Here is a 111,323-nt window from a genome sequence, read left to right as displayed (position 1 = left end):
GGCGGGTGCTGATCGAGGAGGACCCCGAAGAGGTCAAGCGCGAGATCCGCGCATTGATGGAGCGGGTCCGCGCCCGCCGCCCCGGCTTCGAGTATGAAATCCGCGAGCTGTTCGAGGTTCGCCCCAGCATGACCGAGCGAGACGCGCCGGTGGTGCGGTCGGTCGAGCGCGCGATAAGCCGGGTGCTGGGCACAGCACCCGATTTCGTGGTCTCGCCCGGCACCTATGACCAGAAGCATATCGACCGGATCGGGCGGCTCAGGAACTGCATCGCCTACGGGCCGGGCATCCTCGATCTGGCGCATCAGCCCGACGAATGGGTCGGCATCGACGACATGGTCGAGGCCGCGCAGGTCATGGCGCTGACGCTTCAGGACCTGCTGGGCGGCTGACGGCGCCTCAGCGCGCCGCCACCTCGATATTGTCGATCAGCCGCACCCCGCCCAGATGTGCGGCAACCAGCAGCCGGGCGGGCACGTCGGGGGCCTCGAGCGGCGCCAGATCGGCAGCCGCGCGCAGTTCGAGATATTCGACCTCGGCAAAGCCTGCCGCCAGAATTGCGGCTCTCGCCGTTGCCAGCGCCGCCCCTGCCCCGGTCCCGGCCTCGAGCGCCCGCCGCGCCTCGACAAGCGCTTGATAAAGCGCCGGCGCCGTGGTCCGTACATCCCCGGGCAGAAGCGCGTTGCGCGAAGACAGCGCCAGCCCGTCGGGCTCGCGCACCGTGGGGCAGCCAACGATCTCGACGGGAATGTCCAGATCGCGCACCAGCCGCCGCACCACCATCAGCTGCTGAAAGTCCTTCTCGCCGAAGAAGGCGCAATCGGCGCCGGTCTGCAGCAGAAGCTTGGTCACGACCGTCGCCACCCCGTCGAAATGGCCCGGCCGGTGCGCGCCGCAGAGCCCCTCGCTGACGCCCGAAACCGACACCGAGGTCGCAAAGCCCGGCGGATAGACCTGATCGGGCGCGGGCACATAGATCGCGTCAACCCCGAGCGGCGCCAGCTTTTCCGCATCGCGCGCCTCGGTGCGCGGATAGCGCGCCAGATCGCCCGGATCGTTGAATTGCCTGGGGTTGACGAAGATCGTCACGATCACCCGGTCGGCCGCGGCCTTCGCGGCGGCGGCGAGACTGAGATGCCCGTCATGCAGCGCGCCCATGGTCGGCACCACCGCCACGCGCGCGCCCTCGGCCCGCCACGCGGCCCGAAGCGCTCGCAGCTCGGCCAGGCTTCGCAGGATCGGCGCGCTCATGCGCCACCTCCGGTTTCATCGGCAAAGACATGCTCCGGCCCCGGGAAACGCCGCGAACGGACCTCCTCGGCGTAGGTTTCGACCGCCGCGCGCGCGGCATCGCCCAGTTCGGCATAGCGCTTGACGAATTTCGGCCGGAAGCCGGTGAAGACGCCCAGCATGTCGTCGACGACAAGGATCTGCCCGTCGCAGCCCGCCGAGGCGCCGATGCCAATGGTCGGGATCGGAACGGCGTCGGTGATCCGGTCGGCCAGCGCCGCGGGCACCTTCTCCAGCACCACCGCGAAAGCGCCCGCCTCGGCCACGGCCTCGGCATCGGCCAGCACCCGGGCCCCGTCGGCGCCGCGCCCCTGCACCTTGTAGCCGCCGAAGCCCATCACGCCCTGCGGCGTCAGCCCGACATGGGCCATCACCGGAATGCCGCGCGCGGTCAGAAACCGGATCGTCCCGGCCATCGCCGCCCCGCCTTCCAGCTTGACCGCGCCGCAGCCGGTCTCGGCCATCAGCCGCGCGGCATTGCGGAACGCCTGTTCGGGGCTTTCCTCATAGCTCCCGAAGGGCATGTCGACGACCATCAGCGCATGGCTCAGCCCGCGCGCCACGGCCCGGCCATGCATCAGCATCATCTCCATGGTGACGCCCAGCGTCGAGGGAAGCCCGTGCAGCACCATGCCCACGCTGTCGCCCACCAGAACGACATCGCAGGCGGCATCGACCGCTTCGGCCATCGGCGTCGTATAGGCGGTCAGGCAGACCAGCGGCGCGGCCCCCTTCCTCGCCCGGACCTCTGCCACCGTCATCTGGCGGCTTTCGGCGCTTGCACTCATCCTCTCCTCCCCGGCGCTGCAATTGGCGCGCCTTATAGCGTGCTGCAGCGCAGAATCCAGCCCGCTGCCATGCCCGGGGCCTTGCCATGGCCACCCGCCCGGCCTCAGATGGGGACGGAACGGAAAGGAGACCGCAGGATGCGCCCCATTCGGATCATCGCCCGGACCCTGGTCCTGGCCCTGCCTTTCGGACCAGCCCTCGCGGCCGGACCCGCCAGCGCCGCGCCGCCGGATGCGATTGTCATCGGCATGGTGCTCGAGCCGCCGAACCTCGCCCCGACCTCCGGCGCCGCCGCCGCGACCGACGAGGTGGTCTATGCCAATGTCTTCGAGGGGCTGACCCGGTTCGCCGCCGACGGTACCGTGGTGCCGGGCCTCGCCGCCAGCTGGGAGACGAACGAGACCGCCACGGTCTACACCTTCCATCTGCGGGAGGGGGTGCGGTTTCACGACGGAACGACGATGGAGGCCGATGACGTGGTCTTCAGCCTCGACCGCGCCCGGGGCCCCGACAGCACCAACGCCCAGAAGGCGCTGTTCGAGGGGATCGACAGCGTCGCGGCAACCGATCCGCTGACCGTGACGGTGACGCTGACCCAGCCCGACGGCGCCTTCCCCTTCAAGATGGCCTGGGGCGATGCGGTGATCGTCGCCCCCGAGACGGCCGGGACCGAGGCCACCGCCCCGGTCGGCACCGGCCCCTTCCGGTTCGACCGCTGGGTCCATGGCGACCGGGTCGAGCTGGTGCGCAACCCCGATTACTGGGGCCCGGCCCCGGCGCTGGCCCGCGCGACCTTCAAGTTCATCCCCGACCCGAACGCGGCCTTCGCGGCGATGATGGCGGGCGATGTCGATGCCTTCCCGAACTTCCCCGCCCCCGAAACGCTGCCGCAATTCGAGGCCGACCCGCGGTTCAAGGTGATCGTCGGCACCACCGAGGGCGAAACCATCCTCGCGCTCAATAACCGCCGCCCGCCGCTTGACGACATCCGGGTGCGCGAGGCCATCGCCCATGCCATCGACCGCCAGGACGTCATCGACGGGGCGATGTTCGGCTATGGCACGCCCATCGGCACGCATTTCGCGCCGCACCATCCCGACTATGTCGATCTGACCGACCTGTCGCGGCACGATCTTAAGAAGGCCCGCGCGCTTCTGACCGAGGCGGGACAGACCGACCTGAAACTGCGGCTGGCGCTGCCCCCGCCAAGCTATGCGCGGCGCGGCGGCGAGATCGTGGCGGCCGAACTCCGCGCCGCGGGGATCGAGACCGAGATCACCAACCTGGAATGGGCGCAATGGCTCGACCAGGTGTTCAAGCGGCACGATTTCGACCTGACCATCGTCAGCCATACCGAGCCGATGGATATCGGCATCTATGCCCGGCCCGACTACTATTTCGGCTATGACAAACCGGATTTCGTGGCGCTGATGGACCGGCTTGCCGGCGCGACCGCCCCCGACGAGCGCTCGGACATCCTGAAGGCGGCGCAGCGGATGATCGCCGAGGACTACGTCAACGTCTATCTCTTCCAGCTTGCCAAGACCGGCGTTGCCAACGCGAAGATCGACGGGCTTTGGGAAAACGCCCCGACCCAGGCCAACGACCTGACCGCCGTGCGCTGGATCGACTGATCCGGCGGAGCGCCTGCGGCGCACGCCCTCTGGCCTGCCCCTGACGGGGCAGGCGGTCTTTCGGGTATTTGATCCAAGAAGAAACCGAACATGTCTTCTTCTTGGTCCAAATACCCATCTCGCAACGGCAGGGCCGGGCGCCACGCCCCCGGTCAGGCGATCACGTTGAACCCCGGCCCGTAGGGATAGCGGGTGATGTCTTCCGCCCCGTCCCCGGTGACGATCAGGATGTCGTGTTCGCGGTAGCCGCCCGCACCCGGGCGGCCTTCGGGGATGGTCAGCATCGGTTCCATCGAGATCACCATGCCGGGTTCCAGCACGGTCCCGATATCCTCGCGCAGCTCCAGCCCGGCCTCGCGGCCATAGTAATGCGACAGCACCCCGAAGCTGTGGCCATAACCGAAGCTGCGATATTGCAGCAGGTCGCGCTCGGCCAGGAAGGCATTGATCCGCTGCGTGATGTCGGCGCAGCTGGCCCCTGGTTTCAGCAGCGACATGCCGTAGTCATGGGCCGCCACGTTGGCCTCCCAGATCGCCAGCGTCACGGGATCGGGCTCGCCCAGAACCATCGTCCGCTCGAGCGCGGTGTAGTAACCCGAGATCATCGGGAAGGCGTTCAGCGACAGCAAATCGCCGCGCTGCAGGACACGGCCCGTGACCGGGTTATGGGCACCGTCGGTATTGGGCCCGGACTGGAACCAGACCCAGGTGTCGCGGTATTCGGCCTCGGGGAAGCGGCGGGCGATTTCCAGCTCCATCGCATCACGCCCGGCCATCGCCACGTCGATCTCGCGCGCGCCCTCGCGCACCGCCGCGCGGATCGCGTGGCCGCCGATATCGGCCACCGCCGCGCCCGCCCGGATCAGGTCAAGCTCGGCCGGGCTCTTGCGCATCCGCTGCTGCATGGTGGCGGGTGCCAGATCGACCATGCCCCCGGGCGAAAGGAAGGTGTCAAGCTCGTCCCTCCGGGTCAGCGTCAGATGGTCGGCCTCGATCCCGACGCGGCGGCCCTGCCCCGCGACATGGGCAACCGCGCGCCAGAAATTGTCGCGCGCCCAGTCGGTATAGGTCAGCGCCTCGCCATGACAGCGCCGCCAGGGCTGGCCCGCGTCGATGCCCGCACCGATCACGACCGATTGCGAGGCGGTCACCACCAGCGCATAAGGTCGGCCGAAGCTGCAATAGAGAAAGCCCGAATAATAGGCCACGTTCTGCATCGAGGTCAGCACCGCCACGTCGGCGCCGGTGGCGTCCATCGCGCTGCGAAGCCCCATCAGGCGGGTGTCGTATTCGTCGGGCGCGAAGGGCAGCGCGGCCTTCTCGCAATTCGCGAAACGGTAGAAGTCGGGTCGGGTCATGGGAGCTCCCTGACAGGCCATCCCTGCGCGCGGGCCGGGACATCGGATGTTCCCGGCGTACAGGAGGACAGGCGGAAACCGCCGGGCATCGGGGGCATCAGCCCCCCGCGCACGACGCCATCGGCACGGTGCCCGGGGCCGAGCATAGCCGGTGCGCGCCGTCTGGCAAGCATCAGATCGCGTCCGGACGCGGCGGCGATTGCACTGGCGCCAGGCCTGCCCCTTGGCCTAGATTCGGGCGCATGCTGCGTTACGCCCTGACCCGCCTCCTGTCGCTGTCGCTGAGCCTGATCGCAGCCAGCGTTGCGATCTTTGCGGCGATCGAGGTGATCCCGGGCGACCCCGCCGCCTATATGCTGGGGCTGAACGCGGCGCCCGAGACGGTGGCGGTGCTGCGCGACGAGCTGGGGCTGTCGGGCTCGGTCTGGGCGCGATACCTCGACTGGATCTCGGGGCTCGCGACCGGCGATTTCGGGATCTCCTACACCTATCGCGTGCCGGTGGCCGAACTGGTGGCGCAGCGCCTGGCCGTCTCGCTGCCGCTTGCCGCCTATGCGCTGGCGCTGTCGACGGCCATCGCGCTGCCGGTGGGGCTCTGGGCCGCGGCGCGGCGCGGGCGGGGGGCCGATCTTGGCATCATGGCGGCGACGCAACTGGGCATCGCAGTGCCGAATTTCTGGTTCGCGATGCTGCTGGTGCTGGTCTTCGCGGTCAAGCTGCGCTGGGTCTCGGCGGGGGGCTTTCCGGGCTGGGAGGCGGGGCTTGGCCCCGGGCTGAAGGCGCTGACCCTTCCGGCCGTGGCGCTGGCGTTGCCGCAGGCCGCGATCCTCGCGCGGGTGATGCGCTCGGCGCTGATCGAGACCTTGGGGCAGGACTATATCCGCAGCGCCCGCGCCAAGGGGCTGAGCCGGGCACAGGCGCTGCGCCGCCATGCCTTTCGCAACGCGCTGATCCCGGTCCTGACCATCCTCGGGCTGCAATTCTCCTTTCTGCTGGCGGGAGCCATCATCATCGAGAACGTGTTCTTCCTGCCCGGTCTCGGGCGGCTGATCTTCCAGGCCATCACCCAGCGCGACCTGATCGTGGTCGAAAGCGTGGTGATGCTGCTGGTCTTCGCGGTGATCCTCGTCACCTTCCTTGTCGATCTGGCCTATGCTGCGGTCGACCCGCGGCTGAAGCGCCGATGAGCGCGCGACCGAACCTGATCGCGGGCGGCGTGATCAGCGGCGCCGTGCTGACGCTGGCGGCGCTGTCGCTGGTCTGGGTGCCCCATGACGTGACCGCGCTGAACATCGCCGAGCGGCTGCGCCCGCCGGGCGGCCCCTATCTGCTGGGCACCGACCAGCTGGGGCGCGACATGCTGGCGATGCTGATGGTGGGCGCGCGCAGCTCGATCGCGGTGGCGCTGGTCGCGGTCGGCATCGGCATGGGCGCGGGCGTGCCGCTGGGGCTGATGGCGGCAGCAACCCGCGGCGGTTGGCTCGACGAGATCGTCATGCGCATGAACGACCTGATCTTCGCCTTCCCGGCGCTGGTGATCGCGATCCTGATCACCGCCATTCTCGGCCCCTCGGCGCTGAACGCGATCCTGGCCATCGGCATCTTCAACATCCCGGTCTTCGCCCGGGTCACGCGCGGCGCCGCACTCGGCCTCTGGACGCTCGATTATATCCGCGCGGCCGAGCTGGCGGGCAAGGGCCGGGCCCGCATCAGCACCGAACATGTCCTGCCCAATATCGCCAATCTGCTGATCGTGCAGGCGACGATCCAGTTCAGCCTCGGCATCCTCGCCGAGGCGGGGCTGTCCTATGTCGGGCTCGGGGCGCAGCCGCCGACGCCCAGCTGGGGCCGGATGCTGGCCGAAGCGCAGACCATGATCTACACCGCGCCCCGGCTGGCGATCCTGCCGGGGCTGGCCATCGTGCTGACCGTGCTGGGGCTGAACCTTCTGGGCGACGGGCTGCGCGACGCGCTCGACCCGCGCCTCAGGAGAGCCGCCCGGTGATCCTGCTGCGCGATCTCGGGCTGAGCCTGAACGGCCGTCCGGTGCTGAACGGCGTCTCGCTCGAAATCGGGCGGGGCGAGATCCTGGGGCTTGCGGGCGAAAGCGGGTCGGGCAAGTCGATGACCGCGCTGGCGATCATGGGCCTTCTGCCCGAGGGCGCCGAACTTCGCGGCCATCTGCGGCTGAACGGGCTGGATCTTCTGTCGCTGTCGGACCGGCAGATGTGCCGGGTCCGCGGCCGCGATCTGGGCATGATCTTCCAGGAGCCGATGACCGCGCTGAACCCGGTGCAGAGGATCGGCGATCAGGTGGCCGAGACGCTGATCGTGCATGGCGAGGCGACCCGGGCCGAGGCGCGCCGCGCCGCCGCGCGGCTGCTGAACCGGGTCGGCCTGCCCCCCGACCGGTTTCCTCCCACGCGCTATCCGCACGAGCTGTCTGGCGGGCAGCGCCAGAGGGTCTGCATCGCCATGGCCATCGCGCTGCGCCCGCAGCTGCTGATCGCGGACGAGCCGACCACCGCGCTCGACGTCACCACGCAGGCGCGGATCCTCGATCTGCTGAAGGGGCTGGTGGCCGAAACGGGCATGGGGCTCTTGCTGATCACCCACGATCTGGCGGTGATCTCGGGGGTTGCCGACCGGCTGGCGGTGATGCGGCGCGGCGAGATCGTCGAGGAGGGCCCGGCCGCATCCGTGCTGGCGGATCGAAAGCACCCCTATACCCGCGCGCTGGTGGCCGCTTCTGCGCACCGGCCGACGACGCCCCCGCCCCCGCCCCCGCCCGGCCCGCCGCTGCTGGAGGTGCGCGAGGCGCGGCGCAGCTATCCGGCGGTCCATTCCGGCCTGTTCCGGCGGCTGCCGCCCCATCGCGCGGTCGACGGGGTCAGCTTCGGGATCGCGCGCGGTGAAAGTTTGGGCCTTGTAGGCGAATCCGGGTGCGGCAAATCGACCTTGGCGCGTGCCGTGCTGGGGCTCGATCCGCTGCAGGGCGGCGAGATCCGGCTGGACGGAGAGGTCGTGCGGGCCGGTGCGGCGATGCCCGCCCGGCTGCGCCGCAAGATGAACGCGGTCTTTCAGGACCCTTTTGGCAGCTTCAATCCGCGCCACCGCGTGGCCCGGCTGATCGCCGAGCCGTTTCATCTGGGCGGGCGCCCGAGCGATGCCGACGAGCGCATCGACGCGGCGCTCGAGGCTGTGGGGCTTGATCCGAAGCACCGCGACCGCTTCATCCACGAATTCTCGGGCGGCCAGCGCCAGCGCATCGCCATCGCGCGCGCGCTGATCGCGCGGCCCGACCTGATCGTGCTTGACGAGGCGGTTTCGGCGCTTGACGTTCGCGTCAGGGCGCAGATTCTCGATCTGCTGGCCGATCTGCGCGCAAGGTTCGGTCTGTCCTATCTTTTCATCAGTCACGACCTGTCCGTGGTCAGGTCGAGCACCGAACGAGTGCTTGTGATGCAGGCGGGCCGGATCGTAGAGGAAGGGGCGACAGAAAAGGTGCTGCACAACCCTGCGCATGCTTATACCAAGGCGTTGTTGTCGGCCGCCCCGAAGCTGAAGGAACCGGAATAGGACGTATGCGCGAGCTTTGGTTCGAAACCGACCGCTGCTTTATCGGCGGGGTCTGGCAGCCGCCTGCCAGCCGCGATTTTCTTGCGGTCGAGAATCCCTCGACCGGCGCGCCGATCGGGTCGATCGCGCGCGGCAAGGTTGCCGATATCGACGCGGCCGTCACCGCCGCGGACGAGGCCCGGCAGGGGTCCTGGGGCCGGATGACCGCGACCGAGCGCGGCCGGGTTCTGACCCGAATCGGCCAGTTCGTGCGCGGCCGCGCCGAAACGCTGGCGCGGATCGAGGCCACCGATGTCGGCAAGCCGCTGACCCAGGCGCGGTCGGATGCGATGACGCTGGCGCGCTATCTGGAATTCTACGGCGGTGCCGCCGACAAGGTGATGGGCCACAGCCTGCCCTACATGGACGGCTATACCGTCTACACCCTGCGCGAGCCGCATGGGGTGACGGGCCATATCATTCCCTGGAACTACCCGATGCAGATCATCGGACGCTCGGTCGGGGCGGCGCTGGCGATGGGCAATGCCTGCGTGCTGAAGCCCGCCGAGGAAGCCTGCCTGACCGCGCTGGCCTTTGCCAAGCTGGCCGAAGAGGCGGGCCTGCCCGATGGCGCGCTGAACGTGGTGCCGGGGCTTGGCGACGAGGCCGGCGCGGCGCTCGCCTCGCATCCCGGGGTCGATCATATCTCGTTCACCGGCTCGCTGTCGGTCGGACGCAAGGTGCAGGCCGAGGCGGCGCGGCATGTGGCGCCGGTGACGCTGGAACTGGGCGGCAAGTCGCCCCAGATCGTCTTTGCCGATGCCGATCTCGACGCGGCGCTGCCGTTCCTGGTCAATGGCGGGCTGCAGAACGCGGGGCAGACCTGTTCGGCCTCGTCGCGCATCCTGGTCGAGCGGCGGCTTTATGACGAGCTGGTCGAGCGCATGGCGGGCGCCTATCGCGCGCTCTGGGTGGGGCCTGCGCTGGAGGATCTCAATCTCGGGCCGCTGATCTCGAGCCGGCAGAAAGAGATCGTCCTGGATTATCTCGGCAAGGGACAGGATCTGGAAACCGCGGCCGAGGGCCGGATCATCGGCAATGCGCCCGCGGGCGGATATTACGTGGCGCCGCGGCTGCTGACGCGGGTGCCGCCCGGGCACCGGCTGGCACAGGAGGAAATCTTTGGCCCGGTGCAGGTGGTGATCCCCTTCGCCGACGAGGAGGAGGCGGTGTCGATCGCCAATGGCACCGGCTACGGGCTGGTGGCCGCAGTCTGGACCCGCGACGGCGCCCGGCAGATGCGGATGGCCAGGAAGCTGCGCGCGGGCCAGGTCTATCTGAACAATTACGGCGCGGGCGGCGGGGTCGAGCTGCCCTTCGGCGGCGTGGGCCTTTCGGGCCATGGCCGCGAGAAGGGGTTCGAGGCGCTTTACGGCTTTTCGGTGCTGAAGACGGTCGCGGCACGCCACGGCTGAGCCGACCGCAGGTCAGCCTTCCGTCCGGCGCTGTGCCATGGGTATTTTTGCCAAGAAGAAGACGGGAGTGGGCGCGATGCGGCCGGGGCAGCGGAACCTTGTGACCGATGTGGCGGGGCTGAGGGTCGGCCAGGCCGGGGATGCGCGGGTGAAGACCGGCGTGACGGTTCTGCTGGGCGAGGCGCCTTTCGTGGCCGGGGTGCATGTGATGGGCGGGGCGCCCGGCACCCGCGAGACCGATCTGCTGGCGCCCGACCGGCTGGTGCAGGAGGTCGATGCGCTGGTGCTGTCGGGCGGGTCGGCCTTCGGGCTCGATGCCGCGGCGGGGGTGGTCGAGGGGCTGCGCGCCATGGGGCGCGGCTTCGAGGTCGCGGGGCAGCGGGTGCCCATCGTGCCGGGCGCGATCCTGTTCGATCTGGCGAATGGCGGCGACAAGGGCTGGGACGAGGCGCCCTATCGCGCGCTTGGCCGGGCGGCGCTGGAGGCGGCAAGCGAAGAGATCGAGCTGGGCAGCGCGGGTGCGGGGCTTGGCGCCACCACGGCGGATCTGAAAGGCGGGCTCGGCTCGGCCTCGCTGGTGCTGGAGAGCGGCATTACCGTCGGCGCGCTGGTCGCGATCAATGCGCTGGGGTCTGCGGTCATGGGCGGCGGGCCGGAATTCTGGGCCGCGCCCTTCGAGATCGGGGACGAGTTCGGCGGGCGCGGTATGGGGCGGCACGATCCTCTGGCCGAGCCACGCCCCGAGGCCAGGCTTGGCCAGTCGACGACCATCGCCATCGTCGCGACCGATGCGGCACTGACCCAGGCGCAGGCGACGCGGATGGCGGTCGCCGCCCATGACGGCATGGCCCGCGCGCTGGTGCCAAGCCATACGCCCTTCGACGGCGATCTGGTCTTTGCCGCAGCCACCGGGGCGAAGCCGCTGCCCGAGGGCGGGTACGAGGCGCTGCGGCTCGGTCATGCCGCCGCCGTCTGCCTGGCGCGGGCCATCGCGCGCGGGGTCTATCTGGCGCGCCCCGCCCCGGGCGACACAAGGCCTTGCTGGCAGGAGCGGTTCGGCCAGGCCTGACCAATTCTAGAGCCCGTCGAGCAGCGCCCCGGTCAGCGGGCTGTCGGGCCGGGTCAGCCCCTCGATCAGGTCGAAATGGTGGCGCCCCTCGTCGACGGTCAGCGCCGCCCCCGTCCAGGCCTCGGCCAGCCAGCGCGCCTGATCGAGAAAGACCGGGCGTTCGTCGCCGCCGACCCAGACATGGACCGGCACGCCCGGTCGGGGTGTCATCAGCACCGGGCTTTCGGCGGCGGCGGACCCGGCATCGAGGTGAAGCGGGCCAGCCATCTGCGTCTTCAGAAGCGGCCGCAGGTCCGAGACCGGCGAGATCGGCACGACCCGGGCGATCCGGTCCGCGGCCGCCCCCGGTGCGGCATCGGCGCAAAGCATCCGCGCCACCAGATGCCCGCCCGCCGAATGGCCGGCCAGCACCAGCGGCCCGCCGGGGACGCGGCTGGCGATGGCCTCGACCGCCGCGCGGATATCGGCGGTGATGCTTGAGATCGCGACCTCGGGAGCCAGCCGGTAGGAGGGCATCGCCACCGCCCAGCCCCGCGCCACCGCGCCTGCCGCCAGATGCGACCACATCGAGCGGTCGAACTTCATCCAGTAGCCGCCATGGACAAACACCACGAGCCCGCTAGATTCTGCCTCGGGCAGGAACAGATCGAAGCTCTGCCGCGGATGGGGTCCGTAACTCTGCCCCGTCTGGCCCCGTGCCGTGGCCCGGAATGCCGCGGCCTCGGCGGCCCAGCGCGGCGGATAGGCTTCGGCAGAGGGGATATGAGGGGCGTTGGCATAGGCGTCGTCCCAGTCGATGGCTTCGTGTTGCATCCCCGTTCCCCCTGCCCCCATGCTGCACAGACGATATCCAAGGGAGAATGACCGATGCTTGCACGCGACCTCAAGAGCCTTCTCAAGGACCCGGGTCTGCTGGCGACCGATGCCTTTCTGGCCGGGGACTGGGTCGGAGCCGATGACGGCGCGACCTTCGCCGTGACGAACCCGGCCAATGGCGAGACCATCTGCCAGGTGCCCGACATGGGCCGCGTCGAAGCCGCCCGCGCCATCGAGGCCGCCGCCGCGGCCCAGAAGGACTGGGCCGCGAAAACCGCGAAAGAGCGCGCCGGCGTGTTGCGCAAGTGGTACGATCTGATGATGGCCGCGCAGGAAGATCTGGCGATGATCCTGACCGCCGAAATGGGCAAGCCGCTGGCCGAGTCCCGGGGCGAGATCGCCTATGGCGCGGGCTTCGTCGAATGGTTCGCCGAGGAGGCCAAGCGGATCTATGGCGAAACCATTCCCGGCCACCAGCCCGACAAGCGCCTGACCGTGTTCCGCCAGCCGGTGGGGGTGGTCGCCGCCATCACGCCCTGGAACTTCCCCAATGCGATGATCACCCGGAAGGCCGCGCCCGCGCTGGCCGCGGGCTGCGCGATCCTGATCAAGCCCGCCGCCGAAACCCCGCTTTCGGCGCTGGCCATGGCGGTGCTGGCCGAACGGGCGGGCCTGCCCAAGGGGCTCATGTCGGTGATCACCTCGTCGAAATCCTCGGATATCGGCAAGGAGTTCAGCGAGAACCCGGTGGTGCGCAAGATCACCTTCACCGGGTCGACCGAGGTCGGGCGCATCCTGCTGCGCCAGGCCGCCGACCAGGTCAAGAAATGCTCGATGGAACTGGGCGGCAACGCGCCCTTCATCGTGTTCGACGACGCCGATCTGGATGCGGCCGTGAAGGGCGCCATCGCCTGCAAGTTCCGCAACAATGGCCAGACCTGCGTCTGCGCCAACCGGATCTACGTGCAGTCGGGCGTCTACGATGCCTTCGCCGCCAAGCTGGCCGAGGCGGTCGGCAAGCTCAAGGTCGGCGACGGCATGGATGACGGCACCGATCTCGGCCCGCTGATCTCGGACGCCGCGCGCGAGAAGGTCGAGACCCATCTGGCCGATGCCACCGCCAAGGGCGCCAAGGTGATCCTGGGCGGCAAGCCGCATCAGCGCGGCGGCACCTTCTTCGAGCCCACCATCGTCACCGGCGCCACGCAGGAGATGCAGTTCGCCACAGACGAGACCTTCGGCCCGCTGGCGCCGCTGTTCCGGTTCGAGACCGAGGACGACGTCATCGCCATGGCGAACGACACGATCTTCGGTCTGGCCTCGTATTTCTTCGCGCGCGACCTGAGCCGGGTCTACAAGGTGGCCGAGGCGCTGGAATACGGCATCGTCGGCGTCAATACCGGGCTGATCTCGACCGAGGTCGCGCCCTTCGGGGGCGTCAAGCAGTCGGGGCTGGGCCGCGAGGGCAGCCGCCACGGGATCGAGGATTACCTCGAGATGAAATACATCTGCATGTCGGTCTGAGACCGGCGCCGACAGGGCGACAGAGCGCCGCAAGCGGGCGGGTCCGACCGGCCCGCTTGCGGTCATTTCCGCCTTGACCCCGAAGGGTTAAAGGGCCGAACATCGCCCCCATACGGGGCAGCGGCCCGACGCCATTGGCGGCCGCACCCGACCTCCGGGGCAGGCCCTTCGCGCCTATCCCGGACCCGGGCGCAGGACTTCCGTGACGCGGCGGCGCGACCCGTCCGAAGCCACCGATGGGAGGATTTCATCACATGCGCTGCTTCACCATCCTGGGCCCCTCGCAGTCGGGCAAGTCGACGCTGCTGAAGGCCCTGGGCGAGCTTGAGGGCCGTCCGGTCACGGCCGCCTTCACCGACGCCCTGACCGTCAGCCAGTTCTCCTATCTGGGCGAATCCTGGGCCGGGTTCGACATCGCGGGCGGGCCCGACTTCCTCGGTCATGCGGGCGAGGCGCTGGCCGCTTCGGATGCCGCCATCCTGTGCGTGCCACCCGACCCCGAGGCGGCGGTGCTGGCCGCGCCCTATCTGCGGCTGGTCGAACAGTCGGACGTGCCCTGCTTTGTCTTCATCAACAAGATGGACCAGGACGAGGCCCGCATCCGCGACATCGTCGGTGCGCTGCAGGCCTATGCCAACCACCACATCGTCCTGCGCCAGGTGCCGATGCGTGACGCCGAGGGCCATGTGGTGGGCTCGGTCGATCTGGTCTCGGAACGCGCCTTCCAGTACCGCGAGGGTCAACCCTCGAAGCTGATCGAGATCCCGTCCGACATCCAGGACCGCGAACAGGAGGCCCGCGCCGAACTGCTGGAACATCTGGCAGATTTCGACGACAGCCTGATGGAACAGCTGATCGACGACCGCGAGCCCGCCTCGGGCGAGGTCTACACCATCCTCGCCGACGCGCATCGCGACGGTGCGATCATCGCCGCCTATCTGGGCGCCGCCAGCCATGGCAACGGGCTGACCCGGCTGATGAAGGCGCTGCGCCACGAGGCCCCCGACCGCGAGGCCATCCGGCTCCGGCTCGGGGTCGAGGCGCCGCTGGCCGTGGGTGTCGCCTCCGACACCCGCAAGCATGTCGGCAAGTCGACCCTGATCCGGGCGCTCGGCACCCCGATCCGGCATGGCGAACCGCTGGCCGGCGGGTCGATCGGCACCCTGACCGGCATCGACGGCAAGCCGGTCGCCGAACCGCTCGAGCCCGGCACGCTGGCCGTTGCGGTCAAGTCCGACCATCTCGATCCGGGCATGGCCTATACCGCCGAGCGCAGCCAACCGCTGCCGCGCTGGACCCGGGGTCGGCCGCCGACCTATCCGCGCCTGCTCTTGCCCGCGAACGAACGCGACGATGCCCGGCTTTCCGCGGCACTCGGGCGAATGGCGGCTTCGGATCCCGGGATGCAGACCACCCAGGACGGCGAGACCGGCCATGCGGTGGTGCATCTGCAAGGCCCGATCCACCTGCGCCGCGTGCTGGCCAAACTGGCCGAGGAGTTCGGCATCGACGCGGTCGACCAGCCGGTTTCGGGGATCTACCGCGAAACCATCACCCGCCCCATCGAGACCCACTACCGCCACCGCAAGCAGTCGGGCGGTGCCGGGCAGTTCGCCGACGTGGTGCTGACCGTCCGGCCGCAGGGCCGGGGCGCGGGCTTTGCCTTCGACGAGACGATCAAGGGCGGCACCGTGCCCCGCAACTACATTCCCGCAGTCGAGGCCGGGGCGCGCGAGGCGATGGAACGCGGGCCGCTCGGCTTTCCGGTTGTCGATGTCGCGGTGACGCTGCTCGACGGCAAGACCCATGCGGTCGACAGCTCGGACTACGCCTTCCGCACAGCGGCCAAGGCAGGGGTACGCGAGGCGCTCGACCAAGCGGGTTCGGTGGTGCTGCAACCGATCGAGCGGGTCGAGATCCATGTTCCGACGATCCATTCGGGCTCGCTGGTGGCGCTTGTCAGCAGCCTCAAGGGCCAGGTGCTGGGCTTCGAGGCGCATCGCCGGGCGCGCGGCTGGGACGTGTTCCAGGCGCTGATCCCGGCCGCCGCCAAGGAGGAACTCTTCCAGGCGCTGGGCGGGCTCAGCCACGGCACCGCCTGGTTCGAAAGCCATTTCGACCATTACGAGGAACTGCACGGCAAGGATGCCGACCGCATCCGCGAGGCCCGGGCCGCCGAACTGGCCTGACGCGATCCCGTCAGCAACCGGCCCCGGGGGCCCGGGAGGCTAAGGCCTCCCGGGCCCCCGGTCGCCTTGCGCAGCAAGGCGAAACACCTCTTCTTCCGGCGTCCCCACAATGACCGCCCAATGCAAATGGCGCGCGGGAGGTCCCGCGCGCCGCATCGGCTGACAAACTGGCAGTGTCGATCAGACCGCCGCGCCCTCGGGCTGCTCGGCTTCCGCGCGCGCCTCGATGCGTTGCGCGCCGCCGCTCGCAATCTCGATCCGGCGCGGCTTCAGCGATTCCGGCACTTCGCGCACCAGATCCACATGCAGCATGCCGTCGGCATGGGTGGCGCCGGTGACGCGCACATGATCGGCCAGCGCAAAGCGGCGTTCGAAGGCGCGGGTCGCGATGCCGCGATGCAGGAAGCTGCGTTCGGTGTCCTCGGGCGCCTTGCGGGCCGCGATCACCAGCGCGCCGTCCTTGACCTCGACCGACAGTTCATCGGCGGCAAAGCCCGCCACGGCGACCGAAATCCGGTAGCCCTGATCCGAGGTCTTCTCGATGTTATAGGGCGGGTAGGTCGGTTGGGCCATGTCGCTGGCCATCACCCGGTCCATCAGATCCGCCACCCGGTCGAAGCCGACGGTGGCACGGTAAAGCGGGGCAAAATCGTAGTGACGCATGGTATCATCCTCCATTGAGCGATGTCGTCTCTGTGGGGACCCTCCCAACGCGGGACGGGCCGGTCTTGCGGACCCCGAAGGCGCCCGCAAGCCATAAGCTGGGAGTGGAGAAAACCGGTTTCAAGACCCCGCGCACCGCTCTACCGGCAGATCTTCGGCGTCGGCTTGGCCGCCGTCTCTCCGGGCTCAGGGCCGCAGGAACTTGGCCCCCGCGCTGCGCGCCGTTCCCGCACCGAAACGGCGCATCGGCGAAAGCGGGACCTCGGGCACGAGGGGCGCCACGGTCTCTGTCCCGCCCGCCGCCAGCCGCGCGCGCAAGATCTCGAGCCCGTCCTCGACCGTGCTGCCCAGCGCCACCTTCCGGGCATCCATCTCGGCCTTGGCCGAAACCACAGACACGATCCGGGGCACCCCGTTCTCGACCCGGAAGACCGGCGCGCCCGAAGCCCCGAAATCGACCTCGCAGGACAGCATCAGCACCCCGTCGATCCCGGCCAGGACATGGCAGACCTCCTGCAGCGAGGGCACCTCGGACCGCTCGAGCGCATAGGACACCACACCCACCGCATCGCCCTGCCCGGGCCGTGGCGCCACCCCGAAGGGCACGAGCCCCGGCAGCCGGATCGCCCGGTCAAGCTGCAGCAGCGCCAGATCGTGCCGCACCCGGCCGACCGAGGCCTCGGCGCCAGGGGCATAGTCGGGATGCACCGCGCCGCGCCGGATGCCGCGATAGGCCTCGGCCCGCCCGTTGCGCCAGCCCGCGCGAAACTCCATCCGCTCCAGCGGCAGCCGCCCGCCGGTCTCCTTGTCGAACAGGCAATGCGCGGCGGTCAGCACCAGATCGGCGGCGATCAGCGCGCCGGTGCAGAAGCCCCCGCCGCCCAGTTCCAGCCGCCCGACCCCTTCCCAGCCCCGCGACTCGTCGCCGGTGACCAGCGCGTGCAACGGCCGGTCGGCCGCGGCGCCCCATCCCGGCAAGGGCAAGGCCAGCGCCCCCAGCCCCATCGCCAGAACCCCCGCCCGCCCCAAAGGCGCGCGGACTCCGGCCCTACGGCGGGGCCGATCCGCATGACGCAGGCGAAGGAAACGGTGCAGGCACATGGGCCCGCGCTAGCACTCGCTCGCGGCAATATTGCGGCATCATGCGCGAGCCACAGGGACGCGGGCGCGTCTCCCGGTCAGTCCCGGCCCGACAGCGCCCGTGGCCGCGGCCCACCCGTCGCCCAGTCGACCAGCTCGACCGTATGCAGGACCGGCACCCCGGTGCCCGACCCGATCTGCGCGATACAGCCGATATTGCCCGCGGCGATGGCGTCGGGCGCTTTGGCCTCCAGCGTCCGCACCTTCCGGGCCTTCAGCTGCCCGGCAATCTCGGGCTGCAGCAGGTTATAGGTCCCGGCCGAGCCGCAGCACAGATGCGCGTCGACCGGCTCGACCACCTCGAACCCGGCGCGGCGCAGCACCGCCTTGGGCGCGTCCTTCACCTTCTGCCCGTGCTGCAACGAACAGGCCGCGTGATAGGCCACCCGCAGCCCGCCCCGGCCCGGCGGCAGATCCAGCCGTTCCAGCAGTTCCGTGATATCGACGGCCCGCGCCGCCACTTCCGCCGCCGCCTCGGCCAGCGGATCGCCCCGGAACATGTGGCCGTAATCCTTCACCGTGGTGCCGCAACCGCTGGTGTTGACGACGATGGCATCGAGCCCCTCGCCCGCGATCTCGGCCGACCAGGCCCGGATCGCCTGCGCGGCCTGGGCATGGGCGTCGGCCGTCCGGCCCATGTGATGGGTCAGCGCCCCGCAACAGCCCATGCCCTTCGCCACAACCACCTCGACCCCGTGCCGGGTCAGCACCCGGATCGTCGCGTCGTTGATATCGGGGTCGAGCGCCTTCTGCGCGCAACCGGTCAACAACGCCACCCGCATCCGCCGCGTGCCCTTGGCGGCAAAGACCTGCGGCCGGTCGCTCTCTCCCGGTGCGGGCAGACGGGCGGGCGCCATCGCCAGCATGGCCCTCAGCCGCGGATCGGGTATCAGCCGCGCAAACGGCCGGCCCAGCCGCGCCAGCCGCAGCGCCGCGCGGAACCGCCCGGGAAAGGGCAGTGTCTTCGCCACCAGCCAGCGCAGCGCCCGGTCGCGCCAGGGGCGCCGGTAGGTCGCCTCGATATGGGCGCGGGCATGATCCACGAGATGCATGTAATGCACGCCCGAGGGGCAGGTCGTCATGCAGGCCAAGCAGGACAGGCAGCGGTCCACATGGCGCACGGTGCGCGCATCGGCGGGCCGGCCGCTTTCCAGCATGTCCTTGATCAGGTAGATCCGCCCGCGCGGGCTGTCGAGTTCGTCGCCAAGCACCTGATAGGTCGGGCAGGTTGCGGTGCAGAACCCGCAATGTACGCAGGCCCGAAGGATCTCGTTGGCGCGCGCGATCCCGGGATCCTGCAACTGCTCTTCGGTGAAATTCGTCTGCATCGGCTCAGCCCATCGCGCCGGGATTGAAAAGACCCCTGGGGTCGAACTCGGCCCGAAGCCGCGCGGCCAGCGCCGCCAGCGGCGCCGGTTCCGGGCTTGCCAGAGGTCCCGCCCCCCGCACCCGTACCGCATGCCCGGCAAGCCCCGCCAGGGCCGGGCGGATGTCATGGCCTTCCGGCACAAGCACCCAGACAAGCCCCCCGCCCCAGTCGTAGATCGCCGCCTCGGCCGCAACCGCCTCGGCGGCGCGCGGCCCGTCCGAGGGCTGGACCGAGATCCGCCAGACGTCGCCCGGCCGGTCGGCGAAATCCTCGACGTCGCGCAGCCTTCGAATCATCGCCGCCACCTCCTCCGGCGCCTCGACGACCCGCGCCGGACCGAACCGGTCCAGCAGCGCCCCAAGCCGCCCGGCGCGATAGGCAACCGACGCCGCAAACCCCTCAAGCCGCAGCCAGGTCTCGCCCGCCTCGGGCAGATGCGCCGCCGCCGACACCTCGAAGGGCGAGCCCAGCGCCGCCGACATCGCCGCGACCGCCGCCTGCGGATCCAGCCCCTCCAGAACCAGCACCGCCGCCGCCTCGGGCACCGGCAGCACCTTCACCGCCAGTTCGGTCAGCACGCCCAGCGTGCCCCGGCTGCCCGCCATCAGCTTGACCAGATCGTAGCCGGTGACGTTCTTCATCACCCGCCCGCCATTGCGGATGACCCGACCGCGCCCGTCGACGAAACGGACCCCCAGCATCGCATCCCGGCAGGCACCCGCCTGCACCCGGCGCGGCCCCGACACATTCGCCGCCGCCACCCCGCCGATCGTCGGCACGCCGTCGCGGCCCAGAAGCCGCCGGTGATCCATCGGCTCGAAAGCCAGCCGCTGCCCCTCGCCCGCCAGCACCGCCTCAACCTCGGCCAGGGGCGTCCCCGCCCTGACGACCAGGGTCAGGGCCCCGGGCTCGTACAGCACCACGCCCGAAAGCCCCGCGACACTCAACGCGTCGCCCTCGGCACCGACCATACCGCGCGTGCCCCCGCCCTCGATCCGCAGCGGCCCTTCCGCCCCGGCCACGATCCCAGCCAGTTCGGCCTCTGTCTCAGGTCTCATCATTCTTCTTGGTCCAAATACCCTCGGGGGGTGAATTGTCCGGCAGGACAAGAGGGGGGCAGACAGCCCCCCTTCACCCCGCGCGCCGCCCCGCGCTAGCCTCCAGCGGGAACACCTTCGCGGGGTTCAGCAGCCAGTCCGGATCGAACACGTCCTTCACCCGCATCTGCGCGTCCAGATCCTCGGGCCGGTACTGCACCCCCATCAGATCGCGTTTCTCGACGCCGACGCCATGTTCACCGGTCAGACAGCCGCCCGCCTTGACGCACAGCTTCAGGATCTCTGCCCCTAGTGCCTCGCAGCGCTCCAGATCGCCCGGCGCATTGGCATCAAACAGGATCAGCGGATGCATGTTGCCGTCGCCCGCGTGAAAGACATTCGCGACCCTCAGCCCCATCTCGGCCGACAGCTCGCCGATCCTGCGCAGCACCTCGGGCAGGGCCGAAACCGGGATGGTCCCGTCAAGACACATGTAATCGCCCAGCTGCCCCATCGCCCCGAAGGCCGATTTCCGCCCCAGCCAGATCCGCGCGCTTTCCTCGGCCGACCCGCTTTCGCGCAGCGCCACCGGGCGATGGCCTTCGGCGATCCGCTTGATCAGGGCCAGCTGTTCGTCGATCTCGGCCGGGCAGCCCTCGACCTCGACGATCAGAAGCGCCTCGCAATCGGGATAGCCCGCGCCCGCGAAAGCCTCGGTCGCGGCGATGCAGGGCCGGTCCATGAACTCGATCGCCACCGGCAACACGCCCGCGCGGATGATGTCGGCGACACAGGCGCCAGCCACCTCCGACGAGTCGAACCCCATCAGCACCGGGCGCGCCCCTTCGGGCTTGGGCAGGATGCGCAACGTCGCCTCGGTCACCACGCCAAGCTGGCCTTCGGACCCGCAGATCACCCCCAGCCAGTCATAGCCTGCGGCGTCGAGATGCGCGCCGCCGATCTCGACCACGGTGCCGTCCATCATGACCAGGGTCACGCCCAGCAGGTTGTTGGTCGTCACCCCGTATTTCAGGCAATGCGCGCCGCCCGAGTTCATGCCGATATTGCCCGCGATGGCACAGGCCAGCTGCGAGGACGGGTCGGGCGCGTAAAACCAGCCATCGCCCTCGACCGCGCCGGTGACCGACAGGTTCGTGCGCCCCGCCTGCACCCGGATGAACCGGTTCGGATAATCGACCTCCAGCACCTCGTTCAGCCGCGCCACACCGAGGATCACGCTGTCGGCCGTCGGCAGCGCGCCGCCCGCCAGCGACGTCCCCGACCCGCGCGGCACCACCGGCACGCGCTCTTCGTGGCAGATCTTCAGGACTGCCGCGACCTCGGCCGTCGAGGCGGGCAGCACGGCGGCCAGAGGCGGGCAGCGATAGGCCGTCAGGGCGTCGCATTCATAGGCGCGGGTCGCGGTCGGGTCGTGGATCACGGCGTCTTCGGGCAGCACCGCCATCAGGCGGCGCAGCACATGATCCTTCTTCGCCATCACCCGGGCATCCGGGGCGGGCATCTGCATGTCGGGCTCTCCTCCCTCGAACCGGTCAAAAAATATGACCGGTTTCGCGGCTTGGCAAGGACCTTTCCCCCGGCTGACGCCTAGCGCCGCCCCTCGCGCAGCCAGGCTCCGACGCTCAGCAGCGCGGCCAGAAGCAGGAAGACCCAGGCGGGCGCCAGCGGCGTGATGGTGACATCGCTGGTCAGATAGGCCCCGCGCGGGGTGATCCCGAGCCAGCCCCGGCCATGGGCGCGGCGGCCCTCGCGCACCGTGCGCAGATCGGGCATGCCCGCATGAAGCGGCAGGATGCCGCCGCGCGTGGCCGCGACCGGGGCGTCCAGCCGGGCCCCGCTGGCGATGGTCTCTTCGAACTCGCGGGGCGCGGCCGGGCCAAGCGCGATCACCGTCTCAAGCGTGCCGTCGGTCAGCCGGTAAAGCCCCATCTCGGGCCCTTCATAGGTCGCGGTAAAGCGGCCCGGCGCGGTCTCGGTCAGATCGAGCCGGTCGGTGCCGCCATCGGGGCGCGCGATCTCGACGCTTCGCGGGTCCTCGGACAGCGACCGGCGGGTGATGGTCATCACCTGCCCCTCGGCCGTGGCGCTCAGCGCCTCTTCCTCCAGTTCGGGCTCCTTCATCATCCAGTGCGCGAGCCGCCGCAGCAGTTCAAGCTGCGGGCCGCCGCCCTCGAAGCCCCGGGTCCAGAGCCAGGCATGGTCCGACGCCAGCAGCGCCACCCGCCCCTCGCCGACACGATCCAGCACCAGCAGCGGGCGGTTGTCGATCCCGCTCATCACCACCTCGCCCCGCTTCGGCACCAGGTCGACCAGCCGGAACCAGCGGCCCCAGGCGCCGCCCGCCTCGGCCTTGAGCCCCTCGGTCACCGGATGGCGCTGGCCGAGATCGGTGATCTCGGGGCGGTAGCCCTGCTCGATCACCCGCGCGCTGGGCTCGGCGGGCAGGATGTCGGCCAGCGGCGAGCGGTAGATCGACTCGGCCCCGGCGAAATCGGGCCCGGCCGCGATCAGCAGCGCGCCGCCTTTCTCGACATAATTCCGCACATTGTCGAAATAGACCGCCGGAAGGATGCCGCGCCGCTTGTAGCGGTCGAAAATGATCAGGTCGAATTCGTCGATCTTGTCGAGGAACAGCTCGCGCGTCGGGAAGGCGATCAGCGACAGTTCGGACACCGGCACCCCGTCATGCTTGTCCGGCGGCCGCAGGATGGTGAAATGCACCAGATCGACGGAACTGTCGGATTTCAGCAGGTTGCGCCAGGTCCGTTCGCCCGGATGCGGCTCGCCCGACACCAGCAGCACCCGCAGCCGGTCGCGCACGCCGTTGATCTGGACCACCGCAGCATTGTTGCGGTCGGTCAGCTCGCCCGGCTGCTCGGCCACCGAGAACTGGATCACGTTCTGCCCGGCATGATCGAGCACCACCGGCACGTCGAGATCCTGACCGATGGGCACGCGATAGCTTTGCGGCTCGCCGCCATCGACCGCGACGGTGACCGAGGTCGTGCCGCCCATGGTCTCGGGGACCGCGCCCTGATCCTCGATCTTCAGGGTCAGCGTGACTTCCTCGCCGAGGATCGCGAAGGCGGGTGCGTTCTTGACCACCAGCCGCCGGTCCCAATCGTCCTCCTGCCCGGTCAGGAGCGCATGAAGCGGCGCGGGCAGCGACGGCGCGCGGTCCAGATCGTGCAGCTGCCCGTCGGTCAGCAGGATCGCGCCCGCCAACCGCGCCCGCGGCACCTCGGCCAGAGCCTCGGACAGGGCCGTCATCAGCATCGTGCCCTCGTCGCCCGCGCCATCCCCGAAACGCACGATCCGCAGCTCGGTATTGTCCAGCGCGGCCACCTCGGCGCGGACCCTGTCGACCGCACGGGCGGTCTGGTCAGGCCGGTCCGAAAGCCGCTGCGAGGCGCTTTCGTCGACCACCAGCACCACGATGTCGGACAGCGGCGTCCGCTCTTCGGTCTGCAGGGACGGGTTGGCCAGCGCAGCCAGGATCGCGACGGCGGCAAGCCCGCGCAGCCACCAGCCGCCAAGCCCGCGCCAGAGCGCGAAGCCCACCATCAGAACGGCCAGCGCCACCGCGGCCCACAGCAAGGGAAGCGGCAGCAGCGGGTCGAAGATCACCTCGCCGGTCATTGGCCGAGCCTGTCGAGCAGCGCAGGCACATGGACCTGGTCGGATTTGTAGTTGCCGGTCAGCACATGCATGATGAGGTTGACCCCGAAGCGGAAGGCGATCTCGCGCTGGCGTTCGCCCGCATAGCCGCGCCCGACAGGGAACATCGCGGCGCCCTGCCCGTCGATGGCCCAGGCCGAAGCCCAGTCATTGCCGCCGATCACCACCGGCGTCACCCCGTCATTGAGATCGCGGAACGGCATGCCCTCGGCCTGTTCGGCATCGGGGGGGGCTGCCTCGACCCACACGTCGCGCCCGGCATTGCGGCCGGGAAAGTCCTGCAACAGGTAGAAGGTGCGGGTCAGCACGTGATCGGAGGGGATCGGTTCCAGCGGCGGAATGTCCAGCGGGCGCGCCAATTGCTGCAGCCGCCGCCCCTCGGGCGAGCCGCCGCCATAGGCCGCGACATCGGCATCGCGCGTGTCGAAGAGGATCATGCCTCCGGTCCGCAGGTAGCGGTTGAGCCGGGCATAGGCCTCGGGCGAGGGCATCGGCTGCCCGGCGGTCACCGGCCAGTAGAGGAAGGGAAAGAACGACAGCTCGTCGGTCTCGAGATTGACGGCGATGGGCTCGGCGGGCTCGATCGAGGTGCGCTGGGTCAGCTTTTCCGACAGCCCCCGAAGCCCCGCATCGGCGATCTGGTCCACCCGGGTATCGCCGGTCAGGACATGTGCAAGGACCACCTCGCTGGTGGCCCGCAGCGCCAGGCTGTCATCGGGCGCCGCCGCGTCCTCCTGGGCCCGCGCGCCCTGCGGCACCAGCATCATCAGGCCCAGCGCCAGCACCGCCGCGCCGCCCGCGACGCGTCCGCCCCGAAGCCTCCCCGAAAGCCAGAGCGAGGCCAGGATGTCGGCCGCAAAGATCGCCAGCGCCGCGGCCAGAACCCAGCCCTTCAGCACGGTTTCTCGCGCGACCGCCAGCCCCTCGACCGCGATCCGCGCGGGCCAGGCGGCGGGGCTCAGAACCGTGTCGGCGCCGATCACGTTCAGCGCCAGCCGCCGGTCCTCGCCCGCATAAAGCCCGGGCGGCAGATCCGGCCCCGGCACCGCCCCGGCCAGCCTTTCGCCCGGCACGCCGGGCAGCGTTCCGGCCTCGGCCAGTTCGCCAAAGGCGTCGATCACCGCCTGCGGCACCCAGGTCGTGCCCGTCAGTTCGGCTGCATCGGGCCGCGCCGGCCGGGTCGAGACCGCCAGCCGTTCCAGCATCTGCACGAACAGCCCCGACAGCGGCAGGGTGGACCATTCGGCATTGGCGGTGACATGGAACAGCACCACCTGCCCCTGCCCCATCTTCTTGCGGGTTACCAGAGGCGTACCGTCGCTGAGGGCCGCGATGGACCGATCGGCCAGCGCCGGGTCGGGCTGGGCCATCACCTGGGCATTGACCCGCACATCGTCGGGCACCTCGAGCCCGAAGAAGGGCGAACCCTCGCCGAAGGGGCGCAGCGTCTTGGGCTCGCCCCAGCTCATCGCCCCGCCGACCGTGCGCCCGCCCGCGCGCAGCCGTACCGGCATCAGCGGGTCTTCCTCGGCGCGGCTGACATCCGAGGCCGCAAGCCGCGGCCCGGCGAAGCGCAGCAAAAGCCCGCCCTTTTCGACCCAGCCCTGCAGCGCCTCGGATTCGGCGGGCGACAGGGTGGCGACATCGGCCAGCACGATCACGTCGGGATTGGCCAGCACCACGTCCGACAGGGTGCCCTCGATCAGATCGGCGGTCGGTTCCAGCGCCTTGTGCAGGTAATGCAGCGGAGACAGCAGTTGCAGCCCCTCGCGGTTCTCGTTGCCCGCGATCAGCGCCACCTCGCGCCGCTTGAGGCTGTCATCGGTCAGGCTGACCGCTCCGGCCGAGCGCACGCCCTCGATGGCAAAGCGGCTGATCCGGTTGCGAAGTTCGGGCGGCAGGACCAGATCGGTCGCGGCCTCGGTCTCGCCGGGGGCGAAGGCGACCGGCACGCGGGCCAGCACCCGCTCGACCCCGGCGGGATCGCGGCCCGTGGCAGCCAGCGTCGCCTCGGTCGCGGGCCCCGGCCGGGCACGCAGCGCGGTCAGCCCGATGGCCCCGTCGCGAAACGCGGCCGGGCGCAGCGCCAGAAGCGGGCGCGGGCTTTCGAAGACGCTGACCTGACCGTGCCGTTCAAGCGCCGACAAGAGCGCCGTACGCCCCGGCCAGTCGAGCCCGCCCGACAGCCAGAACGTATCGAAGCGCCCCTCAAGCGTCCGGGTCCAGTCGGCCAGCGCATCCGCATCGGGCAACCAGGCCGCCGGGCGGAAGCCCGCAAGCCGCGCCGACCAGGCCTCGGCCGCCTGGAAAGGCAGCCCGTCGCCGGGCAGGTCGGTCGCCTGCACCACCGCGACCGGCCGTCCGTCGCGGGCGGCTTCGTCCAGCATCGCCTCGATCCGGTCGATCCGGCGCGGCCAGTCGCGGGCATCGGCCCAGCCGCCGTCGATCATCACCAGAAGCGGCCCGCGACCGGGCATGCGGTCCTGCGGGTTCAAGACCGGCCCGGCAAAGCCGACAATCAGCGCGGCCACCGCCAGCATCCGCAGAAGCAAAAGCCACCAGGGCGTGCGGTCGGTCTGCGTTTCGTCATCGGCCAGCCCCAGCAGCAGCGCCACCCCCGGAAACCGTCGCCGGATCGGCGCCGGCGGCACCGCCCGCAGCAACAGCCACAGCGCGGGCAGCAGCACCAGCCCCCAAAGCAGCAGAGGCGTGGTGAAACCGATGGCTCCGACGGTCCACATCAGCGCCCGCGCTCCAGCGCGCGGAACAGCCACAACAGCGCGCCCTGCGCGCCTTCGCCGGTGTGATGGGCCGAATAATGCCAGCCGGTCACCCGCGCCAGATCGGCCAACCGTTCCTTGCGCTCGGCCAGCCGCGCCAGATAGCGGCCGCGCAGATCACCCGCTTTCAGCGTTTCATGGCGCAACGTACCGCCCATGCTTTCGAAGATGGTCCGCCCGTCGAAGGGAAAGGCCTCTTCGGCGGGGTCCAGCACCTGCAAGAGCGCGCCCTTGACGCCCTGGTCGGCGGCCTCGGTCAGCGCGGTCTCGACCGGGCCCAGATCGCCAAGGAAATCGGACAGGAAGACCGCGCGGGAATGGGGCGGCATGCCCCGGGTCGCGGGCACGCCGTAATCGCTTTGCGACAGGTCGCGGCCCAGCACATCGGTCAGCCGGAGGATCTGATGCGGACCGCGACGGGGCGGCAGGTCGGAGCCCAGAAGCCCCACCCGTTCGCCGCCGCGGGTCAGCAGCACCGCCAGCGCCAGCGCCAGCACCCGCGCGCGCATCGCCTTGGGCGGATGGTTGCCGCCCGAGAACCCCATCGAGGCCGCGTCGTCCACCCAGAGCAGCACGCTTTGCGCCGCCTGCCATTCCTTCTCGCGCACGAAATGCGCATCCGACCGGGCCGAGCGGCGCCAGTCGATCATCCGCGCCTCGTCGCCGGCATGGACCGGGCGGTATTGCCAGAATTCGTCGCCCATGCCTGCCCGGCGGCGGCCGTGCTCGCCCAGCAGAACGGCCTGGGCCAGATGCTCGGCCTCGGCCAGAAGCGGCGGCAGGGCCTCGGCCAGCCCCTCGGCGCGGGCGCGGAGGGCGGCGGCAGAGATCACGCGGCGGCCTCGACCCGCACGGTGTCGCGCGCGACCTTTTCGATGATCCGGGGCAGATCCTCGCCCCGGGCACGGGCGGCGAAGCTCAGCGCCATGCGGTGGATCAGCACAGGCCCTGCCATCTTCAGCACATCGTCGGCCGAAGGCGCCAGACGTCCGTCCAGCAGCGCTTGTGCCCGCACGGTCAGCATCAGCGCCTGGGCGGCGCGCGGGCCCGGCCCCCAGGCCACGTTCTCGCGAACGGCCTGCGGCGCCTCGGGTTCGTTCGGACGGCAGGCGCGGACCAGATCGAGGATCAGTTCAACCACGCCCTCGCCCACCGGCATCTGCCGCACGATCTTCTGCGCGGCGATCAGCTCGGCGGCGGTGAAGACGGGATGGGCCTCTTCCTCGGCGACCCCGGTGGTGGCCATCAGGATGTCATGTTCGGTGCGGCGGTCGGGATAAGGCACGTCGATGCGCACCAGAAACCGGTCGAGCTGGGCCTCTGGCAGCGGATAGGTGCCCTCTTGCTCGATGGGGTTCTGGGTGGCCAACACGTGGAAGGGCGGGGTCAGCGCATGCGACTCGCCCGCGATGGTGACGGATTTCTCCTGCATCGCCTGCAAAAGCGCCGATTGCGTCCGGGGGCTTGCCCGGTTGATCTCGTCGGCCATCAGCATCTGGCAGAAGATCGGCCCCTCGATGAACCGGAAGGCGCGGGACCCGTCTGGCGTCGTCTCCAGCACCTCCGAGCCCAGAATATCTGCGGGCATCAGATCGGGCGTGAACTGGATGCGCCCGCCATTCAGCCCCATCACCGTCGACAGCGTGGCGACCAGCCGGGTCTTGCCCAGTCCCGGCAGGCCGATCAGCAGCCCGTGCCCGCCGCACAGCAGGGCCGACAGAGTCAGGTCGACCACCCGCTCCTGCCCGATGAACCGCTTGGTGATCGAGGCCTTCGCTTCGGCCAGCTTCTCGCCCAGCGCCTCGATCGCGGCCACCAGTTCGGTCTCGTCGGGCATGACTTCTCTCCTGTCCGGCTTACATGGACCATTATCGGCAGATATCCTGTTCACCTCAAATGGCAAAAAACCGACAGGGACAAATGATCGTGAAACCTGTTACCGAAAGCCTCGCCGAAGCGGCCCGCGCGGCCTCGGGCAAGGGTCTGCCGCCGGTCCATCTGTGGAACCCGCCCTTCTGCGGCGATATCGACATGCGGATCGCCCGCGACGGGACCTGGTTCTACCTCGGCACGCCGATCGGCCGGGCGCCGCTGGTGCGGCTGTTCTCGACCATCCTGAAACGCGAAGGCGACCGCCATTTCCTCGTCACCCCGGTCGAGAAGGTCGGCATCTCCGTCGACGACGCCCCGTTCGTTGCGGTCGATGTCGAACAGTCGGTCGCGGACGGCGAGCCGGTGCTGAGCTTCACCACCAATGTCGGCGACCGCGTGGAGGCCGGCCCGGGGCACGAGATCCGGGTGACGCGCGACCCAAGAACCGGCGAGCCCGCGCCCTATCTCCATGTCCGCGCGGGTCTTCAGGCGCTGATCGACCGCAAGAGCTTCTACCGGATGGCCGAGATCGGAGACACCGTCCGGCACGAGGGCCGGGATTGGTTCGGGTTCCGCTCGAAGGGCCTCTTCTTTCCGGCGATTCCCGCCGAGGAACTGACCTGAGCGCAGGTCATGCTGCACGCGCGGGACATGGGTATTTAAGCCAAGAAGAAACCGGGAACGGGTCTTCGTCAAAGCTCCCCGCCCCGGCAGAACCTATGGGCGAGGCCCCAATTCTTCGCAGAAGAATTGCGCCTAATGCGCCGCGGCCCAGTTCGGACCCTGCCCCGCATCGACGACCAGCGGCACGTCCAGCGCCACGGCAGGAAGCCCGGCGCGTTCCATGACCGCGCGCGCGCGGTCGGCCACGTCTTCCGCCGCCCCCGCCTCGACCTCGAAGATCAGTTCGTCATGGACCTGCAGCAGCATCTTCGCGGGCAGCCCCTCGATCGCCGCAGGCATCCGGATCATCGCGCGGCGGATGATGTCGGCCGCCGTCCCCTGGATCGGCGCGTTGATCGCCGCACGCCTGGCAAAGCCCGCCTGCGGCCCCTTGGCACCGATCTCGGGCGTATGGATCCGTCGCCCGAACAGGGTCTGCACATAGCCATGCTCTTTGGCGAAGGCGACCGTCGCGTCCATGTAGTCGCGGATGCCCGGGAAGCGCTCGAAATAGCGGTCGATGAAGCCCTGCGCCTCGCTGCGCGGAATGCGCAGGTTCCGGGCAAGGCCAAAGCCCGAAATCCCGTAGATCACCCCGAAATTGATCGCCTTGGCGCGGCGGCGGATCTCGGGCGTCATCTCGGCCATCGGCACGTCGAACATCTCGGACGCCGTCATCGCATGGATGTCCTGCCCCTCGCGGAACGCCTCTTTCAGGGCATCGATCCCGGCCACATGGGCCAGGATGCGCAGCTCGATCTGCGAATAGTCGAGGCTCAGCAACACCTTGCCTTCCTCGGCCACGAACGCCTCGCGGATGCGGCGCCCCTCTTCGCTACGCACGGGGATGTTCTGCAGGTTCGGGTCGGTCGAGGCGAGCCGCCCGGTCACCGCCCCGGTGATCACGTAAGAGGTATGCACGCGCCCCGTCTCGGGGTTGATATGGTCCTGAAGCGCATCCGTATAGGTCGATTTCAGCTTCGACAGCTGGCGCCAGTCCAGCACCCGCGCGGGCAGGTCGTGGCCCTCGGCCGCCAAATCCTCAAGCACATCGGCGCCGGTGGCATAGGCGCCGGTCTTGCCCTTCTTGCCGCCCGCGAGGCTCATCTTGTCGAACAGGATCTCGCCGAGCTGCTTCGGCGAGCCCACATTGAAGCTTTCGCCCGCCAGATCGTGGATCTCGGCCTCAAGCGCGGCCATCTTCTGGGCAAAGGCGTTCGACATCCTCGACAGCGTATCGCGATCGACCTTGATGCCATGCATCTCCATCTCGGCCAGCACCGGCACCAGCGGGCGTTCCAGCGTCTCGTAGACGGTCGTGACCTTGGCCCGGTGCAGCTGCGGCTTGAAGAGCTCGGCGAGCCTCAGCGTCACGTCGGCATCTTCGGCCGCATATTTCACCGCCTCGGCGACCGGCACCTTGTCGAAGGTGATCTGCGACTTGCCCGAGCCCAGCAGCGACTTGATCGGGATCGGCGCGTGCCCGAGATAGCGTTCCGACAGCGCATCCATCGAATGGCCATGCAGCCCGGCATGCATGGCGTAGGACATCAGCATCGTGTCGTCGATGGGCGCGACCGCGATGCCGTGGCGGGCGAGGATCTTGGCATCGTATTTCATGTTCTGCCCGATCTTCATCACCGCCGGATCTTCCAGCAGCGGCTTGAGCAGCGCCAGCGCCTCGTCCATCGGCATCTGCCCCCCGGCCAGCGCCGCCGAGCCGAAAAGATCGCCCTCGCCCTCGCGATGTCCCAGCGGAATGTAGCAGGCCTGCCCCGGCTCGACCGACAGCGAGATGCCCACCAGATCTACCCGCATCTCATCAAGCCCGGTGGTCTCGGTATCGACCGCGACCCGGCCCCGGCCCTGGGCGCGGCCGATCCAGACCTCAAGCGCGGCCGCGTGACGCACACACTCATACCCCTCGGGGTCGAACGGCAGCGCGGCCGGCGTCTCGGGCGCGGCGGGGTCGGCGGCGGCGGGGCTTGTCTCGGACAAGGCGGGCGGCTCGGCGCCCAGCGCATCGGCGACCCGCTTCAGCAGGGTGCGGAACTCCATCTGCGCCAGAAACCCCAGCAGGGTCTCGGCATCGGGGTCCTTCACCTCAAGATCGTCCAGGGTCTCGTCAAGCGGCGTCTCGGCATCGAGCGTTACCAGCTTTTTCGACAGCTCGATCTGGGCGCGGTGCTCGATCAGGGTCTGGCGGCGCTTGGGCTGCTTGATCTCCTCCGCCCGGTCCAGCAGCGTTTCCAGATCGCCATAATCCTGGATCAGCTGGGCCGCGGTCTTGATCCCGATCCCCGGCGCACCGGGCACGTTGTCGACGGAATCGCCCGCCAGCGCCTGCACATCGACCACCCGGTCGGGGCCGACGCCGAACTTCGCTTCAACCTCCTCGACGCCGATCCGCTTGTTTTTCATCGCATCCAGCATCTCGACCCCGTTGCCGACCAGCTGCATCAGGTCCTTGTCGGAGCTGACGATGGTGACCCGGCCGCCCTTCTCGACCGCCAGCCGCGCATAGGTGGCGATGATGTCGTCGGCCTCGTAGTTTTCTTTTTCGATGCAGGCGATGTTGAAGGCGCGCGTGGCCTCGCGGGTCAGCGGGATCTGCGGCCGCAGATCGGCGGGCATCTCGTCGCGATTGGCCTTGTAGTCGGGGTAAAGATCGGTGCGGAAGGTGTGGCTGCCCTTATCGAAGATCACCGCCACATGGGTCGGCGCATCCGGGCCGCGATTGTCCTGCACATATTTGTGGATCATGTTGCAGAACCCCGCGACGGCCCCGATCGGCAGCCCGTCGGATTTCCGCGTCAGCGGCGGCAGCGCGTGGAAGGCGCGGAAGATGAAGGCCGAGCCGTCGATCAGATGCAGATGGCAGCCGGTGCCGAAACCCTCGGTCATGTCGTTCTCCCCGTCGCTGGCCCGTGTCACTGGCCCGCCTGCCGGACCTGCCTGCGGTCTTGCCATGAAGCGCACGGCTTCGCCAGTGCCGGACGCGCTCAGCCGCAGGCGGAGCCGGGCGCCGCGCGTTCGTCGGCGATCAGCCGGTCCAGCATCGGCCCGTCGACCCCGCCAAGGATCGCCACGCGACCGACCACGAGACCGGGCGTGCCGACAAAGCCGAAAGCCGCGGCCAGCGCCCGGGCCTCGGCCAGCCGCGCCTCGGTGCGCGGATGGGCCATGTCCCGCTCGAAGGCGGCAATATCGAGCCCCATCCCGGCGGCAATCTCGCGCATGCCCCTGGGGGTCGGCACCAGCGCCCCGCCCATGGTGCGTTCCTGCCAGTCAAGAGCCGCTCCCTGCGCCTCGGCCGCCAGCGCCGCCCGCGCGGCCAGGACCGAGCCGTCCCCCAACAAGGGCAGCGGCTGCCAGGCGATGCGGATCGCGGCCGGCCGGCGCGCCGCGCGGGCGATCAGCAGGGGTGTCAGCCGCCGGCACCAGGGGCAGCGGATGTCGGTGAAACAGGCAACCGGCACCGCCCCGGGACGGTCGGGCGCGGGACCGAAAAGCGCGGCGCAGGGGTCTTCGGGCAGCGGTGGCGGGGGCTCGGCCGTCAAGCCGATCAGAGGCAAAAGCGCGGGGCCGGGCCTCGGCACGCGGCAAAAGCCGGGCAGGCCCGGCACCGGTTCGGTCTCGATCTCGGGAGGAAAGGCCCGGCGCCAGAGCCCCGGCGCGGCCGAAATCGCCGTCGTCACGCCTGCAGCGCCCATCACCCAGACCAGTCCACGGCGGGTGACGGTCATCGGACCCGTACGCCGTCGGTCAGGTCTTGACCTTGTCGGCGAAGCTCTGATGCACGAACTTGCGGTCGCAATAGCCGCATTCGACAAAGCCCGTCTCGGGCGGGATCGACAGCCAGACCCGCGGATGGCCCAGACCCGGCCCGCTGCCATCGCAAGAGACCCGCCATTCGGTGGTGACCGTCGTTTCGGGAGGAGTGGTGTCCTTGTCCTGTCCGGGGGCTTCTGGGGCCATGCGATTAAGCTCCGCGCGTTGCCGAGGCGACCGGATCGCCTTATGTCCGGGGCCATGATAGCGAATGAAGCGGCACGGGCAAGCGTCAGGGGCAGGGAAATGACTGGGAACGCGATCGAGATCGAGGGATTGACCAAGACCTATGCCGCCAGCGGCAGTCAGCCGCCGAAACAGGCATTGAAGGGCATCGACCTCGACATCCCGGCCGGGTCGATCTTCGGGTTGCTGGGGCCGAACGGCGCGGGCAAGTCGACGCTGATCAACATTCTGGCCGGACTGGTGCTGAAAACCAGCGGCAAGGTCAGCATCTGGGGCTTCGATCAGGACGTGAACCCGCGCCAGTCCCGCGCCTCGATCGGGGTGATGCCGCAGGAACTGAACATCGACCCGTTCTTCACCCCGCGCGCAGCCCTCGAGGTGCAGGCGGGGCTTTACGGCGTACCGAAATCCCAGCGTGTCACCGACCGGGTGCTGAAGGCGATCGGGCTTGAGGACAAGGCGGACGCCTATGCCCGGAACCTCTCGGGCGGCATGCGGCGGCGGCTGTTGCTGGGCAAGGCGCTGGTCCACCGGCCGCAGGTGCTGGTGCTGGACGAGCCCACCGCGGGCGTCGATATCGAGCTGCGCCAGATGCTCTGGGCCAATATCCGGCGGCTGAACGAGGAACAGGGCACCACCATCATCCTGACCACGCATTACCTGGAAGAGGCGCAGGAGATGTGCGGCGAGATCGCCATCATCAACCATGGCGAACTGATCGCGCGCGATTCGACCTCGGCCCTGATCGGGCGGATGGATGCCAAGACGCTGGTGATCCAGCCCGAGGGCGAGGTCGCGGCCCCGCCCGAGATGCCCGCCCCGGTCGAAACCTGCCTCCGCCCCGACGGCGCGCTCTGCTTCACCTATCGCCGGAGCGAAATCGGCACCGGCGCGGTGATCGAGGCGGTCCGGAACGCGGGCATCTCGATCCGCGACATCGCGACCGAAGAACCCAACCTCGAAGACGTCTTCGTCGCCCTGACCTCGCACAAGGGCGCGGCGTGAGCCGGGTGATCCTTTTCAACAAGCCCTGGGGGGTGCTGTCGCAATTCACCGATGACGGCCCGCCCCGGCCCGACCGTCGGACGCTGGCCGCCTTCATCGACCTGCCCGGGGTCTATCCGGCCGGGCGGCTCGACCGCGACAGCGAGGGGCTTCTGGTGCTGACCGATGACGGGCGGCTGCAGGCCCGGATCGCGACCCCGAAGGCAAAGACCGAAAAGACCTATTGGGCCCAGATCGAGGGCCTTCCCCCGGACGAGGCGCTCGAGGCGCTGGGGCGCGGCGTGACCCTGAAGGACGGGCCGACCCGTCCGGCGCGGGTCCGGCGGATCGACGCACCGGCCGGGCTCTGGCCGCGCGACCCGCCGGTAAGGGTCCGCAAGTCGGTGCCCGATTGCTGGATCGAGCTGACCATTTCCGAGGGCCGGAACCGTCAGGTCCGCCGCATGACCGCCGCGGTGGGCCACCCGACGCTGCGACTGATCCGCTACCGGGTGGGCGACTGGACCCTCGACGGGATCGAAACCGGGACCTGGCGCGCCGCCTGATCCCCCGCGACGGAGAGGCCCCAATGCCGATGCCCTGGACCTACCGCCATGCCTCGCGCGAATTCCGCGCATTTCTCGACGATGCCCGGGACCGGATGAACCTGACCTCCGACAACATGGCCTACACGGCGGTGGACGGCGTCTTCCAGGTGTTCCGGCGGCGGTTGACGGCGCAAGCGGGGCTCGATTTCGCCAGCGTCCTGCCGTCCGTTCCGCGCGCGATCTTCGTGGCGGGCTGGGACGTGACCACCCCGCCCCTGCCCTTCGCCGACCGCGCCGCGCTGACCGCCGAGGCGAAGGCCCTGCGCCCCCATCACAACCTGACACCCGACAACGCCATCGAGGCCACCGCCTGGGCCTTGCGGCGGGCAACCGATGCCCGGGCGCTGGAAGACGTGCTGTCCCGCCTGCCGCCCGAGGCCCGCGCCTTCTGGCATGTCGAGGTCGACGACCCGTCGGAGCTGGCGCCGCGGATCGTCTGAGCCGGGGGCCTCGACTCAGCCCTTGGCCAGCATCCGCCCCAGAACGCGCCCGCCGAGGATGTGCACATGCAGGTGGGGAACTTCCTGCACCCCATGCTCGCCCGCGTTCGAGATCATCCGGAAACCGTCCTCAAGCCCCTTCATCTCGCAGACCCTGGCGATGGTACGGGTGAAATCGACGATCTCGGCATCGCTCGCCTCGGCCGCGAAATGATCGTAGCAGACATAGGGCCCCTTCGGGATCACCAGAACATGCACCGGCGCCTGCGGCGCGATGTCGTTGAACGCAAGGCTCATCCCGGTTTCCAGCACGGTGTCGTTCGGGATCTCGCCCCGCAGGATCCGGGCAAAGACATTCTGGTCGTCATAGGCATAGGTCATGTCGGTCCTCACTCACGCACTGTCGGAAGGGCTCAATCGTCGAACAGGGTCGCCGTATCGGCGATCCCGCGGGCCGTGTCATAGGGGATTGCAAGGAATTGCGCCAGCACCAGCGCCGCCTCGCTGAGCTTCTGGCCCGGGGTCAGCCGGAACAGCGCCGGAAACCCGGCCGCCCTCAGCCGCGCGGTCTCGCGCTCCAGGTCCTGGGCCAGCGCCGGCAGCACCCGCGCGGCCACCCCCGGGGGGCTTGCGTCGGACAGAAGCCCCACCCGCCGGGCATGGCCCAGAAGGTCGGCCTGGCTGAATGGACAGACGATCTCGAGGATCCGCACGGTTGCACCGTCGGCCTGAAAATCCGCCATGATCTCCAGATCGGCCGGGTCGAGGCAGAGGATCAGCCGGTCGGTGCCAAGGCTTTCATAGACCAGCCGCAGAAAGGCGCGGCGGTGGCGGCTGCGCTTGGCCCGACTGCGTTCTATCCCGCCCAGATCGGGCAGGTCGACCGTCTCGTCATCGAAAGCGAAATCGGCGGAAGCCAGCCCCGTGGCCTGGCGCACCCGTTCGACCAGACGGCGTGCGACATGCCATTTCTTGCAGGTCACCAGCATCAGCTGGCGCCCCTGCCCCAGACCCGCGCCACGTTCCCAGGCGCGGCCGCCAAAGCGCTGTCCGATCCGGCCGCGCCCGGTCAGGAACCGGTGGATCTCGGGGCCGCCGCCCGAGGCCGCAGGCCCCCGATCGGCCGAGGCATAGACCGCCGCCAGCCGCGCCCGCAACTGCACGGCCTCGACCGAGATCTTGCGGGCGAAATAGCCCTCCTGCGCCACCAGCAGGTCGTAGTGGTCGTTGTAGAAGGTCACCGGCATCCCGTAATCGGTGAACATGAGGAAGGTCGGCGCGCGCGACCGGATCTCGGTGGTCGGCACCAGATGACGCACGAGCGTCTGGAAAAAGGTCTCGTCGGGGATCCAGCTGGTGCGGAAGAACCGGACCACATCGGACCGCCGCGCCAGGAAAGTCAGGATCGCCTCGACCGTAGACCGGCGCAGGCACCACCACTGGCTGCCGATCATCACCTGCAGATCGGCCGGCGGCGCCCGCCTGAGGCCCAGCGCCTTCTGCACCGCCATCGAGGCATAGAACAGCCGCCTCTGGCGGCGCTCGTTGAAGAGATGCCGGTAGATCAGCCGTTCGTCCTTCAGCCCGGTCCGGATCCAGCCCGACCGGAAGAAATCGACGCTTTCGATGTGATCCGACCCGCTGTCGTCCAGATCCGCACGCAGCCGCACCGCCGACTTGATCGGCAGGCAATCGCCCGAGAGCAGGTAAAGATGCGTGGCCTGGGGAAACGCCGCCAGCGCGGCGCGGGCCGCGTTCAGCGTCGCCTGCACCAGTGACCAGTCCCCCCAGCCACAGCGCACCCGCCGGGCGAAGACGACCGAGGCATTGCCCGCCAGGCCAGCGCGAATCGCGGCGAAATCGGCATCCGGCGCGCGGCGGTCCAGATGGACGGCGACCAGATCCCCCGCCGCCGTCAGCCGCCCGGCCAGAGCGACGATCGTCTCCGGGTCCCTGTGACAGAGCAGCAAATAGGCGACGATCGCCATCCAGATCCCCCGAACGGGCGGCCGCAGTGTCGCCGAGGCCGCATTTACCGATTATTACGGGCTCTGAGGACAGAAGTCACCGCAGGCGGTTCGGTTCCGCCCGCACCGACGAGGCGGAACATGGGCTTTCCCGGCACCTGGATGACCTTGAGCGAAAGCATGCTCTACCGCGTGGTGCCGAAATGCGCCTGCTCGACCATCGGCCAGATCATGTTTTTCTCGGATCACGGCCGGTTCTATGACGGCGATATCCACGATGCCGCCAAGGGCCTGCACAAATGGGCGTTCGAGGACAGCCAGCCCGCGATCGACCGCCGCGCCCGCGCGCGGGACACGCTGGCCTTCACCTGCGTGCGCAACCCCTATGCCCGGGTGCTGTCCTCCTTCTTCGACAAGATCTGCGGCATCCAGCGCAGCGGCACCCGCTACCGCGGCAAGCTGGTGCCGACGCTGATCGAAACCTACGGCATCGAGGTCGGCGGCCCCGACGGCCAGCAGGAATTCGACCAGATCTCCAGCTTCCGCCGCTTTCTGCTGTTTGCCCGCGACACGATCCGCTGGCGCCGCCCGATGGAGCCCGACATCCACTGGTCCGACATGTCGGGCCATGTGGCGACCTTCATCGCCAATGGCGGCCGCTACGACCGGATCTTCGCCACCGAATGCTTCGATACAGGGATGCAGGCGGTGCTTGACGCCGCGCCGGTCCGCCACCCGGTCGACCTCGCCCGCATCCCCCGCTTCAACGAATCCGAAGGTCACGGGCCGCGGCGCGCCCACCCGGTCGAGGCCTATTTCGACGATCTGTCGCGCCATCTCGTCTACGAGATCTATCACCGCGACTTCCGGCTCTTTCGTTATGACGCGGAAGACCCCGCCAATCAGCGTCCGCTGGGCGAGATCGACCTCGACGAGGTCCACGCCCATCTCGGCGACTGACCCCCGGGCTCATCCCGGCGCGGTCTTCTTCTTGGCCGAAATACCCCCGCCGGAGGCGCCGCGCGCCTGCGCGCGGCCCGGCCCAAGGCCGGACAAGCGGGGCGCGCGTAACGCGCGCGCCCCGAGCGGGCCGGGGGCGGGAGCGCCCCCGCCGCCTTCAGATCAGCCCGTGGGTGCGGAACAGCTGAGTCAGATCGGCCTCGGCGCGGGCGCCGATATGGCTGATGATCTCGCTGGCCGCCACGCAGCCCATGCGGCCGCAGCTTTCCAGATCGTGGCCCTGCGTCAGCCCCCACAGAAACGCCCCGGCGAACAGATCGCCCGCGCCGGTCGCGTCGACCACCCGGGTGTTCAGCGCCGGTGCATGCCAGCGCCCGGTCCCCGACAGGATATGGGCGCCATCGGCGCTGTCGGTGCAGGCCACCAGCCCGATCTCGGCCGCGGCCTGGGCCAGCGCGTCGTCGAAGACCTCGGTCTGGTACATCGACAGGATCTCGGCCCGGTTCGCGAACAGCAGGTCCACATCCTCGCGGATCATCCGGCGGAAGGCGTCGCGGTGGCGATCCACGCAGAACGGGTCGGACAGGGTCAGCGCCACCTTGCCGCCCGCAGCCTTCGCGGCCGAGATGGCCTTGGCGAAGGCCGCGTGGCTCTCGGCACCGTCAAAGCGGTAGCCTTCCAGATAGATCCACTCGGCATCGGCGATCTGCGCCTCGTCGATATCGGCCGCCGACAACCGCTCGGACAGCCCCAGATAGGTGTTCATCGACCGTTCGCCATCGGGCGTGACCAGAATGATGCAGCGCCCGGTCTCGCCCGGCTCTGCTTCCGGCGCCATGGGCGTCGCGAAATCGGCACCCTGCGCGCGCAGGTCATGGGCGAAGATCGCACCCAGCTGGTCGTCCTTGACCTTGCCGACATAGGCGGTGCGCCCGCCCAGATGCGCGATACCCGCGATGGTGTTCGCGGCCGACCCGCCCGAGATCTCCTGCGCCGGGCCGATCCGGCCGTAAAGCTCGACGGCACGGTCGGTGTCGATGAGCTGCATGATGCCCTTCTCGACGCCATGCGTGGTCAGGAAATCGTCTCCGGCATGGGCCAGAACGTCGACCAGCGCATTGCCGATGCCGACGACGTGATAGGTCTTGGTCATAAGGTCTTGTCCTCGTATGGGCAGAGATCCCGGATCGGGCAGGTCCCGCACATCGGCTTGCGTGCCTTGCACAGGTAACGGCCGTGCAGGATCAGCCAGTGATGCGCGTGGCGTTGAAATTCGGCCGGCACATTGTCCTCGATGGCGCGCTCGACCACCTCGACGGTTTTGCCGGGCGCGATCAGGGTGCGGTTGCCGACCCGAAAGATATGGGTGTCGACCGCCTGGGCGGGCAGCCCCCACCACATGTTCAGGACCACATTCGCGGTCTTGCGCCCGACCCCGGGCAGCGCCTGCAGCGCCGCGCGCGAGGAGGGCACCTCGCCGCCATAGTCTTCGACAAGGATCCGGCTCAGCTTGATGACGTTCTTCGCCTTGTTGCGAAAAAGCCCGATCGTGCGGATATGCTCGACCAGCCCCTCCTCGCCCAAAGCCAGCATCTTTTCGGGCGTGTCGACCCGGGCGAACAGCGCCCGCGTCGCCCGGTTCACCCCGGCATCGGTCGCCTGCGCCGACAGCGCCACCGCGACCAGCAGGGTATAGGCGTTGACATGCTCGAGCTCGCCCTTCGGTTCGGGCTCGGCCGCCTGAAAGCGGGCGAAGATCTCGCGGATCGTATGATAGGGCAGCGCCTGGACCATCGGCCTTCCTATGCCCGCACCGCAGGGCAGAGGCAAGGCCGCAGCGGGGCCGCCTTTTGGCGCAGCTTCCGGGTCGCGCGGGAGAACGGCCCGGCCTATCCTGAGGACGAGCACCCGAAAGGAAGGACCATGCCCAAGGACACGGACCGGGACGACAGCCAGGCCTATCATTTCTCGGTGATCCGGCGGGCCATCGACCGGATCGACGCGGCCGGCGCCGAGACGCTGCCGCTGGACGCGCTGGCGGCCGAGATGAACATGAGCCCCGCGCATTTCCAGCGCGTCTTCTCGCGCTGGGTCGGGGTCTCGCCCAAGCGCTATCAGCAATACCTGACGCTCGGCCATGCCCGCGCGCTGATGCGCGAGCGGTTCACCACGCTCGAGACCGCCGATGCGCTGGGGCTTTCGGGTGCCGGGCGGCTGCACGATCTTTTCCTGCGCTGGGAAGCGATGAGCCCGGGCGATTATGCCAAAGGCGGCGCCGGGCTCGAGATTCGCTGGGGCTGGGTCGACAGCCCCTTCGGCCCGGCGCTGGTGATGGCGACCGACCGCGGGATCTGCGGCATCGGCTTTGCCGCCGAAACCGGCCCGGAACCGGCGATGGCCGACCTGAAATCGCGCTGGCCGCACGCCAGTTTCGTCGAGGACCCGATGGCGCTGGCCCCCTGGGCCGAGGCCGCCTTCGGGCAGACGGGAGGCGAGGCGCGGCTTCACCTGATCGGCGCGCCGTTCCAGATCAAGGTCTGGGAGGCCTTGCTGGCCGTGCCCTCGGGCCAGGTCACGACCTATTCGGAAATCGCCCGCGCCATCGGCCATCCGGGCGCGGTACGCGCGGTGGGCACGGCGGTTGGGCGCAACCCGATCAGCTATCTGATCCCCTGCCACCGGGCCTTGCGCAAGACCGGGGCGCTGGGCGGCTATCACTGGGGCCTGCCCGTCAAGCGCGCCCTTCTGGCCTGGGAATCGGCCCGGGCCGAGGCCGGGGCGAACGGCCCCTGACCGCCTCCGCCCATCGGCCGTTTGCCGCCAGATCCGGCCCCCGGCCTTACGATCCCCCCTCGAAGACCGCGCCCGGCCGACTATATTCGCGGGCAACGGTCCCCGAACGGGACTCAAGCAGAGAGGCAGTCATGATCCGTGCCAGCAAACCTATCCTTCTGACCATCGCCGGGGCGCTTGCGCTGGGCGCCTGTACCGATCCCTCGGTCCAGACCGGCGATGCCCGGCAGCGCACCAAGGAAGGTGCCGCCATCGGCGCGGGCCTCGGCGCCGTGACCGGGCTCATTGCCTCGAACCGAGGCGGCAACGACGCCAAGAGCGCGCTGATCGGTGCGGCTGTCGGCGCCGCGGCGGGCGCGGCCATCGGCAACAACCTCGACAAGCAGGCCGCCGAACTGCGCCAGAGCTTCGACAACAACCAGATCGGCGTCGTCAATACAGGCAACGCGCTGATCGTGACCATGCCGCAGGATATCCTGTTCGACACCGACAGCGCCGCGGTCCGGTCCGGCCTGCGCGCCGACCTGCAGACGCTGGCCTACAGCCTGAACGACTATCCCAACACCACCGTCGACGTGATCGGCCATACCGACAATACCGGCTCGGCCAGCTACAACCAGCAACTGTCGACCCGCCGCGCCACCGCGGTGGCGTCGATCCTGACCGGCGCGGGCGTGAATTCCGGCCGCATCCGCGCCTATGGCCGGGGTGAGGAACAGCCCATTGCCTCGAACCTGTCGCCCGAAGGCCGGGCCCAGAACCGCCGGGTCGAAATCGTCATTCGCCCGATGTCCTGATGCGATACGCGACCCCGGGTCCGGCCCGGGGGCGCGGCCATTGCCGGCGGGCCTCCGCGGTCATATCTTCTGACCGGTTCAACGGAGACCGCGCGGCCCCATGCCCTTTCAGAAAGTCCTGCCCGAAAAGCTGTCGGAGGCGGTGGTGCGCCAGATCGAGCTTTTGATCCTGCGCGGCGTATTGCGGCCCGGCGAACGGCTTCCGGCCGAACGCGACCTTTCGGACCGGCTTGGCGTGTCGCGCCCCTCGCTGCGCGAGGCCATCGAGGCGCTCGAGGCGCGCGGGCTTCTGGTGCGCAAGGCCGGCGCCGGGGTCTTCGTGGCCGAGGTGCTGGGCGCGGCCTTTTCCGATGCGCTGGTGCGCCTGTTCGCCAGCCATGACGAGGCGCTGTTCGACTATATCGCCTTCCGCCGCGACCTCGAGGGGCTTGCCGCCGACCGCGCCGCCCGCACCGCATCAGACACCGACCTCAAGGTCGTCGACACGCTGTTCGCGCGGATGGAAGCCGCCCATGCCAAGCGCAACCCGGCCGACGAGGCGCGGCTCGATGCCGAATTCCACCTGTCGATCATCGAGGCCAGCCATAATGTGGTGATGACCCACATGATGCGGGCGATGTTCGACCTTCTGCGCGAAGGGGTCTTTTACAACCGTCAGATCATGTTTCGCCAGCGGACCACTCGGACGAGCCTGCTGGACCAGCACCGGGCAATCAACACAGCACTACAGGCCCGTGACGGCGCCGCCGCACGCGCCGCGGTCGAACGGCATCTGGACTTTGTGGCCGAGGCGCTGCGCGCCGATCAGGCCGTCGCCCGCAACGAGGAAGTCGCCCGCCAGCGGCTGGAACAGGCGCTGGGCAAGGGCTGACCGCGAGCTGCGGGCGCCGTCAGTTGACGCTGGTCGCCATGTTCGCGTGAATCCGGCAGCGTTTGTACAGCGCCCAGTAGGTCGCGAAGTCCATCTCGTCCTGAACCGCCAGCATCCGCCGCAACGAGTCGAGGTTCATTCGCACCAGATAGGGTTCGGGCGCATGCATGTCGCCGCCCCGGAAGGTGATGCAGGCCAGCTTTTCGGGCGTGGGCGTACGGATGAAGAACCCCGCATCGACCTTGGCCCCGGCAAAGCGGCGCGCGCGTTCGGTCATGTCCTGGCGGCGCTGATGGATCGGGTCGGTGGCCATCACCGCCTCGATCGCCACCGCATGCTGGGCGGCACGGGCGCCGCTGCTGCGATCTTCCAGAAAGCGCTGCGCGGGGCCGACGCCGTAAAGCGCCAGCAGGGCGCAAAGGCCCAGCCCCAGCAGGATCGCCGAGAAGGTGCCGGGCCGGAACAGGTTGCGCCCAGAAGCCGCCTTGGACGGCGGGACGGCTGTCGCGCCAAAGCCCACACGCGGACGCCGCGCCGAGAGGGCGGCGGGGCGGGGCGGGGTTTGGGTCAGGCTGGACATGGGAGGCTCCGGAACCGGTAAAATGGAAAAAGCGGGCGCTACCCCGATCGGCGCCCGCGGACCGCCGCCCGCACCGGAACCCGCAGCGACCGGCGCGAGCCCCCTCCGAGGGACAGGAAGGGCGTCAGGGCGAGCAACCCGACGAACAGCGCGAGGGGTGTTGGGGCGAGGATGAGGACGGCGGTCATCACGGGACTCCCTGCGAAACTGCGCCGGGGCGAGTCCCCGCGCAGAATCCAGTAGAAACCGCGAATGTGGCAGGGTCATGCCCCGGGCCGGACAAATCGCGAAGAAAGCGAACATTTGCACCGATTGCCCGCCCGGCGTGTGCGCGGGCTTCGGCACACCTCCTGAAACGGCAGAACCCCGGCCCAAGGGCCGGGGTTCTGTCAGGACCTGTGGCCGGGCACGCGGACCCGGCCGGTTCGGGTCAGTGCAGGTGCAGCTTGCCGCGAACCTCGCCGATGGCCTCCTGAACCAGCTTGTCGCTGGTCTGTTCGGTCATCTGGCGCACGATCACCTCGCGCGCGGCGGAAACGGCCACGGCGATGGCCCGGTCGCGCACTTCCTTGACCGCGCCGGCCTTGGCCGACTCGATCTGCTCGTCGGCGGCGGCCAGACGGCGGGCAATGGCGACCTTCAGGTCGTCCTTGGCCTTGGCGGCGGCGGCTTCGGCTTCAGTCCGCGCGGTCTCGACGATCCGCTCGGCCTGGGCCTGCACTTCCTTCTGCTTGCGCTCGTAGGACGCCAGCACGGTCTGCGCCTCTTCGCGCAGGGCCCGCGCCTCGTCGAGATCGGACTTGATCTCGGCCGCGCGCTTGTCGAGCATCGCCATCAGCTTGCCCGGCACACGAAGATAGACCAGCAGGGCGAGGAAGGCGACGAAGCTGATGGTGACGACGAATTCGGCGTTGTTCAGCGAGAAGAACGGGCCTTCCGCCGCCAGCGCCGGCGTCGCCGACAGCATCAGAGCGACTGCGAGTTTCTTCATCGGATCACCCTTTCAGCTTGCCGTCGACGGCGGCCTCGACAGCCCCCGACTCGGCCCGGAAGCCCATCGCAGCGATCACGTCGGCCGCGGTCGCCCGGGCAACCTCGCTGACGCTTTCCAGCGCGCCCGCGCGGATCTCGGCGATCTGCTTTTCGGCCTCGGCGGACCGCGCCGCGATTTCCGCATCGGCCTTGGCGGTGGCGGCGTCGAGGTCGGCCTTGATCTCGGCCTTGGTCTCGGCGACGATCCGCTGCGCCTCGGCGCGCGCATCCGCCAGCGCCTTCTCGTAGGCGCGCTCGGCCTCCTGGGCCCGCAGCTTCAATTCTTCGGCGGCGGCGATGTCGTTCGAGATCGTGCCCTGGCGCTCGGCCAGAACCGCTCCGATCCGCGGCAGCGCGATGCGCGACAGCACGAAGTAGATCGCGAACAGCGTGACGACCAGCCAGAAGATCTGGTTGGGATAGGTCGAGAAGTCGAGCTGCGGCATGCCGACGGCTTCGGCGGCGTGACCGGCAGCTTCGGCGGTCTCTAGTTCTGTTGCCATGTCGTCCCCCTGGAACCCCGGATCACACCGGGTGGGTGCGTCTTGTCACGCCCCACCCGGCCGTAAGGATCGGTTCAGTCGGAGATCAGACGGCGAACATCAGCAGAAGCGCGACGAGGAACGAGAAGATCCCCAGCGCTTCGGCGAACGCGATACCGATGAACATGGTGGCGGTTTGCGACGCAGCCGCCGAGGGGTTGCGCAGCGCGCCGGAGATGTAGTTGCCGACGACGTGGCCGATGCCGACGGAGGCGCCGCCCATACCGGTACAGGCCAGACCAGCACCGATGTAGGCACCCATTTGAACGATATCGCCTTCCATGTCGATTTCTCCTTACGTTGGAATTGGCAGATTCAGTGTGTGATACTCAGACCGGCGTCAGTGGTGCGGATGCAGCGCATCGCGCAGGTAGACGCAGGTGAGGATCGCGAAGACATAGGCCTGGATGAAAGCCACCAGGAATTCGAGCGCGTAGATCGCCCCGATCGCCACGACCGGGAACACCGCGCCCACGCCCAGAACGCCCGCGAAGCCCGCGAACACCTTCATCACCGCGTGGCCGGCCATCATGTTGCCCATAAGCCGGATCGAGTGGCTGACGGGGCGGACGAAGTAGGAAATCACCTCGATGACCGCCAGGATCGGGCGCAGCGCCAGCGGAGCGGCGGTGATCCAGAACAGGCTGAGGAAGCTCGCGCCATGCTTGACGAAGCCCAGAACCGTGACGCCGATGAACACCGCCAGCGCCATGGTCGCAGTGACCGCGAGATGCGAGGTGGTGGTGAAGGCGCCGGGGATCAGGCCGAGGAAGTTCGCGAAGACGATGAAGATGAAGAGCGACATGATGTAGGGGAAGTATTTCAGGCCGTCGCGGCCCGACACGTCCTCGACCATCTTGTAGACGAAGCCGTAGGCCAGTTCGGCCACCGACTGGATCCGCGAGGGCACGATCGCGCGGCCCCGGGTGCCCATCACCAGAAGCAGCACCGTGCAAACCACCGCGATGCCCATCCAGAGGGTCACGTTGGTGGGGGTGTACCAGTGAACCGCCCCCTCGCCGAAGAGCGGGCGCACCATGAACTGGTGCATGGTATCGATGTTCACTCCGCCGGTCGCGTCTTCGCTCGCCACGTTCAATCCCTCTTCTCGTCCTCAGCGGCGGCCGCCGCCTGTTGGCCCTGGACCTCCTGCGCGGTGCGCAGCATCACCCGGATGCCCGCCGCAAGGCCCAACAATATGAACAGCACCAGAAAGATCGGCTTTGTCCCCAGCCAGGAGTCGATGCCGAACCCGATGCCGAAGCCGATCCCCAGACCGGAGACCAGCTCTATCACCATTCGCCAGGCCAACTGCGCCTGGGTGTAATGCGAGTCCATGTGAGAGGGCGCAGGTTCGGCCTTGGCCTTCTTTAGCTCGGCCAGCCGGGCATCGAGCCGGGCGAGCCGTTCCTTTTCGGCCGGGTCCATCATGCGAACGTCCCCCTCGGACAGTCGCGGCGAAGCTAGTCAGCGGGGGGAAATGAGTCAAGCGGATTGCGCCCCCTTCAAGTCATTGAAAAGACGTGTTTTTGCCGGATGCCGCCGCCCGGAACCCGCACCCGGCACAGCTTTGCCATATTCAACCGGACGGTTGACGATCGCTCAGGGACAGGCGCATCCTGCGGCGATGGAAGACCGGCTCGACATCGTCTTTGCGGCGCTCGCCGACCCCACCCGCCGGGCGATCCTCGCCATGCTGCTGGAAGACGACATGGCGGTGACCGATGTGGCCGAACCTTTTCAGATGTCTCTGGCTGCCGTTTCCAAACATCTGGCGATCCTGACCCGGGCGGGTCTGATCAGCCAGGAAAAGCGCGGGCGGGTGAAATGGTGCAAGCTCGAACCCGACGCGCTGAAGGACGCCTCGATCTGGATGCAGAGCTTCGGCCAGTTCGAGGCGGTGAACCTCGACGCCTTCGAGCGCTTCCTCGCGGCGGAACTGAACGGCTGAGGCCGGGGCGAGCAATTCGATGCCGGACGCATGGATGTCCAGCCCGCACAATATGACCAGCCCTATGACGTCGGGCCTTCCGAGCCACACCCCACTACCTCTGAAGCCCCGGCCCACCTGTTACTTATAGATCTTCCAGATCGGCTAAACATCTGCAGCTATCGTAAGCGTCCCGCCGTCAAAACAAATAGGACCACTGGGTGGCGGCACCAACATTCCGATGAGTGTAGGCTGCGGTAAAGAATAGCCATTTTTCTCCAAGAACCGCAGAACCTCCCGGCCCACGTCCTGCGCCCGACCAGAACCGACGATTTCAACCCGCGAAATGCCATGCCGAGGTATTTTCCGCAGGATTTCTTCTTTTGTCGATTGGTTCAGCTCGAAACTTTGCCGCCCAATATTCACCGGCCCCATGTGGCCATAGTTGTTCCCACTATTATGGTAACTATCGCCCATAGAGGGCCTCCTATCGTCCAAACCCCACAACTTAGAAAGCTCGTGCCAAAAAAGATAGATTGCGGCCGTCACAACCGCAAAGAGCAGGGCAGCATCAACAACGGAAATCGGATAGACATAACCACAAACATCCCTCCAGAGATCCTCCAAGCCGCTCGGAAGCCCATGCAGTGTCGTGATAAAATCAACAATTTTATACAAGGGAGCAAGAACGACAATCAGCCAGGCAACTCTTCTTCGCATATCCCCCTTGCCTCATACTTCCATACGTAGGCGCCGAAAGCCTGTGCATGCTGAAAAGACACAAGCCATTTACGAAGACCTTGCGCCTCGCCCGTTCGGCCAAACCTCACTCTTCCTTCAGCAACAGGCCCAGCGCCAGCACGGTCAGCGCGACCCCGCCCAGAACCAACGCGCGCGGCGCCCCGTGGCCCAGCGCGATTTCCCACAGGATGACCCAGGACGGCGTCAGGTAGGTATAGGCCATCACCTTGGCCGCGGGCAGCCTCAGCGCCGCGTATTGCAGCAGCACGAAAGTCATCGCGCTGGCGCAGACCGCCAGATAGGCCAGCACCGCCCAGACCAGCGGCGGCAGCGCGGCCCAGTCGGTCGCGACCAGCGCGGGCGCGCCGTAAAGCGTCAGCACCAGAAGCGCCGCCAGCATCATCCCGAAGGTAAAGACCAGCGCGGGCTCGCCCCGGTTCAGCTTGCGCACCAGCGGCGTGTAGGCCGCATGGGCGACGCAGCCGATGAAGAAGACCGCCTCGCCCCGCCCCAGGTCGAACCGCAGAAGCGCCCCGAGATCGGCCCGGAAGATCACCCAAAGCGCCCCCGCCCCGCCGATCGCCAGCGCCGCCGCAACCCGGGGCGTCGCCCTCTGGCGCAGGAACAGCCAGCCAAAGCCCGCCGACATGACCGGCGTCAGGGTGAAGACCGCCGCCGTCGGCACCGGCGCGGCCGTCTTCAACCCCTCGAACATCAAGACGAAATACAGCGCAAAGACCGTGCCCAGCACCAGAAAGCGCCAGGGCGCGCGGAACTGCCGGCGCCTCAGCCCCGGGCCCAGCGCCGCGGCGGCCCCGATCAGCACCCCGGCCAGCAGGAAGCGCAGGGCGTTCAGCGCGACCGGGTCGATGTCGTTGGCGATCAGGCTGCCAAAGCTGAACGACCCCGCCACCAGCGCGGAGAAGCTCAGCATCGCGAGATGGCCGCGCAGCCCCTCGCGGCGCGGGACGGCCGCCGGGCTCAGGGCCATTCCTTCGCCGCATCCTTCAGCCGCGTGGTCAGGGCCTGCACCTTGGCGGTGCGGTGCAGGTCGACATGAGTCACCAGCCAGAGCGGCACATCCCATTCGGCCTGCGGCGGACGCATCTGTTCAAGCCCGGGCAGCCGCTCGGCCCACCAGACCGGCACGAAGCCGATGCCCGCACCCGCGATCACCGCCTCGACCTGCGCCCGCGCGTCCGAGGCGCGGAAGCCGACCCGGTCGGACGGCGTATTGGCCTTGAGCCAGCGGTTGAACGGCGCCCGGTGCTCCTCGTCCGAGGGCCCCACGTAGAAATGCGCGGACATGTCCTCGCCCAGCCGGCCATGCGCGGCGACATAGCCGCTGCTGGCATAAAGCGCATAGCGCAGCGTGTAGAGCCGTTGCACGATGTTGTCGGGCTCGTCCGGCTGCGATCCGGCGCGCACCGCGACATGGGCCTCGCCATATTCCAGCCGGTACAGCCGGGAATCGGCCATCAGCCGCAGGGTCAGTTCGGGATGTTCGGCCTGGAACCCGGACAGCACCGGCACCAGAAGCGGCGTCAGGCTGTCGACCGTCGTCACCGTCAGGTCGCCGGTCATCGCCGCGCCGCGCCCGCGCAGGCGCCCGGCGAGCTGGCTGAACTGGTCGGCCGTGACCTGCGCCACGCGCAAAAGCTCCTCGCCCGCCTCGGTCGGGGTATAGCCGCGGGCATGGCGCTGAAAGAGCTTGACGCCCAGCCGGTCCTCGAGCGCGTCGACATGGCGGATCACCGTGGCATGGTGCACCCCCAGCGCATCGGCGGCGCCGCTGACCGTGCCAAGCCGCGCGACATGATAGGCGGTGCGGATCTCATCCCAGTTGTCGATATCCATTCGGCGCCACCTGTGCAAAAAGTCACAATTCGCGGCGATGCTGGTCAATTGCGTTCGCCAAGGCAAGGGCGATGTTGTTTCGCGTTCCCTCAGTCGGCGGCGCTGTTGGCCCCGCCGGGCAGGGCCGCCAACCCGGGCCAGCTTGACTCGGACGGCATTTCGTGGCTTAAGCCCGGCCATTCCGGAATGGTGCGAACCCTTCCGGTCCCGGCCCCTGTCCGGGATCGCCCCCCGTCAGCGAGGTTTCGCCCACGGGGGCAAATCGCGTTTTGCGCATCGCGACGCGCTGACAAACCGGTCGTTCCCGCCCACATTGCGGGGACAGGTGCAACGGTCGAAGGAGGGCCAGGGCCATGTTCGAAAGTCTTTCCGACCGCCTTTCCGGCGTCTTCGACCGGCTGACCCGGCAAGGGGCGCTGACCGAGGAGGATGTCGCGACCGCGCTGCGCGAGGTTCGCGTCGCGCTTCTGGAAGCCGACGTGTCGCTGCCGGTCGCCCGCGATTTCGTCAAGTCGGTGCAGGACAAGGCCACCGGCCAGGAAGTGACCAAGTCGGTCACCCCGGGCCAGCAGGTCGTCAAGATCGTCCATGACGCGCTGGTCGAGGTGCTGACCGGCGAGGGCGAGCCGGGTTATCTCAAGATCGACAACCCGCCCGCGCCGATCCTGATGGTCGGCCTGCAGGGCGGCGGCAAGACCACGACGACCGCCAAGCTGGCGCGGCGCCTGAAAGAGATCAACGGCAAGCGCGTGCTGATGGCCTCGCTCGACGTGAACCGCCCGGCGGCGATGGAACAGCTGGCGATCCTGGGCGTGCAGATCGGCGTCGACACCCTGCCCATCGTCAAGGGGCAGAAACCCGTCGACATCGCCAAGCGCGCCAAGCAGCAGGCGGCGATGGGCGGCTATGACGTCTACATGCTGGACACCGCCGGCCGGCTTTCCATCGACGAAGAGCTGATGGCCGAGGTCGAGGCCGTCCGCGACGTCGCCACGCCCCGCGAGACGCTGCTGGTGGTCGACGGCCTGACCGGTCAGGATGCCGTCCACACCGCCGAGAATTTCGACGAACGGATCGGCATCACCGGCGTGATCCTGACCCGGATGGACGGCGACGGCCGCGGCGGCGCGGCGCTGTCGATGCGCGCGGTCACCGGCAAGCCGATCAAGTATGTGGGTCTGGGCGAAAAGCTAGACGCGATCGAGGAATTCCACCCCGAACGGATCGCGGGCCGCATCCTCGGCATGGGCGACATCGTTTCGCTGGTGGAAAAGGCGCAGGCGACCATCGAGGCCGAACAGGCCGAGCGGATGATGAAGCGCATGCAGAAGGGTCAGTTCAACATGAACGACCTGAAGATGCAGCTGGAACAGATGCTGAAGATGGGCGGGATGGAAGGCATCATGGGGATGATGCCCGGCATGGGCAAGATGTCCAAGCAGATGGCCGATGCGGGCTTTGACGACTCGATCCTGCGCCGCCAGATCGCGCTGATCAACTCGATGACCAAGAAGGAACGCGCCAATCCGCAGCTCTTGCAGGCCAGCCGCAAGAAGCGGATCGCGGCGGGCGCGGGCCTTGAAGTGCCGGAACTCAACAAGCTTCTCAAGATGCACCGGCAGATGTCGGACATGATGAAGAAGCTGGGCCAGAAGGGCGGCCGCGCCATGCTGAAGAAGGCGCTGGGCGGCATGTTCGGCAAGGGCGGTATGCCCGACATGGCCAACATGGATCAGGCCCAGCTGGAAGAGGCCGCGCGCAAGATGGGGGCAGGCATGCCGGGCGGCCTGCCGCCGGGCATCGGCGGCCCCGGTGGGTTGGGCGGCGGCATGGGCCTGCCGCCGGGGCTCGGCGGTCTGGGCGGATTCGGCAAGAAGAAGTAATGGCACGCGCGACCGTCATAACGACCGCGTGGCCATGGCCGCGCCCGCACCGGGTTGATGGCGTCTGCCCGGGCGTGGAGACGCGGCCATGAGGATCGAGATCGACTGCCCCGAGATCGAGACCGACCGGCTGATCCTGCGCGGCCCCAAGGCGGCCGACTGGGAGGCGCATGCCGCCTTCGCCGGGTCCGAACGCGCCCGCTATGTCGGCGGGCCGTTCTCGCGGCGCGATGCCTGGCGCGGCTTTGCCTCGCGCTGGGGCCATTGGGCGCTCAATGGCTATGGCATGTTCACCGTCACCCGGAAGGGCTCGGACGAGGCCATCGGCGTGATCGGCCCGCATTTCCCGGAAGGCTGGGCGGAACCGGAACTGGGCTGGATCCTCTATCCCAAGGCCGAGGGGCAGGGCCTGGCGCGCGAGGCCGCGCTGGCCTGCCGCCGCTTTGCCTACGACACGCTCGGCTGGACCACCGCCATCAGCTATGTCGATGTCCGGAACGACCGCTCGCGGGCGCTGGCCGAACGGCTGGGCTGCCGCCTCGATCCGTCGGTGCCCTATCCCTTCGACGAGGATTGCGTGGTCTACCGCCATCCCGGACCGGAGGCCGCCGCATGACCTTTCTGCCCGTCCTTCCCGCGCTGACCACAGCCCGGCTGACGTTGCGCGGGCCCGAACCGCGCGACTACCCGGCGCTGCGCGCCTTCTACGCCTCGGACCGGTCGAACTTTGTCGGCGGCCCGAAAAGCCCCGAGGGTGCCTGGCGCCAGCTTGCGACCGAAATCGGCCACTGGGCGCTGCGCGGCTACGGGCGCTGGATCGTGACCGAGCGCGAAACCGGCCACACTGTCGGCATGGTCGGGCTCTGGAACCCCGAGGGCTGGCCCGAACCCGAGGTTGCCTGGGACCTGTTCGAGGGGTTCGAGGGCAAGGGCTATGCCACCGAGGCCGCCCACGCCGCCCGCGACCACGCCTATGGTGCGCTGGGCTGGCCCACGGCGATCAGCCTCGTCAACCGCGCCAACACCGCCTCGGCCCGGGTCGCCGAACGGCTGGGCGCGGTCTACGAGGGCGAGGTCACCCACGAGACCTATGGCAGCATCGGTGTCTATCGCCATCCGGCCCCGGAGGCCTGCCGCTGATGACCCGTTCCGCGATCCCCGTGCTGGAAACCGAGCGGCTGGTGCTGAAGGGCCCGGCGCCCGAGGACTATCCGAATTTCGAGGCGACCTTCACCAGCTACCGCGCCCGCTTCATGGGCGGGCCGCTCAGCGAATACGAATCCTGGATGCTTTATGCCGCCGAGATCGGGCATTGGCAGATCCACGGCTTCGGCATGTGGATGATCCATGACCGCGAGACCGACGCCACGCTGGGCATGGCGGGCGGCTGGTATCCCAAGGGCTGGCCCGAGCGCGAGATCGCCTGGGTGATCTGGCCGCGGGTCGAGGGCCGGGGCATCGCGCTGGAAGCGGTCCATGCCGCGCGCGGCTGGTGCTATGACCGGCTCGGCTGGACCACCGCCGTCACCTATGTCGATCCGAAGAATGCCAGTTCGGTGCGGCTCTGCGAACGGCTGGGCGCGACGCTCGACGAGGATGCCCGCACCGTCGACAGCCACGACATCGTCTATCGCCATCCCGCGCCCGCCGCGCTGGCGGCGACGCCGCTCGCGGCCAGGATCGCGGCTGAACTGGCCGACCATATCGACCCCTCGTGCAAGCCGAAAGGAGTGCCCCTTGACTGACGACGTCCGCCGCGCCGCCGAGCTTCTGAAGGAGCACCGCGCCAGCATCGACCGGCTCGACGCCATCCTCGTCTACACGCTGGGCGAGCGGTTCAAGCACACCCAGGCGGTCGGCCGGCTGAAGGCCGCGCACGGGTTGCCGCCCTCGGACCCGGCGCGCGAGGACCAGCAGATCGCGCGGCTCGAGGATCTGGCCCACCAGGCCGATCTCGATCCGGAATTCGCCAAGAAATTCCTGAACTTCATCATTCAGGAAGTGATCCGTCACCACTTCGAACACCAGAAATAGGCAGACCCCTGCCCCCCAAAGCCAACGAACAGGAGAAACTGACATGGCTCTGAAACTTCGTCTCGCCCGCGGCGGCTCGAAAAAGCGTCCCTTCTACCGGATCGTCGTCACCGACAGCCGCATGCCCCGCGACGGCCGCTTCATCGAGAAGCTGGGCGTCTACAACCCGCTGCTGTCCAAGGACAGCGAAGAGCGCGTGAAGATGGACACCGAGCGCGCCCAGTACTGGCTCGGCCAGGGCGCCCAGCCGACCGACCGTGTCGCCCGGATGCTGGAAGCCGCGGGCGTGCTGGCCAAGACCGAACGCAGCAACCCCAAGAAGGCCGAGCCCGGCGACAAGGCGAAGAAACGCGCCGAAGAGAAGGCCGCCAAGGCCGCTGCCGCCGCCGAGGCCGAATAAGCCATGGCCTTCGGGACAGCCCGGGCCGACCGGTTCGCGCCCGCCTTCCGCGACGAGCTTTTCGAGCTGATGCGGTGGCGGCGCGACGTGCGCCATTTCCGCACCGATCCGGTCGCGCCCGAGCTGCTCGACCGCTGCCTTTCGGCATTCCGGCTGGCCCCCTCGGTGGGCCTGTCGGAACCCTGGCGGCTGATCCGGGTCGAAAGCCCGGCCGCCCGCGCCGCCGCGCGGGCCAATTTCGAGGACGCGAATGCCGCGGCCCTCAAGGGCTATGAGGGCGAGAAGGCCGCGCTTTACCCGCGGTTGAAACTGTCGGGCATGGACCGCGCGCCGGTCCAGCTTGCGGTCTTCTGCGACGAGGCCACCGCGCAGGGCGCAGGCCTTGGCGCGGCCACCATGCCCGAGATGCGGCGCTATTCGGTGGTTGCCGCGATTTCCATGTTCTGGCTTGCCGTCCGGGCCGAGGGGCTGGGGCTTGGCTGGGTGTCGGTGCTCGACCCCGACCGGCTGGCCCGCGATCTGGGCGCGCCCGAGGGCTGGAGCCTCGTCGCCTATCTTTGCCTCGGCTGGCCCGAGGTCGAACGCGACAGCCCCGAGCTGGAAGAGGCCGGCTGGGAAAGCCGGGCCGCCGGCCTGATCGTCGAGGAGCGTTAGGACATGACCGACAGGGTCTGCGTCGGGGCGATTTCCGGGTCCTTCGGGGTCCGGGGCGAGGTGCGGCTGAAAAGCTTCTGCGCCGATCCCGCCGCCATTGCCGAGTACGCGCCGCTCTATTCCGAGGACGGCGCGCGAAGCTTCGATCTGGAGATCACCCGCGCGGTCAAGGAGGGCTTTGCCGCCCGCCTGACGGGTGTCGCCACCAAGGAAGAGGCCGATGCGCTGAAGGGCCTGCGGCTCTACGCCGACCGCGACCGGCTGCCCTCGCTGCCCGATGACGAATTCTATCATGCCGACCTGATCGGGCTGACCGTGGTCGATCCGGGCGGCAAGGTGCTGGGCACTGTCCATGCGGTTTTCGACCATGGCGCGGGCGACCTGATCGAGGTGCGCGGCCCGGACCTCAAGGCGGCCGTGCTGGTGCCCTTCACCAACGCCGTCGTGCCCACCGTCGATCTCGAGGCCGGGCGCATGGTGGTCGACCCGCCCGACGGGCTCTTCGAGGTCTGAGGCGATGACCGGCGCACGCCGCGCGAATTGCGGCGGGGCGCCTCATTGCGGTTCCGCCCGATCGGGTGTTCCCCTGCCCGCGACCCATATCCGACCACAAGGAGCGTCAAGCCCATGAACCTGCCCCAGATCTTCTACGCCGTGATCCTGTTCGGCGCCTTTCTCGGCGGCACTGCCGGGATCGATGCCTGGGTCATCCTCGTGATCGCCGCCTTCGCGGTCGTCGCGACCGTCTTCGACCCGGCTGCCAAGGCCAAACGCGCCGCCGAGGGCAAGACCCTGACCAAGGCGCTGCCGATGATCGTCGTCAACCAGGTGATCTGGGCGAACCTCGCCTTCCTGATCGGCCTCGGCCTGGCCTGGCCCTTCGGCGGCAGCATCCTTGCCCTGCCCCTTCTGGTGCCCGTGATCGTCTCGGGCATCGGCTGCGCCGGTGCGCTGGCCGTGGGCATGAAACCCGGCGCCAAAGGCTGAGCCTTCCGCCGCCCCGGAAAACCCGCTAGAGACCCGCCCATGACGGAGAATGCCAGATCCCATGGGCGGCTGTCGGTGTCGGCCAGCCTCAAGCCCCGCGACCTGATGGCCGAACGCCCGCGCCTCAGGGGCGCCTGGACCGCCCGCGTCATCACGCTTTTCCCCGAGGCCTTTCCCGGCATTCTCGGCCTGTCGCTGACCGGCAAGGCGCTCGATCAGGGGCTCTGGGCGCTCGAGCCCATCGACCTGCGCCCCTTCGGCGAGGGCAAGCACCGCAATGTCGACGACACGCCCGCGGGCGGCGGCGCCGGGATGGTGCTGCGCGCCGACGTGGTGGCGAAGGCGCTCGATCAGGCGGCCATCGGCACGCCGCCCGACCGCGCCCGCTGGCCGGTCGTCTATCTGTCGCCCCGGGGCGCGCCCTTCACGCAGGCCACCGCCCGCCGGTTTGCCGCGGCCGAGGGGCTGACCCTTCTTTGCGGCCGGTTCGAGGGCGTCGACGAGCGGGTGCTGGAGGAATACGCGGTCGAAGAGGTCTCGCTGGGCGATTTCGTCCTCACGGGGGGCGAGATCGCGGCCGAGGCGCTGATCGACGCGACCGTGCGCCTTTTGCCGGGCGTGCTGGGCAATGCCGCCTCGACCGAGGACGAAAGCCATTCGGCCGGGCTTCTGGAACATCCGCACTATACCCGCCCCGCCGAGTGGCGCGGCCGCCCGATTCCCGAGGTGCTGCTGTCGGGCAATCACGGCGCGGTCGAGCGCTGGCGCCGCGACATGGCCGAGCGGCTGACCGAGGCCCGGCGCCCCGACCTTTGGGCGGCCTATCGCCGCAAGCCCGACTAGACCGCGCGCGCCTTGAGAACAAGGCGCCAAACGGCTTGATTGCAGCCCCCGCCTTGTCTATACACCGCCCGTCCGGGGCTTTCGCGAGTCGGCCGGACCCTTTCTTTTTGGCCTCGTGCTTCTTCGGCACGGCCCGGGCCGGGGAAAGGATCATCGAACAGGAAACGCAACCTGAAACTCTGGCGGGCGCCCCCGAATGGGACGAAGGCGGACCCGGACGAAGGCACAGAGCTCTGAGGCGGCAAGAAAACTTCGCGGACCAAAACCGCGAGCGAAACCGGAGACATGCGATGGACCTGATCGCGCAACTGGAGGCCGAGCAGATCGCCGCGCTCGGCAAGACCATTCCCGACTTCAAGCCGGGCGACACCATCCGGGTGGGCTACAAGGTGACCGAGGGCACCCGCACCCGTGTGCAGAACTACGAAGGCGTCTGCATCTCGCGCAAGAACGGCAAGGGCATTGCCGGATCGTTCACCGTGCGCAAGATCTCCTTCGGCGAGGGCGTGGAACGGGTGTTCCCCCTCTTCTCGACCAATATCGACTCGATCGAGGTCGTTCGCCGCGGCCGCGTCCGCCGGGCCAAGCTTTACTACCTGCGCTCGCGTCGGGGCAAATCGGCCCGGATCGCCGAGGTCTCGAACTACAAGCCCAAGTCCGCGGAATAAGGAACAGGCCCATGCGCAAGGACATCCACCCCGATTACCATGCCATCGACGTCAAGCTGACCGACGGCACCGTGGTCCAGATGAAATCGACCTATGGCAAGGAAGGCGACACCCTGTCGCTCGACATCGACCCCAGCGTGCACCCGGCCTGGACCGGCGGCAGCTCGCGTCTGATGGATACCGGCGGCCGCGTGTCGAAGTTCAAGAAGAAATACGAAGGCCTCGGCTTCTGAGCCCAGCCCCTTCGCACGATGCCAAGCGCCGCCCTTCGGGGCGGCGTTTTCGTTTGGCGACCAACAAGCCACTCTTCGCTTTTGATTAATTATAGCTCTGCCTTGCCAGCGCCACAGCAAGGCCAGATTCCCGTCTTTTGCCCCAGAACCGCCGCATTTGCGCCATTTTTGCGGTGCTGATTGTACCCGTAAAAGTTTATTCACATTGATAAGGTTCCCGTCATGCCCATTTCGCGCTCGATGGTCGGTTTCCTCGACAACGCCATTCAATCCCATCTTTTGCTCAAGGGGCGCCTGCGCCACGCGGTTCTGACCGGCCATGCCTGGACCACGCCGCAGGAGATCGCCTGCGATACCGGCTGCGACCTGACCCGGCTGCTGGCAGGCCCCGGGCTCGACCCGGCCATGCGCGCCACGCCGCGCGTGCAAGAGATCACCCGGACCCATTCCGCGTTCCACGCCTGCGCCGCCCGCATCCTGCAGCTGGTGAACGAACGCCGGATCGGATCGGCCGAGCGGGTTCTGGGCGTCGAGCTGCGCGACATTTCCGACCGGATGAACGCCGAGATCGCGGCCTGGCAGGACGAGATCCTGACCGAGTCGTTTCGCCGCAACGCCGCCTGACGACGGCCCGGAACGGACCCGCAGCCGCTTCCAATCCCTCCCCCCTCACCCTAAAGTGAGCACAGGTCTTTCCGGGGAGGGACCGGTCAGGAAGCGAGGTTGGCAGTGGCGCATATCATCGTCGTCGGCAACGAAAAGGGCGGCGCGGGAAAATCCACCGTGTCGATGCATGTGGCGACGGCCCTGGCGCGCCAGGGCTTCCGGGTCGGCGCGCTCGATCTCGACGTGCGGCAGCGCTCGCTGGGCCGCTTCTTCGACAACCGCAGCGCCTATCTGGCCCAGAACGGCGTCGATCTGCCCTCGCCCGATTTCCGCGAGCTGCCCGAGATCGACGCGGCGACCCTGGACGAAAGCGAAAACGTCCACGACCGGCGGCTTTCGACCGCCATCGCCGAGCTGGAACGCGAAAAGGACTTCATCCTGATCGACTGTCCCGGCTCGCATACCCGGCTGAGTCAGGTCGCGCATACGCTGGCCGACACGCTGATCACGCCGCTCAATGACAGCTTCATCGACTTCGACCTGCTGGCGCGGCACGACGGCGCGACCGGCAAGATCCTCGGCCCCTCGATCTATTCGGAAATGGTCTGGAACGCCCGGCAGATGCGCGCGCAGGCCGGGCTGAAACCCATCGATTGGGTGGTGCTGCGCAACCGGCTGGGCGCCCAGCAGATGCACAACAAGCGCAAGATGGGCAAGGCGCTCGACAATCTCTCGCGCCGGATCGGGTTCCGCGTGGCGCCGGGCTTTTCCGAACGGGTGATCTTCCGCGAGCTGTTCCCGAACGGGCTGACGCTGCTCGATCTCAAGGATACCGGAGTCACCACGCTGAACATCTCGAACGTGGCCGCCCGGCAGGAGCTGCGCGACCTGATGGCCGCCCTGAAACTGCCCGAGGTCGAGCCGGTCGCCTGACGACCGCCCGGCCCGGCTCAGGACATGCTGTGGCCCGCGACCCGGGCCGAGACCTCCTGCAGCCCGTGAACGAGGAAAATGCCCATCAGCGCGTGATAGAGGATCGCGCCGCCCAGCACGTGCAGCATGAAGATCCAGCCACCCGAAAACACGGCGGCGACCACGACGAACAGCGCCGACACGGCCGAGACCACCAGCGCGATCAGCATCGCCCGGCCGTTCGGACCCAGCCTCCGGGCGACGATGGCGCGGCGTTCAAGCTCTGCGGCGCCCAGCAGCACCACCAGCGAAAAGCCAAGATACAAGGCGAAGACCTGCATCATCCCTGACATCCTTTCCCTTGCGGCCGGACCCCCGCCCCGGCCTTTTACGAAGGGTTACTCCTGTGCGGCCTCTTTCGCAATGCGCGCTATGGTCGGCCCCGCCTCGACCGCCTGCCGGGCATGGGCGACCAGATGGTCGAGAAACGCCTGCGCCACCACCGACAGATGCTTGCCGCGCGGATAGGCGACCTGCCATTGCCGCAAAAGCGGAAAGCCCGCGACATCCAGCACCTTCAGCGCCCCGGTCGTGCCTTCCAACGCCAGCGTGTCGCGCGACAGGGCGCCGAGGCCGAGCCCGCCGATCACCGCCTGCTTGATCGCCTCGTTGGACCCCAGTTCCATCCGCATCGGCAGCGTCAGCCCCCGCGCCCGGAAGAAGCGCTCGACCGTCAGCCGCGTGCCCGACCCGCGTTCGCGCAACAGGAACGGCTCGCGCGCGACCCGTTCGGGCGGGATGTTGACCTCGCCCGCCAGGGGGTGATCGGGCCGCGCGATCAGCACCAGCGGGTTGTCGGCAATGGCGCGCGCCACCACGTCGAGCCCCTCGGGCGGCGTGCCGAGAATGCACAGATCGTCCTCGCTGGCGGCGAGCCGGGCCAGCACCGCCTGCCGGTTGGTGACCGTCAGCGCCACCTCGATGCCGGGATTGGCGTCGCAGAACTGGCCCAGCAGGCGCGGCAGGAAATATTGCGCGGTCGAGACGATGGCCAGCGTCAGCCGCCCCTCGCGCAGGCCGCGCATGTCGGCCAGCCGCATCTCCATCCGCCCGACCGCGTCCAGCGTCTCGCGCGCGCCCTCGACCACCACGCGCCCCGCATCTGTCGGCTGCATCCGCTTGCCGATTCGGTCCAGAAGCGTGACGCCCAGGCTGTCTTCCAGCTGCTTGACCTGGGTAAAGACAGCGGGCTGGGTCAGGTTCAGCTCTTCGGCCGCGCGGGTATAGCTTTGGTGCCGGGCCACCGACAGGAACACCGACAATTGCCGCAGGCTGATCCGCATACTAGGCAATTCCCTATTATCAACCTAAAAACTATTCAGTTTTATAGAGGCATTCAAGCGCTCATAGTCCCCCCGAGCCAAAAACGGCCCGCCATGAACCGCGGAGGAGGACAGATGGCCAAGACCTATGACGCCGGTGTCAAGGAATACCGGTCGACCTATTGGGAACCCGACTACACGCTGAAGGACAGCGACATCCTCGCCGTCTTCAAGGTGATCCCGCAGCCCGGTGTGTCGCGCGAGGAAGCCGCGGCCGCCGTCGCCGCCGAAAGCTCGACCGGGACTTGGACCACGGTCTGGACCGATCTTCTGACCGATCTCGACTATTACAAGGGCCGCGCCTACGCGATCGAGGACGTGCCGGGCAGCGACGACGCCTTCTATGCCTTCATCGCCTACCCGATGGACCTGTTCGAGGAAGGCTCGGTCGTCAACGTCTTCACCTCGATCGTGGGCAACGTCTTCGGCTTCAAGGCGGTGCGCTCGCTGAGGCTGGAGGATGTGCGCTTCCCGCTGTGGTTCGTCGCCACCTGCTTCGGCCCGCCCCATGGCATCCAGGTTGAGCGCGACAAGATGGACAAGTATGGCCGGCCGCTGCTGGGCTGCACCATCAAGCCCAAGCTGGGACTCTCGGCCAAGAACTATGGCCGCGCGGTCTATGAATGCCTACGGGGCGGCCTCGATTTCACCAAGGACGACGAGAACGTCAACAGCCAGCCCTTCATGCGCTGGCGCGACCGGTTCCTGTTCTGCCAGGAGGCCATCGACAAGGCCGAGGCCGAGACGGGCGAGCGCAAGGGCCACTACATGAACGTGACCGCGCCCACCATGGAAGAGGTCTACAAGCGCGCCGAATTCGCCAAGGAGCTGAAGACCCCGATCATCATGTCGGATTACCTGACGCTGGGCTGGGCCGCGCATAACTCGCTGTCGAAATGGTGCCGGGACAACGGGCTCTTGCTGCACGTCCACCGCGCCATGCACGCGGTGCTGGACCGCAACCCCAATCACGGTATCAACTTCCGGGTTCTGGCGAAACTGCTGCGCCTTCTGGGCGGCGATCACCTGCATTCGGGCACTGTCGTGGGCAAGCTCGAAGGCGACCGCGAGGCGACGCTGGGCTGGATCGACCTTCTGCGCGACCGCCATATCAAGGAGGACCGGTCGCGCGGGATCTTCTTCGATCAGGACTGGGGCGCGATGCCGGGGGTCTTCCCGGTCGCCTCGGGCGGCATCCATGTCTGGCACATGCCGGCGCTGGTCTCGATCTTCGGCAATGACTCGGTGCTGCAATTCGGCGGCGGGACGCTCGGCCACCCCTGGGGCAATGCGGCCGGTGCCGCAGCCAACCGGGTCGCGCTCGAGGCCTGCGTGCAGGCCCGCAACGAGGGCCGCGAGCTGGAGAAGGAGGGCAAGGAGATCCTGCAGAATGCCGCGAAGCACAGCCCCGAGCTGAAGGTCGCGATGGAGACCTGGAAAGAGATCAAGTTCGAATTCGACACCGTCGACAAGCTCGACACCCAGCACCGCTGAGCGCCCGGAGGGAGAAAGAGAATGAGCAAGGTTCAGGACTACACCTCGCGGCTGTCGGACCCCGCGAGCCGCCGGATGGGCACCTTTTCCTACCTGCCCGAGATGGATGACGCGCAGATCCGCAAACAGGTGGAATGGATCGTGAAACATGGCTGGAACCCGGCCATCGAACATACCGAGCCGCAATTCGCCAAGTCCAACTACTGGTACATGTGGAAGCTGCCGATGTTCGGGGAAACCGATGTCGACGCGATCCTGGCGGAACTGAAGGCCTGCCATGACGCGAACCCCGACAACCATGTCCGGCTGATCGGCTACAACAACTACACCCAGAGCCAGGGCGCCAACATGGTGGTCTATCGCGGCACCCCGGTCTGACCGGATCCGGACCCAAGACAGAAGACCGAAAGACCGTGCCCCGAAGGGCGCGGTCCGAACCTGCGAACGCACTCCCGGGGGAGGACGGACCATGACGGATATGCTCGACCAGTACCGCGTCGCGGAGGAACCCTATTACCGGCCCGTCGCCGACGAGGTCGCGCTTTACGAGGCCGCCTATGCGGCAAAGATGCCGGTGATGCTGAAAGGCCCGACCGGCTGCGGCAAGACCCGCTTTGTCGAGCACATGGCCTGGCGGTTGGGCAAGCCTCTGGTCACCGTCGCCTGCAACGAGGACATGACCGCGTCCGACATCGTCGGCCGGTTCCTGCTGGATGCCGAGGGCACGCGCTGGCAGGACGGGCCGCTGGCCTTCGCCGCGCGGCATGGCGCGATCTGCTATCTCGACGAGATCGTCGAGGCGCGTCAGGACACGACCGTCGTCATCCACCCGCTGACCGACAACCGTCGCGCCCTGCCCCTTGAAAAGAAAGGGGAAATCTTGCGCGCGCATGAGGATTTCCACCTCGTGATCTCGTATAACCCCGGCTATCAGAGCCTGATGAAGGACCTGAAACAGTCCACCAAGCAGCGCTTCGGCGCGCTCGATTTCAGCTATCCCGAGCATGCGACCGAGGTCGAGATCGTCACCCATGAGGCGGGCATCGATGCGACGGAGGCGGGCAAGCTGGTCTCGATCGCCGAACGCGCCCGCAACCTCAAGGGCCACGGGCTGGACGAAGGGATTTCCACCCGGATGCTAATCCATGCCGGCTCGCTGATGGCGCGCGGGATCGAGGCGCCCGCCGCCTGCCGCATGGCGCTGGTGCGCCCGATCACCGACGATCCCGACATGCGCGACGCGCTCGACGCCGCCGTCGCCACCTATTTCTGACCGCCATGGCGACGCTCGAGGACTATGCAGAGCTTCTGGCCGATCTCGACGCGCCCCAGCGCGAAAAGCTCGAGTCCGTCTGGCCCGAGGCGGTGCGCCAGCTCAGCCCGCGCGGGCTCGACAACTGGCTGAAGGGCACCGCGGCGCTGTCGCATATGGGGCGCGGCGACCATATCGTCCGCACCTGGATCGAGACCGTGCCGACCGTCGCCCGCGATCTGGGCGAGGATATCGTGCCCGATCTGGCGCAGGCCTGCCTGGGCTTTGCCTCGCGCACCTCGGGCGCAGTGATCGAGCGGGTGCTGGCGACCGCCCCCGTCGCCTCGCGTCGCCTCTCGGACCCGGACCTCTTCCGCGCCTATCTGCAGCTTCTGAACCAGCTTCTGGCCCAGGCGCCGCGCGGGCTGCGGCCGATGCTGGAGCATCTGGAGGACCTGCTGGGCGTGCTGACGCTCGGCGGCCTGCGCCGCTGGGCCAGTTGGGGCGCCGAGGCGCATCGCACCGATTACGAGGAACTGACCCGCTATTTCGGCCTTGAAAGCGCGGAATCGCAGGCGATCCTGCAACGCGAGCGCAAGGGCACGCTGCTCGTCGACATCCACCGCCGGATCGGGATGTATCTGCGCGCGCTCTGGGGGCGCGATTTCCTGATGCGCCCGACGGCCGGCGATTTCGAGGCCCGCGAGGGCATCCGCCCCCATATCGCGGACTATTTCCTGCACCTGCCCGATGCCTATGACGACTGGGAGGGAGTGCCGGGGCTCGACCTTTACCGCGCCGCCGCCGCCCATGCCGCCGCCCATGTGGTGGCCACGACCGCACCGCTGAAGGGCGACGAGCTGAATGCGCTGCAACGCGCCTGCATCGGCCTGATCGAGGATGCCCGCGTCGAGGCGCTGGCCATCGCCCGCTTCCCGCGCCTGCGCGATTTGTGGCGGCAATTCCACCTGCCCGCGCAAGACGGCTCGATGACCGCGCGTTTCGGCCGGATCGCGCTGGCGCTGCTGGACCCCGATGCCCCCACCGGCGACGAGACCGCGGACTGGGTGCGGGCGGCCTTTGCCGGGGCCGATCTGGGCACAGCGCAAAGCGCCTTCGATCTGGGCCTGCAACTGGCGCATCGTCTGCGCAACGAGCCCTATTCCGCCTGGCGCGACGGACAGGCCGCGCCCTATCGCGACGACAACCGCTATATCTGGGAATTCGAGGAGTCGGTCGACTGGGAGAAGGGCATGGCCCCCGACCAGCAGGTTCGCAGATATGTCTCGGTCTCGGAAATGGTGAACGAGGTCGAGGTCGAAACCGCCGGCGAGGACGCGCAGGAGATCTGGGTCGCCGAGACCGAGCTGTTCGACGACGATGGCGTCTCGTTCAACGAGAAGGAGGGCAAGGAGCCCACCGCGCCCCCGGTCCCCTATGACGAGTTCGACTACAAGATCCAGATGCACCGCCCGGCCTGGGCCACGGTGCAAGAAAAGCGCCCGCGCCTGGGCGATCCGGCCGAGATCGACGCGATCCTGACCCGGAACCGCAAGCTGACCCAGCGCATGCGCCATCTTCTGGACGCGATGCAGCCGCAGGGCGTCCAGCGCATCCGCAAGCTCGAGGATGGCGACGAGATCGACCTGAACGCCGCGACCCAGGCCTTGATCGACATCCGCATGGGGTTGCAACCCGACCCGCGGGTGATGATGCGCTCGGTCCGCAAGACCCGCGACATCGCGGTGATGGCGCTTCTGGACCTGTCGGAATCGACGAACGACCCGGTAACGGGGCAGGATCAGACGGTGCTGGACCTGACCCGGACGGCGACCGTGCTGTTGGCCGAGGCCATCGCCAAGGTAGGCGATGCCTTCGCGCTGCACGGCTTCTGTTCGGACGGGCGGCACAACGTCTTCTATGCGCGCTACAAGGATTTCGACCAGCCCTGGGGCGAGATCCCGAAGGCGCGGCTGGCGGGGATGGAGGGGCATCTGTCCACCCGCATGGGGGCCGCGATCCGCCACGCGGGCGCGCATCTGGGCCGGGTCGCCGCCGCCAAGAAGCTGATGCTGGTCATCACCGACGGCGCGCCGTCCGATATCGACGAACGCGACCCGCAATACCTGCGCCAGGATGCCCGCGCCGCCGTTCAGGAGGTCGCGAGGACCGGCGTCATTCCCTTCTGCCTGACGCTCGACCCGCGCGCCGATCAGTATGTCGCGCAGATCTTCGGACAGCGGAACTTCCTGGTGCTGGAAAATGTCGAACGCCTGCCCGAACGCCTGCCCCAGCTTTACGCGGGCCTGACCCGATAGACTCTGCGCGACCTGAAAACGAAAACCCCGCCCCGGCTTCGCGGCCGGGACGGGGCTTTTGCGGTCGGTGCCGGGCGTCAGGCCCGGGGCGGCCTCATTCTTCGGACAGCTTCGCGATATAGGCGTAGACGTCCTTGACCTCTTGCGGGTCCTTGGCGTTGTAGGTCATCAGACCGCGCGCCTTGGGATCGCCGAGGTACTCGCGCAGGAAGGCGGTCGGGTCCTGAGCGTAGACCGACACCTTGTCCTCGTCCCAGACCAGACCGGCTTCACCGGCGGCGGTCATCGATTTCGAGTAGCGGAAGCCCTCGATGATGCCCGCATGGCGGCCCGGCATGCCGTAGAGGTTCGGACCGACCTTCAGGCCGCGACCGGCCAGCAGTTCGCCCGAGGGGCTGACGACGCTGTGGCAGGTGGCGCACTGGATGAAGGCCTTTTCGCCCTTGGCGGGATCGCCGGTGATCGCCGGGGCGGCAGCAACAACAGCTCCGGCAGCGGCTTCGTCAGTCGCGGGTTCTTCCGCAGCGGCGGGTTCTTCGGTCGCGGCGGCTTCCTCGGCAGCGGGTTCTTCCGCAGCCGGTTCCTCCGCAGCGGGCGCTTCGGCGGCCGGTTCGGCAGCGGCGTCTTCGGTCGCGTCGCCGCCGATCAGGGGCTCTTCGCTGCCGGTCAGGGCTTCACGGGTGTCCTGCACGGCTCCGGTCACGGCTTCGCCCGCGCTGTCGGCAGCGGCTTCGGCGGTATCGACCGCATCGGCCACGGCGTCGCCGACGGTCTCGGCAGCGGCTTCGGCGTTATCGGCCACGTCGGACGCGGCTTCGGTCGCCTGATCGACGACGCTGGGTTCCTCGGCAGCGGGTTCTTCGGCAGCGGGTTCTTCGGCAGCGGCCGGTTCTTCCGAAGCGGCAGCTTCCTCGGCCGCGGGCTCTTCAGCCGCAGCGGGCTCTTCGGCGGCGGGTTCTTCCACGGCAGCCGGTTCGGCAGCGGCTTCTTCCCCGGCGGCGGCGATGGCGTCGAAGGCTTCCTCAACGGTCGAGGGCGCTTCGGCCGCAGCTTCGGCAGGCTCTTCGGCGGCAGCGGTCAGGGCCGCGGACTTGCCAGCCAATGCAGCGGCACGCTCGGCGAGATCGGCATATTCGGCAGCAAGAGCAGCCGCCTGGTCAGCCAGGGTCAGTGCCGAGGCGACGGCCTCGGGGGTATCGACCGCAGGCGCTTCGACGGCTTCGGCCTCGGCGGCGGGTTCTTCCGCGGCGGCGGCTTCCTCGGCCGGGGCTTCGGCGGCCGGTTCCTCGGCAGCGGCGGCCGCTTCGGCGGCGGGTTCCTCGGAGGCGGGCGCTTCGGCGGCCGGCTCTTCGGCAGCGGCTTCGGCCTCGGCGGCGGGTTCCTCGGCGGCCGGTTCTTCCGTGGCAGCAGCTTCCTCGGCAGCCGGTTCGGCGGCAGCTTCGGTGGCGTCGGCAACGTCAGCGGCGGGCGCTTCGGCCGCAGCTTCTTCGGTCGCTTCTGCGGTGGTTTCCTCGGTCACCGCCTCTTCGGCGGTGGCTTCGGGCGCTGCCGCTTCGGTGGCTTCGGCGGCGGGAGCTTCGGCGACCGGCGTCTCGATCGCGGGCTCGGTCTTGGGTTCCTTGCCGCCGCTGAAGCTGACGGCGGCGATCGCGATGCCAAGCGCCGGCGCGGCGACAATCAGCCGGATCAGGTTCTGCGAATTATTGGACATGGTTCATCCTTTTTTCGTTCCGCTGCTCACGGCTGGGACCACCCCCTCCGCGGCAGGACGTCCTCCTGCGGGTTCCGACGGGAGCCCCTGATGCCTCCCGCATCGGCCAGAAGACCCGCCGGACCGCCCGCAAAAGGCATACCGGCGTCCCTTGGCCGCCACGCAGGACCATACCCAACAGCGCACGGGATGGCAGCCTTTTGTCGTCGCCTGCGACTCTGATACGCGGGCGAACCCCCTTGTCAGCCCGCAGAGGACGACCCGGCGCCGGGTTTCGGCCCGGTCCGATCAGGTTCGCGCCGGATCCTGCCGGGCGAAACGCGGCATTTCGACACCGAATCGGTCGCAGGGCGACAAACCGGCGGCGGATAGCGATTCCCCGCGCCGCCCGGGCGCCGTCCATGAAAAGATGCGTCTTTCCCGTCGGTTTTCAATGACCGCTTCAGCCTGCCGTCAGGCGCATGGCGGCAGATGCACCCAGCGGCCCGGCCCCACAGCCGGCGGTCGGAGCCGCAGCAGGACTACAAAGGAGAACGACCATGCGCAGCCTTCTCATGCGCTACGCCACCCCCTCGATCATCGGCCTCTTTCTGGTGTCGCTGGTCACCGGGATCGCACTTTTCTTCCATGTCGGCCCGTCGGCCTTTCATGGCATCCACGAATGGCTCAGCATGGTGCTGATCCTCGGCTTCGCGCTGCATGTCTGGCGCAACTGGCGCCCGATGCTGTCCTATATGAAGGGCAAGCCGCTGGCGGTGTCGATGCTGGTGTCCGTGCTGCTTTCGGCGGTCTTCTTCCTGCCGGGCAGCGGCGAGGGTGGCCGGCCCCCGGTCTTCGGACTGGCGATGCAGGTGATGGCGCATTCGGCGACCGAGGTCGCCCCGGCGCTGGGCACCACGCCCGATGCGCTGATCGCGCGGCTGACGGCCGCGGGCTATACCGTCGGCGGCCCCGACCAGCCGCTGGCCGACATTGCCAGCGCCTCGGGCCGCTCGACGATGGATCTTGCCGGCGCGCTGATCGGCGGCGCCCGCTGATCCCGCCCAGACCGATGCCGACAGCGAAACGCCTGCCCGTCCTGGGCAGGCGTTTTCGTTTCGAGGGGTCCGGGGATCAGGCGGCAAAGCCCGGCCCGATGGCGGTCTCGACCAGACCGGCGCCATCGCGTTCCAGAAAAAGTGCGGAAAGCCCAAGCCGCCGCGCCAGCGCCGCGCCCTCTTCGCGGCCCAGCACCATCAGCGCGGTCGCCCAGGCATCGGCCTCCATGCAGCGCGCCCCCAGCACCGTGACCGAGGCCGGAGAGGCCGCGAGCGGCGCGCGCCGCCGCGGGTCCATGGTATGCGACAGCCGCCGCCCGCCCAGATCCACCCAGTGCCGGTAATCGCCCGAGGTGGCCACCGCCCCGGACTCGAGTGCCAGAACCGCATGCGCCGCCCGCTTTCCGGGATCGGGGCGTTCGACAGCGACCGCCCAGGGCCGACCGCCGGGCTGCGGCCCCAGCGCGCGCAATTCGCCATCGATCGACAGCAGCGCGCTTTCGATGCCGAAGTCCCGCGCGGTCTCGGCCAGCCGGTCCACCCCGTAACCCTTGGCGATGCCGCAAAGATCGAGCGCCAGGGTCCCGTGCTTTCGCGCCCGCCGGTTGGTGCAATCGAGTTCCAGTACCTCGCAGGCAGGCCGCCGCGGCTCCTTGAGGGCCGCACGAATGCGTCCCGGATCGGCCGCGTCGCCGGAAAAGCCCCAGGCCGCGACCGCATCTCCCAACCCGATCTCGAAGGCGCCGCCCGAGGCCCGGCCGATGGCCAGCCCCGCCGCCAGCACCTCGACCAGACCCGCGGGCAGGTCGATCCAGCGATCCGGCTCGGCGCGGTTCAGCCGCATCAGGTCGCTGCCGACGCGGCGGGTGGTCATCTGCGCCTCGACCTCGGCCACCGCCGCGGCAAGGGCCGCATGCAGGCGGGCGGGATCGGCCCCCGTCCCGACATGCAGCACGGCCGACCAGCGCGCGCCCATGGCCGGCCCGTTCAGGGCCAGCCGTTCGGGGTCAGTAGACGTCTTCGACATAGCGCCCCTCCGCCTTCAGCCGCACCAGCGCCGCCCCCGCCGGATCGAGGATATCCTCCAGCGCCTCGGCCACGCCCCTTGCCATGTCTCGGCCGCCGCAGACCATGATCCGCGCGCCCTGGGACACCAGCGCGGCCACCCGGTCGGCATCGCGGCGCAGCAGATCCTGCACATAGGCCCGGTCGGCGGTGCGCGAAAACGCGGTCGCGACCGAAGCAAGACGTCCGTCCTTCTGCCACTGCACCAGATCCTCGCCGAACAGAAGATCGCTTTCCGGCGCACGCGCCCCGAAATAGAGGTGCAGCGGCCGCAGCGCCCGGTTGCCCCGGGCAAAGCCCGCAAGCGGTCCGATGCCGGTCCCGGCCCCGATCAGGATCAGCGGCGCCTCGTCCTTCCCGGCATGGAAGGCCGGGTTCGGCCGCAGCACCGCCGCCACGCTGTCGCCGGGCTCCAGATCCATCAGCTGCCCCGAGCACAGCCCGCCCGGATGCTTGCGCACGCAGATCTCGGCGAACCCGTCGGACGACCCCGACGCCAGCGAATAGTACCGCGGACGGCTGTCGCCCTCGGGCAGCACGGCCAGCAGATCGCCCGCGAGGAACGGGCCGAAGCCGCCGCCAGCCAGACGCTGCCAGAGGCTCCGGCGCGGCAGGGCAAAGCGCAGGATCGCAGTCGGCGCCTGCACCTCGGCGCCGTAATCGCGGCGCGAAACCAGCCGGAGCCGCACCGGTTCGGGACCGGCGCTGGCGGGCAGAAGATCCAGCGCGATGCCCAGCCGGTCGGCCAGCGCCCGCACCCAGCGGGCGAAATCCTGCGGCGACTGGCGGTCGACGCGGGCAGGCGCCATCAGTTCGGCCCAGCCCGCCGCGCGGGCGGCCGCGCGCACCTTTTCGGCATAGCCGCAGAACGCGGGAAAGGCGCTGTCGCCGAAGCCCAGCACAGCAAAGGGGGCCGCGGGCGCCTTGCCCAGCGAACCAACCCGGTCGAGAAAGCCCTGCGCCGATCCCGGCGCGTCGCCGTCGCCCGAGGTCGCGGCGAGGATGAGGATCCGCTGCGCGCGCAGATAGCGCTCGGGCGCGAAGCCGGACATCGGCCCGACATGGACGCTGCTTCCGGCGCGGGTCAACGCGGCGCGCAGACGCTCGGCAAAGCCCCAGGTGGTGCCGCCCTCGGACCCGACCAGAAGAATCGTGTCGGCCGCCTCGGGCGCCACCGCGCGAACCCGCCGCCCGGCGGCCCCGGCAGGGCGACGACCCGCCTGCTGCGCAAGCCCGGTCAGCCCCAGCACCGGCACGGTCAGCGCGGCCAGCCCCAGCAGAAGCCCCAGCACCGCGGCGCCCCGCCCGGTATGGAGCATCATCGCCAGATCGCCCAGCCGGTCTGCCCAGCCGCGCGCGGTCCAGGCCAGCATCTGGCCGCTGGCCGGATCGATATAGCCGGTCCCGGCCACGGTCCTCAGCGTGAAGACATCGCCCGCGCTGCCCGGACGTGGAAAGGTGAGTTGCCGCAGATCGGCCAGCGGCAGATCGCGGAGCGCCGTCATCGCGGCCGGCGACATCGCCGGGGCTCCGCCCGCAACAAAGCCGGGCATCCCGGTTTCCGGCAAAAGCCCGAAGGTGCCTGCCGCCAACCAGATCCCGGTCAGCGCGGACAGCGCCAGCGCCGCGCCTCCCAGCCGCGCCAGATCGAGATGCAGCCGCCGCGACAGGGGCCCGCGCGCGGGCGCCAGCAGCCGCGACCAGCCGCCCAGACGCCGCGCGGTCAGCGCCAGCCCCGACAGCGTCAGCGCCAGCATGGCAAGGCTTGCCGCCACCACCACCAGCCGCCCGGCATCGCCCAGAAACAGCGACCGGTGCAGGTTGGTCAGCCACAGCTGCAGGGCCGACCGCTCGGCGGGCGCGAGGATCTCGCCGGTCGCGCCATCGACCGTCCAGCGCAGGGCCGCGCCATCCTGAAAGGCATAGGCGGTGATGCCGCCCGCGGCCGAGACCCGGATCTCTTCAAGTCCCGGCACGCTGTCCTGCAGGGTCGCGGCCAGCTGACCGGCGGATATGTCGGGCAGGGGCACGGCACTCAGCGCCCCCGCCGCGGGATAAAGCGACAATGCCGCCCCGCTGAGCGCGGTCACGGACAGGATGAGGGCCGCGCCAAGCCCGGCCCAGCGATGCAGCGGACGGATCATCGGGGTCTCCTCACATCTCGTAGGCGAAGCTGGCGATATAGCCGCGGCCCGCGACCGGCTGGCCCGCGCCCTCGGTGGTCAGGGGCACCACGATCTCGGAGGGGCTGTCGCGCATGTCCTCGACCGCCGCGTCCACATGCAGCTGATAGCCCGCGTCGAAAAGCGCGTCGGCCAGATCGAAACTGACGGTCAGCGTCCGTCCGGCGCCGACGCTGGCGCCGGTGATCCCCGCCACCTCGGCGGCATTGCCGCCGGTGGCGCGGTACCAGTCCGAGAGGCTCTTGTAGTATTTGGCCTTGGCCCCCGCCATCCAGAGCGAGCCCACATAGGCGCCCGAAGCATCGGTGACGTAATAGGCCAGATAGGCGCCGTCACCGCCGTAATTGGCCATCTGGGTGGTGAAGGTCACCTCCTTGGCAAAGGCCAGACCGGGCGCGGTCAGCGCCGTGGTCAGGGCGAGGGCGGAAAGCAGGGTCTTCATGGTCGGATCTCCTTTGGCCGGGCGTGCCGGGATCAGTTGGACTGCGCGCGCGGCGCGGCGCCGTTGTTGAACAAGCCGTTGGCGGGCGGTGCGACGGACCCCGGCGCGGGCTGAGCCTGGGCGCGGGACCGGCCCCCGCGCGAGTCGCAATCGCCCGAGCGGCGCGTCGCGTGCGACCGGTCGCGGCGGCCGCGGTCGTCATCGTCGCGGCCGAAACCGAACCAGCCCCGATCGTCGTCGTCGTCGTCTTCGTCGTCGGCCCAGCGGCCATGGTGCCGGTCGCTGCGGCCGGTGCCCCAGTAGGCCTGACCGCTGCCGTCCTGCTGCGCCATCGGCGCGGACGGGCGCGGACGGATCTGGGTGCCGCCATCGGCCTGGGCGAGTGCGGTCCCGGTCATCCCGAGGGCAAGAATCGCGGCCAGCAGCGGGGCGGATTTGAGGGTCGGTGTCATGGCTTTGTCCCTTTCAGGTGAACCCTTCGATGGGACCGTTTTCCGGCCGACGCCTGATCCGTGCCTGACGCCCGTGCAGTTTCCTCTTCAGCTTCCCGTCAGGGAGGGGGGGCTATAGACTGGCCCCAGCACGAAGGACGAACCGATGCGCATCCTGCTGATCGAGGACGATACGGTGCTGGGGGCCGCGGTGGCCGACCAGCTGCGGGCCGACGGCCATTCCGCCGACTGGGCCAAGCGGCTCGATGCAGCCGACGACACGCTGGCGGTCGGCGCCTTCGATCTGGTGCTGCTGGACCTGATGCTGCCCGACGGGCGCGGCATTCCCTTCCTGCGCCGGATGCGGGCACGGGGCGACGCGACGCCGGTCATCATCCTGACTGCGCTCGACCAGGTGTCGGACCGGATCGAGGGGCTGAACGCGGGCGCCGACGACTACATGGTGAAACCCTTCGATCTGGACGAGCTGTCGGCCCGGATCGGGTCGGTCGCCCGGCGCTATGCGGGCAACCCCAACCCGCTGATCCATCTGGGGCCGCTGGAAATCGACCTGGCCGCCAAGGCGGTGCGCCGAGACGGCCGCCCGGTGACGCTGACCCATCGCGAATGGGCGCTGTTCGAGGCCTTCGTGCAGGCGCCTGGGCGGCTTTTGTCCAAGGCGCAGCTTGAGGAGCGGCTTTATTCCTTCGACGACAGCATCGAAAGCAACACCATCGAGGTGCATGTCAGCCGGTTGCGCAAGAAGCTCGGCCGCAGCGTGATCGACACCGAGCGCGGGCTCGGCTACCGGCTGGGCAACCCGTGAGGGGACCGCGTTCGCTGCAGGGACGGCTGGCGCTGGCGGTGGGGCTGGCGGTGACCGTACTGTGGATCGCCGCGGCGGGCGCCACGCTGCGCGAGCTGAGCCACGAGATGGACGAGGTCTTCGACGGCGCCCTGCGCGATGCGGCGCACCGGCTGCTGCCGCTGGCGGTGCGCGCCCATGAGGGGCGCGACCGGGGGCTGGCGCTGGGGCCGCTCGTCCGGGGCGAGCGGGACGGACATCGCCGCAAGGATGACGATGACGACGACCGGCACGAGGGCCGCCGCAACCGGCATGCCGAGGAATGGTCCGAACGCATCCGGCAGTTCAACGGCGATGTCGAGGATCTGAGCTATGTCGTGCGCGACGGCGACGGCTCGATCCTGCTGATCTCCGAGGATGCCGAACCGGAGGACTTTCCGCCGTTCCGGCGCGAGGGCTTCAGCCGCACCGCGACCCACCGCCTGTTCTACGAATCCGCGCGCGACGAGGACGTGACCATCGCCGTGGCGGAACCCCTGTCGCGCCGCAGGCACATGGCGCGCGAGATGGCAACGAACCTCGCCATGCCGCTGGCGGTGGTGATCCCGCTCAGCCTGCTGGCCATCGTGATTGCGGTGGGCACCAGCCTGCGCCCGGTGCGCAGCCTTCGCCAGCAGCTGGCGGAACGCGGCTCGCGCAATCTCTCGGCGCTGGGCGATGGCGGCCTGCCGACCGAGCTGCGCCCCATTGTCGGCAGCATCAACGACCTGCTGTCCCGCCTGCGCGCCGCCTTCGAGGCCGAACGCAGCTTTGCCGCCAATGCCGCGCACGAGCTGCGCACGCCGGTCGCGGGGGCCATAGCCCAGGCCCAGCGGCTGCGCGCCGAAACCGCCGACCGAAGCGCCGCGGCCCGCGCCGCCGAGATCGAGACCACCCTGAAACGGCTGAACAGCCTGTCCGAAAAGCTGATGCAGCTGGCCCGCGCCGAGGGCGCGCGGCTGCGGGTGGCCGAACCCTCGGACCTGCGCGCGGTGCTGCGGATCGTGGCGGGCGATCTCGAACGGCTGGGCTCGGCCGGGCGCATCGCCCTGACGATGCCCGAGACGCCGGTGTTGTCCGACCTCGACCCCGACGCCTTCGGCATCCTCTGCCGCAACCTGATCGAGAACGCGCTGAAACACGGCGCCGCGGACGAGCCGGTCGAGGTCGCGCTGAGTCCGGGCGGCGTGCTGTCGGTCGCCAATGGCGGCGCGCCGGTCCCGCCCGAGGATCTGGCGCGGCTGACCGCGCGCTTTGCCCGCTCGAATGGCGGGGCCGAGGGCGCGGGGCTGGGGCTTGCCATCGTGCGCACCATCGCCGACCGCGCCGCGGGGCGGATTGACCTCCTGTCGCCGCGCCCCGGCAGGTCAAACGGGTTCGAGGCGCGGTTCACCCTGCCCGCCCGGTTCTGAGCGGCGCGCGCAGGCTCAGGCGAGACCTCAGGCCAGAACGATCCCGGCGCTGCTGGCGGTGTTGCGGATATGGGCACCCATCGCCGCCGCGCTGCCCGCCCCGTCGCCCGCCCGCAGCGCGGCGATGATCTGGCGGTGTTCGGCGATCGACTGCGCCATGCGGTCGCGGGCGGTGTTGGGAATCGGCTGGCGCTGGCTTTCGGTCAGGAGGCTCTGCACCGACTGGTACAGCCGCCACAGCATCCGGTTCGGGCAGGCCCGGGCGATGGTTTCGTGCAGCCGCAGGTCGGCCTCGACATGGGCCACCAGATCGCCCTGGCTCCAGGCGCGTTCGAAGGTCGCGTTGGCATGCTCCAGTGCGTCGAGATCGGCCGCGCCCAGATGCCCGGCCGCCAGCCGACACAGCTCGGTCTCGATCAGCAGGCGCGACTGGAACACGTCGCCGATGCTGAACGCGCCGTCATAGCGCCAGGGCGCGGGCAGGCGCTCGTCGTCCTCGGGGTCGACCACGAAGGTGCCGCGCGCGGGCAGCGTACGCACCAGACCCAGCGTCTCGAGCGTCAGAAGCGCCTCGCGCAACGTCGGGCGCGACACCCTCAGCCGCTCGGACAACACTCGCTGCGACGGCATCTTCTCGCCGTGCTTCAACTCGCCCGACCGGATCATCTCTTGCAGATGCCGCGCCGTGGCCTGCGCGACCGGCACCTTGTCGTCATGGGAAATCATCGCATCCTCCCGTCCGGCCATCCTATCGCCCGCGCCGCAAGGTCCGCAACTTGGGCTCTTGCATTCGGACCGGCCTCATGGTCCCATACTGGTCCGACCGGTTTGTCCGGTCAATCCAGAATCATAACCAACGGGGATCGACAATGACCAAGACAGGGATGACCGCCGCCGCGCTCGGGCTGGCGGTTCTGGCAGGCGGGGCTGTGCCCGCGGCGGCGCAGGACACGCTGACCGTCGGCGCCAATATCGGCAACGTGCCGTGGGAGTTTCAGGACGAGACCGGCGCCTTCGTGGGCTTCGAGGTCGACCTGGTGAATGCCGTCGCCGAAAAGCTGGGCGCCGAGGTCGAGATCGTGAACATCCCGTTCAACGGGCTTTTCTCGGCGGTCCAGTCGGGCCGGATCGACATCGCCATGTCCTCGATCACCATCACCGACGAGCGGCTGGAATCGGTCACCTTCGCCCAGCCCTATTATGACAGCGACCAGTCGCTGACCGTCGTCGCGGGCGGCCCGGCCTCGCTGGACGAGATGTCGGGCAAGACCGTCGGCGTCGATACCGGCTCGACCGGCGACATGTGGGCGACCGAACACAGCGCCGAATACGGCTTTGGCGACATCCGCCGCTACGAAGGTCTTGCGCCCGCCATGCTGGACCTGACCGCGGGCCGGATCGACGGCTATATCTCGGACATTCCGGCGCTGCTTTACTACGTCAAGGACAAGCCCAACCTCGAGGTCGTCCAGCGCATCGAGACCGGCGAGAAATACTCGATGATGTTCGCCAAGGACGCGCCGCTGGCCCAGACCGTGAACGACGCGATCACCGCGCTGAAGGACGAGGGCGCCATCGCCGCGCTGCACGAGAAATGGTTCGGCAAGGCGCCGGAGGACACCACCTCGACCGTGCGCGTCCTGCCGATGCCGTCGCTCGACTGACCGGAGACCGGGGCCGCGCCACCGCCGCGCGGCCCCCTTCCAGGGAAAGGCCCCCATGGGAATCGTCGAGACCTTCCTGAACGCCGAGGTGTTCGTCCGGACCTGGCCGCTGCTGGTCAAGGGACTCTGGGTGACGCTGCAGCTCGGCGCGTCGAGCATCCTTGCCGGGCTGGTTCTGGGCCTCGGCCTGTCGATGGTCCGGCTTTACGCGCTGTGGCCGCTGCGGTTTCTGGCCCGGATCTATATCGACGTCTTCCGCTCGATCCCGGTGCTGGTGCTGTTGATCGTCGTCTATTACGCGCTGCCCTTCGTCGGCATCCGGCTGTCGCCCTTCGTGTCGGCCATGACCGCGCTGTCGCTGGTTTCGGGCGCCTATACTGCCGAGATCTTTCGAGCCGGGATCGAGGCGATCCCGCGCGGCCAGTTCGAGGCCTCGGCCGCGCTGGGTCTGACCGCGCGCCAGACCATGATCGACGTGATCCTGCCACAGGCGATCCGGGTGGTGATCCCGCCCCTGACCAACAACTCGATCAACGTCGTCAAGGACACCGCCCTGGCCTCGGTGGTGGCGATGCCCGACCTGCTGAAACAGGCGACCCAGGCTCAGGCGCTGGCCGCCAACCCGACCCCGCTGATCGGCGCCGCGCTGATCTATCTGGCCTTCCTCTGGCCGCTGGTGGCGCTGGTCACCCGGATGGAGCGCCGCTTCGGCGCGAGGAGGCGTTGAGATGTCCGGCTTTGTGAGCATCCGCAACCTGCGCAAGTTCTACGGCGATTTCGAGGTGCTGAAGGGCATCGATCTGGAAATCGAGAAGGGCGAGGTCGTCTGCGTGATCGGCCCCTCGGGGTCCGGCAAGTCGACCCTGATCCGCTGCATCAACCGGCTGGAGGACTTTTCCGAGGACAGCGCGATCCTTGTGGACGGGATCCATGTGACGCCCGGCCGGTCGCTCGCCCGGGTCCGGGCCGAGGTCGGGATGGTGTTCCAGTCCTTCAACCTCTTTCCCCATCTGACGGTGCGCGAGAACGTCATGCTGGCGCCGCGCCGGGTCCGCCGCACCCCCCGCGCCGCGGCCCGCGCGCAGGCCGACCGGCTGCTGGCCCGGGTCGGCATCGCCGAGCAGGCCGACAAATATCCCGAGCTTCTGTCGGGCGGCCAGCAGCAGCGCGTGGCCATCGCCCGCGCGCTGGCGATGGAGCCGCAGGTGCTTTTGTTCGACGAACCCACTTCGGCGCTCGACCCCGAGATGGTGGGCGAGGTGCTGGACGTCATGCGCGCGCTGGCCGGGACCGGCGTGACTATGGTGATCGTGACCCACGAGATGGGCTTTGCCTCGCAGGTCGCCGACCGGGTGATCTTCATGGATGGCGGCCGCGTGCTCGAGGTCGGGCCGCCCGATCAGGTGCTGGGCGCCCCGCAGGAGCCCCGGACCCGGAATTTCCTCAGCGCTGTGCTGAACCACTGACGCGATCTTCTACCGACAAGGACAGACGATGACCGAACCGACCGACCCGCTCGACATGGCGTTCGTGCAAAGCCAGTTTCCCGGCCTGCGCGACGACTGGGTGTTCTTCGACAATGCCGGGGGCGCGCAGACCGTGCGCGGCGCCATCGACCGGGTGACCGAGTTCCTGACCCATCGCAACGTGCAGATCGGCGGCAGCTATCAGGTCTCGCTCGACGCCGCCGAGGCGCTGATGCGCGGGCGCCGGGCGGCGGCGACGCTGGTCAATGCGGCCCGCCCCGAAGAGATCGTCTTCGGCCCCTCGACCACAGTGCTGATGCAGACGCTTGCCGCCGCGATGCGTAGCCAGTTCCGGCCCGGCGACGAGATCGTCGTGACCATGGCCGACCATGAAAGCAATATCGGCCCGTGGATGCGGCTGCGCGAATTCGGGGTCGAGGTCAGGATCTGGCCGCTCGACCCCGAGACCTGCGAGTTGAACCTCGAGGATCTCGCGCCGCTGATGTCCGACCGGACGCGGCTGGTTTGCGTCACCCATGTCTCGAACATCCTCGGCCATATCACCCCGGTGGCCCGGATCGCGCGGTTCGTCCATGACCATGGCGCGCAGATCGTCGTCGATGCCGTCGCCTATGCGCCGCACCGGCTGATCGACGTGCAGGGCTGGGATGTCGATTACTACGTCTTCAGCCTGTACAAGACCTACGGGCCGCATACCGCGATCATGTATGGCAAGTACGACCTGCTGCTGCGGCTCGACGGGCTTTATCACTACTTCTACGGCAAGGACAAAGTCCCCGGCAAACTCGAACCCGGCAACCCCAATTACGAGCTCGCCTACAGCACCGAAGGGGTGGTCGAGTATCTGGCGGCGCTGGGCACCCGCGCCGGGGCGGCCGCCGATGCCAGCCTGCGCGACCGGGTGGCCGCCGGGTTCGACGCCATTGCGCGCCACGAGGCCCTGCTGACAGACCGGCTGCTGTCCTGGCTGAACGCCCGCAACGACTGCCGGGTGATCGGCCCCGCCCAAACGGGTGACGCGGCGCGGGTGCCGACCGTGTCCTTCCGCTTCGACGGGCTCGATTCGGCGGCGATGACGCGGGCGATGGACGGCTACGGCATCGCCATCCGCCATGGCGATTTCCACGCCCGGCGGCTGGTCGAGGCGCTGGGGGAAACCGGCGATGGCGGTGTGCTGCGGGTGTCGATGGTGCATTACAACACGCTGGCCGAGGTCGACCGCCTGACCGCCGCCCTGGCCGAGATCGTTCAGGCCGCCGCGGCCTGAACCGCAAGCGCTTCGGCAGCGTCCGCCGGTCCTGCGGCCCACCCCCGGGCCGCGCGGCGCGGCCTGCCGAAAAGACCCGGGCCGGAGGAGTTTCCCCCGGCCCGGGCAAGGTTCAGGCGCCCATGAACGTGTAATCGTGCATGAAGTCGATATTCGCCGCCGTCACGCCGCTGCCCCGGACATAGATCGCGTCGTCCTGGCCCAGCGGGTCATCGAGATAGACCACGACGTTGGTTCCGGACTGGACGATCCCGGCGATCTCGACCCCCTGGCCCAGCGCGATCCGGTCGACCCCGACTTCGTAGTCCAGCACGACGTCGCGCTCGCGGCTGCCGTTCAGCGCCTCGTCGCCGAAGTAGAAGAGATCGGCCCCGGCCCCGCCCAGCATGGTTTCGTAGAAGCCCGCGCCCGAGACCACCAGATCGTCGCCATCGGTGCCCGTCAGACGATCATTGCCGTCGGTTCCCGCCACCAGCGTCAGCGCCGGGGCGTCGATCACCGTATCCTCGCGGTAGTTGAGGTTCTGGATCCGCTCGTCGCCCTCGGCCCCGGTATCGGCCAGATCGAAGGCGCTGTCGGCATCGCCATAATTGGCGGCCAGGTATTCGGCCAGCGCATCCTGTTCGGTGCCGTCGGCGGCGAAGGTGGCAACCCCCGACAGGGTGCCGTCCGCGGTGCCGTCGCCGTCGAGATCGGCCAGATCGACCCGGTCGGTATAGGCCGCCTCCTGCGGGAAGGGATAGCCGTCGCCGCCATCGGCCATGAAATTCAGCGTCACGACCCGGACCAGCCCGTCGGCATCGCCCACCAGTTCGCCGTCGCGCACCAGCACGTCGAGGTCGTTGCCATTGGCATCGGTGATCGCGGCCGAAACGATGCGGCTGCCCGCCGGCAGATCGGGATCGAAGCTGAACTGCACGCCCGAGACCTGCGGGAACTGGCCCGCCGCCGAGGGTGCCGCGGCGACCCCGTGTTCAAGGATCGCGACCAGATCGGCCCGGGTGACCGTGACCAGCGACAGCGCGTTGTTGAAGGCCAGCGTCGCCTTGATGTCGGTCTCGCTGATGCCGCCCTCGGGTTTGACGATTTCGCCGTCCGCATCGACGATCTCGCCATTGGCCTGACGCACGTAGTCTGTGCCGCCCGCGGGCACCACGGTCTCGCCGATCGAGGCGCGGATGCCGCCGCCGTTCTTGATCGAGACCAGCACCCCGTCATCGACCGCCCGGGCCGCCGCAAGGTTGGCATCGGCGGTCAGGTCGCCCAGGTTGGTTTCCTGGGTGCGAACCCCGTCAGTGTCGCCCGCCGCGCCGGTGCCCGACCGGTTGCCGTTCAGGAACACCTCGGAAATGCCGAAGACATTGCCCTCGGTCGCCACAATCTGCGCGCCGATGGCATCGGCAATCGCCTGGATCTCGGGATCGACGAGGTCTTCGGCGCCCAGATCCGCCACGCCCTGATCGTCGGTCGCATAGGCGCCCGAAACCTCGGCATCGTAGCTGTCGGCCAGGATGTGCCCGTCCTCGTCGAAGTCGATCACCAGCCGGCCGACATATTTGTAGGACCCGTCCGTGTTGACCACCGCGACGGTGTTGCCATCGGCGTCGGTGACGAATTGCGGATAGGTGCCCTGCGCCGCGTCGTCATCGCGCAGCCGGTCGGTCTCGTCCGCCAGCAGCGTGTTCGACCCGCCCGCCAAGATCACATCGACATCCGACAGCCGCGAGGCCAGCGCCAGCTCGATCCCGAGGATCTGCATATGCGCCATCAGGATGACCTTGTTCATCCCAGGATTGGCGGCCAGCACCGCATCGACCTCGGCCTGAATGACCGCGGCCAGCGCGTCAAGCTCGGCCTCGGTCGGTTGCGTGCCCTCCCAGTCGGGCGAGATCGTCACGCCGCCCGGGCTCGAGATCCGGCCCAGCGTCGGCGTGGTCGCGCCCACGATCCCGATCAGGTCGCCATTGACGTCGAGAACGGTCGACGAGGTGATCGAATTGCCCTGCGGCGCCTGCCCGCCCGCCGCCGTAAGCGGGGCGAGGTTCGCATCGGTCGAGACGTCGAGATTGGCCGAGAGATAGGGGAAGAGGGTGCCGGTGAAGTCCTGCCCGGCCAGCGCGGACCCCGTCAGCGCCGAGAAATCGCCCGCCGCGCCGCCCGAGATCAGACCGGCCAGCACCGCCGTGCCCTTGTCGAATTCATGGTTGCCCAACGCGATGGCGTCGAAGCCCAGCTCGTTCTGGATCTGGATATCGGCGATCCCGCCCGACCCGAAGACCGCGGCCGAGGCTTCGAAGAAGACGCCCGGGATGAAGGCGTCGCCGGAGCTCAGCCGGATGGTGTTGTCGCCAAGCCCGTCATTGCCCAGATCCTGCGCCTCAAGCGCGTTCATCACCGCCGAGAGGTTCGGCGCCGCCTTCACGGACGAGGCGCTGCCCTCCTGGTCCGAGACATGCAGGATTTCCAGCGTGAAGATGCGGGGCGCGCTTTGCAGATCGAGCCCGACCACCACCGGATCGTGATCCGAGGCGCGGTAGGGATCGGCGGTGTAAAGCGACCCGTCGCGGCCGTAATCGAGGTTGTAGTCGAGCGCATCGGCCTCGTCGGCATTGATGTTCCAGATCGTGGCGCCGGTCACCTGGCCCGCAAGGCTGCCGCTGGCCAGCGCATGATCAAGCGAGCCGGTCATGCCGTCGAAGACATAGGAATAGCCGTCGGGATCGTATTGCGTGACGACGTTGACAAAGTCGTCCGCGGTGCCCGCGATGTCATCGGCGCCCGCCTCGATGGCCTTGACCGGGTCTTCTTTCGTGTAGGCGTTCAGATCGCCGATGATCAGGACATCCGGGTCGCCCGAGCCGGTCGGATCAGAGGCCAGCCAGTCGGCCAGCGCCTTGGCGGCCTCGGTCCGGGTTGCGTTATTGGCACCCTGCCCATCGCCAATATCCTCGTCGCCCGGCAGAACCGAGCCCTTGGATTTCAGATGGGTCACGACGGCGGTGAAGCTTTCGCCGCTGGCGGTTTCGGTGAAGGTCTGGGCCAGCGCCGGGCGCTGTACGCCCTCGGTCGCAAAGCGGCTGTCGACGGTTTCGTCGAGGATCGCGAAATCGCCGGTCAGCGACACGGTCTCGGTGTTGTAGAGGAAGCCCACCTTGATCGCGTCGCCCTCGACCGGGCCGCCCATCGCGCCCTCGATCGGGCCGGTATCGACATAGGCATAGCTGCAGCCCTCGGCATTCAGCGCCGCCACCAGCGCGGCCAGCGAGGTCGAGCCCAGCGGGTCGTTCTCGATCTCGATCAGGCCCACCACATCGGCCGCCACCGCCTTGATCGCGGCCACCAGCTTGGCCTCCTGGCGGTCGAACTCGGTCAGCCCGTCATAGGAGAACGCATTCGCGCCGCGCGGCTCTTCATCCCCCCCAGGCCCGGTATTGTAAGGGCCGTTGTTGCTGCCGGGATTGGTGTCGATGGTGGTGAAGTAGTTCAGCACGTTGAAGGACGCGACGGTCAGGCTGCCGCCCACATCCTCGGGGGCATCGCTCCGCGGATTGGTGGCGGTCAATTCGCCCGCCTGCGGCAGGTGGATGCGGTATTCGGGCTCTTCCGAACTCGAGGCGCTGTCCTCGGAATAGCTGAGAACCCCGGTCAGCCCGGTATAGACATCGCCCATCCGGATCACGTCGCCGCCATCCAGCGTGCCGTCCTCGCCGAGGAAGGGCACCAGAATCTCGGCCGGGTTCTGCGCGTCCGACCCGTCATCGAGCACCAGCGACCGCGCCGCCACCTCCTTCAGATAGGCGGCATAACCCTCGACGCCGGGCTCGAAGATCTCGGTATAGGTGACCAACTGGCCCTCCGAGCTGATCCGGATCGTGCCGAACCGGTCCAGCTGGAACATCTCGGTCACGCTCATCTCTTCGGGAATGGTGACCAGCATGCCCTCATAAGCCTCGAGATTGGCGACATAGTCGCCATCGGCATCGACCAGCACCGTCGCGGTGGGGAACGCGATGACCGTGGCCTCGGGCAGCGCGGCCGTGCCGTCGACCGCTACAGTGTCGGCATTGATCCGGGTCTCGCCGCCGGTTTCGGCGACGATGCCCTCGACCGTCACCAGATCGCCCGGCGCAACCGCCAGCGTCGAGGCAACGAAGATCCCTTCCGAGGTCTTCGCATTGCCATCGGCATCGCTGTCCTCTTCCTGGATATAGAAGCCGCCGAGCCCCGGCATGACCTGGGTCACGACCGCCTGCACCCGGACCGCCGCGCCCAGCATCGGGCTTTCGTCGGCGGCTCCGGCGACGCCGACCAGCGTGCCGTCGGCCAGGTCGGTTTCGCCCTGAATGTCGTGGATGAAGACATCGGCATAGTCCCCGCCGACCTCGCGCGTGGCGGCGGTGGGGGTGTTGGCCGGGCCAAGGTTGAAATCGGCCAGCACGAAATCGGCCGCGCTGTCGGTATCGACACCGTCCTCGGCACGGCGCGCGCCCGCGGGCAGGAAGCTGCCATCGGGACCGACGACCGGCGCGCCGAAGGCAAAGGACCCCGCGCCCTCGCCATCGGTCACGCCGAGGCTGTCGATCACGGTTTCCATGCCGGTGACGCTGGTGCCCGACAGCGAGGCGGTCTCGACCAGGGCCAGAGTGTAGCTGGAGTTTTCGATGGTGTTGGTCGCGATCACCAGATCGGGCGTCACGCCATAGGCCTGCGCGACCGACGCGGTGCCGACCAGGAAGAACCCGTTGGTGCCCAGCGTGTCCCCCGCGCCAAAGTCGATCCGGGCGTCGATATGGCCGTTATCCGACTGAGCGTCGCTTTCGACCACGATCAGGCTCAGCCCCGCCAGCGACTGGCCGGGCGTGCCGTAAAGCTCGACATATTCGACATCGGTGCCGGTGGTGCTGCCCAGCACCTCGTTGATCACCAGCGCCTGCGCGGCGGCGCCGTAACCGGCCAGCGGCACCGGCGCGGCGGCCGAGGCATTGGCGGTCGCGTCGTCCAGCGCGTCGGCGCCCGAATAGGTCCAGTCGGCGGGGTCGAAGACCGGGCTCGGGCCGGTGCCCGGATTGCGCGCGGCCCAGCCGTCGCGATAGTCCCAGACGGTGCCGGAGCCCGAGGCGTCGGGCGTGCCGAAGGTATCGACCACGGTGCCGTTCAGGAACAGCTCGATCGCATCGTCGCCGTTGATCGAGGCCGCGGTGGCCGAGACGAAGTCCGGGGCAAAGCCGAAGAAGGCCGCGAAGCCGGTCGATTCGGTGGCCAGGTAAAGATAGCTGCCCGCCTGCACCGAAACGGGGGGAAACCCGAATTCCTGCCCGTCCGTACCGCCGCCATTATTGGCCGAGCCAAGCCCGTAGACCGACAGGTCGGCAATGTCTTCAAGGGCATAAAGCTCGATGGCCTTGGGAAGCCCGCCGCTCAGCGGGCCGTCGACGATGGCGGTCAGCACAAGACCGGACCCGGTCGATGCGAGTTCAGGCATGGTGAATTCTCCCCGTTGCGAGGACCGCCCCCCGCGGCCCCCTGCGCGCCCCCTTTGCGGAGCCGTGGCCAGCCCTAGCAGCGCCACATGACGGGAATGAGAAGGTTAACGCCCGGCGAAAACGCCGCCGCGTCAGATATCGGCGGTGGCCAGGGCCAGCCCGTCGACGACAGCGGTAAAGGCCTCGGACCGGCGCAGCGCGGCGCCGGGACAGACCGCGCGGGCCTCGGCCTCGATCAGGCCCATCAAACTCGAGCCGCCGACCAGCACCACCGCGCCGATCCGGTCGGGGCGCGCCTGGGCCAGCATCAGGGTTTCATAGATCGCCATCCTGAGCGGCTCGCGGTACGGCGCGAGCGCCGCGTTCAGCGAGCCCGCCGTGATCGGGGCGCCAAGGCCGCGTTCGATCCGGTCCATCTCGATCCGCGCCGCCGCGCCGCCGCCATTGGCCGCGATCTTGCCCGCCTCGACCGCGAAGGCCAGTTCGTGACCCAGCCGCGCGCCGATCACATGGCCAAGCCGCCCCATCGCTGGCGCGTCGACCGCGTGGCGTTCCATGTCGGCCACCGCCCGTTCGGTCTCGCGCGTGTACAGGAAGGGGATCATCGCCCAGGTCGACAGATCGACATAGATCGCCTTCGGCACCGGCAGCAGCCCCTCGCCGAGACTGCGGCGCAGCTCGCCGCCAAGCCCCAGAAGAGGCATCGCATGGGCCATCGAGACGGCATGGTCGAAATCGGTGCCGCCAAGCCGGATACCGTGGCTGGCGAGGATCTCGATGCCGCCGGGGGCCGCGCGGAAGACCGAGAAATCCGAGGTGCCGCCGCCGATATCGACGATCAGCCCCAGAGCGTCCGCCCGGGCATCGGCGCTGGCGGCCAGCGCGGCAGCCTCGGGCTCGAAGCGGAAGCCCACCTCGCGAAAGCCCGCCGCCTCGTAACAACCGCGCAGATCTGCCTCGGCGGCGGCGTCGCGGACCGGATCGGCGCTGTGGAAATGCACCGGGCGGCCCGACAGGACCCGGTCGAAGCGGGTGCCCGCATCGGCCTCGGCGCGGGTCTTCAGTTCGGCCAGAAAGGCGGTGACGATCTCGGCCAGCGTCCGCCGCTTGCCGCCGATCGGGCGCGCCTCGTGGAAAAGCGGCGTGCCCAGAACGCTTTTAAGCGCGCGCATATAGCGGCCTTCGTCGCCCGCGATCAGCGCCTCGGCGGCGGCCAAACCGATCCGCATCGCCGACCGGTCCTCGGGGAAGAAGACGGCGGTGGGCAGGGTCTCGGCACCGGGCTCGATGGCCAGCCTCTGCACCTTGCCCCCGGCCAGCATCGCCGCGGCCGAGTTCGAGGTTCCGAAGTCGATGGCAAGCGGGGCGGGGGCAAGCGGGGCGGACATGGCGGGACTCCCTGACGCAAGAAGCCTGCCGAGCTAGCGGAAACCGCGCAGCGGCGCAAGGGGCGGCACCCGCCGCCCGAGGCCAGTCTTGGTTTTTGAGGCGTTCGCGCGCATACTTTCCGAAGGGGATTTTAGGGGGGCTTTTTTGATGACGCTTGAATTGCTTGTTGCCGCACAATCGGTCGCGGCACCCGAGGCCGAGCCCGGCCTGCCGCCGGACCGGCTAAGGTTCACCCTGGAATACGCCTCGGCGCCCGATTGCGAGGCCCAGCGCGCGCGCCTCGCGGGGATGCTTGGCGGCGATCGCTTCAGCCTCGACCCGCTCGACCCGCTGCTGCCGCAGTTTCTGGTGCTGCAGTTTCCCGGTGTCCGGCGGCGGGTCTCGCCCGAGGCCCTGTTCGACGCGGCCGACACGCTGGTCGAAGAGATGCAGCTGGTTTCGGCGGTGCCCGACATCCGCGCCAGCTTCGTCGGGGCGCCCGAGGACCCCGAGCGGGTCGAAAGCGTGGCCGATGCCTTTCTCACCCTCACCTGCTGGGTGGCGAAGGACGAGGCGCTGCCTGACGACTGGGCGGTAAGCGCGATCAACGTCAAGCCGGTCTGGGCGCGTGGCATCACCGGGCAGGGCATGCTGGTGGCCCAGCCCGATACCGGGGTCGCCGACCATCCCGAACTTGCGGGCGCGCTGGATCTAAGCCGCGCCTGGAACACGCTGACCGGCACCGCCGACCCGACCGATCCGCTGTCGACGGCCATGGGCAATCCGGGCCATGGCACCGCGACCTCCTCGACCGTGGCCAGCCGCGCGGCGGGCCGGGTATTCGGCGCCGCGCCGGGGGCGAAGGTGGCGCCGATCCGCTGTCTCGACGCGGTGGTTCTGGGGCTCGACCCGACGCCGGTCGCCAAGGCGATCCTGCATGCAGTGCATGCGGGCGCCGACGTGATCTCGATGTCGCTGGGCGGCGCGCTTTATTCCCCGGCGATGGCGGCGGCGCTGCGGACGGCCGCGCAGGCCGGGATCGTGATCGTCTCGGCGGCAGGCAATTGCGTGCAGCCGATCGTGGTCTATCCCGCGCGCGACCCAAACGTGGTGGGCATGGCCGGGACCAACCATCTGGACAAGCCCTGGAAGGGCACCAGCCGCGGCCGCCAGGTGGCTGCCGCCGCCCCGGCCGAGAATGTCCGCGTCGCGCGCCGCAAGCCCGGCGACAACGGCCAGGGCACGACCGAGCCCAGTCAGGGCACCTCGTTCGCGACCGCGCTGACGGCGGGCGTGGCCGCGCTCTGGGTCCAGCATCTGGGGCGCCAGAAGGTCAGGGACGAGGCCGCGCGGGTGGGCATCACCGTCACCGACCTCTTCCGCACGGCTCTGAAGGCGACGGCACGGCGGCCCGCGGGCTGGCCGCAAGGCATGGGGGCGGGGATCGTCGATGCCGACGCGCTTCTGCGGCTCGACCTGTCGCGCATCAGCCCGCTCGCGGCGCCCGAATCCGCGCCCCCGACCGAGGACGATGCGATCCTCGCCGCGCTGGAGGACAGCTTTGACGCCATCGAGATGGGCGACGGCGACTGGCCCCGGGTCGGCACCGAGGCGGTCTATCTGCTGAACGATGCCTGGCTGCGCGAGAACCGGGCGGCGGGCGTCGCGGTCGAGACCACGGCGAGCCCACGCCCCAGCGCCGGGCTTGTGCGCCACATGCCCGAGCCGGTGATGCGCGGGCTGGCCGCGCGGTCCGATGCGGGCGCCTTCACGCCGCCGCTGATCGCGGCGACCGGCCCCTCGGCGCAATACGCGAAGCTGCTGGCGGCAGGCCAGCCCGGCACCGCGGAATCGAGCGCGAACCTGACCGAACCCGAGGCCCGGGCGCGCCTTGCGGGCGAGGGCGCGGGGCGGCTGATGGCGCGCACCCGCGCCAGTCTCGACCGGCTGCAGGCCACCGGGCTTGGCGACCGCGACGCGCAGGCCCGGATGCTGGAAGGCGCCGAAGAGGTGATCCGCATGGCGGCCGAGAACCGGCTGGACGAGCTGGACCTGCCCGGCCGCATCACGCTCGAGGCGCTTGTGCAGATCCAGGACCGCCCCGCCTTCCGGGTAATCGACGGCAGCGTCGATACCGACGATCCGCTGGCGGGCGACTGGGCGCCCTTCCTGGGGCTGGTGGTCAACCTGCCGGACTGGACCCGGTCGGTTGGGCGGATCGACCTCGACGGCACCCATATCGGCACCGGCTTCCTGATCGGCGGCGGCCGGGTGATGACCAACCGCCATGTGCTGGAAGCCTGCGCCGACGAGATCGCCGGTCCCGGCGGCAGTCTCTGGCGGCTGGGCCGCGGGGCCGTCACCATCGACTTTTCCGAAACCGCCGATGGCAGCCAGCGCCACGCGCTGACCGGCGTCGTCATGGCCGGGCCCGATCCGATCAACGGGGTCGAGCGGCTGGGCCATCTGGACATGGCGCTGCTGAGCCTCGACGCGACCGCCCCGGGCCTGCCGCGCGCGCTGCCGCTGGCGCGGCAGATGGACGAGGCGGCCGACATGGTGGTGATCGGCTATCCCGCCCGGCCGGGCCGGTCGGCCTTTGTGGACCCTGCGACCGGCGCGGTCAGCCGCGAGATCGGCAATCGGCTGCGCGAGATCTTCGGCACCGATTACGGTCGCAAATACGTGGCTCCGGGCCGGATCATCCAGGGGCCGGGCATGCTGCCGGGCGACAGCGAGGGCTGGGCCGCCAGCCATGACTGCACCACGCTCGGCGGCAATTCGGGCTCGGTGCTGGTGCAGTTCACCGCGACGCCCTCGGTCGCGGGGCTGCATTTCAGCGGCGCGCCGCTGACCGCCAACAAGGCCCATGCGCTGGGGCGGGTGGACCAGAGCCACCTTGGGCCGATCCCCGGCGCCGCCTGGATCTGACCGCAATGCCCGACGCCATTCCGACGGCGGCGATCATGCGCCTTGCGCGGGGCCTGCGGGTCTCGCGCAGCGTGTTCGAGACCGCCTTCGACGAGATCGGTGTCCGGCACCGGGCCCCGAGCTTCATGGAACTGGCCGAGACCCGCAACCAGATCGACCCGCTGCCCGCCGGGGCCGAACGCGACCGGATGGATTTCGCCGCGGCGATGGAGCGGGCCAATGCCGATGGCTGGCTGGTCGAATTCGTGTTCCAGAAATTCGCCGACCTTTCGGCCGGGGTCAACGAGGACGCCCGGCCCGAGCTGCAGAGCATCGCCAATGCCAGCCAGCATTTCGCGGCCGCGCTGGATGTCACGACCGGCACCATGAACGCGCTGCGGCGCTGCTGCCTGATCCTCTGCGAAAAGCCCGACCCGAACGCGCCCGGCAAAACCATTGCCGAAGAGCTGGGATCGGGCTTTCTGATCGGGCCGCATCTGGTGCTGACCAACCACCATGTCGTGGCCGGGCTGCTCGATCCGGTCGCCGGGACGCCGAAGCCGGACGCGGCCCCGCTGGTCCGGTTCGACTATCACATGGGTCAGCGCGAACTGGTGCCGCCGGTCGAGATCCGGGGCAGTCCCGACTGGCTTTTCGCCGCCAGCCCCAGCGTGCCGGGCGCCAGCGCCGAAACCGCCGCCGCGCTGGCGGACCATCTCGACTATGCGATCCTGCGGCTCGACGGGCGGCCGGGCCATGCCCGCGGCCATTACGACATCGCCGCCGCCCCCGCACCGCCCGCGGTGGGCGTCGGCCTCGAGCTCTGGCAGTTTCCGCGCGGCCAGCCGATGAAGGTGGTGGGCAATGTCCGCGCGCCCGCACCGCAGGGACTGGCGATCGACGCCGACCCGCTGCCGCCCCGCATCCATTACCTGATGAACGCGCTGCACGGATCGTCGGGCGGGCTGGTGCTGGACGGCGACAAGCGGCCGGTGGCGATGCACGATGCCGGGTTCGAGGCGGGCGCGCAGGGCGGCGACCGGGTGAACCGGGCAATCCCGCTGGCGCTGATCGCACGCGATGCCGGGGCGGCGCTGGCGTCGGAACTGGCCCGGGTTCCGCCCCGGCTGTACTGGAGCCCGGGACGCGCACTTCCGATCCTGGGGCGGACCCAGCTGCAGGAGCACATTCACCGCGCGATCGACGGGCGGGCGCGCATCATCGCGGTGCTGACCGCCCCCGACGAGACCGGCGCGCGGCGGCCCCGGATCGGGCGCAGCTTCACCCACCGGGTGCTGTCCGCCTGCCTGCCGCCTGACCGCCATCATGTCCTGCTGATCGAGACCTCGCAGATCGACCCGGACCCCTTCGTCACCGCGCGCCGGATCGTCGGGCTGATGGGGCCAGAGGCCCGGGTCGACCTGCCCGGCGCCTCGGGCGAGACCACGCTCGACGCCGACGCGACCGGGGTGCTGGTCGACCGCACGGTGCAGGCTTTGCTGGCGGCCGCACCGGGCAAGACGGTCTGGCTGATGATCGACGATATCGACGCCGACCCGATCGGCACCCAATGGGGCGCATCAAGCTATCTGGTCGCGCTTTACCGCCGCGCGGTCAGCGAGCCGCGGCTGCGGATCGTGCTGGCCGGGCTGCCCAAGCGGCTGGAGGGGCTGGGCGATCTGCAGGACGCGACGCTGGTCGAATATCTGACCGCGCCGCCCGGCCCGGCCGAGCTGAAGGCCTGGATCGAGGGCTTTCTGACCCGCGACATGCCGCCCGACGAATTCCCGCCGCGCCTCGCCGCGCTCTTGCGCGACCTGGCCCGGTCCGGCCTGGCAACCGGGGATGACACGGCGCCGCCCGGCTGCCCGACCGAGGCGCTGGCGCGATTGCTGACCCGCCATGCGCAAAAGGCGTTTCTGGGCGCGGGCGGCGCGCCATGACGGATCCCGTCCGCCGTGCCATCGCCCATGCCGCGCTGTCCGGGCCCTTCGCCCCGGCGCGGTTTCTTTATGCCGCGACCGACGCTGCCAGCCGGGCCGAGGCGCTGGGCCAGCTGGCGGCCCTGTGCCACGAGGTGGTGCGCGGCGGGGACATCCTCTGGACCATGCACACCGCCGAGCGCACCCAGACCCTGAAGGCGCTGGTCCGCCAGCCCGACCTGCTGGCCCGCCTCTGGCGCAAGCGCCCGCCGCTGAAGGACGACGCCTTCGGCCGCGCGCTGAGGGCCTGCCTGACCGGCACCGGGCCGCTCGATGCCGACGCGCTTTGCCCCGAGGGCGACGACCGCCAGCCCCGGCTGCGCGCCGCGATCAGCGCAGCGATCCTGGCCCAGGCGCTGGTCCCGGCCGACCGCCGCGCGGCCGTGCGCGCCTTCGAAATGGAGCTTTATAGACGCTCGGTCGAGCTGGCCGAGGCGGCGCGACGCAAGCTGGTGCTGCCGCGCGCGCTGTCCGGGCGCGGCGCGGAACGGACGGCGGCGCTGGCCTTCATGACCGGCGGCACGGCCCCGGCCCCGGCCGAAACGCTGGCGGGCGATCCGGGACGGCTCGCGCGGGTGATGCTGATCACCGGCTCGCCCGGGATGGGAAAATCGGCCTTTCTGGCCGATCTGACGCCCCGGCTTGGCGGGCTGGTGCCGCCGCGCTGGGTCATAAGCTTCGATTTCGACCAGACGACGCTGGCCCATGGCGGCCCGGTCGCCTGGACCGAGGAGGTCACTCGCCAGATCGGCATGCAGGCGCCCGAGCTGGACGGGCCGCTTTCGGCCGCCCGCAGCGCCCGCGCGCTGGAACGCCAGTCGATGACCGGCGAGGCTACTATCAGCGCAGCCGACCTGCTGCTGGAAGATGCCCGCGCGATCCTGACCGAGGCCGGGCCCCGGCCCTTCGCCGTGGTGCTGGACACCATCGAGGAAATCACCGCGCAGGACATGCGCGACGCCTTTGCCGAAAGCCCGACCTTCACGCTGTTCTACCGGCTGCTGGCCTGGCTCGACCGGCTGGCGATGCTGGCCCCCGAAGGCCCGGGCGCGATCACGGCCATCGCCTCGGGGCGCACCGCACCACCGGTCGACGATCGCCTGCGCGCGCTCTGGTTCGATGCCTGGCTGGATCTGGCCGCGCTTGCGGCCGAGGACGCGCGCGAGCTTCTGGCGCTGCGCTGCCCCGAGCTGCCCGAACCGGCCCGGGCGGCGCTGGTCGCGGCGGTGGGCGGGCATCCGCTGCACCTGTTGCTGACCGGGCGCCATCTGGACGGGCTGGCTGCGAAGGACCGCGCCCGGGTGATCGACGATCTCGGGCGCGAGGGTCTGGCCGGGATGCCGGCCGAAACCGTCCTGCGGACGCTTTACAGCCGGTTTCTCGACCGGCTCAGGGTGCGCGGCCTGCCCGAGGGGCTTGACCGCGACGCGATCAAGGCGCTGGCCCATCCGGGGCTTTTGCTGCGCGAGGTGACCGAGCCGCTGCTGGCCGGGGTGATCGCGCCCGCGGTCGGGGTCGACCTGAGCCCGCCGGGCCACGCAGCCGCCGCCTTCAAGGCACTGGGCGAACAGGTCTGGCTGGTCAGCACCGAACCGGGCGGTACCCGCATTCGCCACCGCCGCGACGTGCGCCGGGTGATGCTGCCGATGATGCTGACCCGGCCCGAGCCCGCCCATCTGCGGGTGCTGGACGCGGCCATCGCCCGCCATGAGGCCGACGGCCTGCCCGACGAGGCCGCCTATCTGCAGGCGTTGAAGGGCGATACCGACTGGCTGCGCGCCCATCCCGAGCGCGCGGGCGCGGTGCTGTCGCTGGCGGGCGAGGATCTCGAGGTGATGCGCCTGTCGGTCCGCGCCCTGCTGAAGCATTTCGCCCCCCGGGCGGGCGCCCTGTCGCGCGCCGAAATCGACGCGCTGCCCCCCGATCTGGCCCGCGAGGCCCGCGAGGCCGAGGACCTGCGCAGCATGCGCCAGACCGGCGCCCGCGCCACAGCGTCCGAAAGAGCCACACGCAAGAAGTTGGTACTCGACCGGCAGCTCATGCCGGAACAGACGCTGGCATCCGGACAACAGAGTGGAGATACAGTTACCGAGCTTGGCCCGCCTCTGCTTGCCACATGGATCGGACCAAACAGCGACGGGGGAACGGTACTGAACGACCGTCGTCTTCAGGCTTCGATGGAAACCGCCTTTGACGATCTCGAGCTCGAGCGAGCCTCGACTCTAGGCTGGGACGCGCTGTCGCGGATCGGGCAATGGCCCGACCTGACCCGGCCGCTGCCGGTCGAGACGCCCTGGCAGGATCACTGGCTGTGGCGATTGACGCTGGCCGGGATGATCGTGCCGCCGCCCTCCGGCTGGCGCGAGATCGGACCGTTCGGCCTGATCGCCTCGGGCGAGGTGGATGCCAAGCTTATCGCCGCCGAGGGCGTGGATCTTGGCGCAGCGTTCTACGATTTCGACGCGCTTTGCCAGGACCGGCCGCCTGGCCTGCCCGAAGTCGAGACATCTCCGATGCTGCAATCGCCCTCCGGGCTGCGGCTGGTGCGGCGGCTGACCGGCTCGACGCTGGGGCGCGCCGTGCTGCGGGCCGCGACGCGGACCGACAAGAGCTTTTTCGCGGTGCCTGCGCATCTGCCGCTTCTGGCACGCGATCTGCTGGACTGGCTCGCCCGGCCCAGCGACGTCCCGCGGCTTGTCAGCGGGCTGGTCGAGGGCCATCCCGGCAAGCCCGATTTCGCAGCCCTGGCCGAGGCGCTGGCCGCCGATCCCGGCCGGGTCAAGACCGAGGCCGAGCGCATCTTCGCGGGCGCGGCCTTCGCGCCGGGCGATACCGAGATCCGGGCGCTGGTCCGGCTGGACGGGCCTGTCCCCGCCCCCGTGCTGCGTCTGATCGCACGCGGCCAGACGCCCGAACTGCACCGCGCCGTGGCCGCCGCGCTTCTGAACCGGCTGCCCCGCACCCGGGCCGCCACTTGCTTCGAGCCGGTGGCCGTGGCCGTCCCGGTCTGGCCCAAGCGGGCCGCGCGGTCTCTGGAGGAACTGGTCGCGCCCCGCACCAGCGAATTCGACCGCCACGACCGCGCGCTTGAGCTGATCCGCTATACCGACCTTTGCGGTCTGCTGCCGCAACTGGTCACCGAGATGGCCGCGCGCGGACCGGCGCCCCAGCTGAAGGCCCTCAAGGCGCTTTTCGACGAGATGGACCGCCGCTGGACCTGGCCCGGCGAGACCGGCTGAGGCATCACGTCTCGAGCGGTTCGATCAGTTCGGGGCCTTCGGCGCGGTTCGAGTTCACCGCCGTCCCGACCCGGTGCAGCGACAACACCCCGTCCCTGGCCGGGCGCATCAGCGCCGCCGCGCCATGCCCCGCCTCGCCCAGCCAGAGGGGCCAGTCGTCGGGGTCGAGGATCACAGGCATCCGGTGATGGACCGGCTGCATCGCCCGGTTGGCCTCGGTGGTGACGATGGCGCAGGTCGTCAGGCTGCGGCCGTCACGCTCCCAATCCTGCCAGATCGCGGCGAAAGCAAGGGGCGCGCCGTCGCTGCGGGCGATGTACCAGGGCAGCCGCGCGTCCTGCGGACCTTTCTGCCATTCGTAGAAGCCCGAAGCCGGGATCAGACAGCGCCGCTGGCGCGCGGCGGCAGCAAAGGCGGGCTTATGCGCCACGGTATCGGCGCGGGCGTTGATCAGAAGCGGCCCGTCGGCCGGGGTCTTGTACCAGTGCGGCAGGAACCCCCAGCGCATCGGGCGCAGCCGCCGAAGCCCCTCGGCCGAGGTCACGGCGGCCACCGTGTCGGTGGGGCAGATGTTGTAGTCGGGTCCGCCGGGCAGATCGTTGCCGGGCACCGCCCCGAAGAGCTCGGCCATCGCCTCTGTCGGCATCGTGATCGCGAAGCGTCCGCACATGCGCCATGGAAGGCGCGACGCGGGCTGGCTGTCAACGGCCGCGCGCCCGGCGCAACCCAGCCGACCGCGTCGGCGCGCCCCCTTGCCCTTGCAGGGAGCGGGGGGCTAGATGGGCGCAACAGAAATTTCCTGTCCCAAAAGGCATTCCCATGACCAAGAACCCCCCTGTCGATTTCAACGACCGGATGCTGTCCCTCGGGCTGGCTCGGGTCTCCGAAGCGGCGGCCATGGCCTCGGCCAAGCTGATCGGCCACGGCGACGAGAAGGCGGCCGACCAGGCGGCGGTGGACGCGATGCGCCGGCGTCTGAACGAACTCGACATCAAGGGCGTCGTGGTCATCGGCGAAGGCGAGCGCGACGAGGCCCCCATGCTCTTCATCGGCGAAGAGGTCGGCACCGGCGAAGGTCCGGCGGTCGACATCGCGCTCGATCCGCTGGAAGGCACCACGCTGACCGCCAAGGACATGCCGAACGCGCTGGCAGTGATCGCCATGGGCCCGCGTGGCACCATGCTGCATGCCCCCGACGTCTACATGGAAAAGCTGGCCATCGGGCCGGGCTTTCCCGAGGATCTGGTCTCGCTCGACATGTCCCCGACCGAGCGGGTCAAGGTGCTTGCCGACGCCAAGGGCGGCCGGACCAACGACATTACCGTCTGCATCCTCGAACGGCCGCGCCATGAGGACCTGATCGCCGAGGTCCGCTCGACCGGCGCGGCGATCCGGCTGATCACCGACGGCGACGTCGCCGGCATCATGCATTGCGCCGATCGCGGCCGCACCGGCATTGACATGTACATGGGCTCGGGCGGCGCCCCCGAGGGCGTGCTGGCCGCCGCCGCGCTGAAATGCATGGGCGGGCAGATGTGGGGCAAGCTCTTGTTCCGCAACGACGACGAACGTGGCCGCGCGGCCAAGGCCGGGATCACCGATCTGGACCGGATCTATGCCCGCGACGACCTGGTGCAGGCCGATGTGATCTTCGCCGCGACCGGCGTCACCGACGGCTCGCTTCTGCCGGGGATCAAGCGCGAGGTGGGGTATCTGACCTCCGAAACCCTGCTGATGCGGTCGAAGACCGGGTCGGTGCGGCGGATGTTCTACCGCAACCCCACCAAGTAAGGCATGACGCGCGCGTATCTGGGGGTCGAGACATCGGCCACCGGGCGGCGCTGGGTCGGCCCGTCGGAGGAAGAGGCGCGCCAGGCCGAGGCTCTGGCGCAGACCGCCTTGCTGCCCCCCGCCGTCGCGGCCGTGCTGGCCCGGCGCGGGGTGGCGCCCGAGGCGGTGCCCGCCTTCCTCGACCCGACCCTCAAGGATCTGCTGCCCGACCCGCTGTCGCTGCGCGACATGGGCCGGGCCGCCGGGCGGCTGCTGGAGGCGCTGATCGGGCGCCAGAGGATCGCGGTCTTTGCCGATTACGACGTCGATGGCGGCGCCTCGGCCGCGCTGCTGCTGACCTGGCTGCGCGCGATGGGCCACGGCGCCACGCTGTATATCCCCGACCGGATCGACGAAGGCTATGGCCCCAACGTGCCGGCGATGCAGGCGCTGGCGCGCGATCACGATCTGATCGTCTGCGTCGATTGTGGCACGCTCAGCCACGAGCCCATCGCCGCGGCCAGCGGCACCGATGTCGTGGTGCTGGATCATCACCTCGGCGCCGAGACGCTGCCGCCCGCGCTGGCCGTGGTGAACCCCAACCGGCAGGACGAGGATGGCAGCCTTGGCCATCTTTGCGCCGCGGGCGTCGTGTTCCTGCTGCTGGTCGAGGTGAACCGGCAGATGCGCGAGCGTGGGCTGCGCGGCCCCGACCTGCTGCAATCGCTGGATCTGGTGGCGCTGGCCACCGTGGCCGACGTCGCGCCGCTGACCGGGGTCAACCGCGCGCTGGTGCGCCAGGGGTTGAAGATCATGGCACGGCGCCAGCGCCCCGGTCTGGTGGCGCTGGCCGACGTGGCGCGGATGAACAGCGCCCCCACGCCCTATCATCTGGGCTTCCTGCTCGGCCCCCGGGTCAATGCCGGCGGCCGGATCGGTCAGGCCGATCTGGGCGCCCGGCTGCTGGCGACGTCCGACCCCGACGAGGCCGCAGCGCTGGCCGAACGGCTCGACCAGCTCAACACCGAGCGGCGCGAGATCGAGGCCGCGGTGCGGGCCGCAGCGCTCGACCAGGCCGAGGCGCGCGGCACCGAGGGCCCTCTGGTCTGGGCGGCGGGCGAGGGCTGGCATCCGGGCGTCGTCGGCATCGTCGCGAGCCGCCTGAAAGAGGCCACCAACCGCCCCGCCGTGGTGATCGGCTTCGAGGGCGACGAGGGCAAGGGGTCAGGCCGGTCGGTTTCCGGCGTCGATCTGGGCGCCGCGATCCACCGGCTTGCTGGCGAGGGGCTGCTCGTCAAGGGCGGCGGCCACCGGATGGCGGCGGGGCTGACGGTCGCCCGCGACCGGCTGGAGCCCGCCATGGCGCGGCTTGGCGAGCTTCTGGCCCGGCAGGGCGCGGGAACGATGGGACCGGCCGACCTGCGGCTTGACGCCTTGCTGATGCCGGGCGCCGCCACGGTCGAGCTGATCGACGAGATCGAGCGCGCGGGCCCCTTCGGAGCCGGGGCCCCTGCCCCCCGCTTCGCCTTTGCCGACTGCGCCATCCAGCATGTCCGCCGCGTGGGCGAGTCGCATCTGAAGATCAGCTTCGGCGACGGGCTGGGCGCCCGCATCGACGCCATTGCCTTCGGAGCCTTCGACGGTCCGCTCGGCCCGTTTCTCGAAGGCCATGGCGGCGCCCGCGTGCATCTGGCGGGGCGGCTCGAGGTCAATGTCTGGAACGGCCGGCAGTCGGTTCAGCTTCGGCTGGAGGACGCCGCGCGGGCGGGTTGAGCCCCGCGCCGCGGCACATGAAAAATCTGTGTCACGGGTCGAAAAAACCTCTTGCGCCCCCCCGAGGATTTGCCTACTTACCGCGCCACGCACAACGCTGGCCCGTTCGTCTATCGGTTAGGACGCCAGGTTTTCAACCTGGAAAGAGGGGTTCGATTCCCCTACGGGCTGCCACCCGTGCCTGAAATCCCTGAAAATTAAAAGCCTTGAGAAGAAGTTTACAGTAATCCTTCATGGGTTTACATGTTTCTTCTTTTGTTCTCCCCGGACGGCCGCGCGCCGGGAAGCTTCGCGGGTGTAGTGTTCGACCTCCTCGAGCGCGATGTGACCCGTCCAGGCCGCGATCTGGTGAACAGTCGCGCCCGCCTCTGCCAGAAGCTTCGCTCGGCTCTTGCGGAGACCGTGCGCCGACTTCTCGATCCCCAATTTCGACGCCGCATTCGATATGACGTGACCCAGCGCCTTTTCGGACCTTGTTGTCCCGTATGCCGTTGCCAGAAAGGTCATATGCCGTTCCGCGCGGGCCTCAAGAGCCGCAAAGAGCATCTTGCGATCCACTTCCATTCGAACCGCATAGGCCGGGAGGAGGCAGGTCCATGGCACGAAAGCCGGTTCACCCGTCTTCTTCTGTGTGAATTGCAGTACCCCGTCGCGCCCGACCATGCCTGGGCCGATCTTCACCGCATCGCTGATCCTTGCTCCGGTCCAAAAGACCATCTCGAAGCATAGCCGTTGCACGGAACCGACCGGCCAGTGCGCGCGGAATCGGTCAATTTCTGCATCGCTCCAGGCGGGATGCCCTATCGTCTTGGGAATCGGCTTGCGCTTGACGGCGAGCGACGGATCGCGAGTCAGGAACCCGTTGATCTTCCCCCATTTGCATATCAGTCGCCATGCCTTGAGCCGGTCCGCAGCCGCATTCGGGCATAGCGGCGACAGATCCGCTTCGACATCCTGCTCGCGAAGATCCCGCGCGAGTGCGTCTTCCGCCTGCGCTTTGATGGCGTCCGCGTGGCGCCGTATGGTGCGCCGATAGCTTTCCGAACGGGACAAGTGGTCCCGGCTTCCAAGAAACCCCTCGATCATCAAGGCAATGGATCCTGATTTTGCGCGGGTGGGCTTCGGTGCTGACGCTATCGCTTGAGCATAGGCGGCGAGAAACTCCGGGTCGTCCAAAGGCAAATCGGGCAGCCGAACGCGCTCCGCCCCTGGCAACCGGAGATAGAGGTACGTTCGACCTCCCTTGCGGATGGTCTGAATATGCCGGAGCGTCACGACGCCCGCCGCCCGAACTTGCCGTGACATGTGTTCACCTCCGCTTGCCCCCCTTCAGTGGCAAGCGAGTCGGCAAAAGCGTCAAGGTCAAGCCTGTCGAACAAGCGTTTCGCGCCGACAATCCGCCTTGGCAGATCCAACGAACGCAACGTGCTTTCCGACACCCCCAGATAGTGTGCCGCCTGCGGAGCTGGCATCAGGCGGGGCGCGAAATCACGCGTGATCGCCATCGGTCCCACCCTCCCTGCTGATCGCGCCAATCCCTTCGCATCGCGGGCAGTTCGGACAGGGCGGTGCCTCAGCCCTCCTGCCTTCCAGCGCTTCGACGCGGGCCTGCAGCTCGGCGATCTCGACGATCAGGCCCGCCAGCTCGTCGCAATTGTGCCGGGCGAGGCTCTCGATCTCCTCGATCCGGTCGGGTGTGGTCTCTGGCATCAGGCGGCCTCCTGTCTTGCGTCGCCGCCCCATTGGCTGGCCGCGGCGGCGGCAAGGCCCTCGAAGGTGCGGCTGCGGATCTTCCAGCGGTCGGGGCCGGGCGGGGCCCGGTGGACCGCGCTCCAGCGCTTGTGTGCCTCGGTGCCGGGCGCGGGCGGGGTCAGGCGGTCGGTGGCGCTCAGCGGCGCGAGGCCGCGGAGGTAAAGCCCGGTGGCCTTGAAGAAGGGTTCGCCGAACCACCAGGGTTGGACGATCTGCGGTTTCGGCAGATCGGCGGGCAGGCGCGCGCGGCCATGTGGGTGCATCACCGGGTTCTCGACCGCGACGCGCGGGATCGGCGCCTGCCAGCAGGCCGAGAAGAGCGCAGCACCCTCGTCGAGCAGCCGCCACATGATGGCGCGGCGGGCCTCTTCGGGCAGGCTGGGCCAGGCGGCCTTTTCGTCCGGCTGCGCCTCGGCCGGGGCGTTGGTCGGCGGCACATGCAGCCAGCGCACGCCCGAGTTGCAGAGCCGGGTGCAGGGCGGGTGCATGACCGCGAGCAGATCCCAGCCCAGGTCCAGCACGTCGCGGATATCGCAGATCATGTGCCGGTTCGTGGCATCCTCGGCGGGCAGCAGGTCGCAGGACCAGACATCGTGCCCGCGCGCGGCAAAGGCCCGGCGCATCACGCCCGAGGTCTCGCAGCCGATCAGGATCTTCAGGGGAAAGCCGGTCTCAGGCATCGGGGCAAAGCCTTTGCGCCGCCTCCATCCAGTTTCGGGCGGCCTCGGCCTCGTCGCGGCCGGTGGCGGTCAGCCCGAAAAGCTGGATCTCGTAGAAGGCCACCCGCCCGGGCGTGGCAGGGATCTCGATCCCGTGGCGGCGAAGCGCGCCGCGGATGGCGGCGAGGCGGACCTCGGGGGCGGCGCTCTGCCATTCGCCGACGAAGGCGGCCAGCGCCTCGGGTGGCGGGGCGGCGGCGAGGATCGTGTCCATCAGAGGCCGCCCTGGGCGATGCCCGCCAGCGTGATGCCGCCCTAGGCCGAGCCGACGAAGAGCGCGCCAATCAGGGCGCCGAGCAGCGCGTCGCGCCAGGTGCCGAAGCCATAATTTGCTGGAAGGTCGGGGATTTTGGGCATGCGGGGCATGGGGTCCTCCGGATCTGGGCATGGGATGAGGGCCGACACGCGGCCCGCACCGATGCTCAGAGACCGGCGTTCTCGCTGTCGCCGCCCTCGGTTTCGCCCGGATCGGCGGGCTCGGGATCGGCGGCCTCGACCTCCTTCGGGTCGGTTCCGGTGGCGGCGCGGTAATAGATGCAGCCCGGGGCGTGCGTGCGTTCGAAGGCGTTGGTGCCCGCGATGGCGGCAAAGCAGCCCGCGCCATCGGCCGAGGGCTGGCGGATCGCCGACAGATCCTCGGTGGCATTGACGGCGGCGAGCGCGGGCGCGGCCAGCAGGGCCAGCGCGGCGGTGGTGGTCAGGATGGTCTTCATGGGTGATCTCCTTCGAGTTGCTTCGATGGAGGCCATCAGATACCTGTCAGGTATATACCGGTCAAGAATAAATTATTCCCAACAGGTATTGTCTTCGGTCACAATGTCCGATTGAACTCTCCGCGTCTCATGGCGGAGGGCTCCTGCGGGGGCAGTTTCCTGGAGGTTAGAGTGGCAGATTCAGCGAAAGAGTTCGAAGACCTGCTGGCGCAGATGGACCGTCAGACGCTGTTCGCGTTCATTGATTTGGCTGGACCTGGGATGCCAGCAAGGTCTGCGCCAGATCAAGCCAGCCCTGTTGCCGGTCCTTCGGAAGGCTTCGAAATGCCTCCAGAAGTGCGGTCTCTGCGGCGGATCGGTCGTCTGAAAACAGATCGCTGAGACTTACGCCGAGAGCTGCTGCGACTTGCCTGAGGACGCGGAGCGTAACCGCATCATTCCCGCGCTCGATCCTTGAGATCGTCGGTTGCTCAACCCCGGCGAGCTCCGCGAGATCGGCTTGGGATAGCCCTTTGGATCGTCTTATTTCGGCAACTCTCATGGCAGCATCCTACAGGCCCGTGACGGCCGAACAAATTCTCCATCGGTATAATTATGCTTGCAGGGTATATACCTGATGGGTATATCCTGCGGGCATGAACGCTCTCGCCTCGTATCTTCAAGCACGATCACTGACCCAGACGCAGTTTGCGCGGACCATCGGCGTCAAGCAGCCGCTTGTTTCGAAACTGGTCAGAGGCCTGTCCCAGCCAAGCCCTGAACTTGCCGTAAGGATCGCCCGCGCAACGCAAGGCGTAGTGCCCTTCTACAGCTGGCCCGCGTACTCGCCGTTCAAACCACAAGAGGTGGGAGCAGCGGACTTTGAGAGGGGGGCAGGATGTTGAGCGCCACGCCATGCTTTCATTCTGGGCGCAGCACACCGGCGGCGTCCTCTCCATCGATTTCGACCCCGAGTCATTTTGCACGAAGCCACCATAGGGATGTCGCTATGCAAAAGTCCTTCCAGAATTTGCGCGACCCGCAGGAGCGGGAGCGGAAGTGGTTCGCCTCGCTTCTGTGGCGGTCCTTCCCCGAAGCGACCAGCGAGGCCGAGCTGGCTGATCTGGTGGCCGAGGCGCTGACCACGGCGCAGCGGCCGGTGAACCCGCGCACGGTGCGGAACTGGCTGCGCTCCGAGAACGCGCCGGGGCTGCATTACGTCCTGGCGGTGCTGGCGCTCGCGGGCGCTGAGACCGTCTTCGAACTCTTCGACCCGGAGCATACGGCATGACACTGGCAATTCGGATCTACTGGCGCGTCGCCGGACGCTTCAACCAGGTGCGCGCGGGCAGAGCCCGCGCCGCAGCCCGGGTTTTCGAGGCGCGGGCGGAAAAGTTTTTGGCGCGGTTCAAGGGGGGCCGGGCATGACCGGGCGGGCCGGGGTCGCGGCCGAGTTTCAGGCAACAGGAGCGGAACATGGGACTTATGGAAATGTTGGCCCTCATCCTCGGTATGCAGTTTTCGCTGAGCGTGATCTTCCTAGGCGCCCTCATCTGGGGCATGCGCCACATGGCCGAGACCAGACGCCGCCTGGACGCGGAAACTGCGGATTTCGACAGGAAACATGCCCGGTTCAAAAGGACGATGAGCCGGCTTCAGTAACGCCCCGCCGCAACTGCTTGACCCATAACGCCATTCGGGGCCTCGGCCCCGTCTCCGCCGCCCGGCCGGACGCCGGGCACCTCCCTGAAGAACTGCCGGGCGGCCTCTCCTCCCCCTCGGGCTGCCCGGCCCTTTTCGGGACGGCAGCATGACCGCGCCCAGATCCGAATTCGTGCAGATGGGGCTGGCCATCACGGCGGCGGCGATGTCGGCACGGCAGGGGGCGCTTGGCCTGCGCGCCCAGCTGACCCTTGCGCGGGCCGCCCTCAAGACCCCCGACGCAGATTTGCGCGCGGCGGTCAGTCGGTTTCTCGACGCCCACGACCGGAACCCGACCGAAGCAGGGGAAACCTTGCTGGCGGTGATCCACGGGCGCTGCGCCGACACGCCCGCGCGCCATGCCTGGCAGGAGAGGGCCGATCTCGATGGCTGAGGCGCCGCTGACCCGGGCCGATCAGGTGCTGATCGCCGCCGCCGCGGCGCTGGCCGTGCCGCCGGTGATGGACCGCGATGTGACCGCGCGACGGATGACCATGGCGCTCGACGTGATCCCGCATATCGACCTCAACGGCCCGACCTACGGCCTCGCCTTCGAGATCGAGGCGATGGACCGCGCCCGCCGGGCCGAGGATGGTTCGGCCTTTTCCGACAGCCACTGGCGGCTGCGCATGGCCGTGGCCCGCTTCTTCGAGACCCGCGCGGCGCATGCCCATGAGCGCTGGCGCCACGAGACCGGCCGAGGCTAGCGGAATGACCCCGCTGGAGGACCCCCGACTGGCCGAGGCGCGCGCGCTGCCGATTGCCGAGGTGGCAGAGCGGCTCGGCATCGCCGGGCTGAAGCCGCCGCAGGGGATCGAGCGCGTCGGCCCCTGCCCCGTTTGCGGCGGCCGCGACCGCTTCGGGATCAACACCGCCCGCAATGTCTATAACTGTCGCCATTGCGGCGGCGGCGATGCCATCGCGCTGGTCGAGCTGGTCAAGGGCTGCGAGTTCCGCGCCGCGCTCGACTGGCTGATGGGCGCGCGCGAGGTCGAGATCGACCCGGCCGAGCTGGCCCGGCGCAAGGCCGCCCGCGACCGGCAGGAACGTCAGCGCGCGGATCAGGCCGAGGCCGCCCGCAAGAATGCCATCGCCCAGGCCCGCGCCATCTGGCAGGCCTGCCGCCCGGCCGAGGACAGCCCGGTGCGCGACTATCTCGCGCGCCGCGGGATCACCCGGGCGCTGTTGCCCGAACTGCCCGCCTGTCTGCGGTTCCACCCCGACCTGCCCTACATGGTGCCCACCGCCGGGAACCGGGGCAGCTGGCGCGAGATCCATCGCGGCCCGGCCATGGTCGCCCTGGTGCAGGCGCCGGGCGGCCGGGGCAGCGGCATCCACCGCACCTGGCTCGACCTCGGCCAGCCGAAGGGCAAGGCGGTGATCATCCATGAGGGCGAGAGCCTCGCCGCGAAGAAGACGCTGGGCTCGGTCAAGGGCGGCGCGATCCGGCTGGCCCGGTCCAGCGGCACCCGGGCGATGGTGGTCGGCGAAGGGATCGAGACCACGCTGACCGCGCTCGTCGCGGGCGGGCTGCCGGGGGCCGCCTATTGGGCCGGGATCTCGCTTGGCAACATGGCGGGCCGCCGGATCACCCGCGGCAAGGGCATGCGCTATGCCGGCATGCCCGATCTCGACGATCTTCAGGCCTGGCTGCCGCCCGCGGGCGTCGAGCACCTGGTCTTTATTCAGGACGGCGATTCCGACCCGCGCAGCACCCGCGCGCAGCTCCTTTCCGGGCTGCGCCGGGCGCGCGCCCGGGTGCCGTCCGTCCAGCGGATCTCCATCGTCCATGCGGGCGAGGGCCGCGATCTGAACGACGTGCTGATGGGGGACGACACATGACAGACGATCCGCTCGACCGGGTCCGCGGCGCCTTTGCCGCGGCCGACGATGTCGACATGGGCGACATGCCCGAGCCGGATGCCCCCGAGGCCCCCGAGACCGAGGACCGGGGCGGCGCGGAACCCCCGCACCCCCCTGAGGGCGGCACTCCCGACGATCCTCTCGGGCCGGTCCGGGCGGCGGCCGAACAGCCGCTGAACGACTATGGCAACGGCCAGCGCTTCTGCATTCATTTCGGCGAGGATCTGACCTTCGTGCCCCGGGTCGGCTGGTTCGTCTGGACCGGCACCCATTGGGAAAAGGACCCCGACGAGCTGGCCGTCCGACGCAAGGCCCAGCGGATCTGGGCGCTGATCGAGCAGGAGGTCGAGTTCCTGGAGCCGACCAAGGCCGAGAGGAAGGTGATCGGCGAGGAACGGGATCTGCTGGCCCGCCTCGCAGCACTCGAGGCCCTGCCCGAGGCCGAGCGCGGGACCGGCCATGACGAGGAATGCGGCGGCATCCGCGCCCGGCTGAAGTCCATCGAGGCGATACTGAAGGACCGCAAGTCGCTGATCGGCCGCCGCCTGACCCATGCCAAGAACGCCGGAAACAGCGGCCCCATCGGCAACATGATCGACCAAGCGCAGCCCGCGCTCGCCCGCGCCTACGAGGATCTCGACGCTGATCCGCCGACCATCAACACCCTCTCGGGCACCCTGCGGTTTTCGGCGGCTGGGGCCGAGGGGATGTCGCCCGTGGCCGAGATGCGCGTCCAGTCCGAGCACCTCCGCGAGGACCTGCTGTCGAAGATCATGCCGGTCGCCTATGACCGCGCCGCGAAAGCCCCGCGCTGGGACGCCTTCCTCGAGGAGATCCTGCCCGACGCCACCGTGCGCGAGTTCGTCCAGCGCTGGATGGGGCTCTCGATGACCGGGATCAAGATGCAGCGCCTCGCCTTCTTTTATGGCGGCGGCGCCAACGGCAAATCGGTGCTGGTCGACACCATCGCCCGGGTGCTCGGCCCCTATGCCGCCACCGCCCGGATCGAGTCGCTGACCGGCACCAACCGGCGCGGCGGGGGCGATGCCACGCCCGACCTGATCCCGCTGATGGGCGCGCGTTTCGTGCGGACCTCGGAACCCGACGAGGGCCAGCGCCTGCAGGAGGGCCTGATCAAGGAACTGACCGGCGGCGAGCCCCTGATGATCCGGGCGCTGCACAGCGATTTCCTGGAGTTCTCGCCCTATTTCAAGCTGACCATGAGCGGCAACCACAAGCCCGAGATCCGCGGCACCGATGACGGGATCTGGCGCCGGGTGCTGCTGGCGCCCTTCGATGTGCAGATCCCCGAGGACCGGCGCGACCCGGACCTTGCCAACAAGCTCTGGGAGGAAGCCCCGGGCATCCTGAACTGGCTGATCGGCGGGCTGACCGACTTCCTCGAAGGGGGCTTGCGCCCGCCCGAGCGGGTGCTGGAGGCCACGGCCGAATACCGCGAGGAGAGCGATCCGGTGGGCGCCTTCCTGACCGAAAGCGCCATCGTCACCGGCGCCGAGGATGATTTCATCCATTCCCGCGACCTGATCGAGGCCTTCAACTTCTGGCTGGAGGATCGCGGCGAGACCCGCTGGGGTGGCCGGACGGTCTCGAACCGGCTCAAGCAGAAGGCCAGCCGCTGGCGCCATCCCCAGACCGGCAAGAGCTTCATCCCCGGCAAGCGCGGGGCAACCGGCTATCGCGGCATTCGTCTCACCGACGAGTTCAGGGCGCGGATGGCCGAACGCCTCTCGAATGGCGCGGGCGCCCCTGTCGACGAGCCGTTCTGATGCGCCCCGCCCCGCACCCCGTTTCCGATCCATCGGAGGCTTCGGGCCGTCCGACCGCCCCGGATCACCGGCCCGACCGGCCCGAAACCGCCCCTCACGGCCCGAGACGACGGCGACCACGGGGCGTGGGGGTGCAAGCGATATCAACGGCTTGCACGGAAAATCTCGGCCGGAACGGCCCGAACGGCCCGAGATTTCGGGGTCCGCGCGTGCGCGCGAGATAGAGGGCAGGATCATGAGAGACCCCATTCTTGCGCGTACCTTTGATTTTCAAGCCGTTCAGGCCGTTCAAGCCGTGGAAGAAGAAAAGAAGCAAGGAAAGACAGAAGGTTACGAGGTGATCGGCGCCCTGGAAACGGCGCGGATTTCGGGCCGCGCCGGGGCCGTTTCAGGCCGGTGGGGCCGTATCGCTCGAACCGAGAAACAACATACGGGGTCAAACCCCGTCAGGAGCCACAAGATGCAGGAGCGCGCGATGATGCTGGACAGGCAGATGCAGAGGCAGGGGCAGCGGAAAGGTCCGATCCGGCGCGCGATGCCGGTGCGCGCGGCGCTGGAATGGGCCTTCGGCGCCGAATGCGCACGGCTCGACCACGACGAGATCGAGGCGGTCGGCGGTACCGGCTGGCGGCCCTATGGCATGGAATATGTCGCCCTCGAGCACGCGCGGCTGGGCACCCGGGTCGACACCAGCCGCGGCCGGTCCCGTCCGCATGACGATGCCGAACTGATCGCGACGGTGGTCCGCAACACGCTGCCCTGGTACGCGGCGACGCTGGTCGCGGATCTTGCCCGCGCGGGCCGCACGCCGGACTGGGTGCCCGACGCCCGCCCGCGGCTTCGCCCCGCCGAGTGGCAGCAGAACCAGCACCGCGCCTATGGCCGGGCGAGCGACAGCGCCGAACTGTCGGACGGCTGGCAGCCGATCCCCCGCCGCAACCGCAAGGGCGTGATCGTCCACGACCGCGCCCGCTACACCCCCTGCGTCTGGGCGCCGACCCTCGCCCAGATCGCGGCGGCGCGTCGGGCCTATCTCGACTGGTGGGGCTATCTGCTGGAGGTGCAGGCGGCGCTCGGCGCCGCCGATCTCGTGCGGATCTGCGTCACCGGGGACATGCCCCCGATGACGCCGTGGGGTTGACACTTGAAAGCTCAAAACCGCAGTTTTAGCGGGTTTAAGTTTGAAGGAGCATTGCAAGTGTTTGGCTACGAGCGAAGCTACGGCACAGGGCGATTTGTTTGCGCTTTGATAGAGATCTTTGGTTGGCTGCTCGTCACTCTGGGGATCATCGCATCCATCGTCGGATTTGCAGTTGGTGGTGGCTTCGAGCCCGGAGGTTTCGGATCTTCCAGCGGTTCGGTCCTCCCAAGGTTTCTTTCGGCAGCACCTGGGCTGCTGACAGTCACAATTGGCCTGATCTCGATCATGCTGACTCAGCAGACAAAGGCTATCCTAGATACAGCCGAGATGACGAGGGACCTGCTTGCGATCTCACGCGACAGCACTCATGGCAAATACGGGACGCCTTCGAAGAGGATCGGGGACACGCCAAGTCTTCGACAAGAACCCCAGCTCAGACGCTGCGAGCCTTCGGGCAACGAAGATACAGCAGGCCACAAATAGAGCGAGGGAAATGAGACCATGTTATCAGACTATCGGAAACAACGCCCGGTTCGTCTATCGTCCGCGCGCAGAGCCAATAAGCCTGGCTCCAGCCATTGAACACCAGAAAGGAAGATCTGTTTGCGCGCTTTGACCGTCCTCTTCGCCATCGTCCTGAGCGGCTGTGCCTCGCAGGTTCTCAATAGCTATGTCGGCAAGCCGGTGACCGAAGCGATGCTGGACTACGGCGCCCCGAGCAATGTCATCGATCTCGAAGATGGACGGCGGGCGTATCAATGGACGATCCATGATACCGGCACGGTTGCGGTTCCGACGACATCGACGGCAACCGTCTATGGCGCGGGCGGCACCGCAACCGCGTTCGGGCAATCGACATCCTACGTGCCGTATTCCGAGACGTGCGTTTACACCCTGACGGCATCGCAACAGGGTAAGGCGTGGATCGTCGACGGGTTCCGGAAGCCCAGACTTGCGTGCGAGTGACCTGGAACCGCCACGCCCCTGGAAACAATTTTCTTGACGAGTATCTGCCCCCGTTGACATAGTGCCGTCACCCAATTTGCGCCCGGAGCGGATCCCCCTGCTCCGGGCGCTTTGCGTTTGCGGGAGGTGCCGATGCCCCCAAGACTGACGGCGATGCCGCCGCGGCTGGCGGCCCCTGCGCCCCGGATTGGGGCGGTGCCGGGCGATGCGCGGGCGCAGGATCGGGAGCGGGACCGGGTGAAGCCGTGGCGGGCGTGGTATCGCACGGCGCGGTGGTCGAGGCTGCGGCGCAAGATCCTCGCGCGGGCGGGCTATGTCTGCGAACAGACCGGCGTGGCGCTGGTAGGGCGGGCGCCCGCGCCCGACAGCGCGGTGATCGACCATATCCGCCCGCACCGGGGCGACCCGGCGCTTTTCTGGGACGAAGACAACCTGCAGGCCGTCTCGAAGGCCTGGCATGATGGCGCGAAGCAACGCGCGGAACGGGCGGCAGGCGACTGAGCCCGACAGCCCCACGGGGGGGTGGGTCAAAACTCCCGAAGCCCCGGGGTTAAAGACCGGCGCCTCTCCCAGTCGGAGATTTTTTTCCCGATGACAGACGATTTTTCCCCCGAGCCCGGGGCCGTGGATCTCTTCGGCAACCCGGTGGAGCCGCTCCGCGACCGGCGGGGGCGGCCCTGCTTTCGGAAAGACAAGGCAAATCAGGACTTTGTGGCCGCGCGCCGGGCGGCGGGCTGGTCGCATGAGATGATCGCGGTCGAGCTTGGCTGCGATGAGAAGACGCTGCGCAAGTATTTTTCCCGCGAGTTGCAGCACGGGCGGCTGATGGTCGAGGGCATGTGTCTCGACGTTCTGATGAAGCGGGCGCGCGAGGGGCACACGCCGAGCGTCCGCCAGCTGCAGGAGCGGATCGACCGGGTCGCGCCGCCCGCGCCAAAGCCCCGCGCCGAGCCCGAGGACCCGAGACCCGAGCCCAAGGGCAAGAAGCAGGAGCGCCTCGAGGCGGCGGCGCAACCGGCCGAGGACTACGGGTCCCTCTATGACCGGATTCCCAGACAATGACGGGGGAAGCCAAAGCCGCCAGCTGGGCCGCCTGCCCGGACTGGTGGGAGAAGCTGCAGGCGGGCGAGACGCCGATCCCGGACCTGGCGCTGGATGCGAACCTCGCCGATGTGGCGGTGCAGCTCTTCGACAAGCTGGTGGTGCCCGACGTGGCGGGCCAGCCGACCATGGCCGAGGCCGCGGGCGAGTGGATGCGCGACATCGTCCGCGCGGCCTTCGGGTCCATCGATCCCGCGACCGGCGCGCGGCAGGTCGGCGAGATCTTCAACCTGGTGCCGAAGAAGAACGGCAAGACCACCAATGCCGCCGCCATCGGGCTGGTCGCGCTGCAGATGAACACGGTCCCGAACATCAAGGGCGTGGTGGTCGGGCCGACGCAATCGGTGGCCGATACCTGTTTCGGGCAGATGCAGGCGATGATCGCGGCCGATGAGTGGCTTTCCAAGCGCTTCCGCGTCGACGAGCACAAGAAGCAGATCACCGACATCTATCCCGACCCGGCGACGGGCCGCCCGATGAACGCCAAGCTGAAGGTCACGAGCTTCGACCCGGCGGTGACGACCGGCGGCATCCCCGCCTTCGCCATCCTCGACGAACTGCATGTGATGGCCGAACGCCACTTCGCGGCCCGAGTGATCGGCCAGATCCGGGGCGGCATGATCACCAACCCCAGATCGCTGCTGGTGATCATCACCACCCAAAGCGAGATCCCGCCCCAGGGCGTCTTCAAGGCCGAGCTGGAATATGCCCGGAAGGTCCGCGACGGGGTGATCGCGGAAGATGTGCGCATGCTGCCGGTGCTTTACGAGCTGCCCGAGACGATCCAGGGGGCGAAGGACGAGCCCTGGAAAGACCCCGCGCTCTGGGCGCCGGTGCTGCCGAACCTCGGCCGCTCGATCACGGTGGACCGGCTGATCCCCGAGTTCCGCAAGGCGGTCGAGACCTCGCCCGAGGAGGTCGCCCGCTGGTCGAGCCAGCATCTGAACATCCAGATCGGGCTTGGCCATCACCTGGGCGGCTGGACCGGGGCGCATCACTGGCTGGCCGCGACCGAGCCCGCGCTCGATCTCGAGGCGCTGATCGAGAGTTCCGAGGTCGCGACCATCGGCATCGACGGGGGCGGCATGGACGATCTCCTGGGCCTCGCCGTCCTCGGCCGCCATGCCGTGACCAAGCGCTGGCAGCTCTGGCGCGCGGCCTGGGCCCATGAGGTGGTGCTGTCGCGCCGCAAGAGCATCGCGGAAAAGCTCCGCGATCTCGCGGCCGAGGATGCGCTGACGATCTGCGCCGAGGGCGAGGCGACGCGCGATATCGAGGAACTGGTGGCGTTGGTGCTGAAGATCCACGAGGCCGGGCTTTTGCCCGCGCGCGGCGGCGTCGGGCTCGACCCGGAAGGGGTCGCCGCCATCGTCGATGCGCTGCAGCTCGCGGGCGTGCCGCATGAGACGCTGGCCAGCGTCACCCAGGGCTACAAGCTGAACGGCGCGATCAAGGGCACCGAGCGCAAGCTCTTCGACGGCTCGCTGATCCATGGCGGCCAGCCGCTGATGTCCTGGTGCGTGGGCAATGCCAAGACCGAACCGAGGGGGAACGCCGTGATCGTGACCAAGGCCGTGTCCGGCGCGGGCAAGATCGACCCGCTGATGGCCGCCTTCAACGCCGTCTATCTGATGAGCCTGAACCCCGAAGCCGCGCGCCGCGACCTCTCGGGCTTTCTCGACAATCCGGTGATGGCGATATGATCGGCCGGGCGACGCAGGGGGCTTTCCGTGGCGCGTGGCAGGGCCTGCGCCAGGCGCTGCGCGAGGGCGAAAGCGGCTGGGAGGTGGTCTCGACCGGTTCGCCCGACCCGTTCGCGGGCCTCGGGCGGCAGAGCAAGGCGGGCCAGCGGGTCTCGGCCAGCTCGGCGCTGACGGTCTCGGCGGCCTGGGCCTGCGTGAAGGGCAATTCCGAACTGATCGGCGCGCTGCCCGTCGCGCTTTACGAACGCGGGGCCAATGGCAGCCGGGCCCGGATCGAGGCGGATCTGGCCGGGATCCTGACCCTCTCGCCCTCGGCCGGGCAGACCGCGATGGAGTTCTGGGAGGCGCAGGTCGCGCATCTGCTGCTGCAGGGCAATGCCTATTCCGAGAAGCTGACGGTGGGCAGCCGCCTGGTCGGCCTGCGCCCGCTCTTCAACGTGCTGCCGGTCCGGCGCGACGATGGCCGGTTCGATTACCGCGTGACCGAGGACGGCCGGACCCATGTGCTGCCGCCTTCGAAGGTCTTCCATGTGCGCGGTTTCGGCGGTGGCGACGGGATCGGGATGAGCGCGATCCGCTTCGGGGTGCAGAGCTTCGGCTCGGCGCTTGCGGCCGACGAGACCGCGGCGCGGGTGTTCTCAAACGCGATGATGCCCTCGGGCGTGATCGAGAGCGACCAGACCCTGACCCCCGATCAGCGCGCCCAGCTGGGCCGCATGCTCGAGGCCTATGTCTCGAGCGAGAGGGCGGGCAAGACGCTGGCGCTTGAGGCGGGGCTCAAGTACCGCCAGCTGCAGATGAACCCCGAGGATGCGCAATTGCTGGAAACGCGGCGCTTCCAGGTCGAGGATGTCTGCCGCTGGTTCGGCACGCCGCCCGTGGTCATCGGCCATGCCGCCCAGGGCCAGACCATGTGGGGCACCGGCGTCGAGGCGATCATGATGGCCTGGCTCCGCACCGGCATCAATCCGCTCCTGCGCCGTCTGGAAAGCCGGATCCTGAAGGATCTGATCCCGCCCGCCAAGCGCGGGCGGTGGTTTGCGGAATGGAACCGCGAGGCGATGCTGCAGATGGACAGCAAGGCCAAGGGCGAGTTCCTGTCGAAGATGGTCGCGGGCGG

Annotated in this window: 109 protein-coding genes, 1 tRNA gene and 1 pseudogene (1 of these 111 running past the window's edge); 64 read left to right on the top strand and 47 right to left on the bottom strand. The window is 68.9% G+C overall.

Translation table 11 applies throughout. The features are described from left to right. A protein-coding gene (locus C8N38_RS15370; RefSeq protein WP_108028033.1) for an acetylornithine deacetylase/succinyl-diaminopimelate desuccinylase family protein crosses the window boundary here: on the top strand, positions 1–392 show its end. Its footprint begins 895 nt before the window's first position; 392 of the gene's 1,287 nt are visible here — the last part of the coding sequence; its start codon lies off the left edge, out of view; its stop codon occupies positions 390–392. Between the two features lie 7 nt (positions 393–399). Here the strand turns inward: C8N38_RS15370 and panC are convergent, their stop codons facing one another. Together panC and panB are read right to left on the bottom strand one after the other, a co-directional pair. Next, positions 400–1,251, bottom strand: a complete 852-nt coding sequence (gene panC, locus C8N38_RS15365) for a pantoate--beta-alanine ligase (protein ID WP_108028032.1) — start codon at positions 1,249–1,251, stop codon at positions 400–402. Beyond that, positions 1,248–2,078, bottom strand: a complete 831-nt coding sequence (panB, locus tag C8N38_RS15360; RefSeq protein ID WP_108028031.1) for a 3-methyl-2-oxobutanoate hydroxymethyltransferase — start codon at positions 2,076–2,078, stop codon at positions 1,248–1,250. The genes panC and panB overlap by 4 nt, the downstream gene beginning before the upstream one ends. A 138-nt stretch (positions 2,079–2,216) precedes the next feature. On the opposite strand from panB, the gene C8N38_RS15355 reads away from it, so the two are divergent. Next, positions 2,217–3,713: an ABC transporter substrate-binding protein gene (locus C8N38_RS15355; RefSeq protein WP_108028030.1), complete on the top strand. Its 1,497-nt coding sequence runs from the start codon at positions 2,217–2,219 to the stop codon at positions 3,711–3,713. Between the two features lie 152 nt (positions 3,714–3,865). On the opposite strand, the gene C8N38_RS15350 is transcribed toward C8N38_RS15355, so the two are convergent. Beyond that, positions 3,866–5,071 carry an aminopeptidase P family protein gene (locus C8N38_RS15350; RefSeq protein ID WP_108028029.1) on the bottom strand — a complete coding sequence of 402 codons (1,206 nt, stop codon included), beginning with the start codon at positions 5,069–5,071 and terminating at the stop codon, positions 3,866–3,868. A 242-nt stretch (positions 5,072–5,313) separates the two neighbouring features. On the opposite strand from C8N38_RS15350, the gene C8N38_RS15345 reads away from it, so the two are divergent. The 5 genes from C8N38_RS15345 to C8N38_RS15325 all read left to right on the top strand — a co-directional run bounded on the left by C8N38_RS15345 (position 5,314) and on the right by C8N38_RS15325 (position 11,173). Beyond that, entirely contained in the window at positions 5,314–6,258 is a 945-nt protein-coding gene (locus C8N38_RS15345; RefSeq protein WP_108028028.1) for an ABC transporter permease, read from the top strand. Next, positions 6,255–7,076, top strand: a complete 822-nt coding sequence (locus C8N38_RS15340) for an ABC transporter permease (RefSeq protein WP_108028027.1) — start codon at positions 6,255–6,257, stop codon at positions 7,074–7,076. The genes C8N38_RS15345 and C8N38_RS15340 overlap by 4 nt, the downstream gene beginning before the upstream one ends. Next, positions 7,073–8,650 (top strand): ABC transporter ATP-binding protein, encoded by a 1,578-nt coding sequence (locus C8N38_RS15335; protein ID WP_108028026.1) that lies wholly within the window; start codon positions 7,073–7,075, stop codon positions 8,648–8,650. The genes C8N38_RS15340 and C8N38_RS15335 overlap by 4 nt, the downstream gene beginning before the upstream one ends. A gap of 5 nt (positions 8,651–8,655) precedes the next feature. Beyond that, complete coding sequence (locus C8N38_RS15330; protein ID WP_108028025.1) at positions 8,656–10,104, top strand: aldehyde dehydrogenase family protein; 1,449 nt, start codon at positions 8,656–8,658, stop codon at positions 10,102–10,104. 76 nt (positions 10,105–10,180) lie between these two features. After that, positions 10,181–11,173, top strand: a complete 993-nt coding sequence (locus C8N38_RS15325; RefSeq protein ID WP_108028060.1) for a P1 family peptidase — start codon at positions 10,181–10,183, stop codon at positions 11,171–11,173. Positions 11,174–11,179: 6 nt separating this feature from the next. Here the strand turns inward: C8N38_RS15325 and C8N38_RS15320 are convergent, their stop codons facing one another. Beyond that, the gene (locus C8N38_RS15320) at positions 11,180–11,971 is read right to left on the bottom strand and encodes an alpha/beta hydrolase (RefSeq protein WP_108028059.1); all 792 of its coding nucleotides are present in this window, start codon (positions 11,969–11,971) and stop codon (positions 11,180–11,182) included. A gap of 69 nt (positions 11,972–12,040) precedes the next feature. On the opposite strand from C8N38_RS15320, the gene C8N38_RS15315 reads away from it, so the two are divergent. Continuing rightward, positions 12,041–13,513 (top strand): NAD-dependent succinate-semialdehyde dehydrogenase, encoded by a 1,473-nt coding sequence (locus C8N38_RS15315; RefSeq protein WP_108028024.1) that lies wholly within the window; start codon positions 12,041–12,043, stop codon positions 13,511–13,513. Between the two features lie 254 nt (positions 13,514–13,767). Then, positions 13,768–15,702, top strand: coding sequence for an elongation factor G (locus C8N38_RS15310; protein ID WP_108028023.1), 1,935 nt, complete (start codon positions 13,768–13,770; stop codon positions 15,700–15,702). A gap of 180 nt (positions 15,703–15,882) precedes the next feature. Here C8N38_RS15310 and C8N38_RS15305 read toward each other — a convergent pair whose 3' ends face one another. The 9 genes from C8N38_RS15305 to C8N38_RS15265 all read right to left on the bottom strand — a co-directional run bounded on the left by C8N38_RS15305 (position 15,883) and on the right by C8N38_RS15265 (position 28,227). Further along, positions 15,883–16,365 (bottom strand): Hsp20 family protein, encoded by a 483-nt coding sequence (locus C8N38_RS15305; RefSeq protein ID WP_108028022.1) that lies wholly within the window; start codon positions 16,363–16,365, stop codon positions 15,883–15,885. 186 nt (positions 16,366–16,551) lie between these two features. Beyond that, a complete protein-coding gene (locus C8N38_RS15300) occupies positions 16,552–17,370 on the bottom strand; it encodes a trypsin-like serine peptidase (protein WP_108028058.1) in 819 nt (272 codons plus the stop codon). A gap of 173 nt (positions 17,371–17,543) precedes the next feature. Further along, on the bottom strand, positions 17,544–18,833 hold the full coding sequence (gene glcF, locus C8N38_RS15295; RefSeq protein WP_108028021.1) for a glycolate oxidase subunit GlcF: 1,290 nt from the start codon (positions 18,831–18,833) through the stop codon (positions 17,544–17,546). Positions 18,834–18,837: 4 nt separating this feature from the next. Continuing rightward, entirely contained in the window at positions 18,838–19,932 is a 1,095-nt protein-coding gene (locus C8N38_RS15290; RefSeq protein ID WP_108028020.1) for an FAD-binding protein, read from the bottom strand. Positions 19,933–20,005: 73 nt separating this feature from the next. Next, entirely contained in the window at positions 20,006–21,439 is a 1,434-nt protein-coding gene (locus tag C8N38_RS15285; RefSeq protein ID WP_108028019.1) for an FAD-linked oxidase C-terminal domain-containing protein, read from the bottom strand. A gap of 80 nt (positions 21,440–21,519) precedes the next feature. Further along, positions 21,520–23,571 (bottom strand): glutamine amidotransferase, encoded by a 2,052-nt coding sequence (locus C8N38_RS15280; RefSeq protein WP_108028018.1) that lies wholly within the window; start codon positions 23,569–23,571, stop codon positions 21,520–21,522. Further along, a complete protein-coding gene (locus C8N38_RS15275) occupies positions 23,568–26,351 on the bottom strand; it encodes a DUF4159 domain-containing protein (RefSeq protein WP_108028017.1) in 2,784 nt (927 codons plus the stop codon). Before C8N38_RS15275 ends, C8N38_RS15280 begins: the two co-directional genes overlap by 4 nt. Continuing rightward, positions 26,351–27,223: a DUF58 domain-containing protein gene (locus C8N38_RS15270; RefSeq protein ID WP_108028016.1), complete on the bottom strand. Its 873-nt coding sequence runs from the start codon at positions 27,221–27,223 to the stop codon at positions 26,351–26,353. Before C8N38_RS15270 ends, C8N38_RS15275 begins: the two co-directional genes overlap by 1 nt. After that, the gene (locus C8N38_RS15265; protein WP_108028015.1) at positions 27,220–28,227 is read right to left on the bottom strand and encodes an AAA family ATPase; all 1,008 of its coding nucleotides are present in this window, start codon (positions 28,225–28,227) and stop codon (positions 27,220–27,222) included. Before C8N38_RS15265 ends, C8N38_RS15270 begins: the two co-directional genes overlap by 4 nt. Positions 28,228–28,310: 83 nt before the next feature. Here C8N38_RS15265 and C8N38_RS15260 point away from each other — a divergent pair, with 83 nt between their 5' ends. Continuing rightward, positions 28,311–28,886: a DUF1285 domain-containing protein gene (locus C8N38_RS15260; RefSeq protein ID WP_245895768.1), complete on the top strand. Its 576-nt coding sequence runs from the start codon at positions 28,311–28,313 to the stop codon at positions 28,884–28,886. 132 nt (positions 28,887–29,018) lie between these two features. Here C8N38_RS15260 and polA read toward each other — a convergent pair whose 3' ends face one another. The 3 genes from polA to C8N38_RS15245 form a co-directional block, all read right to left on the bottom strand. Beyond that, positions 29,019–31,829: a DNA polymerase I gene (polA, locus tag C8N38_RS15255; RefSeq protein ID WP_108028057.1), complete on the bottom strand. Its 2,811-nt coding sequence runs from the start codon at positions 31,827–31,829 to the stop codon at positions 29,019–29,021. Positions 31,830–31,927: 98 nt separating this feature from the next. Beyond that, a complete protein-coding gene (locus C8N38_RS15250; protein ID WP_108028013.1) occupies positions 31,928–32,671 on the bottom strand; it encodes a DsbA family protein in 744 nt (247 codons plus the stop codon). A gap of 19 nt (positions 32,672–32,690) precedes the next feature. After that, entirely contained in the window at positions 32,691–32,903 is a 213-nt protein-coding gene (locus tag C8N38_RS15245) for a zinc-finger domain-containing protein (RefSeq protein WP_108028012.1), read from the bottom strand. A 99-nt stretch (positions 32,904–33,002) separates the two neighbouring features. Between C8N38_RS15245 and C8N38_RS15240 the strand changes: the two genes are divergently transcribed. Genes C8N38_RS15240 through C8N38_RS15230 form a run of 3 tightly spaced genes read left to right on the top strand, consistent with a single transcriptional unit; the run spans position 33,003 to position 34,974 of the window. Next, positions 33,003–33,947 carry an ABC transporter ATP-binding protein gene (locus C8N38_RS15240; protein WP_108028011.1) on the top strand — a complete coding sequence of 315 codons (945 nt, stop codon included), beginning with the start codon at positions 33,003–33,005 and terminating at the stop codon, positions 33,945–33,947. Then, complete coding sequence (locus C8N38_RS15235) at positions 33,944–34,492, top strand: pseudouridine synthase (protein ID WP_108028010.1); 549 nt, start codon at positions 33,944–33,946, stop codon at positions 34,490–34,492. The genes C8N38_RS15240 and C8N38_RS15235 overlap by 4 nt, the downstream gene beginning before the upstream one ends. Positions 34,493–34,515: 23 nt before the next feature. Beyond that, positions 34,516–34,974: a DUF2267 domain-containing protein gene (locus C8N38_RS15230; RefSeq protein WP_108028009.1), complete on the top strand. Its 459-nt coding sequence runs from the start codon at positions 34,516–34,518 to the stop codon at positions 34,972–34,974. Positions 34,975–34,989: 15 nt separating this feature from the next. Here the strand turns inward: C8N38_RS15230 and C8N38_RS15225 are convergent, their stop codons facing one another. Together C8N38_RS15225 and C8N38_RS15220 are read right to left on the bottom strand one after the other, a co-directional pair. Next, complete coding sequence (locus tag C8N38_RS15225) at positions 34,990–35,355, bottom strand: HIT domain-containing protein (protein ID WP_108028008.1); 366 nt, start codon at positions 35,353–35,355, stop codon at positions 34,990–34,992. A gap of 32 nt (positions 35,356–35,387) precedes the next feature. Beyond that, on the bottom strand, positions 35,388–36,962 hold the full coding sequence (locus tag C8N38_RS15220) for a DUF5928 domain-containing protein (RefSeq protein WP_108028007.1): 1,575 nt from the start codon (positions 36,960–36,962) through the stop codon (positions 35,388–35,390). A gap of 120 nt (positions 36,963–37,082) precedes the next feature. On the opposite strand from C8N38_RS15220, the gene C8N38_RS15215 reads away from it, so the two are divergent. Then, positions 37,083–37,901, top strand: a complete 819-nt coding sequence (locus tag C8N38_RS15215) for a sulfotransferase family protein (RefSeq protein WP_108028006.1) — start codon at positions 37,083–37,085, stop codon at positions 37,899–37,901. A gap of 157 nt (positions 37,902–38,058) precedes the next feature. On the opposite strand, the gene C8N38_RS15210 is transcribed toward C8N38_RS15215, so the two are convergent. Continuing rightward, positions 38,059–39,054, bottom strand: coding sequence for an adenosine kinase (locus C8N38_RS15210; RefSeq protein ID WP_108028005.1), 996 nt, complete (start codon positions 39,052–39,054; stop codon positions 38,059–38,061). Beyond that, on the bottom strand, positions 39,051–39,695 hold the full coding sequence (gene nth, locus C8N38_RS15205) for an endonuclease III (protein WP_108028004.1): 645 nt from the start codon (positions 39,693–39,695) through the stop codon (positions 39,051–39,053). Before nth ends, C8N38_RS15210 begins: the two co-directional genes overlap by 4 nt. A 129-nt stretch (positions 39,696–39,824) precedes the next feature. Here nth and C8N38_RS15200 point away from each other — a divergent pair, with 129 nt between their 5' ends. The 3 genes from C8N38_RS15200 to C8N38_RS15190 all read left to right on the top strand — a co-directional run bounded on the left by C8N38_RS15200 (position 39,825) and on the right by C8N38_RS15190 (position 42,362). Beyond that, on the top strand, positions 39,825–40,694 hold the full coding sequence (locus C8N38_RS15200; RefSeq protein WP_108028003.1) for a methylated-DNA--[protein]-cysteine S-methyltransferase: 870 nt from the start codon (positions 39,825–39,827) through the stop codon (positions 40,692–40,694). Positions 40,695–40,825: 131 nt separating this feature from the next. Beyond that, on the top strand, positions 40,826–41,491 hold the full coding sequence (locus C8N38_RS15195) for a YiaD family glycine zipper/OmpA-like lipoprotein (protein ID WP_108028002.1): 666 nt from the start codon (positions 40,826–40,828) through the stop codon (positions 41,489–41,491). 100 nt (positions 41,492–41,591) lie between these two features. Beyond that, positions 41,592–42,362 carry an FCD domain-containing protein gene (locus tag C8N38_RS15190; RefSeq protein ID WP_108028001.1) on the top strand — a complete coding sequence of 257 codons (771 nt, stop codon included), beginning with the start codon at positions 41,592–41,594 and terminating at the stop codon, positions 42,360–42,362. Positions 42,363–42,381: 19 nt separating this feature from the next. Here C8N38_RS15190 and C8N38_RS15185 read toward each other — a convergent pair whose 3' ends face one another. The 6 genes from C8N38_RS15185 to C8N38_RS15160 form a co-directional block, all read right to left on the bottom strand. Beyond that, positions 42,382–42,942 carry a hypothetical protein gene (locus C8N38_RS15185; protein ID WP_108028000.1) on the bottom strand — a complete coding sequence of 187 codons (561 nt, stop codon included), beginning with the start codon at positions 42,940–42,942 and terminating at the stop codon, positions 42,382–42,384. A 430-nt stretch (positions 42,943–43,372) separates the two neighbouring features. Continuing rightward, complete coding sequence (locus tag C8N38_RS15180; protein WP_108027999.1) at positions 43,373–43,933, bottom strand: F0F1 ATP synthase subunit B; 561 nt, start codon at positions 43,931–43,933, stop codon at positions 43,373–43,375. A 4-nt stretch (positions 43,934–43,937) separates the two neighbouring features. After that, entirely contained in the window at positions 43,938–44,477 is a 540-nt protein-coding gene (locus C8N38_RS15175; RefSeq protein WP_108027998.1) for a F0F1 ATP synthase subunit B', read from the bottom strand. An 85-nt stretch (positions 44,478–44,562) separates the two neighbouring features. Then, entirely contained in the window at positions 44,563–44,799 is a 237-nt protein-coding gene (locus C8N38_RS15170) for a F0F1 ATP synthase subunit C (protein WP_042456520.1), read from the bottom strand. 57 nt (positions 44,800–44,856) lie between these two features. Then, positions 44,857–45,609, bottom strand: coding sequence for a F0F1 ATP synthase subunit A (locus tag C8N38_RS15165; protein ID WP_108027997.1), 753 nt, complete (start codon positions 45,607–45,609; stop codon positions 44,857–44,859). A 2-nt stretch (positions 45,610–45,611) separates the two neighbouring features. Continuing rightward, complete coding sequence (locus C8N38_RS15160; protein WP_108027996.1) at positions 45,612–45,947, bottom strand: AtpZ/AtpI family protein; 336 nt, start codon at positions 45,945–45,947, stop codon at positions 45,612–45,614. Positions 45,948–46,143: 196 nt separating this feature from the next. Between C8N38_RS15160 and C8N38_RS15155 the strand changes: the two genes are divergently transcribed. Continuing rightward, complete coding sequence (locus C8N38_RS15155; protein WP_075787490.1) at positions 46,144–46,467, top strand: ArsR/SmtB family transcription factor; 324 nt, start codon at positions 46,144–46,146, stop codon at positions 46,465–46,467. A gap of 144 nt (positions 46,468–46,611) precedes the next feature. On the opposite strand, the gene C8N38_RS21185 is transcribed toward C8N38_RS15155, so the two are convergent. The 3 genes from C8N38_RS21185 to C8N38_RS15145 form a co-directional block, all read right to left on the bottom strand. After that, positions 46,612–47,166 (bottom strand): hypothetical protein, encoded by a 555-nt coding sequence (locus tag C8N38_RS21185; RefSeq protein WP_146176293.1) that lies wholly within the window; start codon positions 47,164–47,166, stop codon positions 46,612–46,614. A gap of 106 nt (positions 47,167–47,272) precedes the next feature. Beyond that, complete coding sequence (locus C8N38_RS15150; RefSeq protein WP_108027995.1) at positions 47,273–48,178, bottom strand: DMT family transporter; 906 nt, start codon at positions 48,176–48,178, stop codon at positions 47,273–47,275. Beyond that, positions 48,169–49,038, bottom strand: coding sequence for a LysR family transcriptional regulator (locus tag C8N38_RS15145; protein ID WP_108028056.1), 870 nt, complete (start codon positions 49,036–49,038; stop codon positions 48,169–48,171). The genes C8N38_RS15150 and C8N38_RS15145 overlap by 10 nt, the downstream gene beginning before the upstream one ends. A 359-nt stretch (positions 49,039–49,397) precedes the next feature. Between C8N38_RS15145 and ffh the strand changes: the two genes are divergently transcribed. The 14 genes from ffh to C8N38_RS15075 all read left to right on the top strand — a co-directional run bounded on the left by ffh (position 49,398) and on the right by C8N38_RS15075 (position 58,285). Then, positions 49,398–50,927 (top strand): signal recognition particle protein, encoded by a 1,530-nt coding sequence (ffh, locus tag C8N38_RS15140; RefSeq protein WP_108027994.1) that lies wholly within the window; start codon positions 49,398–49,400, stop codon positions 50,925–50,927. An 88-nt stretch (positions 50,928–51,015) separates the two neighbouring features. Continuing rightward, positions 51,016–51,543 (top strand): GNAT family N-acetyltransferase, encoded by a 528-nt coding sequence (locus C8N38_RS15135; RefSeq protein WP_108027993.1) that lies wholly within the window; start codon positions 51,016–51,018, stop codon positions 51,541–51,543. Next, entirely contained in the window at positions 51,540–52,067 is a 528-nt protein-coding gene (locus tag C8N38_RS15130; protein ID WP_108027992.1) for a GNAT family N-acetyltransferase, read from the top strand. The genes C8N38_RS15135 and C8N38_RS15130 overlap by 4 nt, the downstream gene beginning before the upstream one ends. Next, positions 52,067–52,672 (top strand): GNAT family N-acetyltransferase, encoded by a 606-nt coding sequence (locus tag C8N38_RS15125; RefSeq protein WP_108027991.1) that lies wholly within the window; start codon positions 52,067–52,069, stop codon positions 52,670–52,672. The genes C8N38_RS15130 and C8N38_RS15125 overlap by 1 nt, the downstream gene beginning before the upstream one ends. Beyond that, on the top strand, positions 52,665–52,961 hold the full coding sequence (locus C8N38_RS15120; RefSeq protein WP_075784776.1) for a chorismate mutase: 297 nt from the start codon (positions 52,665–52,667) through the stop codon (positions 52,959–52,961). Before C8N38_RS15125 ends, C8N38_RS15120 begins: the two co-directional genes overlap by 8 nt. A gap of 43 nt (positions 52,962–53,004) precedes the next feature. After that, positions 53,005–53,361, top strand: coding sequence for a 30S ribosomal protein S16 (gene rpsP, locus C8N38_RS15115; protein ID WP_108027990.1), 357 nt, complete (start codon positions 53,005–53,007; stop codon positions 53,359–53,361). A 3-nt stretch (positions 53,362–53,364) separates the two neighbouring features. Then, on the top strand, positions 53,365–54,015 hold the full coding sequence (gene bluB, locus C8N38_RS15110) for a 5,6-dimethylbenzimidazole synthase (RefSeq protein ID WP_108027989.1): 651 nt from the start codon (positions 53,365–53,367) through the stop codon (positions 54,013–54,015). Positions 54,016–54,018: 3 nt separating this feature from the next. Further along, on the top strand, positions 54,019–54,528 hold the full coding sequence (rimM, locus tag C8N38_RS15105) for a ribosome maturation factor RimM (RefSeq protein WP_108027988.1): 510 nt from the start codon (positions 54,019–54,021) through the stop codon (positions 54,526–54,528). Between the two features lie 114 nt (positions 54,529–54,642). Beyond that, positions 54,643–55,002 (top strand): hypothetical protein, encoded by a 360-nt coding sequence (locus tag C8N38_RS15100; RefSeq protein ID WP_108027987.1) that lies wholly within the window; start codon positions 54,643–54,645, stop codon positions 55,000–55,002. A 39-nt stretch (positions 55,003–55,041) separates the two neighbouring features. Next, positions 55,042–55,845 (top strand): tRNA (guanosine(37)-N1)-methyltransferase TrmD, encoded by an 804-nt coding sequence (gene trmD, locus C8N38_RS15095; RefSeq protein WP_108027986.1) that lies wholly within the window; start codon positions 55,042–55,044, stop codon positions 55,843–55,845. Positions 55,846–56,135: 290 nt separating this feature from the next. Continuing rightward, positions 56,136–56,513: a 50S ribosomal protein L19 gene (gene rplS, locus C8N38_RS15090; protein ID WP_075784770.1), complete on the top strand. Its 378-nt coding sequence runs from the start codon at positions 56,136–56,138 to the stop codon at positions 56,511–56,513. Positions 56,514–56,524: 11 nt separating this feature from the next. Beyond that, positions 56,525–56,746, top strand: coding sequence for a 50S ribosomal protein L31 (rpmE, locus tag C8N38_RS15085; RefSeq protein WP_075784769.1), 222 nt, complete (start codon positions 56,525–56,527; stop codon positions 56,744–56,746). Positions 56,747–56,968: 222 nt separating this feature from the next. Then, on the top strand, positions 56,969–57,370 hold the full coding sequence (locus C8N38_RS15080; RefSeq protein ID WP_108027985.1) for a CZB domain-containing protein: 402 nt from the start codon (positions 56,969–56,971) through the stop codon (positions 57,368–57,370). A gap of 105 nt (positions 57,371–57,475) precedes the next feature. Then, a complete protein-coding gene (locus C8N38_RS15075; RefSeq protein WP_108027984.1) occupies positions 57,476–58,285 on the top strand; it encodes a division plane positioning ATPase MipZ in 810 nt (269 codons plus the stop codon). 17 nt (positions 58,286–58,302) lie between these two features. Here the strand turns inward: C8N38_RS15075 and C8N38_RS15070 are convergent, their stop codons facing one another. Beyond that, positions 58,303–58,608 (bottom strand): hypothetical protein, encoded by a 306-nt coding sequence (locus tag C8N38_RS15070; protein WP_245895767.1) that lies wholly within the window; start codon positions 58,606–58,608, stop codon positions 58,303–58,305. A 54-nt stretch (positions 58,609–58,662) separates the two neighbouring features. Then, positions 58,663–59,607, bottom strand: a complete 945-nt coding sequence (locus tag C8N38_RS15065; RefSeq protein WP_108027983.1) for a LysR family transcriptional regulator — start codon at positions 59,605–59,607, stop codon at positions 58,663–58,665. A gap of 114 nt (positions 59,608–59,721) precedes the next feature. Here C8N38_RS15065 and C8N38_RS15060 point away from each other — a divergent pair, with 114 nt between their 5' ends. The 4 genes from C8N38_RS15060 to C8N38_RS15045 all read left to right on the top strand — a co-directional run bounded on the left by C8N38_RS15060 (position 59,722) and on the right by C8N38_RS15045 (position 64,710). After that, positions 59,722–61,140: a form I ribulose bisphosphate carboxylase large subunit gene (locus tag C8N38_RS15060; RefSeq protein ID WP_108027982.1), complete on the top strand. Its 1,419-nt coding sequence runs from the start codon at positions 59,722–59,724 to the stop codon at positions 61,138–61,140. Between the two features lie 21 nt (positions 61,141–61,161). Beyond that, complete coding sequence (locus tag C8N38_RS15055; protein ID WP_108027981.1) at positions 61,162–61,518, top strand: ribulose bisphosphate carboxylase small subunit; 357 nt, start codon at positions 61,162–61,164, stop codon at positions 61,516–61,518. A gap of 91 nt (positions 61,519–61,609) precedes the next feature. Beyond that, the gene (locus C8N38_RS15050) at positions 61,610–62,413 is read left to right on the top strand and encodes a CbbQ/NirQ/NorQ/GpvN family protein (protein ID WP_108027980.1); all 804 of its coding nucleotides are present in this window, start codon (positions 61,610–61,612) and stop codon (positions 62,411–62,413) included. Positions 62,414–62,418: 5 nt separating this feature from the next. Next, entirely contained in the window at positions 62,419–64,710 is a 2,292-nt protein-coding gene (locus tag C8N38_RS15045) for a nitric oxide reductase activation protein NorD (protein ID WP_108027979.1), read from the top strand. Between the two features lie 94 nt (positions 64,711–64,804). On the opposite strand, the gene C8N38_RS22010 is transcribed toward C8N38_RS15045, so the two are convergent. Continuing rightward, entirely contained in the window at positions 64,805–66,421 is a 1,617-nt protein-coding gene (locus tag C8N38_RS22010) for a c-type cytochrome (protein ID WP_245895766.1), read from the bottom strand. A gap of 539 nt (positions 66,422–66,960) precedes the next feature. Between C8N38_RS22010 and C8N38_RS15035 the strand changes: the two genes are divergently transcribed. Beyond that, positions 66,961–67,458, top strand: coding sequence for a DUF4405 domain-containing protein (locus tag C8N38_RS15035; RefSeq protein ID WP_108027978.1), 498 nt, complete (start codon positions 66,961–66,963; stop codon positions 67,456–67,458). Between the two features lie 76 nt (positions 67,459–67,534). On the opposite strand, the gene C8N38_RS15030 is transcribed toward C8N38_RS15035, so the two are convergent. The 4 genes from C8N38_RS15030 to C8N38_RS15015 are packed head-to-tail and all read right to left on the bottom strand — an operon-like array spanning position 67,535 to position 71,600. After that, a complete protein-coding gene (locus C8N38_RS15030) occupies positions 67,535–68,485 on the bottom strand; it encodes an FAD:protein FMN transferase (protein ID WP_108027977.1) in 951 nt (316 codons plus the stop codon). Continuing rightward, positions 68,466–70,667 (bottom strand): PepSY domain-containing protein, encoded by a 2,202-nt coding sequence (locus C8N38_RS15025; protein WP_108027976.1) that lies wholly within the window; start codon positions 70,665–70,667, stop codon positions 68,466–68,468. The genes C8N38_RS15030 and C8N38_RS15025 overlap by 20 nt, the downstream gene beginning before the upstream one ends. Before the next feature lie 10 nt (positions 70,668–70,677). Further along, positions 70,678–71,148: a DUF2271 domain-containing protein gene (locus C8N38_RS15020; protein WP_108027975.1), complete on the bottom strand. Its 471-nt coding sequence runs from the start codon at positions 71,146–71,148 to the stop codon at positions 70,678–70,680. Between the two features lie 32 nt (positions 71,149–71,180). Next, positions 71,181–71,600 (bottom strand): hypothetical protein, encoded by a 420-nt coding sequence (locus tag C8N38_RS15015; RefSeq protein WP_108027974.1) that lies wholly within the window; start codon positions 71,598–71,600, stop codon positions 71,181–71,183. A gap of 145 nt (positions 71,601–71,745) precedes the next feature. Between C8N38_RS15015 and C8N38_RS15010 the strand changes: the two genes are divergently transcribed. Then, positions 71,746–72,405 carry a response regulator transcription factor gene (locus C8N38_RS15010; protein ID WP_108027973.1) on the top strand — a complete coding sequence of 220 codons (660 nt, stop codon included), beginning with the start codon at positions 71,746–71,748 and terminating at the stop codon, positions 72,403–72,405. After that, positions 72,402–73,835, top strand: a complete 1,434-nt coding sequence (locus tag C8N38_RS15005; protein ID WP_108027972.1) for an ATP-binding protein — start codon at positions 72,402–72,404, stop codon at positions 73,833–73,835. Before C8N38_RS15010 ends, C8N38_RS15005 begins: the two co-directional genes overlap by 4 nt. Positions 73,836–73,862: 27 nt before the next feature. Here the strand turns inward: C8N38_RS15005 and C8N38_RS15000 are convergent, their stop codons facing one another. Next, complete coding sequence (locus tag C8N38_RS15000) at positions 73,863–74,561, bottom strand: FadR/GntR family transcriptional regulator (protein ID WP_108027971.1); 699 nt, start codon at positions 74,559–74,561, stop codon at positions 73,863–73,865. Positions 74,562–74,704: 143 nt separating this feature from the next. On the opposite strand from C8N38_RS15000, the gene C8N38_RS14995 reads away from it, so the two are divergent. The 4 genes from C8N38_RS14995 to C8N38_RS14980 are packed head-to-tail and all read left to right on the top strand — an operon-like array spanning position 74,705 to position 78,253. Further along, positions 74,705–75,499, top strand: coding sequence for a transporter substrate-binding domain-containing protein (locus tag C8N38_RS14995; protein ID WP_108027970.1), 795 nt, complete (start codon positions 74,705–74,707; stop codon positions 75,497–75,499). Between the two features lie 55 nt (positions 75,500–75,554). Further along, positions 75,555–76,226 carry an amino acid ABC transporter permease gene (locus C8N38_RS14990; protein WP_108027969.1) on the top strand — a complete coding sequence of 224 codons (672 nt, stop codon included), beginning with the start codon at positions 75,555–75,557 and terminating at the stop codon, positions 76,224–76,226. A gap of 1 nt (position 76,227) precedes the next feature. Further along, positions 76,228–76,965: an amino acid ABC transporter ATP-binding protein gene (locus C8N38_RS14985; protein WP_108027968.1), complete on the top strand. Its 738-nt coding sequence runs from the start codon at positions 76,228–76,230 to the stop codon at positions 76,963–76,965. A gap of 28 nt (positions 76,966–76,993) precedes the next feature. Continuing rightward, positions 76,994–78,253: a cysteine desulfurase-like protein gene (locus tag C8N38_RS14980; RefSeq protein WP_245895765.1), complete on the top strand. Its 1,260-nt coding sequence runs from the start codon at positions 76,994–76,996 to the stop codon at positions 78,251–78,253. A gap of 112 nt (positions 78,254–78,365) precedes the next feature. Here the strand turns inward: C8N38_RS14980 and C8N38_RS14975 are convergent, their stop codons facing one another. Together C8N38_RS14975 and C8N38_RS14970 are read right to left on the bottom strand one after the other, a co-directional pair. Further along, positions 78,366–83,735 (bottom strand): ExeM/NucH family extracellular endonuclease, encoded by a 5,370-nt coding sequence (locus tag C8N38_RS14975; RefSeq protein ID WP_146176292.1) that lies wholly within the window; start codon positions 83,733–83,735, stop codon positions 78,366–78,368. A gap of 132 nt (positions 83,736–83,867) precedes the next feature. Next, on the bottom strand, positions 83,868–85,124 hold the full coding sequence (locus C8N38_RS14970) for an Hsp70 family protein (RefSeq protein ID WP_108027967.1): 1,257 nt from the start codon (positions 85,122–85,124) through the stop codon (positions 83,868–83,870). A 148-nt stretch (positions 85,125–85,272) separates the two neighbouring features. On the opposite strand from C8N38_RS14970, the gene C8N38_RS14965 reads away from it, so the two are divergent. The 3 genes from C8N38_RS14965 to C8N38_RS14955 are packed head-to-tail and all read left to right on the top strand — an operon-like array spanning position 85,273 to position 93,235. Beyond that, a complete protein-coding gene (locus tag C8N38_RS14965; protein WP_108027966.1) occupies positions 85,273–88,035 on the top strand; it encodes a S8 family serine peptidase in 2,763 nt (920 codons plus the stop codon). Positions 88,036–88,040: 5 nt separating this feature from the next. Next, positions 88,041–89,957, top strand: a complete 1,917-nt coding sequence (locus tag C8N38_RS14960; protein ID WP_108027965.1) for a trypsin-like serine peptidase — start codon at positions 88,041–88,043, stop codon at positions 89,955–89,957. Beyond that, positions 89,954–93,235, top strand: a complete 3,282-nt coding sequence (locus C8N38_RS14955; protein WP_108027964.1) for a hypothetical protein — start codon at positions 89,954–89,956, stop codon at positions 93,233–93,235. Before C8N38_RS14960 ends, C8N38_RS14955 begins: the two co-directional genes overlap by 4 nt. 4 nt (positions 93,236–93,239) lie before the next feature. Here C8N38_RS14955 and C8N38_RS14950 read toward each other — a convergent pair whose 3' ends face one another. Continuing rightward, on the bottom strand, positions 93,240–93,905 hold the full coding sequence (locus C8N38_RS14950) for an SOS response-associated peptidase (protein WP_108027963.1): 666 nt from the start codon (positions 93,903–93,905) through the stop codon (positions 93,240–93,242). 149 nt (positions 93,906–94,054) lie between these two features. Here C8N38_RS14950 and glpX point away from each other — a divergent pair, with 149 nt between their 5' ends. From glpX to C8N38_RS14935, 3 genes are all read left to right on the top strand, one after another. After that, positions 94,055–95,026 (top strand): class II fructose-bisphosphatase, encoded by a 972-nt coding sequence (gene glpX, locus C8N38_RS14945; RefSeq protein WP_108027962.1) that lies wholly within the window; start codon positions 94,055–94,057, stop codon positions 95,024–95,026. 3 nt (positions 95,027–95,029) lie between these two features. Continuing rightward, on the top strand, positions 95,030–96,778 hold the full coding sequence (gene recJ / locus C8N38_RS14940; protein ID WP_108027961.1) for a single-stranded-DNA-specific exonuclease RecJ: 1,749 nt from the start codon (positions 95,030–95,032) through the stop codon (positions 96,776–96,778). Between the two features lie 99 nt (positions 96,779–96,877). Further along, a tRNA-Glu gene (locus tag C8N38_RS14935) sits at positions 96,878–96,952 on the top strand. A gap of 57 nt (positions 96,953–97,009) precedes the next feature. Here the strand turns inward: C8N38_RS14935 and C8N38_RS14930 are convergent. The 6 genes from C8N38_RS14930 to C8N38_RS14905 form a co-directional block, all read right to left on the bottom strand. Beyond that, the gene (locus tag C8N38_RS14930) at positions 97,010–98,083 is read right to left on the bottom strand and encodes a tyrosine-type recombinase/integrase (protein ID WP_108027960.1); all 1,074 of its coding nucleotides are present in this window, start codon (positions 98,081–98,083) and stop codon (positions 97,010–97,012) included. Then, the gene (locus C8N38_RS14925) at positions 98,050–98,283 is read right to left on the bottom strand and encodes a helix-turn-helix domain-containing protein (protein WP_108027959.1); all 234 of its coding nucleotides are present in this window, start codon (positions 98,281–98,283) and stop codon (positions 98,050–98,052) included. Before C8N38_RS14925 ends, C8N38_RS14930 begins: the two co-directional genes overlap by 34 nt. Continuing rightward, positions 98,267–98,488, bottom strand: a complete 222-nt coding sequence (locus tag C8N38_RS14920) for a hypothetical protein (protein WP_108027958.1) — start codon at positions 98,486–98,488, stop codon at positions 98,267–98,269. The genes C8N38_RS14925 and C8N38_RS14920 overlap by 17 nt, the downstream gene beginning before the upstream one ends. Beyond that, positions 98,488–99,210 (bottom strand): hypothetical protein, encoded by a 723-nt coding sequence (locus C8N38_RS14915; RefSeq protein ID WP_108027957.1) that lies wholly within the window; start codon positions 99,208–99,210, stop codon positions 98,488–98,490. Before C8N38_RS14915 ends, C8N38_RS14920 begins: the two co-directional genes overlap by 1 nt. Next, positions 99,203–99,463, bottom strand: a complete 261-nt coding sequence (locus C8N38_RS14910; protein ID WP_108027956.1) for a hypothetical protein — start codon at positions 99,461–99,463, stop codon at positions 99,203–99,205. The genes C8N38_RS14915 and C8N38_RS14910 overlap by 8 nt, the downstream gene beginning before the upstream one ends. Before the next feature lie 208 nt (positions 99,464–99,671). Next, the gene (locus C8N38_RS14905; protein WP_108027955.1) at positions 99,672–99,962 is read right to left on the bottom strand and encodes a hypothetical protein; all 291 of its coding nucleotides are present in this window, start codon (positions 99,960–99,962) and stop codon (positions 99,672–99,674) included. A 171-nt stretch (positions 99,963–100,133) separates the two neighbouring features. Between C8N38_RS14905 and C8N38_RS22005 the strand changes: the two genes are divergently transcribed. Further along, complete coding sequence (locus C8N38_RS22005) at positions 100,134–100,343, top strand: hypothetical protein (RefSeq protein WP_245895764.1); 210 nt, start codon at positions 100,134–100,136, stop codon at positions 100,341–100,343. A 10-nt stretch (positions 100,344–100,353) separates the two neighbouring features. On the opposite strand, the pseudogene C8N38_RS22335 reads toward C8N38_RS22005, so the two are convergent. Beyond that, positions 100,354–100,503 (bottom strand): annotated as a pseudogene (locus C8N38_RS22335) (helix-turn-helix domain-containing protein); the annotation flags it as partial. A 94-nt stretch (positions 100,504–100,597) separates the two neighbouring features. Between C8N38_RS22335 and C8N38_RS22330 the strand changes: the two are divergent. From C8N38_RS22330 to C8N38_RS14835, 14 genes are all read left to right on the top strand, one after another. Beyond that, positions 100,598–100,846 (top strand): helix-turn-helix domain-containing protein, encoded by a 249-nt coding sequence (locus tag C8N38_RS22330; RefSeq protein WP_108027953.1) that lies wholly within the window; start codon positions 100,598–100,600, stop codon positions 100,844–100,846. 104 nt (positions 100,847–100,950) lie between these two features. Further along, positions 100,951–101,232: a hypothetical protein gene (locus C8N38_RS14890; protein WP_075787371.1), complete on the top strand. Its 282-nt coding sequence runs from the start codon at positions 100,951–100,953 to the stop codon at positions 101,230–101,232. Between the two features lie 185 nt (positions 101,233–101,417). Continuing rightward, positions 101,418–101,603, top strand: a complete 186-nt coding sequence (locus C8N38_RS14885) for a hypothetical protein (RefSeq protein WP_108027952.1) — start codon at positions 101,418–101,420, stop codon at positions 101,601–101,603. A 148-nt stretch (positions 101,604–101,751) separates the two neighbouring features. After that, on the top strand, positions 101,752–102,036 hold the full coding sequence (locus tag C8N38_RS14880; RefSeq protein WP_108027951.1) for a hypothetical protein: 285 nt from the start codon (positions 101,752–101,754) through the stop codon (positions 102,034–102,036). Next, positions 102,029–102,349 (top strand): hypothetical protein, encoded by a 321-nt coding sequence (locus C8N38_RS14875; protein ID WP_108027950.1) that lies wholly within the window; start codon positions 102,029–102,031, stop codon positions 102,347–102,349. The genes C8N38_RS14880 and C8N38_RS14875 overlap by 8 nt, the downstream gene beginning before the upstream one ends. A 4-nt stretch (positions 102,350–102,353) precedes the next feature. Then, a complete protein-coding gene (locus C8N38_RS14870; protein WP_108027949.1) occupies positions 102,354–103,484 on the top strand; it encodes a DUF7146 domain-containing protein in 1,131 nt (376 codons plus the stop codon). Next, the gene (locus C8N38_RS14865; RefSeq protein ID WP_108027948.1) at positions 103,481–105,292 is read left to right on the top strand and encodes a DNA primase family protein; all 1,812 of its coding nucleotides are present in this window, start codon (positions 103,481–103,483) and stop codon (positions 105,290–105,292) included. Before C8N38_RS14870 ends, C8N38_RS14865 begins: the two co-directional genes overlap by 4 nt. 460 nt (positions 105,293–105,752) lie before the next feature. Beyond that, complete coding sequence (locus C8N38_RS14860; protein WP_108027947.1) at positions 105,753–106,433, top strand: hypothetical protein; 681 nt, start codon at positions 105,753–105,755, stop codon at positions 106,431–106,433. A 57-nt stretch (positions 106,434–106,490) separates the two neighbouring features. Then, on the top strand, positions 106,491–106,916 hold the full coding sequence (locus tag C8N38_RS21180; RefSeq protein ID WP_146176291.1) for a hypothetical protein: 426 nt from the start codon (positions 106,491–106,493) through the stop codon (positions 106,914–106,916). Positions 106,917–107,036: 120 nt separating this feature from the next. Next, positions 107,037–107,399 carry a hypothetical protein gene (locus C8N38_RS14855; protein WP_245895763.1) on the top strand — a complete coding sequence of 121 codons (363 nt, stop codon included), beginning with the start codon at positions 107,037–107,039 and terminating at the stop codon, positions 107,397–107,399. A 132-nt stretch (positions 107,400–107,531) separates the two neighbouring features. Then, positions 107,532–107,900, top strand: a complete 369-nt coding sequence (locus C8N38_RS14850) for an HNH endonuclease signature motif containing protein (RefSeq protein WP_108027946.1) — start codon at positions 107,532–107,534, stop codon at positions 107,898–107,900. 90 nt (positions 107,901–107,990) lie between these two features. Continuing rightward, positions 107,991–108,461: a hypothetical protein gene (locus C8N38_RS14845; protein ID WP_108027945.1), complete on the top strand. Its 471-nt coding sequence runs from the start codon at positions 107,991–107,993 to the stop codon at positions 108,459–108,461. Further along, positions 108,458–110,203, top strand: a complete 1,746-nt coding sequence (locus C8N38_RS14840; RefSeq protein ID WP_108027944.1) for a terminase large subunit — start codon at positions 108,458–108,460, stop codon at positions 110,201–110,203. The genes C8N38_RS14845 and C8N38_RS14840 overlap by 4 nt, the downstream gene beginning before the upstream one ends. After that, positions 110,200–111,323 (top strand): phage portal protein (locus tag C8N38_RS14835; RefSeq protein WP_108027943.1); only part of this gene is annotated, 1,124 nt, incomplete at its 3' end. The genes C8N38_RS14840 and C8N38_RS14835, both read left to right, overlap by 4 nt.

The sequence above is a fragment of the Rhodovulum kholense genome, from assembly GCF_003053725.1.
Classification (GTDB): domain Bacteria; phylum Pseudomonadota; class Alphaproteobacteria; order Rhodobacterales; family Rhodobacteraceae; genus Rhodovulum; species Rhodovulum kholense.
This window is presented reverse-complemented; position numbering and strand designations above follow the sequence as displayed.

Coding starts and splice junctions, on each gene's coding strand:
- ffh (WP_108027994.1), top strand. CDS start 49,398: ATGTTCGAAAGTCTTTCCGACCGCCTTTCCGGCGTCTTCGACCGGCTG.
- C8N38_RS15220 (WP_108028007.1), bottom strand. CDS start 36,962: ATGGCGATCGTCGCCTATTTGCTGCTCTGTCACAGGGACCCGGAGACG.
- C8N38_RS15240 (WP_108028011.1), top strand. CDS start 33,003: ATGACTGGGAACGCGATCGAGATCGAGGGATTGACCAAGACCTATGCC.
- C8N38_RS15200 (WP_108028003.1), top strand. CDS start 39,825: ATGCCCAAGGACACGGACCGGGACGACAGCCAGGCCTATCATTTCTCG.
- C8N38_RS14840 (WP_108027944.1), top strand. CDS start 108,458: ATGACGGGGGAAGCCAAAGCCGCCAGCTGGGCCGCCTGCCCGGACTGG.
- C8N38_RS15080 (WP_108027985.1), top strand. CDS start 56,969: ATGCCCATTTCGCGCTCGATGGTCGGTTTCCTCGACAACGCCATTCAA.
- C8N38_RS15290 (WP_108028020.1), bottom strand. CDS start 19,932: ATGAGACCTGAGACAGAGGCCGAACTGGCTGGGATCGTGGCCGGGGCG.
- C8N38_RS15010 (WP_108027973.1), top strand. CDS start 71,746: ATGCGCATCCTGCTGATCGAGGACGATACGGTGCTGGGGGCCGCGGTG.
- glcF (WP_108028021.1), bottom strand. CDS start 18,833: ATGCAGACGAATTTCACCGAAGAGCAGTTGCAGGATCCCGGGATCGCG.
- C8N38_RS15070 (WP_245895767.1), bottom strand. CDS start 58,608: ATGATGCAGGTCTTCGCCTTGTATCTTGGCTTTTCGCTGGTGGTGCTG.
- C8N38_RS15325 (WP_108028060.1), top strand. CDS start 10,181: ATGCGGCCGGGGCAGCGGAACCTTGTGACCGATGTGGCGGGGCTGAGG.
- C8N38_RS14975 (WP_146176292.1), bottom strand. CDS start 83,735: ATGCCTGAACTCGCATCGACCGGGTCCGGTCTTGTGCTGACCGCCATC.
- C8N38_RS15355 (WP_108028030.1), top strand. CDS start 2,217: ATGCGCCCCATTCGGATCATCGCCCGGACCCTGGTCCTGGCCCTGCCT.
- C8N38_RS15050 (WP_108027980.1), top strand. CDS start 61,610: ATGACGGATATGCTCGACCAGTACCGCGTCGCGGAGGAACCCTATTAC.
- C8N38_RS15260 (WP_245895768.1), top strand. CDS start 28,311: ATGATCGTGAAACCTGTTACCGAAAGCCTCGCCGAAGCGGCCCGCGCG.
- C8N38_RS15315 (WP_108028024.1), top strand. CDS start 12,041: ATGCTTGCACGCGACCTCAAGAGCCTTCTCAAGGACCCGGGTCTGCTG.
- C8N38_RS14880 (WP_108027951.1), top strand. CDS start 101,752: ATGACCGCGCCCAGATCCGAATTCGTGCAGATGGGGCTGGCCATCACG.
- rpmE (WP_075784769.1), top strand. CDS start 56,525: ATGCGCAAGGACATCCACCCCGATTACCATGCCATCGACGTCAAGCTG.
- C8N38_RS15045 (WP_108027979.1), top strand. CDS start 62,419: ATGGCGACGCTCGAGGACTATGCAGAGCTTCTGGCCGATCTCGACGCG.
- C8N38_RS14905 (WP_108027955.1), bottom strand. CDS start 99,962: ATGAAGACCATCCTGACCACCACCGCCGCGCTGGCCCTGCTGGCCGCG.
- C8N38_RS14870 (WP_108027949.1), top strand. CDS start 102,354: ATGACCCCGCTGGAGGACCCCCGACTGGCCGAGGCGCGCGCGCTGCCG.
- nth (WP_108028004.1), bottom strand. CDS start 39,695: ATGGTCCAGGCGCTGCCCTATCATACGATCCGCGAGATCTTCGCCCGC.
- glpX (WP_108027962.1), top strand. CDS start 94,055: ATGACCAAGAACCCCCCTGTCGATTTCAACGACCGGATGCTGTCCCTC.
- C8N38_RS15030 (WP_108027977.1), bottom strand. CDS start 68,485: ATGTCGAAGACGTCTACTGACCCCGAACGGCTGGCCCTGAACGGGCCG.
- C8N38_RS15305 (WP_108028022.1), bottom strand. CDS start 16,365: ATGCGTCACTACGATTTTGCCCCGCTTTACCGTGCCACCGTCGGCTTC.
- rplS (WP_075784770.1), top strand. CDS start 56,136: ATGGACCTGATCGCGCAACTGGAGGCCGAGCAGATCGCCGCGCTCGGC.
- C8N38_RS15300 (WP_108028058.1), bottom strand. CDS start 17,370: ATGGGGCTGGGGGCGCTGGCCTTGCCCTTGCCGGGATGGGGCGCCGCG.
- C8N38_RS14985 (WP_108027968.1), top strand. CDS start 76,228: ATGTCCGGCTTTGTGAGCATCCGCAACCTGCGCAAGTTCTACGGCGAT.
- C8N38_RS14925 (WP_108027959.1), bottom strand. CDS start 98,283: ATGGCGATCACGCGTGATTTCGCGCCCCGCCTGATGCCAGCTCCGCAG.
- C8N38_RS14955 (WP_108027964.1), top strand. CDS start 89,954: ATGACGGATCCCGTCCGCCGTGCCATCGCCCATGCCGCGCTGTCCGGG.
- C8N38_RS14865 (WP_108027948.1), top strand. CDS start 103,481: ATGACAGACGATCCGCTCGACCGGGTCCGCGGCGCCTTTGCCGCGGCC.
- C8N38_RS15125 (WP_108027991.1), top strand. CDS start 52,067: ATGACCCGTTCCGCGATCCCCGTGCTGGAAACCGAGCGGCTGGTGCTG.
- rpsP (WP_108027990.1), top strand. CDS start 53,005: ATGGCTCTGAAACTTCGTCTCGCCCGCGGCGGCTCGAAAAAGCGTCCC.
- C8N38_RS14850 (WP_108027946.1), top strand. CDS start 107,532: ATGCCCCCAAGACTGACGGCGATGCCGCCGCGGCTGGCGGCCCCTGCG.
- C8N38_RS15330 (WP_108028025.1), top strand. CDS start 8,656: ATGCGCGAGCTTTGGTTCGAAACCGACCGCTGCTTTATCGGCGGGGTC.
- C8N38_RS14970 (WP_108027967.1), bottom strand. CDS start 85,124: ATGTCCGCCCCGCTTGCCCCCGCCCCGCTTGCCATCGACTTCGGAACC.
- C8N38_RS15150 (WP_108027995.1), bottom strand. CDS start 48,178: ATGGCCCTGAGCCCGGCGGCCGTCCCGCGCCGCGAGGGGCTGCGCGGC.
- C8N38_RS15225 (WP_108028008.1), bottom strand. CDS start 35,355: ATGACCTATGCCTATGACGACCAGAATGTCTTTGCCCGGATCCTGCGG.
- C8N38_RS15180 (WP_108027999.1), bottom strand. CDS start 43,933: ATGAAGAAACTCGCAGTCGCTCTGATGCTGTCGGCGACGCCGGCGCTG.
- C8N38_RS14995 (WP_108027970.1), top strand. CDS start 74,705: ATGACCAAGACAGGGATGACCGCCGCCGCGCTCGGGCTGGCGGTTCTG.
- panB (WP_108028031.1), bottom strand. CDS start 2,078: ATGAGTGCAAGCGCCGAAAGCCGCCAGATGACGGTGGCAGAGGTCCGG.
- C8N38_RS15055 (WP_108027981.1), top strand. CDS start 61,162: ATGAGCAAGGTTCAGGACTACACCTCGCGGCTGTCGGACCCCGCGAGC.
- C8N38_RS15185 (WP_108028000.1), bottom strand. CDS start 42,942: ATGTCCAGCCTGACCCAAACCCCGCCCCGCCCCGCCGCCCTCTCGGCG.
- C8N38_RS15020 (WP_108027975.1), bottom strand. CDS start 71,148: ATGAAGACCCTGCTTTCCGCCCTCGCCCTGACCACGGCGCTGACCGCG.
- C8N38_RS15275 (WP_108028017.1), bottom strand. CDS start 26,351: ATGTGGACCGTCGGAGCCATCGGTTTCACCACGCCTCTGCTGCTTTGG.
- C8N38_RS15155 (WP_075787490.1), top strand. CDS start 46,144: ATGGAAGACCGGCTCGACATCGTCTTTGCGGCGCTCGCCGACCCCACC.
- C8N38_RS15345 (WP_108028028.1), top strand. CDS start 5,314: ATGCTGCGTTACGCCCTGACCCGCCTCCTGTCGCTGTCGCTGAGCCTG.
- C8N38_RS15000 (WP_108027971.1), bottom strand. CDS start 74,561: ATGATTTCCCATGACGACAAGGTGCCGGTCGCGCAGGCCACGGCGCGG.
- C8N38_RS14890 (WP_075787371.1), top strand. CDS start 100,951: ATGCAAAAGTCCTTCCAGAATTTGCGCGACCCGCAGGAGCGGGAGCGG.
- panC (WP_108028032.1), bottom strand. CDS start 1,251: ATGAGCGCGCCGATCCTGCGAAGCCTGGCCGAGCTGCGAGCGCTTCGG.
- C8N38_RS14910 (WP_108027956.1), bottom strand. CDS start 99,463: ATGGACACGATCCTCGCCGCCGCCCCGCCACCCGAGGCGCTGGCCGCC.
- C8N38_RS15285 (WP_108028019.1), bottom strand. CDS start 21,439: ATGCAGATGCCCGCCCCGGATGCCCGGGTGATGGCGAAGAAGGATCAT.
- C8N38_RS21185 (WP_146176293.1), bottom strand. CDS start 47,166: ATGCGAAGAAGAGTTGCCTGGCTGATTGTCGTTCTTGCTCCCTTGTAT.
- C8N38_RS15170 (WP_042456520.1), bottom strand. CDS start 44,799: ATGGAAGGCGATATCGTTCAAATGGGTGCCTACATCGGTGCTGGTCTG.
- C8N38_RS14965 (WP_108027966.1), top strand. CDS start 85,273: ATGACGCTTGAATTGCTTGTTGCCGCACAATCGGTCGCGGCACCCGAG.
- C8N38_RS15060 (WP_108027982.1), top strand. CDS start 59,722: ATGGCCAAGACCTATGACGCCGGTGTCAAGGAATACCGGTCGACCTAT.
- C8N38_RS15250 (WP_108028013.1), bottom strand. CDS start 32,671: ATGACCGTCACCCGCCGTGGACTGGTCTGGGTGATGGGCGCTGCAGGC.
- C8N38_RS15035 (WP_108027978.1), top strand. CDS start 66,961: ATGCGCAGCCTTCTCATGCGCTACGCCACCCCCTCGATCATCGGCCTC.
- C8N38_RS14980 (WP_245895765.1), top strand. CDS start 76,994: ATGACCGAACCGACCGACCCGCTCGACATGGCGTTCGTGCAAAGCCAG.
- C8N38_RS14960 (WP_108027965.1), top strand. CDS start 88,041: ATGCCCGACGCCATTCCGACGGCGGCGATCATGCGCCTTGCGCGGGGC.
- C8N38_RS15350 (WP_108028029.1), bottom strand. CDS start 5,071: ATGACCCGACCCGACTTCTACCGTTTCGCGAATTGCGAGAAGGCCGCG.
- C8N38_RS15215 (WP_108028006.1), top strand. CDS start 37,083: ATGGGCTTTCCCGGCACCTGGATGACCTTGAGCGAAAGCATGCTCTAC.
- C8N38_RS22010 (WP_245895766.1), bottom strand. CDS start 66,421: ATGTCCAATAATTCGCAGAACCTGATCCGGCTGATTGTCGCCGCGCCG.
- C8N38_RS15190 (WP_108028001.1), top strand. CDS start 41,592: ATGCCCTTTCAGAAAGTCCTGCCCGAAAAGCTGTCGGAGGCGGTGGTG.
- C8N38_RS15230 (WP_108028009.1), top strand. CDS start 34,516: ATGCCGATGCCCTGGACCTACCGCCATGCCTCGCGCGAATTCCGCGCA.
- C8N38_RS15310 (WP_108028023.1), top strand. CDS start 13,768: ATGCGCTGCTTCACCATCCTGGGCCCCTCGCAGTCGGGCAAGTCGACG.
- C8N38_RS14860 (WP_108027947.1), top strand. CDS start 105,753: ATGCAGGAGCGCGCGATGATGCTGGACAGGCAGATGCAGAGGCAGGGG.
- C8N38_RS14990 (WP_108027969.1), top strand. CDS start 75,555: ATGGGAATCGTCGAGACCTTCCTGAACGCCGAGGTGTTCGTCCGGACC.
- C8N38_RS15100 (WP_108027987.1), top strand. CDS start 54,643: ATGAACCTGCCCCAGATCTTCTACGCCGTGATCCTGTTCGGCGCCTTT.
- C8N38_RS14930 (WP_108027960.1), bottom strand. CDS start 98,083: ATGTCACGGCAAGTTCGGGCGGCGGGCGTCGTGACGCTCCGGCATATT.
- C8N38_RS14915 (WP_108027957.1), bottom strand. CDS start 99,210: ATGCCTGAGACCGGCTTTCCCCTGAAGATCCTGATCGGCTGCGAGACC.
- C8N38_RS15135 (WP_108027993.1), top strand. CDS start 51,016: ATGAGGATCGAGATCGACTGCCCCGAGATCGAGACCGACCGGCTGATC.
- C8N38_RS14950 (WP_108027963.1), bottom strand. CDS start 93,905: ATGTGCGGACGCTTCGCGATCACGATGCCGACAGAGGCGATGGCCGAG.
- C8N38_RS15025 (WP_108027976.1), bottom strand. CDS start 70,667: ATGATCCGTCCGCTGCATCGCTGGGCCGGGCTTGGCGCGGCCCTCATC.
- trmD (WP_108027986.1), top strand. CDS start 55,042: ATGACGGAGAATGCCAGATCCCATGGGCGGCTGTCGGTGTCGGCCAGC.
- rimM (WP_108027988.1), top strand. CDS start 54,019: ATGACCGACAGGGTCTGCGTCGGGGCGATTTCCGGGTCCTTCGGGGTC.
- polA (WP_108028057.1), bottom strand. CDS start 31,829: ATGACCGAGGGTTTCGGCACCGGCTGCCATCTGCATCTGATCGACGGC.
- C8N38_RS15195 (WP_108028002.1), top strand. CDS start 40,826: ATGATCCGTGCCAGCAAACCTATCCTTCTGACCATCGCCGGGGCGCTT.
- C8N38_RS15245 (WP_108028012.1), bottom strand. CDS start 32,903: ATGGCCCCAGAAGCCCCCGGACAGGACAAGGACACCACTCCTCCCGAA.
- C8N38_RS15015 (WP_108027974.1), bottom strand. CDS start 71,600: ATGACACCGACCCTCAAATCCGCCCCGCTGCTGGCCGCGATTCTTGCC.
- C8N38_RS15130 (WP_108027992.1), top strand. CDS start 51,540: ATGACCTTTCTGCCCGTCCTTCCCGCGCTGACCACAGCCCGGCTGACG.
- bluB (WP_108027989.1), top strand. CDS start 53,365: ATGGCCTTCGGGACAGCCCGGGCCGACCGGTTCGCGCCCGCCTTCCGC.
- C8N38_RS15265 (WP_108028015.1), bottom strand. CDS start 28,227: ATGCCCGACGAGACCGAACTGGTGGCCGCGATCGAGGCGCTGGGCGAG.
- C8N38_RS15175 (WP_108027998.1), bottom strand. CDS start 44,477: ATGGCAACAGAACTAGAGACCGCCGAAGCTGCCGGTCACGCCGCCGAA.
- C8N38_RS15065 (WP_108027983.1), bottom strand. CDS start 59,607: ATGCGGATCAGCCTGCGGCAATTGTCGGTGTTCCTGTCGGTGGCCCGG.
- C8N38_RS15340 (WP_108028027.1), top strand. CDS start 6,255: ATGAGCGCGCGACCGAACCTGATCGCGGGCGGCGTGATCAGCGGCGCC.
- C8N38_RS14845 (WP_108027945.1), top strand. CDS start 107,991: ATGACAGACGATTTTTCCCCCGAGCCCGGGGCCGTGGATCTCTTCGGC.
- C8N38_RS15280 (WP_108028018.1), bottom strand. CDS start 23,571: ATGACCGGCGAGGTGATCTTCGACCCGCTGCTGCCGCTTCCCTTGCTG.
- C8N38_RS14875 (WP_108027950.1), top strand. CDS start 102,029: ATGGCTGAGGCGCCGCTGACCCGGGCCGATCAGGTGCTGATCGCCGCC.
- recJ (WP_108027961.1), top strand. CDS start 95,030: ATGACGCGCGCGTATCTGGGGGTCGAGACATCGGCCACCGGGCGGCGC.
- C8N38_RS14920 (WP_108027958.1), bottom strand. CDS start 98,488: ATGCCAGAGACCACACCCGACCGGATCGAGGAGATCGAGAGCCTCGCC.
- C8N38_RS14885 (WP_108027952.1), top strand. CDS start 101,418: ATGGGACTTATGGAAATGTTGGCCCTCATCCTCGGTATGCAGTTTTCG.
- C8N38_RS15160 (WP_108027996.1), bottom strand. CDS start 45,947: ATGATGGACCCGGCCGAAAAGGAACGGCTCGCCCGGCTCGATGCCCGG.
- C8N38_RS15210 (WP_108028005.1), bottom strand. CDS start 39,054: ATGACCAAGACCTATCACGTCGTCGGCATCGGCAATGCGCTGGTCGAC.
- C8N38_RS22330 (WP_108027953.1), top strand. CDS start 100,598: ATGAACGCTCTCGCCTCGTATCTTCAAGCACGATCACTGACCCAGACG.